Origin of the sequence: Sphingomonas aerolata, assembly GCF_003046295.1 — a bacterium.
Taxonomy (GTDB): domain Bacteria; phylum Pseudomonadota; class Alphaproteobacteria; order Sphingomonadales; family Sphingomonadaceae; genus Sphingomonas; species Sphingomonas aerolata.
Genome location: NZ_PZZN01000002.1, coordinates 230,687 through 344,109 on the forward strand (window position 1 = coordinate 230,687; position 113,423 = coordinate 344,109).

The 113,423-nt window shown below is 66.0% G+C and carries 100 protein-coding genes, 2 tRNA genes and 2 pseudogenes (1 of these 104 cut by a window edge); 55 read left to right on the forward strand and 49 right to left on the reverse strand.

Annotated elements, in window-relative coordinates:
* The first annotated feature begins 117 nt into the window (after window positions 1–117).
* Window positions 118–366 (forward strand): hypothetical protein, encoded by a 249-nt coding sequence (locus C8J24_RS08430; protein ID WP_107931717.1) that lies wholly within the window; start codon window positions 118–120, stop codon window positions 364–366.
* Between the two features lie 455 nt (window positions 367–821).
* On the opposite strand, the gene C8J24_RS17345 is transcribed toward C8J24_RS08430, so the two are convergent.
* From C8J24_RS17345 to C8J24_RS17550, 3 genes are read right to left on the reverse strand one after another with little or no spacing between them, the layout of a single operon-like run.
* Complete coding sequence (locus tag C8J24_RS17345; RefSeq protein WP_167396730.1) at window positions 822–1,619, reverse strand: hypothetical protein; 798 nt, start codon at window positions 1,617–1,619, stop codon at window positions 822–824.
* Window positions 1,619–2,428, reverse strand: a complete 810-nt coding sequence (locus C8J24_RS08435; RefSeq protein ID WP_167396731.1) for a metallophosphoesterase — start codon at window positions 2,426–2,428, stop codon at window positions 1,619–1,621. The genes C8J24_RS17345 and C8J24_RS08435 overlap by 1 nt, the downstream gene beginning before the upstream one ends.
* A gap of 50 nt (window positions 2,429–2,478) precedes the next feature.
* Window positions 2,479–3,420, reverse strand: a complete 942-nt coding sequence (locus C8J24_RS17550) for a hypothetical protein (protein ID WP_167396732.1) — start codon at window positions 3,418–3,420, stop codon at window positions 2,479–2,481.
* A 379-nt stretch (window positions 3,421–3,799) separates the two neighbouring features.
* On the opposite strand from C8J24_RS17550, the gene C8J24_RS08440 reads away from it, so the two are divergent.
* The 4 genes and pseudogenes from C8J24_RS08440 to C8J24_RS08460 all read left to right on the forward strand — a co-directional run bounded on the left by C8J24_RS08440 (window position 3,800) and on the right by C8J24_RS08460 (window position 6,279).
* Window positions 3,800–4,006, forward strand: a complete 207-nt coding sequence (locus C8J24_RS08440; protein ID WP_107931721.1) for a ParD-like family protein — start codon at window positions 3,800–3,802, stop codon at window positions 4,004–4,006.
* Between the two features lie 354 nt (window positions 4,007–4,360).
* Window positions 4,361–4,651 carry a DUF4113 domain-containing protein gene (locus C8J24_RS08450; RefSeq protein WP_244180574.1) on the forward strand — a complete coding sequence of 97 codons (291 nt, stop codon included), beginning with the start codon at window positions 4,361–4,363 and terminating at the stop codon, window positions 4,649–4,651.
* A 228-nt stretch (window positions 4,652–4,879) separates the two neighbouring features.
* A pseudogene (locus C8J24_RS08455) lies at window positions 4,880–5,524 on the forward strand (tyrosine-type recombinase/integrase); the annotation flags it as partial.
* A 20-nt stretch (window positions 5,525–5,544) separates the two neighbouring features.
* A complete protein-coding gene (locus tag C8J24_RS08460) occupies window positions 5,545–6,279 on the forward strand; it encodes a hypothetical protein (RefSeq protein ID WP_244180670.1) in 735 nt (244 codons plus the stop codon).
* 310 nt (window positions 6,280–6,589) lie between these two features.
* Here the strand turns inward: C8J24_RS08460 and C8J24_RS17350 are convergent, their stop codons facing one another.
* Both C8J24_RS17350 and C8J24_RS17355 read right to left on the reverse strand, forming a co-directional pair.
* The gene (locus tag C8J24_RS17350; protein WP_146163665.1) at window positions 6,590–7,243 is read right to left on the reverse strand and encodes a hypothetical protein; all 654 of its coding nucleotides are present in this window, start codon (window positions 7,241–7,243) and stop codon (window positions 6,590–6,592) included.
* A 14-nt stretch (window positions 7,244–7,257) separates the two neighbouring features.
* Entirely contained in the window at window positions 7,258–7,980 is a 723-nt protein-coding gene (locus C8J24_RS17355) for a hypothetical protein (RefSeq protein WP_146163666.1), read from the reverse strand.
* A 529-nt stretch (window positions 7,981–8,509) separates the two neighbouring features.
* Between C8J24_RS17355 and C8J24_RS08470 the strand changes: the two genes are divergently transcribed.
* From C8J24_RS08470 to C8J24_RS08520, 9 genes are all read left to right on the forward strand, one after another.
* Window positions 8,510–8,920 carry a hypothetical protein gene (locus tag C8J24_RS08470; RefSeq protein ID WP_107932704.1) on the forward strand — a complete coding sequence of 137 codons (411 nt, stop codon included), beginning with the start codon at window positions 8,510–8,512 and terminating at the stop codon, window positions 8,918–8,920.
* A 10-nt stretch (window positions 8,921–8,930) separates the two neighbouring features.
* The gene (locus tag C8J24_RS08475) at window positions 8,931–10,646 is read left to right on the forward strand and encodes a hypothetical protein (RefSeq protein WP_107931729.1); all 1,716 of its coding nucleotides are present in this window, start codon (window positions 8,931–8,933) and stop codon (window positions 10,644–10,646) included.
* Between the two features lie 211 nt (window positions 10,647–10,857).
* Window positions 10,858–11,382: a hypothetical protein gene (locus C8J24_RS08480; protein ID WP_107931731.1), complete on the forward strand. Its 525-nt coding sequence runs from the start codon at window positions 10,858–10,860 to the stop codon at window positions 11,380–11,382.
* Between the two features lie 17 nt (window positions 11,383–11,399).
* A complete protein-coding gene (locus C8J24_RS08485; RefSeq protein WP_107931733.1) occupies window positions 11,400–12,947 on the forward strand; it encodes an AAA family ATPase in 1,548 nt (515 codons plus the stop codon).
* A 1,684-nt stretch (window positions 12,948–14,631) separates the two neighbouring features.
* A tRNA-OTHER gene (locus tag C8J24_RS08495) sits at window positions 14,632–14,700 on the forward strand.
* Window positions 14,701–15,344: 644 nt separating this feature from the next.
* Window positions 15,345–15,923 carry a hypothetical protein gene (locus tag C8J24_RS08500; RefSeq protein WP_167396733.1) on the forward strand — a complete coding sequence of 193 codons (579 nt, stop codon included), beginning with the start codon at window positions 15,345–15,347 and terminating at the stop codon, window positions 15,921–15,923.
* Complete coding sequence (locus C8J24_RS08505; protein WP_056408968.1) at window positions 15,920–16,231, forward strand: hypothetical protein; 312 nt, start codon at window positions 15,920–15,922, stop codon at window positions 16,229–16,231. The genes C8J24_RS08500 and C8J24_RS08505 overlap by 4 nt, the downstream gene beginning before the upstream one ends.
* A gap of 476 nt (window positions 16,232–16,707) precedes the next feature.
* Entirely contained in the window at window positions 16,708–18,777 is a 2,070-nt protein-coding gene (locus C8J24_RS08515) for a TonB-dependent siderophore receptor (protein ID WP_244180575.1), read from the forward strand.
* Window positions 18,778–19,965: an acetyltransferase domain-containing protein gene (locus tag C8J24_RS08520; RefSeq protein WP_107931740.1), complete on the forward strand. Its 1,188-nt coding sequence runs from the start codon at window positions 18,778–18,780 to the stop codon at window positions 19,963–19,965.
* 63 nt (window positions 19,966–20,028) lie between these two features.
* Here the strand turns inward: C8J24_RS08520 and C8J24_RS08525 are convergent, their stop codons facing one another.
* Window positions 20,029–20,370 (reverse strand): PilZ domain-containing protein, encoded by a 342-nt coding sequence (locus C8J24_RS08525; RefSeq protein WP_031395616.1) that lies wholly within the window; start codon window positions 20,368–20,370, stop codon window positions 20,029–20,031.
* A 54-nt stretch (window positions 20,371–20,424) separates the two neighbouring features.
* Window positions 20,425–22,305 carry a methyl-accepting chemotaxis protein gene (locus C8J24_RS08530; RefSeq protein WP_244180576.1) on the reverse strand — a complete coding sequence of 627 codons (1,881 nt, stop codon included), beginning with the start codon at window positions 22,303–22,305 and terminating at the stop codon, window positions 20,425–20,427.
* A gap of 180 nt (window positions 22,306–22,485) precedes the next feature.
* Between C8J24_RS08530 and C8J24_RS08535 the strand changes: the two genes are divergently transcribed.
* Window positions 22,486–23,598, forward strand: a complete 1,113-nt coding sequence (locus C8J24_RS08535) for a carbohydrate porin (RefSeq protein ID WP_244180577.1) — start codon at window positions 22,486–22,488, stop codon at window positions 23,596–23,598.
* A gap of 88 nt (window positions 23,599–23,686) precedes the next feature.
* On the opposite strand, the gene C8J24_RS08540 is transcribed toward C8J24_RS08535, so the two are convergent.
* Together C8J24_RS08540 and C8J24_RS08545 are read right to left on the reverse strand one after the other, a co-directional pair.
* Window positions 23,687–25,588 (reverse strand): putative bifunctional diguanylate cyclase/phosphodiesterase, encoded by a 1,902-nt coding sequence (locus C8J24_RS08540; protein ID WP_167396734.1) that lies wholly within the window; start codon window positions 25,586–25,588, stop codon window positions 23,687–23,689.
* Window positions 25,585–26,715 (reverse strand): FIST signal transduction protein, encoded by a 1,131-nt coding sequence (locus tag C8J24_RS08545; protein ID WP_107931744.1) that lies wholly within the window; start codon window positions 26,713–26,715, stop codon window positions 25,585–25,587. Before C8J24_RS08545 ends, C8J24_RS08540 begins: the two co-directional genes overlap by 4 nt.
* A 211-nt stretch (window positions 26,716–26,926) precedes the next feature.
* On the opposite strand from C8J24_RS08545, the gene C8J24_RS08550 reads away from it, so the two are divergent.
* Genes C8J24_RS08550 through C8J24_RS08560 form a run of 3 tightly spaced genes read left to right on the forward strand, consistent with a single transcriptional unit; the run spans window position 26,927 to window position 27,926 of the window.
* Window positions 26,927–27,163 carry a YozE family protein gene (locus C8J24_RS08550; RefSeq protein WP_107931746.1) on the forward strand — a complete coding sequence of 79 codons (237 nt, stop codon included), beginning with the start codon at window positions 26,927–26,929 and terminating at the stop codon, window positions 27,161–27,163.
* Window positions 27,163–27,417, forward strand: coding sequence for a helix-turn-helix domain-containing protein (locus C8J24_RS08555; protein WP_107931748.1), 255 nt, complete (start codon window positions 27,163–27,165; stop codon window positions 27,415–27,417). Before C8J24_RS08550 ends, C8J24_RS08555 begins: the two co-directional genes overlap by 1 nt.
* 32 nt (window positions 27,418–27,449) lie before the next feature.
* The gene (locus C8J24_RS08560; RefSeq protein ID WP_107931750.1) at window positions 27,450–27,926 is read left to right on the forward strand and encodes a hypothetical protein; all 477 of its coding nucleotides are present in this window, start codon (window positions 27,450–27,452) and stop codon (window positions 27,924–27,926) included.
* A 390-nt stretch (window positions 27,927–28,316) separates the two neighbouring features.
* On the opposite strand, the gene C8J24_RS08565 is transcribed toward C8J24_RS08560, so the two are convergent.
* Window positions 28,317–28,796: an SRPBCC domain-containing protein gene (locus tag C8J24_RS08565; RefSeq protein WP_107931753.1), complete on the reverse strand. Its 480-nt coding sequence runs from the start codon at window positions 28,794–28,796 to the stop codon at window positions 28,317–28,319.
* Window positions 28,797–29,093: 297 nt separating this feature from the next.
* Here C8J24_RS08565 and C8J24_RS08570 point away from each other — a divergent pair, with 297 nt between their 5' ends.
* The 7 genes from C8J24_RS08570 to C8J24_RS08600 all read left to right on the forward strand — a co-directional run bounded on the left by C8J24_RS08570 (window position 29,094) and on the right by C8J24_RS08600 (window position 37,900).
* The gene (locus tag C8J24_RS08570) at window positions 29,094–29,972 is read left to right on the forward strand and encodes a TorF family putative porin (RefSeq protein WP_107931755.1); all 879 of its coding nucleotides are present in this window, start codon (window positions 29,094–29,096) and stop codon (window positions 29,970–29,972) included.
* A gap of 106 nt (window positions 29,973–30,078) precedes the next feature.
* Window positions 30,079–30,168, forward strand: coding sequence for a K(+)-transporting ATPase subunit F (gene kdpF / locus C8J24_RS08575; RefSeq protein WP_022685962.1), 90 nt, complete (start codon window positions 30,079–30,081; stop codon window positions 30,166–30,168).
* 14 nt (window positions 30,169–30,182) lie between these two features.
* Entirely contained in the window at window positions 30,183–31,886 is a 1,704-nt protein-coding gene (gene kdpA, locus C8J24_RS08580) for a potassium-transporting ATPase subunit KdpA (protein WP_107931757.1), read from the forward strand.
* Between the two features lie 12 nt (window positions 31,887–31,898).
* Window positions 31,899–33,935 (forward strand): potassium-transporting ATPase subunit KdpB, encoded by a 2,037-nt coding sequence (kdpB, locus tag C8J24_RS08585; RefSeq protein WP_107931759.1) that lies wholly within the window; start codon window positions 31,899–31,901, stop codon window positions 33,933–33,935.
* A 12-nt stretch (window positions 33,936–33,947) separates the two neighbouring features.
* Window positions 33,948–34,538, forward strand: a complete 591-nt coding sequence (gene kdpC, locus C8J24_RS08590; RefSeq protein ID WP_107931762.1) for a potassium-transporting ATPase subunit KdpC — start codon at window positions 33,948–33,950, stop codon at window positions 34,536–34,538.
* The gene (locus tag C8J24_RS08595; protein ID WP_107931764.1) at window positions 34,538–37,213 is read left to right on the forward strand and encodes a sensor histidine kinase; all 2,676 of its coding nucleotides are present in this window, start codon (window positions 34,538–34,540) and stop codon (window positions 37,211–37,213) included. The genes kdpC and C8J24_RS08595 overlap by 1 nt, the downstream gene beginning before the upstream one ends.
* Window positions 37,214–37,900, forward strand: a complete 687-nt coding sequence (locus C8J24_RS08600) for a response regulator transcription factor (RefSeq protein WP_056679288.1) — start codon at window positions 37,214–37,216, stop codon at window positions 37,898–37,900. It begins immediately after the preceding gene.
* Between the two features lie 81 nt (window positions 37,901–37,981).
* Here C8J24_RS08600 and C8J24_RS17555 read toward each other — a convergent pair whose 3' ends face one another.
* Window positions 37,982–38,140 carry a hypothetical protein gene (locus C8J24_RS17555; protein WP_167396735.1) on the reverse strand — a complete coding sequence of 53 codons (159 nt, stop codon included), beginning with the start codon at window positions 38,138–38,140 and terminating at the stop codon, window positions 37,982–37,984.
* Window positions 38,141–38,456: 316 nt separating this feature from the next.
* Here C8J24_RS17555 and C8J24_RS08605 point away from each other — a divergent pair, with 316 nt between their 5' ends.
* Entirely contained in the window at window positions 38,457–40,331 is a 1,875-nt protein-coding gene (locus C8J24_RS08605) for a putative bifunctional diguanylate cyclase/phosphodiesterase (protein WP_244180578.1), read from the forward strand.
* 67 nt (window positions 40,332–40,398) lie between these two features.
* On the opposite strand, the gene C8J24_RS08610 is transcribed toward C8J24_RS08605, so the two are convergent.
* Window positions 40,399–40,770, reverse strand: a complete 372-nt coding sequence (locus C8J24_RS08610) for a hypothetical protein (protein WP_208620942.1) — start codon at window positions 40,768–40,770, stop codon at window positions 40,399–40,401.
* 192 nt (window positions 40,771–40,962) lie between these two features.
* Here C8J24_RS08610 and C8J24_RS08615 point away from each other — a divergent pair, with 192 nt between their 5' ends.
* From C8J24_RS08615 to C8J24_RS08625, 3 genes are all read left to right on the forward strand, one after another.
* Window positions 40,963–41,421 (forward strand): DUF4126 domain-containing protein, encoded by a 459-nt coding sequence (locus C8J24_RS08615; protein WP_107931766.1) that lies wholly within the window; start codon window positions 40,963–40,965, stop codon window positions 41,419–41,421.
* A gap of 179 nt (window positions 41,422–41,600) precedes the next feature.
* Complete coding sequence (locus C8J24_RS08620; RefSeq protein ID WP_244180579.1) at window positions 41,601–42,023, forward strand: hypothetical protein; 423 nt, start codon at window positions 41,601–41,603, stop codon at window positions 42,021–42,023.
* A gap of 12 nt (window positions 42,024–42,035) precedes the next feature.
* A complete protein-coding gene (locus C8J24_RS08625) occupies window positions 42,036–42,617 on the forward strand; it encodes a hypothetical protein (RefSeq protein ID WP_244180580.1) in 582 nt (193 codons plus the stop codon).
* A 103-nt stretch (window positions 42,618–42,720) separates the two neighbouring features.
* Here C8J24_RS08625 and C8J24_RS08630 read toward each other — a convergent pair whose 3' ends face one another.
* The 5 genes from C8J24_RS08630 to C8J24_RS08650 form a co-directional block, all read right to left on the reverse strand.
* Window positions 42,721–43,374: an SOS response-associated peptidase family protein gene (locus C8J24_RS08630; protein WP_107931768.1), complete on the reverse strand. Its 654-nt coding sequence runs from the start codon at window positions 43,372–43,374 to the stop codon at window positions 42,721–42,723.
* A gap of 60 nt (window positions 43,375–43,434) precedes the next feature.
* Window positions 43,435–45,900 (reverse strand): S9 family peptidase, encoded by a 2,466-nt coding sequence (locus tag C8J24_RS08635; RefSeq protein WP_107931770.1) that lies wholly within the window; start codon window positions 45,898–45,900, stop codon window positions 43,435–43,437.
* 87 nt (window positions 45,901–45,987) lie between these two features.
* A complete protein-coding gene (locus tag C8J24_RS08640) occupies window positions 45,988–46,812 on the reverse strand; it encodes a hypothetical protein (RefSeq protein WP_244180581.1) in 825 nt (274 codons plus the stop codon).
* A gap of 28 nt (window positions 46,813–46,840) precedes the next feature.
* Window positions 46,841–47,773 carry a lysylphosphatidylglycerol synthase domain-containing protein gene (locus C8J24_RS08645; RefSeq protein WP_146163668.1) on the reverse strand — a complete coding sequence of 311 codons (933 nt, stop codon included), beginning with the start codon at window positions 47,771–47,773 and terminating at the stop codon, window positions 46,841–46,843.
* A gap of 68 nt (window positions 47,774–47,841) precedes the next feature.
* The gene (locus C8J24_RS08650; RefSeq protein WP_107931775.1) at window positions 47,842–49,137 is read right to left on the reverse strand and encodes a glycosyltransferase family 4 protein; all 1,296 of its coding nucleotides are present in this window, start codon (window positions 49,135–49,137) and stop codon (window positions 47,842–47,844) included.
* Between the two features lie 149 nt (window positions 49,138–49,286).
* Here C8J24_RS08650 and C8J24_RS08655 point away from each other — a divergent pair, with 149 nt between their 5' ends.
* The 4 genes from C8J24_RS08655 (at window position 49,287) to C8J24_RS08670 (ending at window position 54,584) form a co-directional block, all read left to right on the forward strand.
* Window positions 49,287–49,964 carry a response regulator transcription factor gene (locus C8J24_RS08655; RefSeq protein WP_107931777.1) on the forward strand — a complete coding sequence of 226 codons (678 nt, stop codon included), beginning with the start codon at window positions 49,287–49,289 and terminating at the stop codon, window positions 49,962–49,964.
* Between the two features lie 20 nt (window positions 49,965–49,984).
* On the forward strand, window positions 49,985–51,322 hold the full coding sequence (locus C8J24_RS08660) for a sensor histidine kinase (RefSeq protein WP_107931779.1): 1,338 nt from the start codon (window positions 49,985–49,987) through the stop codon (window positions 51,320–51,322).
* A gap of 137 nt (window positions 51,323–51,459) precedes the next feature.
* Complete coding sequence (locus C8J24_RS08665; protein WP_107932721.1) at window positions 51,460–52,632, forward strand: MFS transporter; 1,173 nt, start codon at window positions 51,460–51,462, stop codon at window positions 52,630–52,632.
* Window positions 52,633–52,715: 83 nt separating this feature from the next.
* Entirely contained in the window at window positions 52,716–54,584 is a 1,869-nt protein-coding gene (locus C8J24_RS08670; protein ID WP_107931781.1) for a gamma-glutamyltransferase family protein, read from the forward strand.
* A gap of 16 nt (window positions 54,585–54,600) precedes the next feature.
* Here the strand turns inward: C8J24_RS08670 and C8J24_RS08675 are convergent, their stop codons facing one another.
* The 7 genes from C8J24_RS08675 to C8J24_RS08705 form a co-directional block, all read right to left on the reverse strand.
* Window positions 54,601–56,004 carry a TolC family protein gene (locus C8J24_RS08675; RefSeq protein ID WP_107931783.1) on the reverse strand — a complete coding sequence of 468 codons (1,404 nt, stop codon included), beginning with the start codon at window positions 56,002–56,004 and terminating at the stop codon, window positions 54,601–54,603.
* On the reverse strand, window positions 56,001–57,092 hold the full coding sequence (locus tag C8J24_RS08680) for an efflux RND transporter periplasmic adaptor subunit (RefSeq protein WP_031440246.1): 1,092 nt from the start codon (window positions 57,090–57,092) through the stop codon (window positions 56,001–56,003). Before C8J24_RS08680 ends, C8J24_RS08675 begins: the two co-directional genes overlap by 4 nt.
* A complete protein-coding gene (locus tag C8J24_RS08685) occupies window positions 57,082–58,770 on the reverse strand; it encodes an ABC transporter ATP-binding protein (RefSeq protein WP_167396736.1) in 1,689 nt (562 codons plus the stop codon). The genes C8J24_RS08680 and C8J24_RS08685 overlap by 11 nt, the downstream gene beginning before the upstream one ends.
* A gap of 93 nt (window positions 58,771–58,863) precedes the next feature.
* A complete protein-coding gene (locus C8J24_RS08690; protein ID WP_031394538.1) occupies window positions 58,864–59,763 on the reverse strand; it encodes a hydrogen peroxide-inducible genes activator in 900 nt (299 codons plus the stop codon).
* A 66-nt stretch (window positions 59,764–59,829) separates the two neighbouring features.
* Window positions 59,830–61,284 carry a glucoamylase family protein gene (locus tag C8J24_RS08695; protein WP_107931787.1) on the reverse strand — a complete coding sequence of 485 codons (1,455 nt, stop codon included), beginning with the start codon at window positions 61,282–61,284 and terminating at the stop codon, window positions 59,830–59,832.
* 68 nt (window positions 61,285–61,352) lie between these two features.
* Window positions 61,353–64,418, reverse strand: a complete 3,066-nt coding sequence (locus C8J24_RS08700; RefSeq protein ID WP_244180582.1) for a TonB-dependent receptor — start codon at window positions 64,416–64,418, stop codon at window positions 61,353–61,355.
* The gene (locus C8J24_RS08705; protein ID WP_107931789.1) at window positions 64,415–65,482 is read right to left on the reverse strand and encodes a LacI family DNA-binding transcriptional regulator; all 1,068 of its coding nucleotides are present in this window, start codon (window positions 65,480–65,482) and stop codon (window positions 64,415–64,417) included. Before C8J24_RS08705 ends, C8J24_RS08700 begins: the two co-directional genes overlap by 4 nt.
* Window positions 65,483–65,646: 164 nt before the next feature.
* Here C8J24_RS08705 and C8J24_RS08710 point away from each other — a divergent pair, with 164 nt between their 5' ends.
* Together C8J24_RS08710 and C8J24_RS08715 are read left to right on the forward strand one after the other, a co-directional pair.
* The gene (locus tag C8J24_RS08710) at window positions 65,647–67,953 is read left to right on the forward strand and encodes a glycoside hydrolase family 3 N-terminal domain-containing protein (RefSeq protein WP_420894099.1); all 2,307 of its coding nucleotides are present in this window, start codon (window positions 65,647–65,649) and stop codon (window positions 67,951–67,953) included.
* A gap of 63 nt (window positions 67,954–68,016) precedes the next feature.
* Complete coding sequence (locus tag C8J24_RS08715) at window positions 68,017–69,504, forward strand: glycosyltransferase family 39 protein (protein ID WP_167396737.1); 1,488 nt, start codon at window positions 68,017–68,019, stop codon at window positions 69,502–69,504.
* Window positions 69,505–69,571: 67 nt separating this feature from the next.
* Here C8J24_RS08715 and C8J24_RS08720 read toward each other — a convergent pair whose 3' ends face one another.
* On the reverse strand, window positions 69,572–70,111 hold the full coding sequence (locus C8J24_RS08720) for a hypothetical protein (RefSeq protein ID WP_167396738.1): 540 nt from the start codon (window positions 70,109–70,111) through the stop codon (window positions 69,572–69,574).
* Between the two features lie 222 nt (window positions 70,112–70,333).
* Here C8J24_RS08720 and C8J24_RS08725 point away from each other — a divergent pair, with 222 nt between their 5' ends.
* Complete coding sequence (locus tag C8J24_RS08725; RefSeq protein ID WP_244180583.1) at window positions 70,334–72,040, forward strand: TonB-dependent receptor domain-containing protein; 1,707 nt, start codon at window positions 70,334–70,336, stop codon at window positions 72,038–72,040.
* 107 nt (window positions 72,041–72,147) lie between these two features.
* On the opposite strand, the gene C8J24_RS08730 is transcribed toward C8J24_RS08725, so the two are convergent.
* Window positions 72,148–73,209, reverse strand: coding sequence for a hypothetical protein (locus C8J24_RS08730; protein WP_244180584.1), 1,062 nt, complete (start codon window positions 73,207–73,209; stop codon window positions 72,148–72,150).
* A gap of 93 nt (window positions 73,210–73,302) precedes the next feature.
* Here C8J24_RS08730 and C8J24_RS08735 point away from each other — a divergent pair, with 93 nt between their 5' ends.
* Genes C8J24_RS08735 through C8J24_RS08745 form a run of 3 tightly spaced genes read left to right on the forward strand, consistent with a single transcriptional unit; the run spans window position 73,303 to window position 75,607 of the window.
* On the forward strand, window positions 73,303–73,647 hold the full coding sequence (locus C8J24_RS08735) for a hypothetical protein (RefSeq protein WP_107931797.1): 345 nt from the start codon (window positions 73,303–73,305) through the stop codon (window positions 73,645–73,647).
* Window positions 73,622–74,950 carry an aspartyl/asparaginyl beta-hydroxylase domain-containing protein gene (locus C8J24_RS08740; RefSeq protein ID WP_244180585.1) on the forward strand — a complete coding sequence of 443 codons (1,329 nt, stop codon included), beginning with the start codon at window positions 73,622–73,624 and terminating at the stop codon, window positions 74,948–74,950. Before C8J24_RS08735 ends, C8J24_RS08740 begins: the two co-directional genes overlap by 26 nt.
* A gap of 51 nt (window positions 74,951–75,001) precedes the next feature.
* Window positions 75,002–75,607, forward strand: a complete 606-nt coding sequence (locus tag C8J24_RS08745) for an energy transducer TonB (protein ID WP_107931799.1) — start codon at window positions 75,002–75,004, stop codon at window positions 75,605–75,607.
* Between the two features lie 18 nt (window positions 75,608–75,625).
* Here the strand turns inward: C8J24_RS08745 and C8J24_RS08750 are convergent, their stop codons facing one another.
* Together C8J24_RS08750 and C8J24_RS08755 are read right to left on the reverse strand one after the other, a co-directional pair.
* Window positions 75,626–76,795: an aspartyl/asparaginyl beta-hydroxylase domain-containing protein gene (locus tag C8J24_RS08750; RefSeq protein ID WP_107931801.1), complete on the reverse strand. Its 1,170-nt coding sequence runs from the start codon at window positions 76,793–76,795 to the stop codon at window positions 75,626–75,628.
* A gap of 85 nt (window positions 76,796–76,880) precedes the next feature.
* Window positions 76,881–77,981, reverse strand: coding sequence for a glycosyl transferase (locus tag C8J24_RS08755; RefSeq protein WP_107931803.1), 1,101 nt, complete (start codon window positions 77,979–77,981; stop codon window positions 76,881–76,883).
* Window positions 77,982–78,067: 86 nt separating this feature from the next.
* Between C8J24_RS08755 and C8J24_RS08760 the strand changes: the two genes are divergently transcribed.
* Complete coding sequence (locus tag C8J24_RS08760; RefSeq protein ID WP_107931805.1) at window positions 78,068–78,730, forward strand: sulfite oxidase-like oxidoreductase; 663 nt, start codon at window positions 78,068–78,070, stop codon at window positions 78,728–78,730.
* Here C8J24_RS08760 and C8J24_RS08765 read toward each other — a convergent pair.
* Genes C8J24_RS08765 through C8J24_RS08775 form a run of 3 tightly spaced genes read right to left on the reverse strand, consistent with a single transcriptional unit; the run spans window position 78,727 to window position 81,718 of the window.
* Window positions 78,727–79,977, reverse strand: coding sequence for an adenosylmethionine--8-amino-7-oxononanoate transaminase (locus C8J24_RS08765; protein WP_107931807.1), 1,251 nt, complete (start codon window positions 79,975–79,977; stop codon window positions 78,727–78,729). The two genes, C8J24_RS08760 and C8J24_RS08765, sit on opposite strands and share 4 nt — an antisense overlap.
* Window positions 79,974–80,597, reverse strand: a complete 624-nt coding sequence (gene bioD / locus C8J24_RS08770) for a dethiobiotin synthase (protein WP_107931809.1) — start codon at window positions 80,595–80,597, stop codon at window positions 79,974–79,976. The genes C8J24_RS08765 and bioD overlap by 4 nt, the downstream gene beginning before the upstream one ends.
* Window positions 80,594–81,718 (reverse strand): 8-amino-7-oxononanoate synthase, encoded by a 1,125-nt coding sequence (locus C8J24_RS08775; protein WP_107931811.1) that lies wholly within the window; start codon window positions 81,716–81,718, stop codon window positions 80,594–80,596. Before C8J24_RS08775 ends, bioD begins: the two co-directional genes overlap by 4 nt.
* A 169-nt stretch (window positions 81,719–81,887) precedes the next feature.
* On the opposite strand from C8J24_RS08775, the gene C8J24_RS08780 reads away from it, so the two are divergent.
* From C8J24_RS08780 to C8J24_RS08790, 3 genes are all read left to right on the forward strand, one after another.
* On the forward strand, window positions 81,888–82,895 hold the full coding sequence (locus tag C8J24_RS08780; RefSeq protein ID WP_031395046.1) for a class 1 fructose-bisphosphatase: 1,008 nt from the start codon (window positions 81,888–81,890) through the stop codon (window positions 82,893–82,895).
* Window positions 82,896–82,972: 77 nt separating this feature from the next.
* The gene (locus C8J24_RS08785) at window positions 82,973–83,455 is read left to right on the forward strand and encodes a hemerythrin domain-containing protein (protein WP_056409029.1); all 483 of its coding nucleotides are present in this window, start codon (window positions 82,973–82,975) and stop codon (window positions 83,453–83,455) included.
* A 43-nt stretch (window positions 83,456–83,498) separates the two neighbouring features.
* Window positions 83,499–84,680: a glycosyltransferase gene (locus C8J24_RS08790; protein ID WP_107931813.1), complete on the forward strand. Its 1,182-nt coding sequence runs from the start codon at window positions 83,499–83,501 to the stop codon at window positions 84,678–84,680.
* Between the two features lie 27 nt (window positions 84,681–84,707).
* On the opposite strand, the gene C8J24_RS08795 is transcribed toward C8J24_RS08790, so the two are convergent.
* The 4 genes from C8J24_RS08795 to yajC are packed head-to-tail and all read right to left on the reverse strand — an operon-like array spanning window position 84,708 to window position 88,040.
* Window positions 84,708–85,076 carry an Mth938-like domain-containing protein gene (locus C8J24_RS08795; protein WP_107931815.1) on the reverse strand — a complete coding sequence of 123 codons (369 nt, stop codon included), beginning with the start codon at window positions 85,074–85,076 and terminating at the stop codon, window positions 84,708–84,710.
* A 39-nt stretch (window positions 85,077–85,115) separates the two neighbouring features.
* Window positions 85,116–86,081, reverse strand: coding sequence for a protein translocase subunit SecF (secF, locus tag C8J24_RS08800; RefSeq protein ID WP_031441217.1), 966 nt, complete (start codon window positions 86,079–86,081; stop codon window positions 85,116–85,118).
* 16 nt (window positions 86,082–86,097) lie between these two features.
* Entirely contained in the window at window positions 86,098–87,702 is a 1,605-nt protein-coding gene (secD, locus tag C8J24_RS08805; RefSeq protein WP_107931817.1) for a protein translocase subunit SecD, read from the reverse strand.
* On the reverse strand, window positions 87,702–88,040 hold the full coding sequence (yajC, locus tag C8J24_RS08810; RefSeq protein WP_037532337.1) for a preprotein translocase subunit YajC: 339 nt from the start codon (window positions 88,038–88,040) through the stop codon (window positions 87,702–87,704). The genes secD and yajC overlap by 1 nt, the downstream gene beginning before the upstream one ends.
* A 200-nt stretch (window positions 88,041–88,240) precedes the next feature.
* Between yajC and C8J24_RS08815 the strand changes: the two genes are divergently transcribed.
* A tRNA-Pro gene (locus C8J24_RS08815) sits at window positions 88,241–88,317 on the forward strand.
* 75 nt (window positions 88,318–88,392) lie between these two features.
* Here C8J24_RS08815 and C8J24_RS08820 read toward each other — a convergent pair.
* On the reverse strand, window positions 88,393–88,851 hold the full coding sequence (locus tag C8J24_RS08820) for a DUF3617 domain-containing protein (RefSeq protein WP_107931819.1): 459 nt from the start codon (window positions 88,849–88,851) through the stop codon (window positions 88,393–88,395).
* 58 nt (window positions 88,852–88,909) lie between these two features.
* On the opposite strand from C8J24_RS08820, the gene C8J24_RS08825 reads away from it, so the two are divergent.
* From C8J24_RS08825 to hslU, 5 genes and pseudogenes are all read left to right on the forward strand, one after another.
* Window positions 88,910–89,095 (forward strand): DUF4169 family protein, encoded by a 186-nt coding sequence (locus C8J24_RS08825; RefSeq protein WP_107932731.1) that lies wholly within the window; start codon window positions 88,910–88,912, stop codon window positions 89,093–89,095.
* 186 nt (window positions 89,096–89,281) lie between these two features.
* Complete coding sequence (locus tag C8J24_RS08830) at window positions 89,282–89,818, forward strand: glycoside hydrolase family 108 protein (RefSeq protein WP_107931821.1); 537 nt, start codon at window positions 89,282–89,284, stop codon at window positions 89,816–89,818.
* Window positions 89,819–89,889: 71 nt separating this feature from the next.
* Window positions 89,890–90,117: pseudogene (locus tag C8J24_RS08835) on the forward strand (3TM-type holin); the annotation flags it as partial.
* 212 nt (window positions 90,118–90,329) lie between these two features.
* Window positions 90,330–90,872, forward strand: coding sequence for an ATP-dependent protease subunit HslV (gene hslV / locus C8J24_RS08840; RefSeq protein ID WP_107931823.1), 543 nt, complete (start codon window positions 90,330–90,332; stop codon window positions 90,870–90,872).
* 124 nt (window positions 90,873–90,996) lie between these two features.
* Window positions 90,997–92,292, forward strand: coding sequence for an ATP-dependent protease ATPase subunit HslU (gene hslU / locus C8J24_RS08845; protein ID WP_037530944.1), 1,296 nt, complete (start codon window positions 90,997–90,999; stop codon window positions 92,290–92,292).
* Between the two features lie 248 nt (window positions 92,293–92,540).
* On the opposite strand, the gene C8J24_RS08850 is transcribed toward hslU, so the two are convergent.
* The 3 genes from C8J24_RS08850 to C8J24_RS08860 all read right to left on the reverse strand — a co-directional run bounded on the left by C8J24_RS08850 (window position 92,541) and on the right by C8J24_RS08860 (window position 95,265).
* Window positions 92,541–92,807 carry a hypothetical protein gene (locus C8J24_RS08850; protein ID WP_107931825.1) on the reverse strand — a complete coding sequence of 89 codons (267 nt, stop codon included), beginning with the start codon at window positions 92,805–92,807 and terminating at the stop codon, window positions 92,541–92,543.
* A 57-nt stretch (window positions 92,808–92,864) separates the two neighbouring features.
* Window positions 92,865–94,298 (reverse strand): DEAD/DEAH box helicase, encoded by a 1,434-nt coding sequence (locus C8J24_RS08855; RefSeq protein WP_056679374.1) that lies wholly within the window; start codon window positions 94,296–94,298, stop codon window positions 92,865–92,867.
* A 226-nt stretch (window positions 94,299–94,524) separates the two neighbouring features.
* The gene (locus tag C8J24_RS08860) at window positions 94,525–95,265 is read right to left on the reverse strand and encodes a Crp/Fnr family transcriptional regulator (RefSeq protein WP_235516509.1); all 741 of its coding nucleotides are present in this window, start codon (window positions 95,263–95,265) and stop codon (window positions 94,525–94,527) included.
* 298 nt (window positions 95,266–95,563) lie between these two features.
* Between C8J24_RS08860 and C8J24_RS08865 the strand changes: the two genes are divergently transcribed.
* On the forward strand, window positions 95,564–95,824 hold the full coding sequence (locus C8J24_RS08865; protein ID WP_107931827.1) for a DUF6894 family protein: 261 nt from the start codon (window positions 95,564–95,566) through the stop codon (window positions 95,822–95,824).
* 38 nt (window positions 95,825–95,862) lie between these two features.
* Here the strand turns inward: C8J24_RS08865 and C8J24_RS08870 are convergent, their stop codons facing one another.
* The 7 genes from C8J24_RS08870 to C8J24_RS08900 form a co-directional block, all read right to left on the reverse strand.
* On the reverse strand, window positions 95,863–96,276 hold the full coding sequence (locus C8J24_RS08870) for a VOC family protein (protein WP_037531709.1): 414 nt from the start codon (window positions 96,274–96,276) through the stop codon (window positions 95,863–95,865).
* A 243-nt stretch (window positions 96,277–96,519) separates the two neighbouring features.
* On the reverse strand, window positions 96,520–97,332 hold the full coding sequence (locus tag C8J24_RS08875; protein ID WP_244180588.1) for a tetratricopeptide repeat protein: 813 nt from the start codon (window positions 97,330–97,332) through the stop codon (window positions 96,520–96,522).
* Window positions 97,329–98,066, reverse strand: a complete 738-nt coding sequence (locus C8J24_RS08880; protein WP_107931829.1) for an alpha/beta fold hydrolase — start codon at window positions 98,064–98,066, stop codon at window positions 97,329–97,331. Before C8J24_RS08880 ends, C8J24_RS08875 begins: the two co-directional genes overlap by 4 nt.
* A gap of 38 nt (window positions 98,067–98,104) precedes the next feature.
* On the reverse strand, window positions 98,105–98,308 hold the full coding sequence (locus tag C8J24_RS08885) for a helix-turn-helix transcriptional regulator (RefSeq protein ID WP_031394295.1): 204 nt from the start codon (window positions 98,306–98,308) through the stop codon (window positions 98,105–98,107).
* The gene (locus tag C8J24_RS08890) at window positions 98,305–98,712 is read right to left on the reverse strand and encodes a hypothetical protein (protein WP_107931831.1); all 408 of its coding nucleotides are present in this window, start codon (window positions 98,710–98,712) and stop codon (window positions 98,305–98,307) included. The genes C8J24_RS08885 and C8J24_RS08890 overlap by 4 nt, the downstream gene beginning before the upstream one ends.
* A gap of 400 nt (window positions 98,713–99,112) precedes the next feature.
* Window positions 99,113–99,367 (reverse strand): DUF6356 family protein, encoded by a 255-nt coding sequence (locus tag C8J24_RS08895; protein ID WP_031395112.1) that lies wholly within the window; start codon window positions 99,365–99,367, stop codon window positions 99,113–99,115.
* 36 nt (window positions 99,368–99,403) lie between these two features.
* Window positions 99,404–100,828 carry a UDP-N-acetylmuramate--L-alanine ligase gene (locus tag C8J24_RS08900; RefSeq protein ID WP_107931833.1) on the reverse strand — a complete coding sequence of 475 codons (1,425 nt, stop codon included), beginning with the start codon at window positions 100,826–100,828 and terminating at the stop codon, window positions 99,404–99,406.
* A 48-nt stretch (window positions 100,829–100,876) separates the two neighbouring features.
* Between C8J24_RS08900 and C8J24_RS08905 the strand changes: the two genes are divergently transcribed.
* The 4 genes from C8J24_RS08905 (at window position 100,877) to C8J24_RS08920 (ending at window position 108,084) form a co-directional block, all read left to right on the forward strand.
* On the forward strand, window positions 100,877–101,692 hold the full coding sequence (locus tag C8J24_RS08905) for an LD-carboxypeptidase (protein WP_107931835.1): 816 nt from the start codon (window positions 100,877–100,879) through the stop codon (window positions 101,690–101,692).
* Window positions 101,693–102,309: 617 nt separating this feature from the next.
* On the forward strand, window positions 102,310–104,301 hold the full coding sequence (gene thrS / locus C8J24_RS08910) for a threonine--tRNA ligase (RefSeq protein WP_031396175.1): 1,992 nt from the start codon (window positions 102,310–102,312) through the stop codon (window positions 104,299–104,301).
* Window positions 104,302–104,400: 99 nt separating this feature from the next.
* Window positions 104,401–104,931 (forward strand): translation initiation factor IF-3, encoded by a 531-nt coding sequence (infC, locus tag C8J24_RS08915; RefSeq protein ID WP_031396176.1) that lies wholly within the window; start codon window positions 104,401–104,403, stop codon window positions 104,929–104,931.
* A 333-nt stretch (window positions 104,932–105,264) separates the two neighbouring features.
* Window positions 105,265–108,084 (forward strand): TonB-dependent receptor, encoded by a 2,820-nt coding sequence (locus C8J24_RS08920; protein ID WP_107931837.1) that lies wholly within the window; start codon window positions 105,265–105,267, stop codon window positions 108,082–108,084.
* Window positions 108,085–108,249: 165 nt separating this feature from the next.
* Here the strand turns inward: C8J24_RS08920 and C8J24_RS08925 are convergent, their stop codons facing one another.
* Window positions 108,250–110,997, reverse strand: coding sequence for a [protein-PII] uridylyltransferase (locus tag C8J24_RS08925; RefSeq protein WP_107932735.1), 2,748 nt, complete (start codon window positions 110,995–110,997; stop codon window positions 108,250–108,252).
* 98 nt (window positions 110,998–111,095) lie between these two features.
* On the opposite strand from C8J24_RS08925, the gene C8J24_RS08930 reads away from it, so the two are divergent.
* Window positions 111,096–112,385, forward strand: coding sequence for a homoserine dehydrogenase (locus tag C8J24_RS08930; protein ID WP_107931839.1), 1,290 nt, complete (start codon window positions 111,096–111,098; stop codon window positions 112,383–112,385).
* Window positions 112,386–112,604: 219 nt separating this feature from the next.
* On the opposite strand, the gene C8J24_RS08935 is transcribed toward C8J24_RS08930, so the two are convergent.
* Together C8J24_RS08935 and C8J24_RS08940 are read right to left on the reverse strand one after the other, a co-directional pair.
* Window positions 112,605–113,060: a hypothetical protein gene (locus tag C8J24_RS08935; protein WP_107931841.1), complete on the reverse strand. Its 456-nt coding sequence runs from the start codon at window positions 113,058–113,060 to the stop codon at window positions 112,605–112,607.
* 120 nt (window positions 113,061–113,180) lie between these two features.
* Window positions 113,181–113,423, reverse strand: partial view of a hypothetical protein gene (locus tag C8J24_RS08940; protein WP_107931843.1) — the 3' portion only. The gene runs 96 nt beyond the window's last position; only the last 243 of its 339 coding nucleotides appear in the window; its start codon lies beyond the right edge, outside the window; it ends in the stop codon at window positions 113,181–113,183.

Below are 113,423 nucleotides of genomic sequence, written 5' to 3' on the forward strand. Positions count from 1 at the left end.
AAAGCGGTTCGCCGTCGCAAGCCCCTGTTCAGGCAGTCGCCGTCTGCCGGTTAGAAAAAGATAAGTGATCTTCTCGGGCAAACTAGGTGTACCGATGCCCCTTGGGGGACATAATTAATGAATTTTCCGTGGAAAGAAAACGCCACGTTGGTGCGTATGGCCGCCGCCGGTCACTCAGACGATCAGTCACCCGAGATATTGTTTGAGGGCCCGTTGTTGTCGCTCGCTTTGAAGGTCAAGGCCATGAAGCCGCTCGACCGTCGCCGCCTGCGCCTGTCACTGCCTGATCGAGGCGTTCGCCCGCGTTCCTTTCAGGATGAGGCGTTGGCGGCGTTGGTCGACAACATTCCTACCAAGAGGTTTTAAGCGGCCCGCTCCAACGTCAGGGGGGTGGGCTGAGCAACGAAACATCTGCATATAAGTATGCGACGTTATCTAGAGGGTGTCGTCCAGCGGCAGCAATGTGTGACGTATCTTTCGATCCGGTGCGGGTTGTTAAGTGAGGGACCTTCGGCCTGGTGTTCGGCTCCCCGACCGTCGCCAGCTTACGCCATTGCAATATCATCTTCGGGTTGATCCCGATGTTCCCGGCTTAGCGTCGACCGCTCGGATTTGAAACGCCGTATTGCTGTTCGGATGCCATGCGTCGTTGTGGCCCCCTCGTGACGAACCTGACACACATGGCTTCCTTCCATTCGACGAAAAAGGGATGCTCATCAGACTGTGGGATCAAAAACGTAATCCGACAGGTACGGCAGCGGCCCCTCTAAGATGGCTGCGGTAACCGCACGAAAAGCTCAGTACGTGATTAAATGCAATCCTTATTGCCTTCGAAGAGACCGCATAGCTTGAACGCTATCGCGACGATCCGTTACACTGTTTTCCTTGGTGTTAAGTTTAGTCGCCTCTGTTGTAATATCCGACTCTTCTAGGAGACTGCTTGATGGCGACACTTTCGTTGGAATTAATCCTACAAAACCGTAAGGGAGGCTAGTTAACAACGGCTCGTCGGCGGAGGCCTTTGATTTTAAGGCGTGATGCTTGGCGATAGCTAACCTACCAACGCCCGAAGCCTTTCGTTTTGGGCCCTTGTTAATCGGCAGCCGTTGCGCGGTGCGATTAGTAAATTCCAAACCAGAGGTTTTTGACAATACAGAAGGTGGTTCAGTGGCTCGCTCGACGATCGCAATCTTGCTGAAATCGGTAGGCTGATTTCTGACCCGTGCGTCGACAACAATATTCGGGCCATTACTCGCGGATTGAGAAGCAACCGCATTTTGCCGTTGAGTCATATCAGTCGTAAGGGCATAAAGCCCCGTGCCTAATGTCGCGACGACTGTCGCCGTGATCATTGCTGCCCGTCGTGAAGCTAATCGTCTGACTAATAACTTTCTACGCGATTCGCGCGCAATTTGTGCCAGGCCAATCTTGCCGTCGGATTGGGTCCCATCCCAAATAGGCAATGGTACTTTGTCTCGATGCGCCTCTATTGATGCAGCTCGTGGTGAAGGTCGAACGCTGTTGCGATTATTTCGCGGTTGCAATTGATCCCAGGGGCCAACAATCTGCCAAAGATCAGCGTCAATCTGTTCATCGGCAAAGGCAACGGGCTTGGCCATCAAGCACCGCTTGATAGTGAATGATGAGCATCACATAGACTTGGCGTACTTGAATTTGCTGTTAACGGCGCCATACGGTAAGCCTCAGACGATACACCGTTAGCAGTCGACAGTGTCCAAGTGCTGCAGTTGTCAATTCCCAGTGCGGTCAACTTGTCGGTCGTGTACGCATCGGTATTAATGCCGATGCGGTTGGGAAGGATAACCGCTTTGTCACCCACCAACGAATGCCCATGAACGACAATGAAGCCGTGTGACATTTTATAATTTAGGAACTCGTCTTCGATCCACATGAAATCGTCGGGCTCCTGTTCGTCAATTGCAACTCCCGGGCGTATTCCCGCATGGACGAAAAGGTATGGTCCATGTTTATGGTGCAGTGGTAGACGTTGGAGCCAATCAACAACCTCTTCACCGACAGCTTGGGCGGCGGCCGCCAGATTATCTTTTGTGGCTGGGCCATTTGCAACGTTCGGATGAACGCCCCAGCTCAGCAGAGTTTCACGTCCGCCAAAATGTAGCCAATGGCCGTAAACGGTCAAATTGCCGCCAAGCGCATCAGCCATCATATCCTCATGGTTGCCCTTCAAGACGACAAGGTTATCGTTTGAAGCGGTGATTTGCATGCACCCTTTGATCATTCTGGCGGCGTCGGGGCCCCGATCAATGATGTTGCCGAGCAATACAATCTGCGTCTTTGCTATCGGCCGAGCGGCGTTATCACGTGCCACCTGCGCTACCAGTCGTCCGAACAGATCAAAGCGGCCGTGAATGTCGCCTATCGCATAAACGCGTTCGCTATGCTTCACCTGCCCGGTACTGCCGTGTGTCGGTAGCTTATCGGTGTCTATGCACAAAGTCACCGCCTGGCGGTCGCTCTTGAAACGTCGATCGAGAGCGCCAAACCGCCGGACGCTGCCGGGGCACCGTCTGAAAGGCCGGCGGTCGCGTATGCCGTCAGGCGGAGTGGGGACCGCGCAATTCTGGTCGATGCGCCTGCAAATAATTCATGAGCATCGTTAACTAGGTACGTTGCAGCTGATGAATAGTGATACGAGGCCAGTAAATAGCTCTGATGTCCCAATGAGTACGATGCTCCCGCTGAACCAGCCGGTCCATCGCGTAGATTATATTGCGCTGTATTGCCGAGGAACCGGTAGCTGAGAGACGCAAACGGCGTCACGCGACCTAGCGGGACGGATACATCGCCGCCTACGGAATAATCGTTTTCTCCGCTCGATAAGCCGCTATCTTTGGTTGCGGTATTAATTTTGGCGCGACCAGACAGCTCGATTTCAAATGGTATAGCTTTCGGCGCAATCGAATAAGATCCACCTAAAGTAACGTCCCCAAACCCATCCGAGACTATTGACCTCGAAGTCAAGTTGGGCGCTACGAGAACCGGTGTAGCGTCGATTCCCGTGAACACCGTCGATCGACTGCGAATACGCATCCAAGGCAAAGAAGCTGAGATGGCCCAGTTGGAAACGCGCAGCCGTGCTCCTAACGCCGACGTTAAAATTGTGGTGGTCGAGCCGGTGCCGAACTTGCCGCTGGCATAGCTCGTCCCCAAGGAGAGGGAGAGGTCAGTCTGACTGTCATCTAATCGCGAGAATGTCTGGGGCACGGTGCTTGGAGAAACCGTTGATGTAGAGGACGATGGCGAGGTAAGACCGGTCGTTTCAAATCGGGCGCTTTGAAACGCGCCTTCGTTGGCTTCGCGCGATTGCTGGGCTTCAGCTGATGCAACAGCACATACGATTAGGGGCAGGCCGGCGACGACCACCAGCAACTGCTTCATTCCGCTCTCCCCTGCGCCGGACCGACGCATTTACCTAAATCTTAACAACTAATTAAGTTCCAGATCGCCTAGATTCCAACTCAGCCGCCCTTGGTTTGCCCGAGGCCTTCGGTCGTGTGTCGCGCTGCCACATCGATGAAAACGTGATCGGACAGTCGCTGTCCTCCTGGTGCACAGGGGAAGCCCGTATCGATGGACTGACGATGAAGTCGGGTTCCTGCTTAGCGCTGCCGACCGACGCACGGCAGCGAACGCGATGCGGCGAGACACGGACAGCAGGAACAGGTCAACGGCGGTGTCACGGTAGGCCCAACAGCTATTGACCCCATAATATATGGTCCATGTACGTAACGTATATTCTAGGTGTGGGGATCAAGCGATGGGTTTAGTAAAGATCGACGATGAGCTGCACGAGGAGGCCCGCCGCGCCAGCGCCGTCATGTGCCGGTCGATTAACGCCCAAGCCGAGTTCTGGATGAAGATTGGGATGCTCGCCGAGGCCAATCCCACCATGGCCTTCATCGAAATCGTGAAGGCGCAACTCGCGGAGGCGAACGTCCGCCTCGTCCAGCCAATCGCGGCTTGATCGAGCGCCGTCTACCATCGCGAACACTTGCTAGGACTGACATGCCCTTTCACGACGAAATCACGGACTTCTTCGGTTGCTACGTCGATGCCTTCGCGCGCGAGGACGCCGACACGTTAAGCGAGCTATGGGACGAGGTTGGGCTGTTCCCCACCCCCACCGGCAACTTCGCTATGCCGCGATCCGCTTTCCGCGACCATTGCGCCACGCTGTTCGATTTCTATCGAGCTCAGGGCGTCGTGCGGCCGGAAGGCGCCCTCATGTCCGCCGACGAGCTGTTCCCGAGCGTTGCTCAGGCCCGCATGGCCTATCGCATGATGGGTGTCGATGACGCTCCGGTGGCCGAGTGGCACCATGTATACGTTCTACGGCGTACCGATACTTGGCGCGTATTCCTACACCAAGGCCGGTATCCTGCTCGACGACCTCCTGCCCGAGGCCGAGGGACCGCGAACTCTGTTCGAGGTGGATACGGCGAAGCGCGACCGCCTAATGGGCGCGCTCGACGCGATCAACGGCAAGTTCGGCACATGGACGGCGGTGACGGCGACGCAGGGCTTTAAGCGGGAGTGGAAGCTGCGATCAGAAATGCGCTCGCCGGCATGGACGACCAAGATTGCTGACGTCCCGACGGTCCGCGCATGAAGTTAAGGTGCGAACGGAGCATCGCAACAAACCGTTATCGACTGCCGTTCACTAACGCCCAGAGCACGAAGCCGCTGCGCGGCAGTGGTGGTGGCGGTTGAGGTAGCGCAGCGGCGCTGAGGTTTGGTTCTGCGGCAGCGGCGGGAGACGATGGAGTTTCTTCAACGAGAGGAACTCTCCATGGCGACTCTACCCACCGAACAGTCCGTTACGCCGCTGCGCCAGCGGATGCTCGACGACATGGCGATGCGCTCAATGCGGTCGCGTACCCAGCACGACTATGTCCGCCACGTTCGCGCCTTCGCGGCGTTCCTGCGACGCTCGCCGGAGACCGCGACTGCCGAGGACGTACGGCGCTTCCAGCTTCACCAGCGCGAGCACGGTGTCGGAGAGGCCGTCATCGGCGCCACGGTATCGGCGCTGCGGTTCCTGTTTGGCGTGACGCTCGACCGGCCCGACCTGTCGCGCAGGCTGGTCCTCGCGCCTCGTCCCCGCAAGCTGCCCGACGTGCTGAGCGTCGAGGAGGTAGGGCGGCTGCTCGAGGCGGCACCGGGCATCAAGTACCGCGCCGCGCTGGGCGTCGCGTACGGCGCCGGATTGCGGGTGTCGGAGGTCGCACACCTCAGAGCCGACGACATCGACAGCAAGCGCATGCTGATCCGCATCGAGGAGGGCAAGGGCCGCAAGGACCGTAACGCGATGCTGTCGCCGCAACTGCTTGAACTGCTCCGGCTCTGGTGGCGCGAGGGCAAGCGGCGCAGTGTCCTGTTGCCGCACGGCTGGCTGTTCCCGGGGCGCAGCTACACCGATCCGATCTCAACCAGACAGCTCCACCGCGCCGTTCATGAGGCTGCCGAGGCGGCCGGGAGGCGAAGGTCGTGGCGCAGGCGATCGTGGCGCACGCCCGCGATCATCCCGAACTGTCGCTCGGCGTTGCCGCCTTCTCTGCCGCCCAGCGTCGAGCGATCATGGACCAGCTCGAAATCCTGCGGCGCGGTCTTCCGGCGGAGGTCGAGACGTTCTTCCAGATGCATCATTCCGAGCCGTTTTTCGTCAAGAACCTCGAAAACGTGCAGGGCGACGAGCGCGACGTGATCTTCATCTCGGTTGGCTACGGACCGACGGTCCCGGGCGGTCGCGTGCCGATGCGGTTCGGGCCGCTTGGCATGGACGGCGGCGAACGGCGGCTGAACGTGCTGATTAGCCGCGCCAAACAACGCTGCGAGGTGTTCGCCTCGATGTCGGACGAGGACATCGATCCCGATTTCGCCGGCACCCGCAAGGGCGTGCTCGCCTTCAAGCTGTTCCTCCACTTCGCGCGCACCGGCAAGATGACCATGGCGGAGAGCACCGGCCGCGATCACGACAGCGTGTTCGAGGAGCAGGTCGCCAAGGCGCTGCAAGCCAGGGGCTATCAGGTTCATCGGCAGGTCGGCCTCGCGGGCTTCTTCATCGATCTGGCGGTATGGGAGATAAATACTGGCAATTTCGTATTCCTGAGAGCCCACAGCTCGCAGTTGACCAAGCTGGGTCAACTCGCCGAACGGTATTTCTCGGATGCGCCCCCACCGCGCTGGTCAAGTTGCGACAGTATGCCAAAATCACGGCGAAGACCGTGTGAAGCGTGACGATGAGTACGTGGAAACGATTGCCTGGCTGAACTATACTAATATCGCAAAATGCAAATGTGGCGTAAAAAATCGAACTGTGGTTCATGAAAAACAACCTGAGTTATTGCTAACTCATCAAGAGCAATAAAATGTTTTCGAAGTAAGCAAAAACTCAGGCACTGAATTGTCAAAAAAGTCTATCTTAACGGATAGCGGCTATTTGACGGATAATGCGGCGTATTTCTCGGCCTTTTGGGAAAGCATGTTATAGCGCAATCTTAGCTTAAAAGCTTGGTGGACAGAGGCAATTACGCTGCTGCTCCGAACCTTATTTCATCGCTTGCCATCCATCGCTCATCTTGACCAGAGTAATCGTCGCCTCCTTCGGCTTCGAGGCCGCAGCAATCATTTCCTTTGGCGCGCCTTCGACGAAATTTGTCCCGCTATACGTGTAGGTGACTTGCGTCATGGTCTGCCCGAAGGCGTCAGCTGGTTCGGTCCAGCGAACGATCTCATCGATCTTGCCGTCGCCAGCACAAACGTTCGGACGTTCAGGGGAGCCAGCTCGCTTCCCCGCGATGCCGCGGAACATGCCCTTACCTTTATTACTCGGCTCGTACGAGACGACATGGGTAGGTTTGAGAGCGTCGGATGAGCCATAGGCAGCTGGTGTAGTTTTCTCCGTGCGTTCGAGAAATCCTTCCTTCGCAGCTGCTTCAAGCATTGAACGCACTTGGTTTTCTGTAGAACCCGCCCACTGCTCCGCAACGGCACCAATTACGATTGGAAACGCCGGAACGTCTTCAGATGCCTTTTCGGTCAACCGGTATTGTGCAATCGGAAGCGGACGACAGAAGGCGTTTTTGACTACCGGTTCGATTGCATCCTGAAAGTTATCTTTGCTGGCTGCCTTAGGGTCGGAGCAGGCACTCAGGTTGGCTGAAATTATCAAGGCAAGTGAAACCGTAATAGCTATGCGCATCAGGTGATCCTTCTTTAAAATGATGTCTTTGCGCTTTTTGGTGCCGCGATCTCGATGGCTTTGGCCATATCGGCGCGATAATCATCACTATATCTCATGCCATTACGCAGAGACACTTCATAGTAGGAGTAGTCGGCAGCTATCGCGAGGTATGGAAACTGTTTATTATCGTAGCTGACGCACTTCTGCTCACCCGGCGAGCAATAAAGGCTCGAGTTTCCGTTATCTACCGTCGGTCGACCGTACTTTGCCTTAACCCCCGACAAGAATGTGCTTTTTTCCATTCGGTTTGTAGGAAGTCTATACAGTACGCTATTGGCTCGGGCGCCCTGCGGTGTTGCGGAGTACCATACCTCAATGCGCTCACCTTGCGGCCCGCTTGCCATTGTGAACATTGAAACCTTTGAATTATCGAGCTTCGTTACACCCCGCTCGGCTATTTTATCGGCGACCAGCGCCGACCATGAACTTTGAATGGGATCGGTTGCCTGCGGCGTAAACCCGCCTGCCTTCAGTGCTGACCTGACCTGCTCGGGCGACATGCCTAGCTTTGCTCCGGCAACGTCGAGATTTTCGACAGCCGATCCAAGCGACCTTTTCTCGGTCGATAAAAGCTTACTGAGAAACTTTGGTAACTTGGCGATTGAGTCTGTCTGCGCGTGCGCGACAGTCCCTGTCGCAATCGACAACAAATTTGCAGTGATTAGAAGCGCATATCGAGCTTTTGAAGATGACAAGCAAACCTCCCCGGTTTTTCGGTTAGGCGAATAGCCTAGATCAGCCATCCCTACCAAAACAATGATATTCTAAGTTAATCGAGCAGCTCTGAGCAGATGTAATCTCATTCGCGTGGACCTGCATCGCATGCTTGCGCTGGGATAGAGCTAAAGAGGGAGCTCGGCGCTGTTCGCCGGTACCGTACGGTAGTGGAAGCTTCGGGTATCGATAGGCGCATCCGGTCCGACGTAACCGATACTTATTACACTCCGATCCAGCTATAATAAGAACGAGTTCGCGGGGTATGCGCAGCCGGCATATTCATAATGCCGCCACAAGATAGGTTCAAATCCGATGTTGTTTAGCAGGGTACTATCGCTTTGGGATAACCCGTCGTCACACAGTATGAGTGACGCAGGTGGACATGATTTATGTTTCATAAACCGTTGCTAACATACTATCAAAACAATCAGGACCGAGCGATCTTGTGGCAACCGGGGGGCTATTTTGCGTCAAATTATCTCAGGGGATAGCGAGACCCGGTCAACGTTGTCGACGAAGGTTACGGGGAAGTCCGCTCTATCGTCCAGCGAACGACTGCGTCGGGCTCGATCTAATCAATATTGCGCGGCAATTCGCGAGCTGGATGTTGGCGGGCACTCCATAAGTCCCAAGAGACTTGCTGCAATCAGTGATGCGGTTGCCGCTGAATTTCCAGACGGGCCGGGAAGCTGGCCGTTGGGATGGGTTGGCAAATGCTATCTCGGTGTCCCGTATGAGGTTCACCTGCTCGATGTCACCGGCCAGATCGTTCAACACTTTAAGGTTGGGGAATCCCTGCCGGATAACATGGAGCGCGCGCGTCGGCTGGCCGCGTCGGGGCGCTATGTCGTCATCGAGGTATTTTCCGATCGCGTGGTCGCGGTCGCAGCGGACGGCACCACGGCGGTATCGGCTTAGAGGAGGGACTATGTCGGATCGGATTATTCAAGCGGCGGATCTATCGCGGATCGCCAGTGCGCTCGGGAGCCTGGGCGAGGGCATTGGCCGCATCAGCCAGCAGGTCGATACCGTCGACAACGCCGTTACCGTGACGCGCAGCGAGCTCGCTGAACTGCAACAGCAGTTCAATGATTTCGAGGTGCGGTATGAGCGGGCGACGGAACTGGGCCTTGCCGAAACGCGCCTCGTGAAGGTGCGTCAGCAACTCGAACGCGACTTTGGCCATCACGGTGAGGTACGCCGCACGGCGACCGGGATCATGCAGGCAAGCGACGTCGGAGTGGTTCGTCAGGAAACCGTAAAGTCGGTGACAGAGGAGTTGATGCTGCTGGCACCAGGCTATTGGCTCGCACCAGCGCTCGTGGCGCTCTCGGCATGGATCAGTGACAATAAGCCTCTCGCCGAGACAGCGCTTGCCGAGGCGCTCAGGCGCGATGATGGCAAGACGAGCCTGTTCTTCGCACTCATCTGTCGGCGAGCCGTAAAGGGGGTTGCTTGCGCAACGTGGCTCGACCGGTATCTTGGCCAGCAGGATCCGCGATCGCTGAAGCGACAAACGATGGTGCTGATCGATGCGACGGCGGGCGGCGTATTTGCCGCAGACGTTCAGCTGCGAGCGTATCAACGGTTTCAGGTTTGGTTGGACGATCTTGCTGAGCGCGCTGGCTTTATCGAAGAGCAACGGCGACAGTGGCGGGACGCGCTGACGTTCCGCATCCAGGGCACCGAATTTGCAGAGCGTTATCCTTACCTGTCAAAACGGAGTGGAACCTGGCCTCAGCTCAATGCGCTGCTGAACCGGGCCGATCTGAACGCGGATATGCGGGATTACCTTGCCGGTATCTTCGAGAGGGCGCTGCCTTCGCACGCGCGTTTGAGTGACGGCGTCGACCAGCTGCTCGAACAGCTAGTTACCGAGCATGATGAGCGCGAGCTGCCGTTACGGCGCGAGGAGGCCATGCTCCAGTTAATTGTCGACGAAGGTGGACGCAAAGACGCGGCGGCGTCCAAATTCAAGCTTTCGCACCAGGCTCTCGAGGAGGAGGTTAGCTTTACGCAACTTCTTACCAATGCTGCCATGCATGCCGAGCAGTCGGGTGCAACGCGCGCCTCGCAACGGCTCGCCTTGGCATTGTCCCGTGATTGGCTTCGTGACGCCCACTCGGACGTAACATTGGCAACGCGAAATATGGTACCGGCGACGACCGAGCTTGCCATTGGCAACTGGTCGAGTACGAGCCGCGACGGAAGTGAAGAACCACAACTGATTGAAGCGCTTGAGGCTCACATCGCGGCTGAACGCGAAGTCGCTCTAGCGGCGGTGGCTCTTGAGCCCAAGCACTGGATCGGCGGCGTAATCGGGGTGCTAATGATCGCCAGCATATTTGGCGGGCATGCGCTCGTGTCGCTGATCGGTCTTGCGGTGCTTGGTTGGGTATTCCTGGAGTATCGCGGGCTGGAAAAGCGACGTGAACTTGTGCGCAGTGCGTTCGAAGCGCGCCGCGACAGCGAGGTCGCGACGTTGCGCGCATGCCTTGCCGAGCTCGTCGAATGGCACCGCGCCTTTGCTGCCGCCGATGCCTTGGCTGAAGATACCGGCGCCTACATCTCCGCGATCGCCGCCGATTCTCATCTGGCGGCACCCCATGGCGGTGGTCGCCGACTTTCTCTCGATGCCGCTTGAGGATGCCCGTCATGTCCAGTGAACTCTCGCCCCCGCGCCGGCCGCTTCTATCTGAAGTGGGTGATGCGCCGGTAAGCACCACAACGCCTACACAGCCCCATGAGCCACCAGATGATCCCTTGGCGGCTGCGTTGCCCGAGTGGGACCTCGTCCCGGCCACCGAGTTTCTGCGTCGCCGATGAGCTGGTGGCCCGCGCGACGTCCTGGGACCATGACCGCCGCAACCGGACCAGCCAGCTATGCGCACTGGAGCCTGTGGTTTGACGAGTTTGCGTTGGGCGGCAACGACGAGGCGCTGTTCGTTCGCGCAACCAGTGGTGCCTTGCCCTGGTCCGCAGGGACTGCCGAACGACTATCGGAACGGGCGGGGGCAGCACTCGCGGCTCGGCTTGACGCGGCTGGTCTTGCTTTGCAGTCGTCGTTGGGGCGGTGTCGCACGGCGCAGGATGTCGAGCGCGCCGTTCTCGACGCGCGGCGCTGTCTCGCGATGCTCGGGCGCTTTGCGGCGCTGTCATGCTGGCCGGCAACCCTGAACACGCAGTTGAGCGCTCTCATCGCCGAGACCGCCGCCGACCTCCAAAAAAACCTACTGCGTAGCGCGGCTACCGATCGCACGGGGCGGCTCGCGATGGCTCTCCGGCGCACCCCGGTGGACGCGCTCGATCGCGTGGTCGTGCCGCTAGAGGTCGTCCCATCTCCACCGCCCCCCGCAACGGGGCGACGTATTCTCCTCTAAACGTTCTGTGAGGCCGTATGAATACCAGTGATTTCTCGGATGCTTTCGAGCGTACCTTCAAGGCTCGCGTGCCATTCGTCCTCGTCCAGACTGCCGAACGTGCTCGCGCCATGGAGTTGATACGGGAGGTGTGCGCGCGGCAAACCGTAGGAGCCTACGTGCACACACTGTCAAAGGGGACATGCGAACTCAGCGGGGGCCGGGTGGTCAACGAAGATCGCTCCGTCGTCGGCGCGATCGATTTCGCTGGCCAGCAGATGCTTCAGCGGCAAAATCTGACCTTCATTTTGACAGAGGCGGACGAGATCGAAACCGACACGGCTTTCTCGCGCCATTTACTTGATACCGTGATTCTGGCCTCTGAAAAGGGTGGCGCCCTTGTGGCCGTGACTACCAAACCGGTCTGGGGACAGCTTCAGCGTCAGGGGATGGCGCTGACATTGTCCCCACCCGATCAGGACGAGATGCTGTCGCTGATCCGCCGTCAGATCGCAGACTATCGAACCTTGATGCCGATTGAGTGGGACGAGGCGGACGAACGACGCGCTGCCACGACGCTTGCCGGCGTGACCAAGATTGAAGCCGAAAACATCATTGCGATGATGGCGGCGAGTGGATCGATCAAGAAAACCGACTTTGCTGAACTGAACCGGGCCAAGGACGGCATCTTTTCCAACATATCGGGTATCGAGCGCGTCGAGATCAGAGCGAACGCATTGCAGGTCGGTGGCCTGTCCGGTCTCAAGGCTTGGCTTGAGCGTAAGCGGCCATTGCTAACTGCTGATTTGCGCGAGCGAGGAATCCGCGCACCGCGTGGTGTACTGCTCGTCGGTGTGCCCGGCTGCGGTAAGTCGCTCTCGGCAAAGGCGATTGCGGCCAGTTTCGAAGTGCCACTCTACAGGCTCGACCTCGCCAACCTCATGGGCATGTATGTCGGCCAGAGCGAGGGTCGATTGCGCGAGGCGCTGGACACCGCCGATCGGGTTTCACCGTGCGTGCTGTGGATTGACGAAATCGAAAAGGGTTTGGGGGCCACTGGATCCGACTCGACCGGTGTTACAACTCGTATGATCGGTCAGTTTCTGTTTTGGCTACAGGAATCTAGCGCTCGCGTGTTCGTGGTCGCGACGGCAAACGACGTCTCGCAACTGCCGCCTGAGCTTCTTAGGCGCGGACGATTCGATGAGCTGTTTTTCGTCGATTTGCCAACCGAGGAAGAGCGCCGGGACATCATCCGTCTTTACGTCGAAAGCGGTCAGCTTGCGGAACTCGACCCATCGCTCCTTGAAGAGTTGGTCCAAGGTTCCGAGGGATTTGCCGGGGCAGATTTGGAGGCCGCGATCAAGGAGGTGGTGGAGGAAGCCTTTCTGCACGGTGACGCGAGTGTAGGCGCCGACCTTTTCATATCGAGTTTCCGCAACATCGTTCCTTTGAGCAAGACGAGCCCGGAGCGGATCGAAGCTATCCGCGGATGGGGCCGCGAGCGCGCAGTTCCCGCGTCAGGCAAAAGCCTCACAAGAGCCGAAGACGTCACGCCAATGCGACGTGCAGTGCTGCTGCGATAGCAAACAGATACGGGCAACAATGATAGATATATCATACCACGAATAAAAGAGGCTTAAAATGCTACTAACGGTTCTGCTACTCATCATGCCAGTTGGAACGTCGGTCGATAAGCCGGGCCTAGAAAAGTTGTTCGTTCTCGGTCGCAACGGAATATGTCCAGTTGCCGGTGAAACTCCAGCAGGCTTTTCTGCGATGGGGCGGGCGTCTTATTATTTGACGCTTCCAGACGGACGCCGCGTACCGCTAAAAAAACAGCGTGAACGTAAGGAGGCGGCGACAATAAATACGATACGTCTTACACTGCCCGTCGGAATGACTTGGCACGGTCTATCTGTAGTGAGGGCTACTGTAATCACAACGGCTATTGATGAAGGCGACTCTTGGGAAAAATACCGGCTCGACTTCTCCAGCTCGAAGGAAGCGGTCACGAAAGCTCTCCTTACTGCGGGGCACCGTCTAGGGCCTGTCGGGACTCGGAAGTTCAATGATGACGAGGTTGTACCATATGGGGCAACCGAGACTATCGCTGAAAGAGGCGCCGGAAGTTCGCTAATTTGTACAACAGATGGCTGATTACTGCTGTTTGAGATGGTGTGTTTTCTGTTGTGACGTTAGCCATTGGATGCAGATTTAGATAATTTTATATTAAGTTATGGAAGCGAGAAGTGAAGCATATTGTGGTGATTGTAATGGTGTTATTTGCGCCAGCGGCAGCCTAAAGCGCTAAAGCCATGCAGTGGCGTCCGGTTATTACACCTGGTTGGGCGCCGGTAGCCATGTATGATGTAGCTACCGCCACCAGTAAAGGCGACAGTGTGACGGCATGGATACGCTTCGTCGACATGCCGGCGCATTCCCCGGCGGAGATAAATAGGCCGCAGCGACTCTGCCAAAAAGGCGCACAGATCGAGTCTTACATGACCCTCGATTGCGTCAAGCCAGGGTTCGGAGTCGTCCGAACGTGCATTACTGACAACTCGGACAAAATTCTTGGCGAGGCGGATCTCACGAGAACGACCCAGCCATGGCGGCGCTGGACCGTGGAGCAGAAGGTAGTAATCCTGCGCGATGCATTCGGGCCCGAGGGGTTAGTTCGCGCGTCGGTTGTCCCAGCGGTGCGGTAGTCACGGTGTCGGACACCGCGCGCGACACGCCGCTGCGGCGAGATCGGCAAGGAATATTTTCACATCTTCGACGTGGTCGACATCCATGCCAACCTTCAGGACGTCAACGACATGCGCCCGGTCGTAGTTGATCCCGGCCTGACCTTCGGAACGCTGGCCGGCGACATCAAGCGTGCCGCCTTGCCTCGCCTCGCCTCGCCGCGGCGATCAACTCTAAGCTGTCGTTCGTCATCGGATGCAGTGTCACCATCCGCAACGCGCCGTACTGCGGCCGGTCGGGCTTGTGCTTTTTCGTATGGAAGAATGTTGTGAAGCCTGCTGCGACCAGTCCGTGCGATCGCAGCTAATCGCCGGCCCTCAGTGCGTATTCCGACAGTGCGCCCATCATTCGCTTCAAGTTGCAGATCGTCGTCCCGAACGACCGTATTACCGCCATACCATTCCGCCGCGGCTCGACCGTAGTTGAAGCGAAGTGAATCTTGGTATCGCGCTGGTATCGCAGATTGGTCAATTTGGGCGTTTTGATGCCAAGAATGCCGCTAGTAACCCACGGTTTTCTGCGGTTTTCGCCAGAAATGGTCGCATTCGTAATGCGGGGGTCACAGGTTCGAGTCCTGTAAGCGCACCATACTACAGAAGCGCGGTTGAGCAGGGCGAATTTTAAGATTTGCTCGCGTTGCGCTTGACTTGTAGGATAATGTTGCTCAGATGTTCTCACCGCAGCAATAGGCGGGGGATGGCATGGTCCAGACATCAGGCACCCGTAAGCGGACCGCATTTTCACGGTGGCTACGGACGGGCATGGTGCCATCGGCGCTAGGTCCTGACGGTCTCGAATTCAAATCAATCCATGGCATGATCCGGCGGACGGCCGGTTTACATTTGCAGGCGCGGGGCGCCGTGATGGACCGACCCAAACCGATACGACGAGCGCCAGAAACGATCGTGCGCGTTCTGGGAGCGGTCGCGCTCCAAGCCCAGGGGATAATCATACATCGCGGACCGCAAAACCGCCAAAGGCTGAAACGCCCCGCGCCCGATCGCTCACGGGCGACGACCCGAAATCGGTAGAACGCAGGTCGGCCAAGGCGCAGTCCACGCGGATCCCGGGAGCGCGGCCCGGTGGTCAGCCGAACCCCGTCGCCGAATTTGTTGGTGGCGTCGGTCAGGGACTTTATGATGTTGGGGGAAGGAACCGTGGCGGGCGTCCATGCTGCGCTAACAACAAATCCGGTAACGACTGTTCGCAACGCCGGCCGTGGCATCGCGGCCATGATCGACACCGCAATCGCTGCTGAGGACACCCCGGCCCATATCCAGGCCTCCCGCGCGGCAAGCGCCGTTGCCAACGCCTCGGCGCGGGATATCGGTCGCGCCGCAGGAAAGGTTGCTGGGAACGTCGCGCTGGCGGTAGCGCCGGGGGCGGCGCTCTCCAAGGCTGCCGCATTGCGCCGACTCGCTATCGCGAGGCCGCGTATAACCTTTGACCCGCCGCAAATCGGCTGGGTCAAGGAGACGACCAAGTCAAAAAAGCCTTGGAAACCCTATAACGATTCGGCGCCCGGCGCGCGCGCCGGTCAGGCGCCAATGTTGATGCGGACGATGCCCAACGGTTCTAAGCGGCCGGTGAAGTTTGACGGCATTCAGGGCGATTATATGGTCGACCGAAAACGGGCTGTCGTAAACAGGCCTCGTTCGCGGGCCCAGATTTTGCGGCAATCGGAGGTATTGGCACAACACCGTCTGATCGGGACGTGGGAGGTCCCTACGCCTGTCGAGAAAACCAAAGCACTGAAACTGCTCAAGCAGATGAGCATCACGAACATCCACGTAAGGGTTGTGAAGCCATGATCGCTATGCAGGTTGCAGAAATTATCGCGGAGTATGCCGTGTTCCTCGAACTGACCGACGACGAGGAACTTAACCCTGACACCGCCGTGAAGATGATGGAAGCCTTAGCTAGCCATCTTCAAGAGATGGACAAGGGATTTCTCCGTGAGCTCGTGAACGCGTTTCCGATCATAGCGGAAGAATATAGTGGCGAGGCGCAAGAGGTGGTGCGCAACATATCTTATGGCTACTATCTTGAAGAGGCTCTTGCAGTTGACGACCCGGTCAAGCTGGCCAGATTGGAAGCGTTGCGCGACGCGAGGGGCTGAGCGGCCGTCGCTGTGACCCATGAAAACTTCTAAATCCCACTTCGTAGCGCCGCGGTTGCGCGCGAGCGTCGTGAGGCTGTGGCGCATAGGTACGAGCGCCACTCGCGGCCCTTCGGCGTCCGAGCTTCGTAAGCATGCTGTCCCAGGCCCGGTCGACATCCTGCACCGCTCGCCCGTGATAATTGACCAGCCGGCCGCGGCCGGCGCGGTCCCCCAATTTGATATACGTGAGGTCGCGTATTCGGCCCATAGCCGGCGATCGAGCGTCGGGAGGACGGGCGGCAAAGCTCGATGCTTCTTGTTTTGCGTCCTGCCCTGCAGGTTCAGGTCGATCGTTCGTGCACCTGGCCACCACTGCGGTCGGCCGCGTTGCCATAGCGGAGTGGTGACGTTAGGAGACAACATATCATCGCATATGAGGAAGTCTCTTGGCACGCTGGACGATGCGGACTGTGACACGATTATCGGGCGGGGCTGTGCCGCTTCGGCTGCGGCACACGCTTGGCGCGATCGGCATGATGGCAGGGTCGCCCGCGGTTGCGCAGGCCGTGGAGGAGCCGGCGGAGCGCAACGAGATCGTCGTGCTGGGGACCCGGACGTCGCGGGACGCGACGCTTTCCTCCGATCGCGCGACCGAAGTGATGTCGCAATCGAGCCGGTCGCTCGAACAGGACATCCTGCGTGCGGCGGGCACGTACCGGTTGAGCGACGCGCTGGAATTGGTGAGCGGCAGCAGCCAGCAGAATAATCGCGGAGGCTTTGCCGATAATTTCGCGATCCGCGGCTTCCTGAGCACCGCCGATGGCGGCGGCGAATATTATACCGATGGCTTCATCGCCAATCGCGGCAGCGCCCCCGCGCGGGACCCCGCGACCATCGAGCGTATCGAGATCCTCAAGGGCCCTGCCGGCGCCGTCTTTGGCGATATCGATCCCGCCGGACGGGTCAATATGGTCAGCAAGACGCCGCGCTTTGCATCACAGGCGTCGGCGACGCTGCACTATGGCTCGTTCGACACGCGTCGCATCGAACTCGACGCGACGGGGCCGCTGACCGGGACGCTGGCCGCGCGGATCGTGGTCGCGACCGAAGACAGCGACGGCTACCGCGATTTCGTGACGGTGAAGCGCCGCGTCGTGTCCCCATCGCTGACCTTCCGGCCGAGCGACGCCGTACAGCTCACCTATCTCGCCCAGCATATCGTCTATGACGCGCCGTTCGACCGCGGTGTGGCGGCGGTCGATGGCGATCCGCTCGCGCTGCCGGCGTCGCGGTTCCTCGGCGAACCCTCGAACGGGTCGACGCGCGCACGCGACACCCGCCACCAGCTGACCGGCGAAGCGCGGCTGGGCGGGACATGGTCGCTCGTCGGCGGCGTCGCCTATCGGACCGGCACGTTGCGGGGCTTTTCGGCGGATCCGTCGCGCCTCGTCGACGGACACACGCTGTGGCGACAGCGCCGCGAACGGGGTTACGAAGTCGAGGATCTGTCCGCACGTCTCGAAGTGCGCGGCGAAGTGCAGGCGCTGGGGCTTCATCGTCCGAGCCTGGGCATCAAGGGCTACACGCTCGACTATCTCGAACTGCTGAACCGCCGAAATCCGACAGCAGCCAATCCCTATGCGATCGACGTCTTCAACCCCGTCTATGGCGAGACACAGGCCCTGCCGCTTCTGCCCAGTATCGATCAGCGCGAAACGCGGCGCGTGGTGTCGCTCTACGCGCAGGACGCCTGGACGGTGACCGATCGGCTCGATCTCGTCGGGGGCATCCGCCTCGACGCCTATCGGCAGCAGCTCGCGCGCAATCTCGTCAAGGCGACGACCGTGTCCAGGGGGCGCCCGGTCAATTTCCGCCTCGGCGCGCGCTATGCCGTCAGCGACGCGCTCTCGGTCCACACCAACTGGGGTGAGTCGTTCCAGCCGAATTCCGGCAGTGGCGCGGGGGGTGTCGCGTTCGCCCCCGAACAGGGGCATGGCTACGAAATCGGCGCGGCGGGCCGCTGGCGCGGTATCGATGTCGGCCTGACCTGGTTCGATATCAAAAAGAGCAACGTCCTCACGACGGATCCGAACGACGCCAATTTCCTGGCGCCGGTGGGATCGCTGACGAGCCGCGGCGTCGAATTCGATGCGTCGCTGCGGCTTGCCGCGCGGTGGCAGGCAGTGGTGAACTATGCCTGGACCCGGGCGCGCACCGACGATCGGTCGTTCGCCACGCCGCTGGCGCTGAACGTCCCCGATCATTCGGCGACCGCCTTCCTCGTGCACCGCTTCGATCCCGGCACCGGCCGGGACTGGCAGATCAGCGGCGGTGTCGCCTATGTCGGCAAGCGGTCCGGCGCGACCGACGCCAGCGGGCTCATGCTGCCCGATTATGTGAAGGTGAAGGCGTCCGCCGACATTCCGCTATCGAGTTCGCTGACGGTCCGCGCCGAGGTCGATAACCTGTTCGACGAGCGGTACGCGCAAAGCTCGTACAATTCGGTCTGGATCTATCCAGGCGCGCCACGCACCGTGCGCGCGTCGCTGCGAGCGGAATTCTGAATGGCGATAATGACGGACCAGACGCGCGCTGCCGCACCCGATCGCGATATCCCGCGCAGGCGACTGGAGAGCATCGACGCGGTGCGCGGGATCGTGATGATCCTGATGCTGCTTGACCATCTGCGCGAGACATGGCTTGTCCTTGTTCCCATGCCCGATCCGGTGGATGCGAACACGGTCATGCCGGCACTCGCGATCGCGCGCTTCGCCGCCAGCTTCTGCGCGCCGATCTTCGTCGCGCTGACCGGCCTTTCCGCCTATCTCTTCGGCGTCAGCCACACGCCGCGCGAAACCGCCGCCTTCCTGGCAAAGCGCGGGTTGCTGTTGATGGCGATCGACGTGCTGTACCTCTCACCACTTTATTGGGGGGTGGTGCCGCAGCCGACCTTCTGGCTGCAGGTGATCTGGTGCCTCGGCCTGTGCATGATCCTGCTCGCCGGGCTGATACGGCTCCCCCGGCCGGCACGGATCGCCCTGGGACTGGTGCTGGTGTGTGGCCACAATCTGCTCGATCCCGTTCGGCTGCACCAGGGGGACACGCTGTTTCCGGTCTGGGCGCTGCTGCACCAGCGTGACGTGATCGCCCTGCCGTTCGGGTTCCTTGCCAGGACGACCTATCCGATCCTTCCGTGGCTGGGGGTCATGCTGCTCGGTCACGCGATCGGGCCGTGGTTTGACCGCATGGCCGAATCCGCGCAGCGCAGGCGATATCTGACGCGCCTCGGCATCGGGATGATCGTCGGCTTCATCACGCTGCGCGCGTTCAACCTCTATGGCGACGCGCCCTGGCACGTGGTGGAAAACAGCCCGCTGCGGACGGTGATCAGCTTCCTGTCGATGACGAAATATCCACCGTCGCTCCTGTTCCTGCTGCCGACCCTGGGCGGCGGAGCGCTGCTGCTGGCGCAATGCGAGCGACTGGCGAGTTCACGGCTCGTGTCCGGTCTGGCCGTCTTCGGTGCCGCACCGATGTTCTTCTATCTGTTTCATCTCACCATGCTGCGCATCCTCTATCACGCGGCGCTGGCGTGGTGGGGGCCGACCGACGGCGCGGTCTTCATGGTCGATGGCTATGCCTGGGTGCTCATATGGTACGTCGCCCTGATCATACCGTTTGCGCTCCCGACGATGTGGTTCGCACGGTTGAAGCAGCGTCGTCGGGATATTGCGTGGCTCCGGTTTTTCTGATGGCAGGTCCGCATCGGCGCGGTGACGACGCGATCACGCGGCTCCCGACGGGCATGCCGCAGCTCAGGCGGCGTGTCTGACGGCCATCGCGACGATATGTTCGATCACCTGTTCGGGGATCGGGTTGGCGACCTCCAGCCCGAATCCCCCGAGATAGGACCACGCCACCCAGCCGGGATATTGGGCGAGCCCGGGTATGTCGAGCGAGAGAAACCGGCCGATCGTGACGCCATATTCGGACTGGATATTGAAACCCCGGGACGAGACGTTCTGAACGATCGCCGCGTGCGTGTCGCCGAAGCCGGTGACGATCGTCACGGGGAGGCTGATCGCACGACGCGTGCAATTGCGTCGATCGAGCAGATCGTGGCTGATGTCGCTGGCGAGGCGGCGGTAGGTCTTCATATGCCAGCCCTAGGCCAACAACCCTAATGCCGCGTTAAGCACGCGTCGCTCGCGTCAAAAGGCGGCGAACCCGTAATCCGCGTCCTCGTCGATACCAACCGGGGCGGGGGGCGTGGTGGTCGCCGATCGAGACGAGCGCAGGCGCGTGTCGCCCTGTAGGTCCGGTTGCCCGGTCATCTGCCGAAATGCCCCGGCGCCACGCTGCGCGCCCTCGATGCGGAATTTCGCCGCCTGGTCCGACAGCGCCGCGACTTCGGCGGTCAGGTTGCGCGCCGCCGCGGAGGTCTGTTCGACCATCGCCGCATTCTGCTGCGTTGCCTGGTCCATCGCGCCGACCGCCATGCTGACCTCGGTAATCGCGCTCGACTGCGCACGATTGTCGTCCGCCATCCCGGCGAGCAGCGTGTGCACGCCGCGCACATCCGTCGAGATCGCCGACAGCGCACCATCGACCCGCTGCACGCGTTCCACCGCGGTGCCGATATCGGCCTGCGTCGCGGTCAGCTGGTCGCGCGCGCGTCCGGCCTCCTCCTCGGCACGCATCGCCAGCGCGGACACGAGGTCGGCGACGACCGCAAACCCGCGGCCCGCCTCGCCGGCACGCCCTGCTTCGACCGCGGCGTTCATCGCCAGGACGCGCGTCTGGAACGCGATCTTGTCGAGTCCTTCGATCACGCTGTCGATCCCGGTCGCGCTTTCGCTGACCCGGGTCATCGCCTGGACCGCCTCGTCCGCGATCCTGCGCCCGTCCGCCACGGTGGTGATCGCGCCGTCCGCCCGCTCGACGGTCTGGCCCGCGGCGACAGCGGTAGCCCTGAGGCGCTGATCCATCTGCGCGATCGCGGCCGCGGTCTGCTCGAGGCTGGCGGCGTTGCTTTCGGTGCGCCGGGCGAGATCCTCGCTCGCCTGCGCGATCTCCTGTGATCCGGTCCGGATCATCATCGCGCCTTGCGCGACCGATCCGATCAGCCCGCGCAGGCTGGCAAGCGCGCTGTTGAAGTTGCTCTTGAGCCCGGTGAACGGCGCATGCAGATCCGCGACCACCTCGGCAGTCAGATCGCCCTGCGCCAGCGCGGTGAGGCCGGTGCCAAGGCTGTCGACGATCAGCGCGGCCTGTGCCTGTTTCGCTGCCTCGGCCGCCTGAAGCTGGTTGCGGAACGCCAGCATCGCCTTCGCCATGTCGCCCAGTTCATCGCCACGATCCGCGCCCGTCACCTCGGCCACAAGATTGCCCTCGCCGAGCGCACGCATCGTGCCGGCAAGGACCACGATCGGCTCGACGACCCGGCGCTGTGCGAGCACGACGAAGGCGAGCGTCCCGGCGATGCCGACCGCCAGCGTGATGACGAGCAGGATCATCGCGATCGTGCCGACCTGCTCCGCTCTCTCGGCAGACCGTGTCGAATTCGTCTCGATCGCATCCGACGCCGCGCCCATCGACACTTCGAGCACGCGGAACTGATCGAAGAACCGGGGCAGCATCGCACGCGCGGCGACCGGATCGCGGCCGACGCGATCGATGACCTGCGTCGCGACACGGACATAGGCCTCCATCGGCGCCGCCAGCCTGGACGTGACCGCGGCGACTTCGGCATCGCCGGTGTACGCCGAATCCGCTGCGATCCCCTCGCGCAGGGCAACGAGATGCTCGCGGAAATCCTTCTGGATATCATCCGGCTTGATCGCGCTGCCGGGCTCCGCCGCCTGGAATGTCGCGAGCACGTCGCTGCGGATCGCGTCGTGCATCATGTCCGCACCCTGGTGGTTGGAGAGCAGCGTCGTCGCATCGGTCAGGCGGTGCAGCGCGGCGCTTTGCATCCACGCCGCGCCGATGCCGGTCACACCGCAGAGCAGCATCAGTCCGAACAGGACCATGCCCGCCATCCGGATCATACGGGTCAGCGACATCGCATCACGCGACCTGGACTTCGTCATCATAGTTTTGCTGGCCTGTTCCGTACTGGGACAAATTTCGACTTCTATAATAGGCGGGAATGCAGTGCTCGGAGGTGGCGCGTGGATATTATGACGGTGCCTCGACTGGTCGGACCCGCCCTATTACTGTCCGGAGCCTGGACGTTACCTGTCTGGGGGCAGTCCGGCCCGCCAGAAGTCGTGCAAGACCCCCCGCCACGTGCCGTCGCGATCACGGGACGCTATGTCGTCGATCTCATGGGCAACGTCGCTGGCGGCGACGCGCGGGGCGCGCGCGTGCTCGACAATTTCGAGGTCACGGCCGATGGCGACCTCGACCGGCTGGCCGGCTGGCGCGGCGCGCGCGCGCATCTCCATGTGCTGAGCAATCAGGGGGGATCGATCAATGCGCTGGCGGGGACGCTGCAGGGCGTCGACAATATCGAGGTCGCTGACGGCCGCGTGAAGCTGTACGAGGCGTGGGTCGAACAGGATCTTGCGGGTGGACGCGCCGCGCTGCTGGTCGGGCTGTCCGATCTGAACGTCGACTTCTATCAGAATGATTCCGCGGGCATGCTGGTCGCGCCGGCGTTCGGCATCGGCTCGGAGCTCGCGGCGACGGGGCCCAACGGGCCTTCGATCTTCCCTTCGACCGCGCTGACGATGCGACTGAAGACGTCGATCGGCACATCCGGCTATTTCCACGCTGCCGTCGTGAATGCGCGGGCAGGGGTGTTGGGCGATACGACGGGGATCGACCTCGGAATGCACGACGGCGCGCTTCTGATCGCGGAGGCCGGGACACGCGCCAACGGCAAGCTGGCGTTCGGTGCGTGGCGATACACACGGCAGCAGGACGACATGCGGGCGTGCGACGGCAACGGCGATCCGGTCAAACGGACGGCGATCGGTGCCTATGTGCTGGTCGATCAGCGGCTGGTCGGTGACGACGGCCGGGGCATTGATCTGTTCCTGCGCGCGGGCATATCGGACGGGAAGACGACGCCGTTTCGCGGCGGCTTTCAAACCGGGCTGCTTGCACGCGGCCTCGTTCCCGGACGGCCCGACGGGCAATTCTCGATCGGCGTCGCGCAGGGCCTGTTATCGCAGGCTCTCCGTCAGACGGTGCGCGATGCCGGCGATCGCGCCGACGCCGCCGAGACGGGGATCGAGATCACCTATCAGGATCGCGCGGCGCCCTTCCTCGCGGTCCAGCCCGACGTGCAATATGTTCGCCGCGCCTATGCCGGCGCAGGCCGCCGGTCGGCGTTCGTGGTCGGGCTGCGGCTGATCGCCGAAGTTTCACGTCGCTGACGGTCAGCCTCATCGCGGCTCCTACGGGTCCCCGGGGACTGGCGTTGCCGTGAGCAACGGCCAGCCGCGTCCGATCTGCGCAGCCGGCTCAGGCGGCCTGTGAGTGAAGCGCGTGCATGCGGGAGACGAAGGGAAGCGTTTCGACGAACGGCACGGGGCGGCTGAAATAGTAGCCCTGCGCGCTGTCGCACTTCTCCGCGACCAGGATATTCAGCTGGTCGAGCGTCTCGACCCCCTCGGCGGTCGACAGGATCCCGAGGCTCCCGCAGAGCCCCGTCACCGCACGCACGATCGCCAGGCTGTCGCTGTTGGTGCCGAGATCGCGGACGAACGACTGATCGATCTTGACCCGGTCGAACGGGAAATTGCGGATATGGCTCAGCGACGAATAGCCCGTGCCGAAATCGTCGAGCGAGATGAGCACGCCGAGTTGCTTGATGTCACGCAACTGTTTCAGGACGCTCGCCGTGTCGTCGAGCATCGCGCTTTCGGTGATCTCCAGTTCGAGGCGACGCGGATCGAGGCCGCTGACACGCAGCGCGTGTGCGACGACCGCCGGCAGCGTCCCCGACTTGAACTGCAGCGCCGAAAGATTGACCGCGATCTTGACGCTGTCCGGCCAGCATGCCGCATCCCGACAGGCGCGCGTCAGGACGAATTCGCCGACCGCGCCGATCAGCCCGATCTCCTCGCACACGCTGATGAATTCGTTCGGGGGAATGATGCCGCGTTCGGGATGATACCAGCGTGCGAGTGCCTCAAAGCCGACCACCGCATGCGTGCCGATCGCGACCTGCGGCTGGTAGTGAACCTCGAACTCTTCTGATTTCAGTGCACGGCGCAGTTCGATCTCGAGCTCGCGCCGGCGGGTTGCGAAGACGTGCATGTCGGGCGTGTAGAAACAATAATTGCCGCGCCCGCCCGCCTTGGCGCTGTACAGTGCGAGATCGGCATCGCGGAGCATCACGTTGGGGTCGAGCGCGTCGACCTCGACCATGGTGACGCCGATGCTCGCGCCGATCTGGATATGGTGACCACCAATCTCAAAGGGTTGCGTCAGTGCCTCGATGATGCGGCGGCATAAATGCTCGATCGCATGGTCCGACGTGACATGCTGGACGAGGACCGAGAATTCGTCGCCACCCAGCCGGGTCACGACGTCATGATGCCGGACCAGCGTGACGAGGCGCGATGCTACCGCGACGAGCAGCGCGTCGCCGACCGGGTGGCCGAGCGTGTCGTTGACGAGCTTGAACCGGTCGAGGTCGAGACACAGCATCGCGCAGCGATCACCGCTGCGGGCGTTGCGCATCATCTCGTCGAGCCGTTCGCGCAGCATGGTACGGTTGGGAAGATCGGTCAGGGCATCGTGCCGCGCCAGATGCGCGAGGCGCGCGGACGCGTTGCGCGCTTCGGTGACGTCGGCAACGGTGTCGAGAAATCCGCCATCGACCAGCCGGGTGCGCTCGATCGTGATGGTCCGTCCATCCGGCCAGCGCTGTTCGATCCTCGCGCCATAGGCGGAGGCCGCGCCGTCATATTCCTCGACCAGTCGGCGATGCTCGTCAGCCGTGCTGACTGACAGACAGGGACTGTTGCTGAGCAGCTGGTCGAGCGTCAGGCCCGGGACGGCATGATCGAGCCCGTAGATGTCGAGGAACCGCTGATTGGTCAGCACCAGCCGCCGGGACGCATCGAACAACGCGAGCCCCTGGTTCATGTTGTCGAGCGCGGCCTTGAACCGCAAATTCTGAAGCGCGCTTTCCGCCAGCGCGACCTCCAGTTCCTGCGCCATCAGGCGGTTCGCGCGATCCGATCGCCGCCGGTCGACATCGGTTTCGGCATAGGTCGCCGACACCAGCGCGAGCAGGCGATCGGTGTCGATCCCGCCGTCGGGCCGTCGCGCGCGTTCCGCTTGGCGTGCCGCGATCCGGTGCAGCACAGGTGGCGCCGAGGCGATCGGGGGCGGCGGCGAGGGCGGGGGCTTCACGCACATTCCCCGATCAGCGTGATCGTCATCGTCTGATTGTGGAGGCACGGCACCGCGGTCTGATTTTGCGGCGCGATCTCGCCATAGGAATAGAAGCCCGCCAGCGCGATGTCCGGGCCTAGCGCGGCGGCGACCGCGGCGATTTCCTCTTCGGTGCGCTGGCCCATCAGCAGCCGCCGCCCGACACAGCTGATCGCGAGGCACGCGGAGGGTGACGTCCCCCATGCGATCGTCTGGTCGAGCGCGTGGTGCACCGCGGTCGACGCGCCGTTGATCAGCTCGTCGAACATCCCGCGCATCAGCCGTGCCTTCCACCCCTGCGGCATGTCGCCGGCAAAGGTCAGCGTGCCGGCGTCACGGTCGATGGCGAGCAATGTGCGCACGACGCGAACATCGGGGTGGGCGGGATCCCAGATCTCGAGCGGATAGAGCAGCCCCGATGCGGGCAGATCCACCGCCTCCTCACCGAGATAGCGCTCGTACAGCGCGAGCGCCGGCTCGCCGTCGAGTCCGCGCAGTGTCGATCCCGCCGCATCGTTGATCGTGCGTACGGGGCCGAAGGGCTGCCAGCCGCCCGCGCTGCCATGCGCGAACCGGACATGGTCGCCGTAGAAGCCGATGGCGGCGACGACGTCTGCGTGGTGTTCGCCGCGTGCCAGGATCCGCGTGTCCGCAAACCGCGCGCCATCGCCTGCCAGCCCGCCGCTCAGCGCGACGCTATCGCCGATCACGGTACGGAGGCCGGCGACGAGTGCGCTGCCATTGACGTTCAGGCCGTTCGACAGGACGAATATGCCCGACAGGTCGTCGGCTGAGAGGTCCTTGCCAAGCGCGGCACCTGCCGCGAACGACAGGTCGGACGATGGCAGTGGCTGCACCGCGAGCCGCAGCTCGGTCCGGTCGAATCCCATGCCGAGGATGACGACCCCGTCGTCGTCGAGCCGATCACCTTCGACCATCGTCCCCGAACTGCAGCCGACGATCATCGCGGTGTCGTAGCGGTGCGCGAGCCGGTCGATGAGCGTGCGATCGGCAAGGCGATCGGTCGGGCCGAACACGATCACCAGATCGGGGGCCGCCGGGAACATCGCCGATTCCCTGTTCGCGTTGATTTGCTTCGACCACATGAGCGCCGTCCCGGAAATGGCAGTGAACGCTGCTTGTGCCGGTGGACTGGTTTCCGGCCTGTTGCCGGCGACCTAAGGGAAACCCCTTAGTCAGTGTGCCTATTCCTCCAGCCCGGAGCTGACCGATCGCACATGAACGACCCAAGCCCATTGAGAACGAAACAAGAACAGGATAGAAGTGCCGTCATCGAGTCGGCAGGAGGATCAGGCGATGGACAGGGACGATGACGGGGTTCAAACGACGCGCGAGACATTCGGCAGGTGGCTGCTGAAACAGCGCGATCGCGGCGACTGGATCGATCCGGTCGCGGATGCGGCACGCGCCGATCGTCAGTTTCCGAAGGACGGCGACCCGGAAGCCGTACGCAAGCGCCTGCGCGAGATGTCGGCGGATGGCGATGCGTTCGCGGCGATCGACGATGCCGAAATGGACTGGATGGTGCAGTAATGGGCGCGCGACTTCGCCTGGCGCTGGTGCCGGCAGATCCACGTCAGGCGTTGCGCCAGCTGGCCGACGAGCGCGGAGAGAGCCTTTCCGCTTTGTCGCGCATGATCGACCGGTCGCCCGGCTATCTGGCGCGCTTCATCAGCGAGGGGCGTCCGGCGGCCCTGACCCATGACAATCACCATCGGCTCTGCACGTATCTCGGCGCGGGGGAGTTCGGGCTCGGGATTCGCGACATCTGGGTCCCGCGCACATGACGCGGCGCTGCATCGGGCGCCGTGCGTGACCAATGTCCGATCCTGCAAAACCGCCCACGCGTGCGCGGCTGATCTACACCGCGCTGTGCGTGCTCGACCAGACGATCGACGATTGCTGTCCGCACCCGGTGAAGCCAAATCCGGGGCTGCGGCTGGCGCTGGCCTTGCTGCATTTCTGGGGTGAGGGCGACCGGTCGCCGTTCGACCAGTTCTGGCGGGTGGTCACCGCGGCACCCAATGCGATCACGCGGACGCCGGACACGCGGGCGACCTATGCCCGGACCTATCTCAGCGCGATCTGCCGGCAGGTCGGAATGCCGCTCAGCGTCGATATGCTGATCGGCCTGCGCAAGGCGCGCGGCCTGCCGACCTATGAACGGCCGCCCGCCGCTTGCCTGTGCCCGGTGATGGCAGAAGCGCCACAAGACGACGGCGGCGACCCGATAAAGGCCGCTGGACGCTCGCCCGGTCGTGATGCTGCCGTTGGAAAAGGAGGGCAGGGCGCGTGACGGGGCGCTGTCTGTCTCGATCCGGGATTCGCGGATGACATGAGGCTTGTCCGCCGCGGCCATATTTGAGACGCTCGTCGCAGAGCTTACTGCTCCAAGACGGTAAGAGCTCGGCATCCCGCCCGCGACATCGACGGTGTCACACGGAGCGGGCGGGATGCTTCACACATTATCAACTAGTTGATCCTAATCAAGCACTCGAGGCTCTCGCCTCCAGTGACGAGTACCCTCAGCGCCCCGCCATGATCTTTCACACGGACATGCGGGGCGCTTTTCTCGTCTTTGGCCAAGGCACGGGATCCATGCCGTAGCGGACAGCTGGGCGGGTCTGGCAAACGCGCCATGGCTCCGGCGAGCATATACTCCCAGAGCAGCGGTTCCCGACCCGCGCTATCGATCCTGGCCGGCGAGCAATGCGCCGAGTTGTCCCAGCTGCTCCGGCAAGCCTGCCGCCGAGCCCTGCAGTGCCTCGTCGAGCGCTTCCCGGGATGGATAGAATTCGCGAAACGTCAGCAGCGTCTGCGCATCACGGTCCTCGAAGGTCACTGTCGTGATCGCGCCCTCTTCGCCTTCGTCATTGGTCCAGACGATGCGGTCGTTCGGTACCACCTCGATATACCGGCCGTAGAAGGTCATGATATTGGAGCCGCCGGCGCTGAACCCTAGCCGGTATGTGCCGCCGGTGCGGACGTCGAGGTCGCAAGAGACCAGCGAAATGCCGGCGGCGGACTTCGGTACCCACCATCGCTGGAAGAGATCGGCCTGGCTCCACGCCTCATAGACGGTGCTGCACGGCGCATCGAATGTCCGCGTTACGACGAGTTCGCGATCGCCGCAGCGCTCGACCGCATTGCTACCCTGGCTGTCCATCGTTTTCCTCCTGCTTCAGGTCACGGATCACATTCTCCAATGCGGCAAAGCGGGCCTCGCAAAGCTGCTGGTGTGCCTCGATCCACATCGCCCCCGCGGCGAGGCCGCGCACGCCATCGCCAATTTGGCGCCGGTTTATCACCGGGCATATCGGCCCACAGCGTAAAAAATGCGCCAGCTATATGCGCGCTATATGCCATTTCCCGGAATCGATCTCGAATTGCTACGATCGATGCGCCTAATCGCACATCCCTGAAGGCATCGTCGTGTGACGAGCGCCGTTCAAGGGGTGCATCAATGAAGTTCCGTCATGCGGCCATGGTCGTCGCGATCCTCGCTCTTCCCGTCACCGCGCAGGCGCAATCGACACCCGGCGACAAGGCCGAGGCCGCTGCAGACACCGCTCCCCCGGCAACGCTGACGGTCAGCGGTTCGGCGACGATCGCCTCCGACTATCGGTTTCGTGGCGTGTCGCAGTCCGACCGGGAAATGGCCGTCCAGGGCGGCATCACGGTGTCGCACGCAAGCGGTCTCTATGCCGGCGTCTGGGGATCGAACCTTGCCGGCTGGGGGACGTTCGGCGGTGCCAATATGGAGCTCGACCTGATCGGGGGCTACAAGGCGAAGCTTGCCGATAACGCGACGCTCGACGCCGGGCTGACCTGGTACATGTATCCGGGTGGCGCGGACAACACCGACTTTGCCGAGCCCTATGCCAAGCTGACCGGCACCGCCGGTCCCGCAACGCTGACCGCGGGCGTCGCCTATGCGCCCAAACAGCAGGCGATCGGCAAATGGTATGCGACCGGCGCGGATGCGGTAGCGGGCGTCTATACGAGCCCGGGCGACAAGGACGACAATCTGTACCTGTGGGGCGACGGTGCGCTGGCCATCGCCGGCACACCGATCACCGCCAAGGCGCATGTCGGGCACAGCTGGGGGCAGGATGGACTGGGGCCGAACGCGACCGCGGTCGCGCCGACCGGCGAATATTGGGACTGGTCGCTCGGCGCGGACGCGACCTGGCACAGCCTGACCTTCAACGTCAGTTACATCGACACGGACATTTCGGGTGCCGAGGCGACCTATCTGCGCCCCAGTTTCAGCAAGGGACAGGACGGCAGCGGCAACATCGCCGGCGGCACGATCGTCGCGTCGCTGACCGCGGCCTTTTGAGGAGACGTGGAGATGGACGACCTGCTCTGGATCCTCGTCATGGTCGGGCTGGTGGCGGCGACGCTCGCTTATGCCCGGCTCTGCGACAACGCATGAGGACGCACGCATGACGCTCGACCTCTGGCTCGCGGCGCTGACCGCGCTTGGCCTTCTCATCTACCTGGTGGCGGTCCTGATCCGCCCCGAACGCTTCTGAAGGAGGCGGACACCATGACATTCCAGGGCTGGATCCTGATCCTCGGCTTCGTCGCCATCCTGCTCGCGCTGACCAAACCGGTCGGCGTGTGGCTTTTTGCCCTTTACGAGGGGCGGCGCACACCGCTCCACATCGTGCTCGGTCCGGTCGAACGCGGCTTCTACACGCTCGCCGGCATCGACCCGAATGCCGAGCAGGGTTGGCGGCGCTACGCGCTGCACATGCTATTCTTCAACGTTGCGTTGATGGCGTTCACCTATGCCGTGCTGCGCCTGCAGGGCGTGCTGCCGGGCAATCCGCAGGGGCTGGCGGGGCTGTCGCCGCATCTGGCGTTGAACACCGCGATCAGCTTCACCACCAACACCAACTGGCAGAGCTATGGCGGGGAATCGACGATGTCGAACCTCAGCCAGATGCTGGGGCTGACGATCCACAATTTCCTGTCCGCGGCCACCGGGATCGCGCTGGCGTTCGCGCTGTTCCGCGGCTTCGCGCGGCGCGAGTCCAAGGCGATCGGCAATTTCTGGGCGGATATGACGCGCGTCACGCTCTATATCCTGCTGCCGATCTCGATCGTCTACGCGCTGTTCCTGATCGCCAGCGGCGTGCCGCAGACGATGGCGGGCGTCGTCGACGTGCAGACGCTCGAGGGCGCGAAACAGTCGCTGCTGCTCGGCCCGGTCGCGAGCCAGGAAGCGATCAAGATGCTCGGCACCAACGGTGGCGGCTTCTTCAACGCGAACTCCGCGCACCCGTTCGAGAACCCGACCGCGCTGACCAACCTCATCCAGATGCTGTCGATCTTCCTGATCGGTTTCGGGCTGACCTGGACGTTCGGCAAGGCGGTCGGCAACACGCGTCAGGGCTGGGCGATCCTGTCGGCGATGGTGATCCTGTTCCTCGCGGGCGTCACCGTCACCTATTGGCAGGAAGCCGCGGGCAACCCGGTACTCCAGCATCTCGGCGTCGCGGGCGGCAATATGGAGGGCAAGGAGGTCCGCTTCGGGATCGCCGCGTCGGCCTTGTTCTCGGTGGTCACGACCGCGGCGTCGTGCGGCGCGGTCAACAGCATGCACGACAGCTTCACCGCGCTCGGTGGGATGATCCCGCTGTTCAACATGCAGCTCGGCGAGGTCGTCATCGGCGGCGTCGGCGCAGGAATTTACGGCTTCCTGCTGTTCGCGATCCTCGCGGTGTTCGTCGCGGGGCTGATGGTCGGGCGTACGCCCGAATATGTCGGCAAGAAGATCGAAAGCCGCGAAGTGAAGCTCGCGGTGCTGGCGATCGCGGTGCTGCCGTTGATGATCCTCGGGCTGACCGCGCTGTCGTCGGTGCTGCAACAAGGGCTGGCGGGGCCGCTCAACAAGGGGCCGCATGGCTTCTCGGAGATCCTCTACGCCTTCACCAGCGCGGTCGCCAACAACGGTTCCGCCTTTGCAGGGCTGACCGCCAACACGCCTTATTACAACGGGCTGCTGGGCGTCGCGATGTGGGTCGGGCGGTTCTTCATCATCGTGCCGATGCTCGCCATCGCCGGGAGCCTGGCCGCGAAGAAGTACACACCCGAAAGCGCGGGCTCGTTCCCGACGACGGGCGGGCTGTGGGTGGGGCTGCTGGTCGGCATCATCCTGATCCTGGGCGGTCTCACCTTCCTGCCGGGCCTCGCGCTCGGTCCCATCGCCGATCATCTCGCGATGATCAGCGGCACATTGTCCTGATCGGGGGCCACCATGGCAAAGACCCAGACAAAAAGCCTGTTCACGGCCGACCTCGTCGTCCCCGCGATCAAGGCGTCGTTCCTCAAGCTCAATCCAAAGGAACTGATCCGCAATCCGGTGATGTTCGTCACCGCCGTGGTCGCGGCGTTGATGACCGTGCTGCTCGTGGTCGGGCAGGATAATCTGTCGATCGGCTTCAAGCTTCAGCTCGTCATCTGGCTGTGGCTGACCGTGTTGTTCGGCACCTTTGCCGAAGCGCTCGCCGAGGGGCGCGGCAAGGCGCAGGCGGCGTCGTTGCGCGCGACCAAGGCGGAACTGACCGCCAAGCGGTTGAAAGGCGACGGGCGCGAGTTCGACGCGGTGCCCGCCAGCCAGCTCAAGGTCGGCGACATCGTGCTGGTCGAGACCAACGACCTGATCCCGTCCGACGGTGACGTCGTTTCGGGCGTGGCCTCGGTCAACGAGGCGGCGATCACCGGCGAAAGCGCGCCGGTGATCCGCGAGGCCGGCGGCGACCGCTCGGCGGTGACCGCGGGCACGCGCGTCATCTCGGACGAGATCCGCGTCAAGGTGACGGTCGAACCCGGCAAGGGCTTCCTCGACCGGATGATCGCGCTGGTCGAAGGTGCCGAGCGCCAGAAGACGCCGAACGAGATCGCACTGACGCTGCTGCTCGTCGGGCTGACGATCATCTTCCTGATCGCGGTCGGCACCGTCCCGGGCTTCGCGTCCTATGCCCGCGGGTCGATCCCGGTGGCGATGCTGGCGGCGTTGCTGATCACGCTGATCCCGACGACGATCGCGGCGTTGCTGTCGGCGATCGGCATTGCGGGGATGGACCGGCTGGTGCGCTTCAACGTGCTCGCCAAGTCGGGACGCGCGGTCGAGGCGGCAGGCGACATCGACGTCCTATTGCTCGACAAGACCGGTACGATCACGATCGGCGACCGGCAGGCGAGCGAGTTCCGCGCGGTGTCGGGCACCAGCGCGCAGCAACTCGCCGAAGCCGCGCTGATCGCCAGCCTTGCCGATGAGACGCCGGAAGGCCGATCGATTGTGCTGCTCGCGCGCCAGACGTTCAACGTTGCGACTACCACGCTCCCTACCGGGGCCGAGATCATCCCGTTCACCGCGCAGACACGCATTTCGGGGGTGAAGATGGCCGACACCTTGATCCAGAAGGGCGCGGTGGATTCGATCCTGCGCGCCAATGCCGGATCGGGCGAAACCGCCGCGGCGACCGAACTGCGCCGGATCACCGACGAGATCGCTCGCGCCGGCGGGACTCCGCTTGCGGTCGCGCAGGACGGGCGCCTGCTCGGCGCGATCTTCCTCAAGGACGTCGTCAAGGCCGGCATCCGCGAACGGTTCGGCGAGCTGCGCGCGATGGGGATCCGCACGGTGATGATCACCGGCGACAACCCGCTGACCGCGGCGGCGATCGCGGCCGAAGCCGGGGTGGACGATTTTCTCGCCCAAGCGACGCCCGAGGACAAGCTGGAGCTGATCCGGAAGGAGCAGACCGGCGGCCGGCTGATCGCGATGTGCGGCGACGGCACCAACGACGCGCCCGCGCTCGCGCAGGCCGATGTCGGGGTCGCGATGAACACCGGCACGCAGGCGGCGCGCGAAGCGGGCAACATGGTCGATCTCGACAGCGATCCGACCAAGCTGATCGAGGTCGTCGGCCTCGGTAAGCAGCTGCTGATGACGCGCGGGGCGCTGACGACCTTCTCGGTCGCCAATGACGTCGCGAAATATTTCGCGATCATCCCGGCGATGTTCGTCGTGCTCTATCCGGGGCTTGGCGTGCTGAACGTGATGCGTCTCGGGTCACCGGAAAGCGCGATCCTGTCGGCGATCATCTTCAACGCGGTCATCATCCCCTGCCTCGTCCCGCTGGCGCTGCGCGGCGTCGCCTACAGGCCGATGGCAGCTGGACCGCTGCTTGCACGCAACCTCGCGGTGTACGGTCTGGGTGGCCTCGTCGCACCATTCATCGGCATCAAGCTCATCGACCTTGTGGTCGGTGGCCTCGGTCTCGCATAAGGAAAGACAGACATGGGCAAGGATTTCACCTCCGCGCTGCGACCGGCGATCGTCATGACGATCTTGTTCGCGGTCCTTCTCGGGCTCGTCTACCCGCTCGCCATGACCGGGATCGGCCAGGCGATCTTCCCCTCTCAGGCGAACGGCAGCCTGATGCGCGATGCGCGCGGGACCGTCATTGGCTCGACCGTGGTGGGGCAGGCGTTCACGACCGATCGCTATTTCCAGACGCGGCTATCGGCGGCTGGCAAGGGCTATGACGGTCTGGCGTCGTCGGGGTCGAATCTCGGACCGGCGAGCCAGGCGCTGGTCGATCGCGTGACGCCCGACGTCGCGAAACGCCGTGCCGAGGGTGTGGCCGGTCCGGTGCCTGCCGATCTGGTCACCGCCAGTGGCTCGGGGCTCGATCCCGACCTGTCGCCCGCCGCCGCGCTGGCCCAGGCGCCACGCATCGCGCGTGTTCGCGGCGTGCCGGTCGAGCAGGTTCGCGCGTTGGTCACGGATGCGACGGATGCGTCCATCCTCGGCGAGCCGCACGTCAACGTGCTGGCGCTCAACCGCGCGCTCGACGCCCTGTCGGCCTCGGGCGCGCCCGCGCGCTGATGCCGGTATCGGGCGACGGCAGACCTGATCCCGACGCCCTCCTGCGCGCCGCCGCGCAGGAGGGCAGGGGACGTTTCAAGGTGTTCCTCGGCGCCGCGCCCGGGGTCGGCAAGACGTTCGAGATGCTGTCCGAGGGCGCCGCGCGCCGCCGCGACGGCGTCGACGTCGTCGTCGGCGTGGTCGAGACGCACGGCCGGGCGGAAACCCAGGCGCTGACCCGCGGCCACGAGATCATCGCGAGGCGGGCGATCGCCTATGAGGGCCGCACGCTCCAGGAGATGGATCTGGATGCGATCCTCGCGCGCGCGCCGCGCCTCGTCCTCGTCGACGAGCTCGCACACACCAATGCGCCGGGCAGTCGCCACCCCAAACGCTATCAGGACGTCGAGGAACTGCTGGTCGCCGGGATCGACGTCTATTCGACCGTCAACATCCAGCACGTCGAGAGCCTGAACGACATCGTCGCCAGCTTCACCCGCGTCCGGGTGCGCGAGACGGTGCCCGACAGCGTGCTGGAAATGGCCGAGATCGAGGTCGTCGACATCCCGCCCGACGAGCTGATCGAGCGACTGCGCGCCGGCAAGGTCTATCTGCCGCACGAAGCGACGCGGGCGCTGTCGCACTTCTTCTCCAAATCCAACCTGTCCGCCTTGCGCGAACTTGCGCTGCGGCGCGCGGCACAGGCGGTCGACGCGCGGATGCTCGACGACGTTCGTGCACTCGGGCTCGGCGGCACCTGGGCGGGCAGCGACCGGATCGTCGTCGCGATCAACGAATTGCCCGGTGCCGACACGCTCGTGCGTGCCGCCAAGCGCGTGGCCGACGGGCTTCGGGGCCCCTGGACCGCGCTCTTCATCGAAACCCCGCGCGTCGCAAATTTCTCCGACGCCGAACATCAGCGCGTTGCCGCGGCGATGACGCTGGCGACGCAGCTCGGTGCAGCCGTCGCGACGGTGCCCGCGACCGATGTGGTGGCGGGTATTCAGGGCTTTCTCGCCGATGCCCGCGCGACGCAGCTGGTCATGGGAAAGTCGCACCGGTCGCGGTGGTTTGAGTTTCTGCACGGTTCGGTCGTCGACCGGGTGATCCGCGATACTCCGGGCGTCACCGTGCATGTGCTGCCCGTGGCTGCAGACCCGCGCGGCCGGGACCGTGGTCGCCGCCGGCCGGCGCGGTGGGGTACGCCCGCCGGCTATGTGGTTACGACCGCACTCGTCGCGAGCGTCACCGGCGTCGCCAGTGCCCTGTTCCACATCCTCGATCTCGGCAACGTCGCGCTGTTGTACCTGTTGCCGGTCATGGCCGCGGCCAGCCTCTATGGCCTGCGGACCGGTCTTTACGCGGGGATCGCCTCCAGCCTTGCCTACAACTTCTTCTTCCTGCCGCCGGTCGGTACGCTGAGCATCAGCAATCCCGAAAATCTGGTCTCTGTCGTCGTCCTGCTCGCCATCGCGGTCGCGACGAGCCAGCTGACCTCACGTGTCCGGGCGCAGGCGGATCTGGCCGCGGCGAGTGCGCGGACCAACGCGACGCTCGCCGGGTTCCTGCGCCAGATCACGAGCGTTAACGACATCGACGTCGCGGCGCAGATGATCTGCGACGACGTCCGCGGGCTGCTCGACGTACAGGTGGTCCTGCTGGTGCCCGGGATCGGCAAGAGCCTGGAAATCCTCGCGGCCAGCGATGCCGGCTATCATCTCGGCACGATGGATACCGCCGCGGCGACCTGGGCGCTCGACACGGGGATGGCGGCGGGCAAGGGCTCGGGCACGCTCGCGGCATCGGAATGGCTGTTTCAGCCGCTGAAGGCCGGGGGCCATGTGCTCGGCGTGCTCGGAGTTGCGAAGGACAGCGCAGCCGACCCGGTTCGCGCCGACCAGCTGCCGTTGCTCAGCAGCCTGCTCGACCAGTCCGCGTTGGTGCTCGAACGGTTGCGGCTCGAGGTCGAGATGCGCGATGTCGAGACCGTGCGGACGCGCGACCGGTTGCGCGCCGCGCTGCTGTCCTCGGTGAGCCATGACCTGCGCACGCCGCTGACCGCGGTCATCGCCGCGGCGGACCAGCTCGAGCATGGCGCGACACCCGACCTGATCGCGACGATCAAGGCCGAGGCCGCGCGGCTCAACCGTTTCGTCGCCAATCTGCTCGACATGGCACGGGTCGAGGCGGGCGCGCTGAAGCTCAACATCGAACCGACCGACCTGAGCGATGCAGTGACGGGCGCGGCGCACGATGCGCGGCGCGCGCTGGAGGGCCATGCGGTCCGGCTCGACGTCCCGCCCGACCTGCCTTTGGTCTATACCGACCCGCAGCTGCTCCACCATTGCCTGCTCAACCTGCTCGACAATGCGGGGCGCTACGGCGATCCCGGAACCGAGATCGTGATCGAGGGGCGGCACCGGTTCGGCGAGCTTCGTCTGGCCGTCATGGATCACGGACCCGGCCTGCCGCCGGGCAAGGAAACCGAAGTGTTCGAGACGTTCCGCCGCCTCGAAGGGTCCGATCGCGCGGTGGGCGGAACGGGTCTCGGCCTCGCGATCGTCAAGGCGTTCGCGGAGGCGATGGACATGACGGTCGAGGCCGGGAACCGCGACGATGGTAGCGGAGCCGCCTTCGCGCTGATCTTCCCCCGCGGGCTCATCGTCCGCGACCTCAAACCCGAAAGCATCGCCTGAATGCCCGCAAAGATTCTCGTGGTGGACGACGAAGCCGCGATCCGCCGCCTGCTGCGCAACACGCTCACCCGCGCGGGCTATGCCGTGGTCGAGGCCGAGGACGGGCGACAGGCGCTGCAGCAGGCGGCGGTCGAGCATCCAAGCGCGGTCCTGCTCGACCTCGGCCTGCCCGACCGCGATGGGTTGAGCCTAATCCCGCTGCTAAGGACGCACGGCGATGCGGTGATCCTGGTGGTGTCGGCGCGCGATGCGGTCGACGAGAAGGTCACAGCCCTCGACCTGGGGGCGGATGATTTCATCACCAAACCGTTCGACAGCGAGGAACTGCTGGCCCGGCTGCGCGTGGCGCTGCGTCATCATGGACTGTCCGAAACCACGCCGAAGATCGTACGCACCGGCGATGTCAGCATCGATCTCGATCGCCGGGTCGTGTTCCGGGGCGCGGAGGAACTGCATCTCACCCGCAAGGAGCACGACGTGCTTGCGGTGCTTGCCCGGCACATCGGCCGCGTCGTGACGCATCAGCGCGTGCTCGCCGCGGCCTGGGGCGGCGAGGAGGATCCGCGCGTCGAATATCTCCGCATCGTCATCCGCAACCTGCGGCAGAAGCTGGAGCATCCGGGACCAGTCGGCAGCGTGATCGCCAACGAACTGGGCGTCGGCTACCGCTTGCGTGCCGATGCGTAGCGAGGTCCTTGCGGATATCTCGATTGACATAGCATCGACGGGCACCGCGACTTGGATGCCTGACCGATGCCGATGTCCTCGTCAGGCGGCCGTGCTGACGGGCGTTTCCGAAATGAGCGACAGATACAGGTTCGCGAGTTCGTAATGGCGGGCGCAGGCGCTGGGATCTTGGGTGGCGGCGGCCATTGCAATTTCCTGCTCGGCTCGCCGTTCGAAATAGCACCGATCTGCGTCCGTCATCGTCAAGCCCCTCGCGCAGCATTGCTCGCGTGTGTTTCGCCGCCGGCGAGTGCCAGCCATGCGGCGTCCTAGGCGCGGGACCAGATCGCGACAAGAGCTATTGTTCGCTATATGTTCTTCGGCTAAGGACCCTCAATCCGTGGCGAAGTCCGTGCGTGTCGGTCGGACTCCGGAGGGCTCGTGCAGTACAGTTCTGGGTGCGCGTCCGTTGACGAATGGATACATGCCAAATCGGGCTGAACTATAGCCGTTTGGGATGTTCATGAAAAGTAAATAGAAATTGTTCTCAGATGCATCCATGGCTTATGATTTCTCCATGACCGATCTATCCTATTCAGTCGGTGATGATACCCAGCGTGTGGTGCTGCAACTCCAGAACGCGATACTCAAGAGGATTGCCCGGGGCGAGAGTCTGGACGTCACCTGCCGGTCGTTATGCGAGCAGGTCGAGCAGCTGGTGCCCGGCGTGATCTGTTCGGTCCTGACGGTCGACCGCGCGGGCAGGATGCATCCGCTGGCCGGCCCCAGTCTTCCGGAGTCGTATTCGCAGGCAATCGATGGCGCCGCGATCGGGCCGCTGGCCGGGTCGTGCGGCACCGCCGCGTATCTCGGCATCGACGTCAGCGTCGCGGATATCGCGACCGATCCGCGCTGGGCCGATTTCAAGCATCTGGTGGCGCCGCTCGGTCTGCGCGGCTGTTGGTCGAGCCCGATATCGAATCCGGACGGGCTTACCGTGGCGACCTTTGCCTTTTACTACCGCGAAGCGCGGGGTCCGACGGCGTTCGAACGCGTGCTCGTCGAACATTGCCTGCATCTCTGCCTGATCGCCATCGATCGCCATAATCGCGTCGTCGAACATGAGCGGCGCGCCTTTACCGACACGCTGACGGAACTGCCCAACCGGGCCGCCTTCAATGCGGCATTGGCCGATATCCGGGGTCGGTCGGTCGCGCGCTGGGCGCTGTTCGTGCTCGATCTCGACAATCTGAAGGTGATCAACGACACGTTCGGGCATCCGGCCGGCGATGCTGTCCTGCGGATCGTCGGTCAGCGGATCGCGGCGGCGGGAGAGCCCGGGCGGACCTTTCGGGTGGGGGGCGACGAATTCGCGCTGATCCTGGAGTCGGCGGACGACCTGGCCGAACCCGATGCGATCGCGCAGCGGATCCTCGATGCGCTGGGCCGACCCGCCGATTGCGGCGGCCAGATCGTCGTGCCGCGCGCGACCATCGGTGGCGCGGTCTATATCGCGGGCGATCCCGTGACCGCCCCAGTGCGCCAGAACGCCGATTTCGCGCTGTACCATGCAAAGGACACCGCGCGCGGCAGCTTCGTGATGTATTCGGCCGCGCTGGGTTCGAGCATGACGCGGCGCCTGCACGCGATCCGCGATGTCAGCGCAGCACTCTGTGACGGACGGATCGAGGCCTATTACCAGCCAATCTTCCGGCTCGACACGCGTGAGATCGTCGGTCTGGAAGCGCTGTGCCGGATGCGCATTGACGACCGGATCATTTCCGCCGCCGCGTTCCACGAAGCCACCAGCGATGCGCGGGTTTCGACCGCACTGACCGAGCGGATGATGGGGCTTGTCGCCGCCGACATCCGGACCTGGCTCGATCTGGGTCTCGCAATCCAGCATGTCGGGATCAACGTCTCGTCGGAGGATTTGAGCGGCGGGGCGATTGCGCGCGTGCTCGCATCGGCGTTCGAACGCCATGACGTCTCGCTAGAGCATGTCATCCTGGAGGTCACCGAAACCGTGTATATGGGCCGAGGCGACCAGGCGATCCAAGAGGCGATCCGCGCGCTGCGCGACCATGGCATCCGGGTGGCGCTCGACGATTTCGGCACCGGTTTCGCGTCGCTCACGCATCTTCTCACGGTGCCCGTCGACGTGATCAAGATCGACAAGACGTTCGTCGATCATCTCGAACCCGACAGTGTCAGCGCGACGATCGTCGAAGGGCTGATCCGCGTCGCCAAGAAAATGGGCATCCGGATCGTCGCGGAGGGGATCGAGTCGGATCAGCAGATCGCGCAGCTTCGCGCGATCGGCTGCGTGCTTGGCCAGGGATTCGTATTTTCCCCGGCGGTCGACCGGGATGCGACGACCGCGCTCCTGGCGATGCACGGGCAGCGCGAGGCGCGGCGTGTCGGCGGCGGCGGGATGGCACGGGCCTCGTGAGGATGCGGCCTGCCTAGTGCCGGCGGTACCCCGCGAGCGGGGGTGGCGCAGCATCCATGGCTCGGGCTTACTGGTAGCGGAGCGTCTTTTCGAACCCTTCATTCGTCTTGGCCATCTTGGCGATCTTGCGCAGCTGGCTACGGACATGGCGCTGGAACCGGATATCGTCGTAGATGCCGGTCGCGGTATAATCGTCCTGCGCGATCAGGTCCTTGAGCCGTTTGGCAAAACCGGCCTGATCCGCGGTGCAGTCCGGTGCCTGAAGCGCCCGGCAGGCCCATTCCTCGGCGGCCGCCTTGTCATAATCGTCCTGCGCCTCGTAGCCGCGCCGGTCCGCCATTGCCTGGTCGAGCTTCGCCGCGGCAAGCCGCCGCTCGAGCCAGGTTTTGACCAGAGTCCCGTCCCACGCCGCGCTTTTGGTATTCGCCGGATCATTCATCGTTCGCTCCAATGCTTTCCGGCTTATGCGCAAATCGGGAACGTTCAAGCGCGTTTGCGGGCGTCGCTCCGGGTATCGGCGTGGTGCCCGGGGTCGGTGCGGGATCGAGCGGCGCGCTGGTATGGAGCGCATTGACGGTGTCATCCGTTGACGGAGCCGATCACACGATCGCTCCAACTGACAGGATCCCTTATGCTTCGTTCCCTTCTGATAGGCCTGGTGGCCGGCCAGCGTGCGATGACGCCGCTTGCTGCACTGGCCGGCGCCGCACAGCGCGGCACGCTCCCTGAGGATACCGCTGGAGCGCGTCTGATGGCGGCGCCGCTGATCAGCGCCGGGGGCGTGGCGATGGCGGCGGCCGAGATGGCGGGCGACAAGATGAAGACCGCGCCCGATCGTACCGTGTTCCTCGGTCTGCTCGCGCGCACGATCACGGGCGGCTTTGCCGGCGCGGCGCTCGCCCCGCCAAAGCGTCAGCTGACGGGCGCAGCGGTCGGGATCGGCGCGGCGATCCTGTCATCCTATGGTGGCCTCGCCGCCCGCAAATGGGCGATGGAACGCTGGGGGCAGACGAGCACCGGGTTCGTCGAGGACGCGATCCTGATGTCCGCGGCGACCGCGATCGTTCACGCCAGGCCGGCGCACGCCTGACGCCGGATCGCCGTCAGCGGCGGCCGCCGCGCCTTCGCTGACGGCACGATCTCCGACTAGATCTGGCTATTCTAATACTTCGCTTCGTCACAATACATCAGATATCGATCTATTGCCTCCGGCTCCACCTTCTCGCGCACAAACAACAGTGATAAGCGCGAGATATTACGGGGGGATCTATGATTCGAGCAATCATTCTGGCTGCGGCATTTGCGGCGACGGTTCCAGCAGGGGCTTCGGCGAAGGATGATCCGAACACGCTGACGCACGGCATGGTGCAGATGAACCTGAAGGTCGGCACCACGACGCAGGCACAGATCATCGAGGCGTTTGGCGGGCCGAACATTACCACTATCGATGGTTCCGGACAGGAAATGTGGGTCTATGACCGCCATGCCACGGTGTCTTACGACAAGACATCGGGGTTTTCGATCGGCCTGTTCGGCGGCGGTGGTGGCGGCGGCGCCGCGGGGCTGGGCGGTCTGGGGTTCAGCAACAAGAAGTCGCGGTCGAGCCAGTCGTCGCGCGCCATGACACTCGTGATCAAGTTCGACGCGAACAAGGTCGTCAGCGATTTCCAAAGCCGCAGCAGTTCGTTCTAAGGGGGAATATCAATGAAGAAGCTTTTCGTAGCGCTCGCCATGGCGGGTGCGTGCCTCGACGCGTCTGTCGCCTATGCAAAAAAGCCGGTGGTCATGTCGTCGCTCGAACTCCAGCAACTGCAGGGTCGGGACATCGAGGCGAGCAAGGACCAGGTCTTCGGCGCCGTCATGTCGGTGCTGCAGGATTCGGGCTATCGTATCCAGGCCGCCGACAAGGACACCGGGCTGATCACCGGTATCGCCTCGACCAAGGGCAAGATGTCGTACAGCCTGTGGACCGGTTTCGGTAAATCGAAGAAGACGCCGATCGTCTCGGCCTTTATCGAGCAGACCAGCCCGTCGACGACGCATGTGCGGCTGAGCTTCGTCATGGGGAAAGTCAAATCGACCGTCTATGGCTCGGGGGCGCAGGACGAAGAGCCGATCTACGACGTGTCGGTCTATCAGACGGCGTTCGAGCAGATCAACCAGACCGTGTTCATCCGCCAGACGATGAAGTCCCCGGCCGCGACGGTGGCGTCGCCGGGTGCGCCGATCGCCGCGACGCCTGTCGCTACCACGGTCGCGCCCGCCGCGCCGTCCGCCCCCAAGTGACGATCGGTCAGGCGGGCGGTACGCCGCCCGCCTGATCATGGTTGTGGGTGATTGCCGCTTGGCGTCGGCGCGCGGCCCGATGCCGCGCTGGGTGGTTCGACTCTTATAGCAGGGTGCGGCCCGGCGTTGCGGCGGTGCGGGTCGGGAAGACGGGGCCGCGCACCGTCATCCGGCTGGCCGGATAGGGGCGCTGCAGTGCGACGACGTCGTCGTAGCGACCGGCGAGCCAGAGCGCGTGATCGTCCGGATGCAGGATGGTGATCATCGCCTTGGGGTGGATCGGCGCGACCAGGTCGTTCGCGTCGCAGGTGACCATCGCGAAATACCGCTGCTCGCCGATCTGGCGCCAGAATCCGGCGATCGCGAACACGTCCTGGTCGATGACGTCGAACCACATCTCGCCCTTGATCGGCTTTTTCCCGTCGCCGCGATCGACGGGGTCGGGCGTCCATTCGCAGAATTCGGTGAGTGGGATCAGGCACCGGTTCTCGGGGTTCGCGGCAAGCGCTTTCCACTGCGGCAGCGCGAGGTTGCGGACGTTGGTCATCGGCCATGGCGCCTGCCCGGCGGTCACGTCCCACTGCATCACATCGAGCCCGCGGGCCCCGTCCTGCTCGCGGATCACATAGGCGCGGCTCTTGGGGTAAAGCTCGGTCGGATTGAACCGGTTATCCATCGGCCTTGGCGTCAGCCAGCCCGCGCCAAAGACCTGGGTCAGGGTTTCGGGCTCGCCCTCGAACCGCGCGCGATTACACATGGGGTGCCGATGCGATGGGACCGGCCGTCGCGCAAGCCTGTGGAAAGGCACGACACCCGGTCATGGCCGGCGCTCCGCCGTCTCCGTTGCCGGCTTCGGCTTCACGTAGCGGTCCAGCCAGTCCGTCATCTGCCACAGCGTCTCTTCGGTGGACTCGAGCGCGCGATAGCCGTGCGGTTCGTTCGGCAGGACGACGTAGCGCACGGTCGCACCATTGCCCTTGAGCGCAGCGTACATGCGTTCGGACTGGATCGGGAAGGTGCCGCTATTGTCGTCCGCGCCGCCGTGGATGAGCAGGATCGGCGCCTTGATCCGGTCGGCATAAGTGAACGGGCTCATTTCGGTATAGGTCGGCGTCGCCTGCCAATAGGTCCGCTGTTCCGCCTGGAACCCGAACGGCGTCAGCGTGCGGTTATACGCGCCCGACCGGGCGATGCCTGCGCGGAAGAGATCGGTATGCGCCAGCAGATTGGCGGTCATGAACGCCCCATAGCTGTGCCCGCCGACCGCTATGCGGGTCCGGTCGGCGACCCCGAGCTTGACGACGGCATCGACCGCCGCCTGCGCATTCTGCTGGAGTTGCTTGACGTAGGTGTCGTTCGCCTCCGTGCCGCCTTCGCCGATGATCGGCATCGCCGGATTGTCGAGGATCGCATAGCCCTGGGTCAGCAGGAACAGGTGGCTGATGCCGCGTGGGCGCACGAAGCGATTGCCCTGGTCGACGGTCTGCCCGGCGACGTTCGCATCGGTGAATTCGGCGGGATACGCCCAGAGCAAGGTCGGCAGCGGCCCGTTGCGCTTCGCGTCATAGCCCGCGGGGAGGTAGAGCGACCCCGACAGTGCAAGCCCGTCGGCGCGGGGATAGGTGATCGTGCGCTGCGTCACGCCCGCGAACACGGGGGCAGGATCGGCGAACGCGGTGACCGGCTTGGCGCTGCCGCCCTTGACGCTGCGCATGACGTAATTGGGGGCGAGCTTTGCGCTTTCGCGGCGCGTGAGGATGCGCTGCCCGGTATCGTCGAGCATCGCGACGACGGTTTCGTAAAAAGGCGGCTTGGCGGACCATAGCTGCGTCTGTTCGCCACCTGTAAACGGCAGCGTCGCGAGGAAGGGGAAGGCGCCCGCCTTGGTCGCACCGTCGCCGGTGACGTAGACGGCCTTATGGTCCGGGGTGAAGCGCATCACCGGTTTGCCAGCGGCGTTCGATTCGACGACCGGCCGACCCGGGTCGCCATATTGGTCCTGATAATTGCGGGTCAGCAGCGTGCGCGGCTGGCCCGGTCGCGCCGGTGCGACCGCAAGCCGGTGTTCGGTCCGCGACCGCCATTCGCGATCAACGACCATCGCGAAGCCGTCATCGCCCCAGAAGGTCGTCGCATAGCGCGCCGGGGTCATCGCCAGGTCGACCGGCGCCGCTTCGAACGGTGCCGCCTGCATCTTGACCACGTCGTGGAAGGCGACCTTCGCACGCGGATTGCCGCCGTCGAGCGCCTCCGCCCAGACGAGCGTGGCGGGGGCGTCGGATCGCCACATCGCCTCGCGCGGACCCTTGACGGTGGCGTCGAAGTCGACCGGAAGATCGTCGGCGAGCGGGCGATCGACCAGCGTCCGGACCGGCTGGCCATCGATCGTCGCGACGGCGATCTCGGTCGGGAAATAGCGCGCGGGCAGCAGATAGGAATAGGGCCGCTTGAGCCGTTCGGTCAGCAGATACCGGCCGTCGGGCGAGACGCTGAACTCGGTGATGAGCCCGGGTGCGCCGATCGGCCGGGTGGCGCCCGACAGCGCGATCCGGACGAGCTGGCCCGTGAAATAATGATCGAACAGGGCCTCGTCCTGCGCATCGCCGAGCAAATCCTCATAGGTTCGCGCCGCCGACGATCGGCCCGCGCTTTCCTGGACGACGGGCCCCGTCGGCGTGTCGCCGGCGACGGGGGCGGGGCCGCGGTTCGCGGGGACGGTGTAGGCGATCAGCGCCGTGCTGTCGGGCATCCAGGTGAACGGCGTGCCGAACGTCCCGTTCAAGCCCTTGGCCACCATGCGCGCGCTGCCGTCGCGCTCGGCGATCCACAGCGAGAGACCGTCGGGCTGCTGTGCATAGAAGGCGAGGCGGGTGCCGTCGGGCGACCAGTCAGGTGCGGCAAAGCGCAGTCCGGCAGGCAGCGCGACATTAATGGTCTTGCCGCTCGCCAGATCCTTGAACTGCAGCGCGTTCAACCACTGCACGCGGACCTCGGCCTGACCATTGGTCGCGGGATCGATGCGATAGCCACCAAGCCGCAGGATCGGTTTGGACAGATTGGCGATCGACGGGAGATTCTCGCGGCCGAGGATCGCGAGCGTCCGGTGGTCGGGGCTGACCGAGACGCCTGGGGTCGGGGGTGTCTCCAGCGCCCGTGCGATCGCATCGGGCGCGCGGTGATAGGGTGTGCCCGGCGTCTGCGCGCTGGCGCCGGAGACCACCGCGCCGGGTAAAGCGGTCGCGGTGACGAGGAGGAGAGCGATCAAACAGGCACTGGCGCGCATTCATAACCCCTTGTTCTGATATGTCAGGGGTGTGGCATGTCGGGCGGGCCGGCACCAGCGGGCCCGGCCTGCATGGCAGCTGGCACCTCAGAATTCGCGAATGATGCGCAGGCCGATGCGCGGTCGAAATGGACCCGACACGGCCCGTTCGGCGCCCGCACCGATCTGCGCCGAGACCTTCCGCCCGATCGCGCGGTGCAGCTGTGGCATCAGGAGCCAATAGCCGCTCGCCCCCGTCTGCCGGTTTACCTCGAACCCGAGCACGGTGCCGTCATCGACATCCCAGAATGTCGAGTGATTGACGATCAGCCCGGTGCCCTTCGTGCTCCTGAGCGTCACGTCGCCCGCGCCGATCATCGTCATCGTGCTCAACCGTTCGCCGAAGCGGTTGCCGAGCAGATAGACCAGGCTGCTCGACCAGCCCCCGTCGCGGCGATTGTGAAGCCCGAGATACTGGACGCCGTGGATGCTGCGTCCGCCGCGAAACGTGCCGAACGTCCCCTGCAGCCCCATTTTGAGATCGGTCAGCCGGCCATTGGTGAACGGCAGCTCGAGCTCGACCGCAAAGCCGTCGGCGACCGCATATTCGACCTCGGGCGCCCATTCGACATGGCGCGACGGTCCGCTGAGATTGACCTGGGCGAGCGTGTTGGTCTCGAGCTCGCCGCGCCGCGCGCCGAGTGGCCGCACCATGTCGAAGATCATCGGTTCGGGGATGGCGGGGATCGCCGCGGACGTCGCCCCCGCGATCGCGGTCGCGCCCGGCACCGGCTGGGCCTCTGCCGATCGCGTCTGCGCGGCTGCACCGGTGCTGGCGGCGAGGAGGGCGGGGGCGCAGAACGCTGCGAGGGAGAACGGGGCGCAGGGCCGCGCGCGGATGATCATGGTGACGGGTTCCGGTGGCTGGAGCATGAGGACATGCGCTCATCGCCGCGCCGACTTACGCCGACCTTACGCGAGCCCGCAGGTCGACTTCATGAAGCGCGAACAGCACCATCCCGATGGCGAGCGGGATCAGGAAATAGACCATCCGATAGGCGAGCAAGGCGGCGAACAGCGTCGCGCGGTCGATCTCGGGGAGGCTCGCCAGCATCACCGCTTCGAACACGCCCACGCCACCCGGGGCATGGGTGATCAGTCCCGTCGTGATCGCCACCAGGTACCCGAGCAACAGGCCGGGAAGCAGGGCAAGCGACGCGCCGGGCAGCAGGACGACCAGCACCAGCGCCGCAAGGACGAGGTCGATGCTCGCCAGCATCATCTGGATCAGTGCCTGCCGCGTGCGAGGCACGGGGATCGACCGGCCGAACGCGACGATCATCCGACCGCCACGCCGGTGGAGCAGGATCAGCACCAGGCCCAGCAGGGCAAGGCTCACCGCGCCGATCGCGGCGTGGACCGGGTAGGACATCGCAAGGCCGGCAATCGCCAGCCTGTCGGGACTGGCGACAAGCCCGATCCCCAGCAGCAGGAGCACCCCGGACCAGAAGGTCAGGCCGGTCAGCACCATGACATGGCCGACTTCGCCGATCGTCAGCCCTGCGGGCCGGTAGATCCGCCACCGCGCGGTTCCACCGGTCAGCAGCGCGAACCCGAAATTGTGACTGAAAACATAGCTGGTGAACGAGGCGAGCGCCGCCCGGGGATAGGCAACCCGTCGCCCGATGACCCGCAGCGCGATCACGTCATAGCCGGTCAGCACGCCGTAGCTGGTTGCGGTGATCCCGGCGGCGAGCAGCAGCCGGACCCCGCCGATCCGCGTCAGCGTGTCGCGGATGTCGGTCCAGTCGACCCCGTCTAGCAGGCTTGCGAGTGCCGACAGGGCGATCGCGACGACGGCGAGCATCGCGGCAGCAGCGGCTGCCGTTCGCACCGACGACGATGACAGGAGACGTCGCCACCCTGACGGCGTCCGGGCGCTGCACTGTTCTGTCACGACGCTCAGCCCGCGGCCGACCGGTTCCGCCGGAGTGCCGACGCGGCACCCGGATCGGCGGTTGCCGACACAGTGTCCGTCCCCAACAGCGCATGATAGGCGTCGAGGACCATCGCCGACGCTGTGTCCCAGTCATAGGCCGCGCTTGCCGCGCGTGCGGCCCGGCCCATCGAAGCGCGCAGATCCGAGAACAGTGCGAGACGGCGAACCGCGGCAACCGCCGCATCGAGATCGTTCGCGGCGAAGAACATGCCCGTTTCCTTGCGCAGCAGGTTGCGTCCGCTGGGGATGTCGACGCACACGCTCGGCAATCCCGATGCCATCGCTTCCAACGTTACGTTGCCAAAGGCTTCGGAAATGCTCGGATTGACGAAAATATCCGCGCTGGCGACCGCGCGGGCCAGCCTGTCGCCCGACAGGCTGCCGAGGAGGATCGCGTCCGGCAGGCGCTGCGTTAGCCAGTCCCGTTCGGGCCCGTCGCCGACGACCACCGCCCGGATCGTGGCGGCAGTTCCGCACGATTCTTCGGTACCCTTGCGAACCGCGTCGACGATGTCGGCGAACAGCGCCGGTCCCTTCTCGCGGACCAGCCGGCCGAAGAAGAGCAGGACGATGTCGGTGTCGGCGATGCCCATGTGCCGGCGCCAGGCCAGGTCGCGGTGGCGCGGAGAGAAGGCATCGCGATCGACCCCGCGACCCCAGAGACGTGTCCGCTCGCCAAGCCCCTTGGCGGAAAACTCGGCGGCGATGGGAGGGGTGGGCACGAGGATCGCGTCGCTGCCGGTGTAGAACCGGTCGAGATGCCGTTCCATCATTGGCCGGATCAATCCCGCACCATAGAATTGCGCATAGGTCTCGAACCGCGTGTGCAAGCTGGCGACGACCGGGACGCCCATCGTCCGCGCCAGCCGCTGCGCGGCAACGCCGGTCCAGTCGGGGGCGGACAGGTGGACGATGTCGGGGCGGAAGCGTTCGACATCGCGCCGCACGCTCGCCGGCAATCCGAGCCCCAGCCGATACTCGCCGCGACCTGGAATGCTGACCGACGGGACCGACACCAATGTGCCCGTGGGGGCAAAGGCGGGGCGGGGCGATGTCGGTGAATAGACCCGAACGTCGACGCCGTCGCGCTCGAGATACCCGACGAGGCGGTTGAGCGCCTGGTTGGCGCCGTCGCGCAGATAGTTGTAGTTGCCCGAGAACAGGGCGACCCGGCGCGGCTGGTCAGGCGCCGCACGGTCGCGGGACACCGCGGCGCGGGTCGCTGCAAGCCGTTCGAACGGGCCAAGGATATCGGACATGGAGACACTCTGATTTTTGCTGACGGCGCATCGCGCGACATCGATCGGGATCGAGGATCGGTCGGCCTATCCCGTCCGGCTTACGCCAGCCTTACAGGCGGCGATGGGCGCGGGCGGTGCGATCCGGGCAGCCCGACCGGGGAGCGTCGATGCGGATCCTGATCGTCGAGGATCATGCCGATCTGGTCACGATGCTGATCCGGCTGCTCGGCGAGGCGGGCTATGCCGCGGACGCGACCGCGACGGCCGCCGATGCACGGCTGATCCTGTCCTATACGCGCTATGCCGCGGTCATCCTCGATCTCGGGCTGCCGGACGGCGATGGCCTGTCGGTCGTGCGCGAATTGCGTGACCGCGACGATCCCACGCCGGTCATCGCGCTGACGGCGCGGGCAAGCGTCGCACACCGGGTGACCGGGCTCGAGGCGGGGGCCGACGACTATCTCGCCAAGCCGTTCGCGCCCGAGGAACTGCTCGCCCGCATCCAGGCGCTGCTCCGGCGCAGCGGCACGATCGTCGACCGGACGATCGAGTGCGGCAACGTCCGGTTCGATCCGGCAACGCGCGAGGTCTCCGTTGCCGGCCGGCCGACCGTTTTGTCCGCGCGCGAACTGGAGGTGCTCGCCGGGCTGATCCGCCGCGCGAGCCGGGTGGTGACCAAGCAGCATCTCGAACAATTGCTGTTCGGGCTGGCCGACGATCTCGGGTCGAATGCAGTCGAGGTCTATGTCCACCGGCTGCGGCGTCGTCTGGCGGAGTCGCAGGCGACCGCGGACATCGTCACGGTCCGAGGGGTCGGTTACATGATGCTGGAGCGGGACGCGTGACGCGGCCGCCACGATCATTGATGGCGCAGATCCTGCGCTGGCATGCGATCGCGGTGCTGATCACCGCCGTCGCGGTGGCCGGCGGGGTCTATCTGTTTCTCGACACGACGGCGGCGCGGATCCAGCATCAGACGGTCCACGTCCATACCCAGGCCCTGCGCCAGGCGCTGTCGCAGGACGCGCGCGGCCGGTTGCACCTGACGCAGGACCGGACCAGCGCCGCAGTGTTCGCGCCGGGGGCGGGCTTTGCATTCCGCATCGTCGATCCGCGCGGTGCGGTCCTGTTCCGGTCGGACTCGCCGATCCTGGTGCCGCTCGCTGCCATCCCCCTGAGCCACGAGGAGCGCTTCTTCCGCCGGCAGTCGCGGCATGCCTTCTATGCCGGCGCCAGCAGTCCGGTGCGCGTCGGGAGCGCGCGTGTCTGGATCATTGTCCTGCAGAACCTGACTCACCCGGACTATATTCTCGACGACCTGCTCGCGCAGTTCCTGCTCTACGGCCTGGCGATCGTGACGCCGGTCCTGCTGCTGCTGCTGGCGATCGACGTGCTGATCATCCGGCGTGCGGTCGCGCCGGTACGGCAAGCCTCCGCATCGCTGCGGACGGACGATGCGCTGCCGCTCGATCTGCGTCTGCATGACGACCGGCTTCCGGCCGAAGTGCGTCCACTCGCGCGCGCGGTCAATGCGCTGCTGGAGCGTCTGACGTCGAGCTACCGCATGCAGCGCGACTTCATCGCCGATGCGGCGCACGAGCTGCGCACGCCGATCGCGGTGGCGAGGCTTCGTGTCGAGGAGGTCGAGGATGCTACGTTGCGGTCGACGCTGCGCAGCGATCTCGACACGCTCGGCCGCATCGTCGAGCAGGTGCTGGAGATCGCCGAGCTCGAAACCGTCGCGCTGGATACCGCGGCATCGGTCGATCTCGTCGCGATCGCGACCGACGGCGTGGCCTCGATCGCGCCGCTGGCGATCCGCCAGGGCAAGTCGATCGCGCTGTCGACGGGGGCGGACAGCGTGATGGTCGCCGGCCATGCGGCCTGGATCGCCAAGGCGCTGGGCTGCCTGATCGAGAATGCGGTCAAGCATAGCGGGCCTGGCCGTCGGATCGACGTGACGATCGGGACAGACGGCACGCTGGCGGTCTGCGACGACGGCCCCGGCATCCCCGAGGCGGATCAGCCGTCGATCTTTCGCCGTTTCTGGAAACGCGATCGTGCCGCATCCGCCAGCAGCGGGTTGGGGCTGGCGATCGTCGCGCAGGTTGCGGAGGCGCACGCGACGCGGGTGGTGCTCGCGTCGCGGCCGGGGCGGACCCGGTTCGCGATTACCTTCCGCACCGCATTGATGCGCCGCTGATCGCGAGCCCATCTTCGCCACTGACGCGCTCTTATCGGGCATTGCACCATGGTCCACATAGCGGGCACGCGGTCGCAGAGGAATTTGGTATGACGAGTATTGCGGACGACCGTGGCCCCTTGGAGCCGGATGCGTCGATGCCACACCCGCCGGGCGGACACCATCTCGGTCGGGGGCTGACGTTCGTGATGGCCGCCGCGGCCGGCGTTGCCGTCGCCAATATCTATTACAACCAGCCCATGCTGGGGATCATCGAGCGCGACCTGCCCGGGGCCGCGACCAGCCTGGTGCCGACCGCGACCCAGCTTGGCTATGCCGCGGGACTGTTCCTTCTGGTACCGCTCGGCGACCTGGTCGAACGCCGGCGTCTGATCGTCGTGCAGTTCCTGGGGCTGGCCGCGGCCCTGATCCTCGCGGCGATCGCACCGAGCGCGGCGATGCTGATCGCCGCGTCGCTGCTCGTCGGGATATTGTCGACCGTCGCGCAACAGGTCGTGCCGTTTGCCGCGCATCTCGCAAGCCCGGAACGACGCGGTGCAACGGTCGGGACGGTCATGGCGGGGCTGTTGTGCGGCATCCTGCTCAGCCGGACGCTGGCGGGTTTCGTCGCGACGCATGCCGGGTGGCGAGCGATGTTCTGGCTAGGCGTGCCGATGGCGCTCGGCGCGGGGGTGGTGATGGCGATGCGGCTGCCGCGCAGCGTCTCGACCGCGGATCTCGATTATGCAGGGCTGTTGCGGTCGCTCGGCGGTCTCTGGCGGGAGTTCGGCGCGCTGCGCAAGGCGGCCATCACGCAGGCGCTGCTGTTCGGCGCGTTCAGCGTGTTCTGGACGATTCTCGCACTCCATCTGCAGAGTCCGCGTTTCGGTTTGGGGGCGGATATCGCGGGTCTGTTCGGGGTGGTCGGTGCAGTCGGCGTGCTTGCCGCGCCGGTCGCCGGGCGCATCGCCGACCGCCGCGGTCCCAGGCTGGTGATCCTGCTCGGGGCCGTGCTGACGCTGGCAAGCTGGGCAGTCTTTGCGCTGTGGAGTTCGATTGCCGGACTGGTGGTCGGCGTCATCCTGCTCGATTTTGGCGTGCAGAGTGCGCTCGTCTCCAACCAGCATGTGGTTTACGCGCTGCGGCCCGAGGCCCGCGCCCGGCTCAACACGATCTTCATGGGGGCGATGTTCCTCGGCGGCGCGGCGGGATCTGCCGGCGCGACCTGGGCATGGCACATGGACGGTTGGGTCGCGGTCACGGGGCTAGGCGCGGCCTTGTCCGCGGCGGCGGTGCTGCTTCAGGTCGTCGCGGCCAGACGCCGGCGCTGATCCGTCGAGGCACCGCCGATTTCAGCCACTTGCGCCGATCGCCCCTGCGGGCAACAACCTTGCCAAGTTCTGGGAGTTCGCCAATGCATCGTCGCACCTTCATCGCATCGCTGCCCGCGACTGCGCTGCTTCCGACACTCGCTTCTGCGCAGCGCGGTAAAGCCAGCAGCGACCCTGCGCCCGGCCCGGGGCAGGGGGCAGCACCCGCGACGGATACCAATCCTACATTCTGGGCGCCTGGCGAGGAGCGCTTCCTGCGCCCCGACGTCCATGCCGGCGACCGGCCGATCGGCGCGAGCTTCGCGTCGCGCACAGCGGTCTATGGCCTCAACGGCGCGGCGGGGACCGCGCACCCGCTCGCGACGCAGGCGGGGATCGACATCCTGCGGTCGGGTGGGTCGGCGGTCGATGCGGCGATCGCGATCAACGCGTGTCTCGGCTTCCTCGAGCCGACGTCGAGCGGGATCGGCGGGGATGCCTATGCGATGATCTGGGATCCCAAGGCCAAGGCGGTGGTCGGCCTCGCGGGCTCGGGCAAATCGCCGCGCGGCCTGAGCCTGGAAACGGTGCGGTCGCGCGCCAGGAACGGCGCATTGCCGCCGCTCGGCGCGCTCAGCGTGTCGGTGCCGGGGACGGTCGACGCGTGGTGGACGATGCACCAGCGCTACGGAAAGCTGCCCTGGGCGGCGCTGTTCCAACCCGCGATCGCGCTGGCTGAAGCGGGCGCGCCGGTGCCCGACATCATCGCTTATTATATCCGCCGTAGCCTCACCGCGTTCCGCCGTCCGGGGAACGGGCTGGAGGAGTCCGCCAACGCGCTACGCACCTACGGGCTGGCGGACGGCAAGGGCCCCGCGGCGGGCGGCGTGTTCCGCAATCCCGATCTTGCGCGCACCTATCGCGCGATCGCGAGCGGCGGGCGCGATGCCTTCTACCAGGGCGACATCGCGCAGAAGATCGAACGCTATTTCAAGCGGATCGGCGGATGGCTGTCGGCAGCGGACCTCGCCGCGCACCATTCGGAATGGATCGCGCCCAGCACCACCGACTATCGCGGCACCACCGTCCACGCGCTTGGAGCAAACACGCAGGGGCTGGCGACGCTCCAGATGCTCAACATCCTCGAGCGGTTCGACCTGAAGGGCGCAGGCTTCCAGTCCGCGCTGTCGATCCACTTGCAGGCCGAGGCCAAGCGCCTCGCCTATGAGGACCGCGCGCGCTATTATGCCGATCCGCACTTCGCCAAGGTGCCGGTCGAGTGGCTGATCTCCAAGGACTATGCCGCACAGCGCGCCAAGCTGATCCGGCCCGACCGGTTGCTGACCCCGGTCTATCCGGGCCAAGCCCCGAGCCACGGCGACACCACCTATTTCAGCTGCGCGGACAAGGACGGCATGATGGTGTCGATGATCCAGTCCAACTTCCGCGGGATGGGATCGGGCCTCGTCGCCGATGGCCTCGGCTTCATGTTCCAGGATCGCGGGCAGCTGTTCAACCTGAAGGACGGTCACCCCAACATCTATGCGCCGGGCAAGCGGCCGTTCCAGACGATCATCCCGGGCTTCGCGACGCGCAAGGGCGCGCCGTGGATGAGCTTCGGGGTGATGGGCGGCGACATGCAGCCGCAGGGGCAGACGCAGATCATCGTCAACCGCGTCGACTATGGGCTCGAAATCCAGTCGGCAGGGGATTCGCCACGCTGGCATCACGAGGGATCGTCGCAATCGATGGGCGAAGATACGCCCGGGCTCGGACCCACCGGGCTGCTCCGGCTCGAAACCGGCGTGCCGGTCGCGACGCGCAAGCGGCTGGCCGACATGGGGTGGACGATCGGCGATCCCGATGGCGGCTTCGGGCGCTACGAATGCGTCGAGCACCGGATGGACGGCGACACCCGCGTTTATGCCGCGGCGAGCGAGATGCGCGCCGATGGGTGCGCGCTCGCCTATTGAGCAGGGCGGGGCTGGCCTAGCGGTCCAGCCCCAGTGCGACACGGTCGGCCGTCGCGGCGGCGAGTTCGGCGCGCGCGGAGGCGATGCGGGCCTGCGCGTCGATCAGGCGGACGCGCGCATCGGTCGCGGTCTCCTCGCGCTGGTTGACGAGAAAGAAGTCCCCCGATCCCAGCTCGAAGCGGCGGCGTTCGGCGACCGCGAGCCGGTCGGCCAGGCTGCGTTCCTCCTCCGCGATCCCGGCAAGCCGTTCGGTCGCGCCGACCGCGATGACGATCCCCTCGACCTCGATTGCGATCTGGTCGCGCAGGAAGCGGCTGCGCTGTGCCAGTGCGTCGATCTCGGCGCGGGCTTCGGCCACGCGTCCCTTAGCGGCGCGATTCTGAAGCGGGACGCTGAAGCGGAAGCCGACCGCCGCTTCGAGCGGCGTGCGGTTCGGTCCGCCCAGACCGACCGGGCCGACATCCTTGCCGACTTCACCGCGCAGATCGAGCCGGGGCGACAGATCGTTTTCCGCCAGCATCAGCCGCGCCGTCGACTGGTCGATCCGGGTCAGGATCGCCCTGTAATCCGGCCGCGCGATCGCTGCCGCGCTCGATCCAGTCGGTGCGACGCCGGCAAGCGCGCTCGTGTCCGCGGGCAGCCGATCGGATGATACGAGCAGCGGTGCTCCCGCATCGTCGCGCAGATAGAGCGACAGCGTGTTGGCGGCGGTGGCGATATCCTGTTCGGCGCGCACGACGAGCGCGCGCCGGCGGACAAGGTTCTGGTCGTTTTCGGTCAACAGGATCTCGGGTCGTGCACCCAGCGTCACCAGCCGCCCGATCGCGCCGCGCCGCCGCTCCGCAAGGTCGAGCAGGTCGCGATAGGCACGCAGGCGCAACCCCGCGGCGACCCAGGCCTGATAGGCGTCGACCGCGCGGCGCTGGACGCCGATCGCGACCATCTGCGCTTCGAACCGTGCGACGTCGATGTCCGCGCCGGCGACGCTGCGCCGCGTCCGGCGTTCGTCGACCACGCGGTCGCGCAACAAGGCGAACAGGGCGCCGACCTTCGCCTCGCCCAGCCGGTTGGTATAGGCCTGATCCTCATAGACAGGAAAAGTGCCCCGCGACGCGCGGTAGCCACCATAGACATAGCCGCCATTGGTCGTCAGCGGCCTCGTCACGCGGCTTTCGACGACGGTGCCGTCATAATAGCCCGCGACGCGCGACTTGCCGTCGACGTCGAACACCGTGTCGAACGCGCCGTCCGCCGACAGCGATCGCCCCTCCGCCTGGCGGACGCGCGCGAGTGCCTCGACGATCTGCGGGGCGGACCGCGCGGAGGCACGCAGCACCTCGTCGAGTGTCAGTGGGGCGGCTTGCGCGATCGCTGCCACCGGGGACAGCAGCATCAGCAGTGCGGCGAAGAACCGGGTCACTTCTTGCCGCCCTCCTCGTCGGAGGCCTTCGCGTCCATGCCCTTGGCCTCGCCCTTTGCCGCGCCATAGGCTGCCGCGGCCGGACGCCGGCCGAATTCGAGCGGAAAGTCGTTGAGCTGGCGCCAGAGTTCATAGCCGACCAGCACCGTCTCGCCCTGCACCCAGCCGCGCACCTTGCCGCCGGGGCGGACGAATTCGCGCGCGGGCCAGGCGGGCTTGCCGGGCTGGGGCTCGACCAGGATGCGGAACAGCCCGTCGGGGGCGGCATTGGGATCGATCGTGCGGACGCGGCCGTCGAACATGCCCTGTGCAACCGACGGCCAGCCGCTGAACTGGATCGCGGGCCAGCCCTCGAATTCGAGGCGGACCGGTCGGCCGGGACGCAGCACGGGCACGTCCCGACCGTCGACGAACAGTTCGACCGCACGCTCGACGCGCTCGGGGGCGATCACCGCGAGCACCGTGCCGGGCGACACCATCGATCCGCCGGTCGTGGCGTTGAGCTGCTGGACGCGACCGTCGCGCGGTGCGCGGACCATCTGCGCGGACTGGCGATTGAGCTGGATGTCGATCCGGTTGAGCTTGGCGCGCGCCTCGGCCAGCTTGGCGCCTGCATCGGCGACCTTGATCTGGGTCTGCTCATAATCGCGCCGTGCCGCCAGCCCCTCGGCGAAGAGCTGCGCAGTACGCGACACGTCGATGCCGGCGACCGCGCGGCTTTGCTGGACCGCGGCGATCTCCGCCTCGACCTGCGCGCGCTCGGCGCGCAGACGCGACAGCAGATCGGGGTCGAGATCGACGACGCGCGCGATCGGGTCGCCGCGTTCGACATGCTGTCCGTCATGCACGTACCAGCGTTCGACGCGGCCGGGCACGAACGCCGTCACCTGCTGCTGGCGATCGTCGGGATCGAGCGCGACGACCTGGCCGGTGCCGTTGGCGGTCTGCACCCAGGGGACCAGCGCCATGATCGCGATCGCGACCGCGATGCCGATAAACAGCAGCCACGCGACCGTCACCGCGCTGCGCGGCGCGCGCATCTTCGCCAGTGTCGGGAAATGTGCGACGCGATCGGGACTATACGGCATCGTTCGACTCCGTATGCGCGTCGGCGATCAGCGCGGCATGGGTGGCGAAGCGTCGCTGGCGATGCGGTTCGAGCCGGAACCAGCCATCGAGGACGATGTCTTCGGGCCGGCCGGTACACAGCAGGGTGGTCGTCCCGGCCGCCTTCAGCCGGCGCAGCACGTCCGCCAGCCGCTCCGCGGGGATCAGGTCGCACAGCTGCGAGAGCATCAGCACGCGTGGTCGGACGAGCAGCGCACTGGCAAGCTTGAGCGCGACGACCTCGCCGATCGCCAGCGGATAGCCCGACGCGGCTAGCGGGGTGTCGAGCCCGTGCGGGAACTGTGCAACCCGCTCGCGCAGGCCCACGGCGTCGAGGACTTCGAGCATCCCGCCCGGGTCCGATCCCGCCGCCGCGGCAAGCGACAGATATTCGCGGATCGTGACCTCGACGATGGTCGGCCGGTCGAGCACCATCACCGCGGATCGCAACAGATACATGTCGAACGTCGCCATGTCGGCGCCACCGACCGTGACCAGCCCGCGCTCGGGCACGATGTGGCGCTTCAGCACCATCGCCAGCAGCCGTTCCGCCCCGCCATCCGCCAACGTGACGAGCTGTTCGCCCGCCGCCAGCGAGAAGTCGAAGCGCGCACCCTCGACTTCGACCGCCTCGAGCCGGACGGCACCATCGCCGGGCGCCTGTCCCGCGGTGGCGGCGGCCTGTTCCTGGGGAATCGCGAACAGCAGCGACAATTCCTCAGCGCTCGCGATCAGGTCGTAGAGCGTGTCGAGATACCAGCCGAGCTGCGACACGCCGTAGAACACGCCGCTCAGAATCAGCTCGGCCGCGACCAGCTGTCCGATCGACAGTTCGCCGCGCAGGATCAGATTGCCGCCAAGCGCAAGCAGCGCCGCGCTGGCAAAGGCATAGAGCAGCAGGAAGGCGACGGTCTGCGCGAAGCTGTAGCGGAAATAGCGTTCGTGGCGGTCGACATAGGTGGCAGTGACGGCTTCGGACCGATCCATCGCGAAATCGAGATGGCGGCTCGATTTGTAGAAACCGTTCGATCCGCCCAGGCTTTCGAGCCAGCGGGCCGCGTCGTGCTTGGCGTGGCTGAGCGCGACCGCGGACCGGATCGATCCGCGCGACCAGATCGTCCAGATCGCGAGCACCAGCAGGATCAGCAGGGCGTTGAACGCGAGGAAGAAGGGGTGGTAGAAACTCGTGACGACCAGACCGACCGCGGACTGGAGGATGATCGTGAACGCCCCGATCACCAGGCTCGGCACCGCCTTCTGCACCACGACGAGATCGAAATAGCGGTTGAACAGGTCGCCGCGATTCTGATCGGCGAAGAAGGGGTTCTGCGCGTGGACGGCGCGTTCGGTGATTTCGGCGACGACGCGCGCGAAAAAGCGCCGTTCGAACAGCGCCATGACCCAGAAGCGCATCGCGCTGAGCCCGGCCACGAACAGCAGCAGCACGAGCAGCAGCCCGGCCAGCGTCCATAACGGTGCGGGCAGCGCGGTGTTGGCGACGCTGTTGATCAGCAGCTGCACCGAGATCGGCGTGGCGAGCGACAACAGGCTGATCGCGACGCCGTACACCATTGCGAGGCGGAGATAGGGCGTATCGGGTCCGACGATCTCGCCCAGCCAGCCGCGCGCTTCACGCCATCCGATTCGTTTGCCTGCCACCTGCGTCATCCAACTGCTCGAGTCCGCAATCAGAATTGCCGCACAGTGTTATTGAAACAACTACGGGGCGGCTATATCATCGATAGGATAAACCTATGGGCCAACCGCGCGCAACAGGTCGGCGATCAGGTGATAGGCGGGAGCACGGCCTGCGCCGATGCGCCACAGCAGTCCGATCTCGCGATATTGTCGGCCATGGCTGAACGGCCGCACGATGACGTCGCCACCGTCACGCACTTCCTGGCGGACATAGAGTTCGGGCAGCAATGCCAGCCCCATGCCCATCCCGGCCATCTGCCGGATCGCGTCGAGACTGGTGCCCTCATAATCATTGAGCACGACCGCGCCGACTTCGCCGGCGATCGCGGCGACCTGTTGCGCGAGGCGATAGTCCGCGACGAGCGTCAGCAGGTTCTGGCCGCGCAGATCGGCCATCTCGATTCCAGCCTTGGGGGCCAGCGGATGGTCCGCCGCCATCGCCAGATACAGCGCCTCACGGAACAGACGCTCGGTGTGGAATCCGCGCCCGGCGACCGGCAGCTGTGCGAGGATCAGGTCGTGGTCACCCGCCGCGAGTCCCGCGGTCAGCGCGGAGGGCAGGCCTTCGCGGACATGGATGCGCAGCGTCGGATGGTCACGGTGCAGACGCGCGACGAAGGTCGGTAGCAGATAGGCGCCGAGCGTCGGCGATACGCCCAGCCGGATCGTCCCGACCAGCGCGTCCGCTGAAGCGACGCGCACTTCCTCCAGGTCCGCAAGGTCGAACAGGATCCGACGCGCGCGCTCGAGAAGCTCGCGGCCGAGCGGCGTCGGGATCGCAGGCCCGCCGCGCTCAAAGAGCGGCGCACCGAGAATCGTCTCGAGCGCGCGGATCTGTTGCGAGAGCGACGGCTGCGACACGCCCATCCGTTCGGCCGCGCGGGTGAAGCTGCCGTTTTCGGCAAGCGCGACGAAATAGCTGAGCTGGCGGATGGTGGTCCTGGGGCGATGCATGCGTCATCCTATCGCGCCCGAGCCGGCCGTGCGCACCTGTTATCGCGTCATCGCCCGGTGCGGCGATCAGGTCAGCCAGCCCCCGGTAAACCCCGCGCGCTGCAACCCGCGGCGGATATGCGGATTGCGGCGCATGGTCGTCCAGACGAGGCCGGTGCGCCAATTCTCCATCATGACGACGATCGCGCCCTGGTCGATGCCCAGATAATCGTCGTCCACCCAGCCCGCAGCGGGATCGACGCTGCCATGCTTGAGCGGCACCGACGTGGCCGTCAGCGTCGGGTTGAACGAATCGAGAAAGCCGTATTTGCCGTAGATGCGGGCGCCGTAGCGGGCGTGCATCGTCGCAATCGCACGGCTCGACAATTCGGGTTCGAACGCGATCGATGCCGCTGCCGCGGTCGGGGCCAGCGTCCCGTCGTCCCGGTCGCCGACCCCGCGGGCCGCATAGCTGAAGAATTCGCGGCGGCGGCCACCGATGTCGATGGCGAAATCGCCGGGGCCGTCACACGCGGTGAGCCCCCAGACGTCGGGGCCATAGCCTACCCAGCCTTCGGGGTTGGCGATCGCATAGGCGCGCTGCGCGCGGACCGCGCGGCGGCTGTTCTCGAAATAATCGATGCCCTTCGCCGTCATGTAGCGGTCGCGAATGCCGCGGAAGTCGATCCAGCAATGGCTGTACTGATGGATGAACAGTGCGGGAAACTGGACGTGCGGCTCGCCGCCCCAGCGGTCGCCCCACTGCGCGTCGAACCGGCTCGTCCACGCATCCCAGCTCTGTGCCGGTAGCGCGTGCGTTGGCGAGCCGAGCGCGAGGATATAGAGCAGCAGGCCTTCGTTGTAGATGTTCCAGTCATGCGGGATGAAACCGCTTTCGGGGTGCCAGCCCATCGCCATGAACGGCGCACGCGGGGTGATCCAAGTCCAGTCGATCGCGGCATAGAGCTGGTCCGCCAGCGCACGGATCCGGACGTCGCCCGGATGTTCGGTATCGAACCAGCTCTGGGCGAACAGCACGCCGCCGATCAGCAGCGCCGTGTCGATCGTCGACAGTTCGGCGCGTGCGAAGCGGTGACCCTTGGTCCTGCCGAGGAAATGGTAGAACAGGCCCTTGAAGCCGCTGTCGTCGCTGCGGCTGTCGCCCTGCGGGGCGGCTGCGAAGAATTCGAGCGTGGCCAGGGTCCGCGCGCGCGCCTGGTCGCGCGTGATCCAGCCATTCTCGACTCCGATCGGATAGGCGGTCAGCGCGAAGCCGACCGCGGCGATCGACGCGAAGGACGGTGTCGGCCAGCGATCGGGTGCAAGCCCCGTGACGGGATCGGTCGTGTCCCAGAAATAGCGGAAGCTGCGGTGATGGAGGTCCGCGAGCAACGCGCTCGGCATCGGCGTAGCGATGGTCTCGGGGCCGGGGAGGGCCGCGCTGGGGAGGGGCGTACTGGGGCGGAACGGCGCGGCGCAGCCGGCCATGAGTCCCGCCAGGCCGAGCGTGCTGTGGCCCAGCATCTGCCTGCGATCGATCATGATGTCCTTCGGGTCTGGTCTTCAAAAAAAAGCGGGGGCGTGGCTGGGCCACGTCCCCCGGGGGCAGGTCAGAAGGAGAAACCCGCCGACAGTTTGACCGTGCGCGGTGCGTTGCCGCCCGTGCTGTAGGTCGACCGCCGACCGTAATTCGGATCGAGCGGGCTGTTGTTGAAATCGACGTAATTGCGGTCGTTCATCACGTTCAGGATATCGAGCCGCATGCGGATCCTGGTCTGATCGGAGATGAAGCCGAGCGGGACATATTTCGTGAACGCGAAATCGAGCTGTCGGCGACCCCAGAGATCGCCAAGGCCATCGGCCTCGCGCCCGACCAGCGTTCGCGAGAACGGATCCGAATTGTCGATGAACGCCTTGAGATAGATCGGCGATTCGATCTGGAACTTGGTCGAGATCGTCACACCGATCGGCGTATCGACGCTGCCCGCGATGACGAACCGGTGACGCGGCACGCCCGACGAGCGCAAGGTCGGATAATCGGAGAGCTGGGCGAAATCGAGCGAATAGGTTTCGCCGAACTGGCGGTTCTCTTCGGCCTGCGTGTAGGTGTAGGTCGCGTCGATGCTCCACGGCGAGGCCGCCGAATAGGTCTTGGTCAGCTTGAAATAGACCGCATCGGAATTGGTCTTCAGGCCATTGGTGCCGAGAATGATCGACCCGAAGCCGTTCGGCGAGAAGGAGAACGGCGACTGCGGCACGTCGGTCGGGTTGGCCGGATCGTTGAAGAAGAAGCTCCCGTCCGGGCGCCGGTTGCCGAGCAGGAACGCGAACCCGTCATTGCTCTCGATATGCGTGAAGCCGAGCTCGAGTTCGACCGGCGAGAAGCGGCCGCGCAGACCAAGGCTGAACTGGTCCGAATAGGGCAGCTTCAGGTCGTTGTTCATCATGACGATCGCGCGGCCGCCGCCGCTCGCCGAGGTCGCCAGCTGCTGACGTCCGGCCTCGGTCAGATAGACCGGATTCCATGCGATACAGGTCTGGCTGGGCACGCAGGGGTTAAGTGAATCGTTGCCGATGAAGTTGAACGTGCGGACCTGGTACGCGCCCTGACTGACCTCCTGCTGGAGGAAGTCGAACTGGTTGCGATCATAGGAGCGGCCATAGCCCCCGAACATCGAGAAGCGTCCGGCTTCGTCGAAGCGATAAGTGAAGCCCAGCCGCGGCTGCCACGCACCCTTGAACGCCTTCCGGTTGTTGCCGGTCGAGATATAGTCGTTGATGTCATAGTCGGCGCCAATGAGGTTGCCGTAATTGGCGGGTGACACCGCAGCGACATTCTCTGCCGAGGTGGCATAATCGAGATAGGCCGGCGTCCGCTCATAATCCCAGCGCAGGCCGAGATTGAGCGTCAGGTGGTCGGTGACGTCCCAATCATCCTGCGCGTAGAAACCAATCTGGAAATTGTTCGACCGGACGTTGGGATTGCCCGCCGCGACGGCGGCACCGAACTGAAGCTGGTAGGGCAGCGTGTCGTTGAAGGCGACGCCGGGGATCGCGTTGACGTCATAGGTATATTGCGGGTTGGTCAGGTTCTGCTCGCGCGTGTTGAGCTTCACCCATTTCGCCTTGGCGCCGACCTTGATCGTGTGCCCCTGTAGGCCGGTGAACGTGAAATCGTCCTGGACGGTCCAGCCCTTCTGCCCCTTGGTCTGGAAATTGCCGCCGGCGCCGGCGCGAAGCAGGTCGGTGCGCTGCGTGCCGCTGCCGATCCGCTGCGTCGCCTGGAAAAACTGCGTGATGCCGTCGGTCGCGGGCGTCGGCGAGAAGACCACATCCTCATACGAGACGCGCGCGTCGTTGATCCAAGTATTTCCCGTATGCTGCCAGCGCAGCAGGCCGCGCTTGTCGACGACCTTGTTCAGCGTCGACGTGCTCGCGGCGTTGATGCCCGTCGCGTTCTGCAGCCCGGATTCGTTGCGATATTTGCCCGACAGCTCGATCAGATCATTGTCGGTCGGCACGATATCGATCTTGCCGAAGTACAGGTCTTCCTTGAACCGCTGCGCGAAGGTACCGAAATCGTCCCGATATTGTTCGGGGATCGACGCGACCGGATAGCCGTTCTCGGGTCGCACGTCGTACGGGCTGGTGATGCGCTTGCCTTCATAGGTGAAGAAGAAGTGCGCCTTGTCCTTGATGATCGGGCCGCCCAGGGCCGCGCCGAACTGCTTGTTGCTCGTGTCCACCTTCGGAATCGTGGTCGGGAAAATCTCGCTCGGGCGACGGTCGCGCAGCTTCTGATTGGTGTAGTCGAAGAAACCCTCGCCGTGGAATTCGTTCGTGCCCGACTTGGTCACCGCGGTGATCGCGACCGAGCTGACCTGGTCGAACTCCGCCTTGTAGTTCGATGACAGCACCTGATACTCGCCGATGCCGAGCTGCGGGAAGGGATTGCCGGGCGACGAATCCTGGCCGGTGATGCCGTTCTTGAGAACGTAATCCTTCTGGCTGACGCCATCGACGAAGACGTTGACAGTGCGGCTGTCCTGGCCGCCGCCCTGGATGCGCGACGCGCCGCTGGCGTCCTCGATGAAGCGGACGCCCGGTGCGAGATCGGCGAAGGCGAGGAAGTTGCGGTTGTTCTGCGGCAGTTGCTCGATCAGGCGCTGCGTGATGTTGCTGCCGACCTGGCCGCCCGACAGCGAGCGGATCCGGTTGCCAGTGACGACGATCTCGTCGCCCGTGCCGCCGGCAGCCGGGGTCGCCCCGGTGTCCGCCGTCGGATCAGGTTCGGCACCGGGCGTTGTCGGCTGAGCGGCGGGGGGCGTCGCGGCGCTCGACAGGTCGAGGTCAAGCCCGGCGCTCTGCCCGACGCGCAGCGTGAAGCTGTCGGAATTGCGCGTACCGGTGCGCTGCTTGATCTCGAGGCGATAGGTGCCTGCGCGCAGCGACGCGAAGTTGTAGCCGCCAGCGGCGTCGGCGGGCACCGTGCGACGCAGGCCGGTCGCGACCTCGACCGCGGTGACCTCGACGACCGGATTGTCCGCCGGCGCGGTGATCGTGCCGCGTAACGACGCCTGGCCGACCTGGGCGGCTGCCGGCGCGGGGGCGAACAGCACCCCGCCGGACAGCGCCGTCAGCGAAAGCGCTGCCGCACGCAACATCATCTTGGTCATGGTCGTTCCCCTGTTCCCGATTGATCGGGTGTCTCGTTGTGGATTGTGGATAGAAATGCGTTGGGTCGTGCCGGGTCGGGCTGGCCGGTCGATTCGCGTATGACGACGACCGGGATGCGCTGCTCGGGCAGGCCATCGTCCTGCCCGGCAATCGCGCCTGCCAGCCGTGCGACGCCGCGCGCACCGAAGGCCGCGATGTCGATGCTTGCGGTGGTCAGCGACGGCGTGATGAGCCGGGCGAGCGGGATGTCGTCGAAACCGGCGATCGCAATCTGCTCCGGAACGGCAATCCCGGCCCGTTTCAGCGTCATCATCGCGCCGATCGCCATCATGTCGTTCGCGGCAAAGATCGCGTCGGCGTCGCACCCCTCGTCGAGAAGGGTCGCGGCGGCGGCGATGCCCGAGGGTTCGTTGAAGTCACCCGGCAGGATGCGCAGCGTAATGCCTGCACGCGCACAGGCGTCGCGCGCGCCGCGACAGCGTTCCTCGGCATCGATATTCCCCTCGGGGCCGGTGATATGGACCAGCCGGCGACGACCCGTCGCGATCAGATGCTCGACGATCGCGGCGGCGCCGGCGGCGTTGTCGATGCGCAGTTCGGCGCGGCCGGGCTGTCCCGGCGCACAGTTCAGCAGCACCGCGGGCATGTCGCGCGGCAGGTGCGCGAGCAGCTCGTCCGCCGCGACCTGAGGGGCCATCACCAGCAGCCCGTCGACCCGACCGCGCATCGCGTTCAGCGCCGCCACACCGCGCGCCGCGTCGCCGTGCATCCTCATCAGCATCAGGTACAGCCCGCGCTCCGACGCCTCGCGGTCCATGCCGCGCAGCAGTTCGGAGAAGAATTCGCCGTGAAGATCGGGGATCACCACGCCGATCATCCCCGAGCGGGCCGAGCTCAGGTGTCGCGCCGCGGCATGCGGGACATAGCCAAGCCGCGATGCGACCTCCTCGATATGCTTGCGCAATTCGGGGCGGACGCTGGCAAGCCCGTTCATCGCGCGCGACACGGTCGCCACCGACACCGCCGCCTCGCGGGCAATATCACGGATCGTGGCGTGCGACATGGCTGGTCAGGATCCCCTCTGGCGTCGGCCGTCGTTCGCGGCTGGAAATGTTATTCTTGATGTAACCGGTTACATGATCCAGAAACGGGGATCAAGAACCTTGCAACGATCATCAGCCCGGTGGAGCCGGGCGGTCGAAACAGGCACGGACAAAGGGTTAGCGGATGACGGCGGCGACGATGGCACAACGGACGATTTCACGACGGGCGATGATCATGGGGGCCGGGGCGGTGACCGCCTGGGCGGCGAGCCCCGCGCGCGCGCTGCTGCAGCAGACGGCACAGCCGCGTGCCCTGCCCGCATCGGTCGAAGCCGTGCTTGCGCGCATGACCGTCGTCGAGAAGGCCGGGCAGTTGACGCTGATGGCGGCGGCCTGGGCGGGGGGGGCGGCGACCGCGCTCAACCCCGCGGGCGGGTCGTCGAGTTTCGACGAACAGCTCGCGCAGGTCCGCGCCGGGCGTCTGGGCGGGGTGTTCAACGGCAATGGCGCGGTTATGGCACAGCGGATGCAGACCGCTGCGATGCGCCAGTCGCGGTTGAAGATCCCGCTGCTGTTCGCCGCCGACGTGATCCACGGGCTGCGGACCGTGTTTCCGGTCCCGCTGGCAGAGGCGGCAAGCTTCGATCCCGAACTTGCACGGCGTACCGCCCGGGCCGCGGGGGCCGAGGCGGCGGCATCGGGGATCGACTGGACGTTCGCGCCGATGGTCGATGTCGCGCGCGACGCGCGCTGGGGGCGTGGTGTCGAGGGGGCGGGCGAGGATGTCCTGCTCGGCCGGATGATGGCGGCCGCGCGGGTCCGCGGGTTCCAAGGCGAGCGGGGACTGGCGGCGTCGGACGCGGTCGCGGCGTGCGCCAAGCATTTCGCCGCCTATGGCGCGGGCGAAGCCGGGCTCGACTACAACACGGTAGACGTTTCGGAGCGTACGCTCCGCGAGGTGTATTTTCCGCCGTTCCAGTCGGCCTTCGACGCCGGCGCTGCGACGACGATGGCGGCGTTCAACGAGATTTCGGGCGTCCCGGCGACCGCGAATGCGTGGCTGCTGACGCAGATCCTACGCCGCGAATGGGGCTTTGGCGGGCTGGTCGTATCCGACTATACCGGCGACGAAGAATTGATCGCGCACGGTTTTGCAGCGGATGCGCGCGAAGCGACCAAGCTCGCTTTCATGGCCGGCGTCGACATGAGCATGCAAAGCGGGTTCTATTTGGCGCATCTGCCGGCGCTCGTCGCGGCGGGCGAGGTGCCGATGGCGCGGCTCGACCAGGCGGTCCGCCGCGTCCTCGCGCTCAAGGTCGCGCTCGGACTGTTCGACGATCCGTTCCGGCGGATCGACCCGCGTCGCGAGAAGACGCGGATCCGGACGCGCGAGACGCTGGCGCTGGCCCGCGATGCGGGGGCGCGGTCGATCGTCCTGCTGAAGAATGACGGCGCATTGCTGCCGCTGCCTCGACAGGGACGGCGGATCGCGCTGATCGGCCCGTTCGCGGCCGGGCAGCACGACCTGATCGGTCCGTGGAACGTGTACGGCACCGACGCCGAAGCGGTCGATCTGGCGACCGGTATCCGGGCAGCGGTGGCCGACCCGGCGCAGGTCAGCGTGACGCCGGGGTCGGGGATCGACGATCCGCTCCCCGGCGGGATTGCCGCAGCTGTGGCCGCCGCACGCGCGGCCGATGTCGTCCTGCTGGCGGTCGGCGAGAGTCAGCGCATGTCGGGCGAGGCGCAGTCGCGGGCGTCGATCGTGATCCCCGCGGCGCAGATGGCGCTGGCCGAGGCGGTGGCAGCGACCGGCACGCCGATCGTCGTGCTGCTGCGTACGGGCCGTGCACTGGTGCTCAGCGACGCGGTGCTCAAGGCGCCGGCGATCCTGGTCACCTGGTTTCTGGGGTCGCAGGACGGGCCGGCGATCGCCGACATCGTGTTCGGCAAGACCGGGCCGTCGGCGCGGCTGCCCGTTTCCTTCCCGCATGCCACGGGGCAGGAGCCCTATCATTATGATCACAAGAACACCGGGCGGCCCAACCCGCCGGGCCCGTTGCTCGAATACAAGGCGCGCTACCGCGAATTCGCCAACGCCGCGCTGTTCCCGTTCGGTCATGGCCTGACCTATGGTGCGATCGACTACGAGTCGCTCGATCTCGGCGCTGCGCGTCTGTCGACCGATGGCGCGCTGACGGTGCGCGCGACGATCGCCAATGGCGGCACGCGCGCCGCCGAAGAGGTCGTGCAGCTCTATATCCGCGATCTCGCGGCCAGCGTGACGCGCCCCGTGCGCGAACTCAAAGCGTTTCGCCGTGTCGCGCTGAAGCCGGGCGAGCGGCAGGTCGTGTCGTTCACGCTGCGTCGCGACGACCTGCTCTTCATCGGCCAGGATCTCGTGCCGACGGTCGAGCCGGGCCGCTTCCACCTGTGGATCGCGCCGTCCGCACAGGCTGAGGGTGTATCCGGGGAGTTCCAGCTCGTCTGACGATCGTCGATGCGGTGAGGCCGCCCCTTGTGCGGGCGCGCGTGATCGGGAAAGGCGATGCGGGTGAAGCGGGTCGATCAGCATGGTGGTTCCCCGGCGGCGGCGGGACGCCTGCGCGCGCCGCTGATGCTGGCGCTGATGCTCGTCGCCGTTGCGGCATTCCGCATCCACACGGCGCAGTATTCGCTCTGGTATGACGAGCTGGCGTCGCTCGAATTCGCGCGCCAGCCCGTGTCGCGGCTGTGGAGCAGCTGGATGCTGCGCGAGACCAACCCGCCACTGTTCTACACGATGCTGTCGGGCTGGATCGCGCTGGTCGGTAATGGCGACGTCGTGCTGCGCTTGCTGCCGATCGCGACCGGGATCGCGGCGATCGGCGCGGCTTTTGGATTGGGCCGAGCGGTCGGGGATGCGAAGGTTGGGCTGCTCGCCGCGGCGCTGTTGTCGCTCTCCGCGCTGGGCACGGACCTGAGTCAACAGGTACGCGGCTATGCGCTCGCGCAGCTGGCAGTACTGCTCGCCTGCATCGGGATGGTGCATTACCTGCGTCTTCGAACGTCGGGTGGGCTGCTCCTCTACGGCATTGCAACGCTCGTTGCCCTGTACACGCATACGACGCTCGCGCTGTTTGCCGGGCTGGCGGGTGTGACGATGCTCTGGCTGTTGCAGGGCGACCGGCCGGCACAGGCGCGGTGGCTGGCAACGAACGTCGCGGTGCTGGCGGGCTGGGGATGGTGGGCGATGATCAGCGTCCGCCAGATGACAATGCCCGTGACCAATATCGCGTGGATCGCCACGCCGTCATGGCGCGACTCGGTCGCGATGACCGCACAGGTCTATCTGCCGTTCTATGCGGACCGGCCGGGGCTGGCGGGCACACTATTGCTCGCCGCGATGTTCGCGGCGCTGGCGGTGTGCGCGGTACGCGCGGCGCGGCCCGAGATACGGTTGCTTGCCGTCGTGACGATCGGCGCACCGGTGCTGCTGTTCGCGATCAGCCAGCGCGTGCCGATATTCCTGCCGCGCACGCTGAGCTGGGCCAGCGGGCCCGAGCTCGTGCTCGTCGCGCTGGGCGTGACGCGGATCCCGTCGCTGCTCGTGGCGCGTGCTGGCGGGATCCTGCTGCTCGGTCTGAGCGCGGTCGGTCTGGCGAACTGGCTCCCCAACCGCGAACGGGACCATTGGGATCAGGCCGCGGCGTTGGTCGAACGCCATCGGCCTTCGCTCGTGATCGTCGGCGACGACGCGGTCGCGCTGGCGATCGACCATTATCGTGCGGACAATGGGCAGAGGGGACCGCGGCCGCTCGTCGTGCAGTCCGCCGGTCGCGAGCGCTGGGCTGATGGGCTGTACGCGGGATCGCATCTATCGGCACGGGCCGTGCGTGACCGGCTGCGCGGCGCGCCGTGCGCGGTCGTGGTCGGGTGGGGACCCTTCCGCTCGCCGATGCTCGACGATCCATCGGTCGCGGTCGAGCCGCTGACGCACGACAGCGCCCCGTCGGTCGCGCTGATCCGGCTGAAGGGGGTGCACGGCATCTGTCGTGCATGACTCGAAGCCGCGGCATTACCTCCGCGCAATGCTGCCCCGTGGGATCAGGCGTTGTGTTTTGTCCGGTTCAGCGCCGACGTTTGACCAGAATCGCGCGCTCGCCGGTGATCGACGCCTTGAACCCGCCAAAGCCGACCTGCCGGATGGTAATTGCGGTACCCGGCCGGGGCTGCAGCGAGAGCGGTTCGATCGTTTCCCAGACCATGCCGTTCGCCAGTTGCAGCGCGAACCGCGCATAGCTCGCCGGCTTTGCCGTGGTGATCGTGGTCTGCACCTCCGTAACGCGTGTGACGCGATCCGCCTCACCGCCGCCGAGCGGGCTCTGACCGGCATCGGCGAGGCCGAATTGCTGGCGTTTGCGCTCGATAACCTTGCCACGGTCGAGCGCAAGCAGGTCGCCTGCCTGGCGCGCGCGCGCAATCTGCCCGGCGGTCGTGTCGAAGCAGGCAAGCCGGGCTGCATCGGCCGATATGTCCCGGCACGCGGCCAGCGCATCCAATGTCTTCGAAGAGTCTTCTCTGGCCTGCGCGGCAACAGCCGGGGCGATCGGCAGCGCGCCGACGAGCAGCGCTGACAGGGCAACAGAGATGGCCGACAACATTCGCATATGATCGCCTTATGAGCTTTGGCTTGGCAGAACCCGGCCTCGGGTTTCGCCATACGACACTATGTTGCGGTTATGTCACGGTGATGTCGCAAACGAAATGAGAAAAGGTCCGAATCGACGATAATTGTTGCAGCGCAATGGCGTGGCTGGATAGATCGTGACCAGAACCGGAAAAACCGGAGAAAAATGCACGGTGCAATCACCGGCGACAAAGGGGTATTTATGACATCTGCTGCTCGCGCCCATTTGCTTGCGACCACGTTGCTGATGGGGGCGACGACGTTCGCCACGCCAGCCCTCGCACAGGTCCAGGGGAACAATTCAGGGATCCGCGCCGGCGGCGCGACCGCGACTCAGTCGATCACCCCGGATATGACCTCGTATATCACGGGTGAGAGCACGACGACCGTTCGTACCTCGCTGGCGCAGGCCCGCGCGGTTCTCAACGGTGATTTCGGCTTTGCCTCGCCGTTCGCAAGCGACTCGATCGGTTTCGCGGCCGGTGCGGAGTATCGCAAGTACCGTGCGTCGCAGCGTTCGGATACGCTGGCACAGACCGCTGGCGAACTCGGTGGCGCCGGTGGCGCCGCGCCGAACATCGACGGTGGCTATGAAGTCAGCGAAGGCTTTGGCGAGCTCATCGCACCGCTCGTCCAGGATCGTCCGTTCTTCCAGAGCCTGACGCTCGAAGCGGGCATCCGCTACTCGCACTACAAGGTCTTCGCGGCCAACTCGCCCTCGTATAACACGACCACCTACAAGGGCGGCGGCAGCTGGGAGCCTGTCACGGGCCTGAAGGTTCGCGGCAGCTATCAGCGTGCAGTCCGCGCACCGACGATCAGCGAGCTGTTCTCGCCGGTGAATACGGGTCTGACCAACCTGGCGACCGATCGTTGCGCCGGTGCAGCGCCGGTCAACGATGCCAATCTGCGCGCCGTCTGCCTTGCGCAGGGCGCACCGGCCTCGACCATCGGTCTCATTGCGGTTCCGACTGCGGGTCAGGCGAACATCACGTCCGGCGGTAACCTCGACCTGCGTCCGGAAAAGTCGGACAGCTACACGCTCGGCCTCGTCATCCAGCCGCAGCAGATCATTCCCGGCCTTTCGATCAACGTCGATTACTACAACATCAAGATCAAGGGCGCGATTTCGCAGTTCGCGCCGGGCGATATCATCTCCAACTGCTTCGACACCATCACCGCGGCGAGCGCCACCAGCCCGGCCTGCCTTGCGATTTCGCGAAACCCGGTCACGGGCGGACTCGACGGCGATCCGGCAACCACGCGCGGCCTGCTGGCTGCAATCTCGAACCTTGGCACCGTCAAGACCGACGGTATCGATCTTGCGATCAACTATCGCACGCCGCTGACTCAGGGTGTCAAACTGGGCCTGTCGTTCCAGGGCAACTGGTCGAACTCTGCGACCTTCCAGGCCGCACCGGGCCTCATCAATCGTGAGTGCATCGGCTATTATTCGGTCAACTGCGGCGGCGCGGCCAGCGCTGCGGCTGGGGGCTCGGGCTCGATCCAGCCCGAATTCACCTGGAACACGCGTGCGACGTTCACCTTCGTCGACAATATCGACGTTTCGGTACTGTGGCGTCACATCGATAACGTCCAGCAGGAGCCGGACGATGTCGTCAACGGCAACGGGGCGGCGTTCAGTGGTACGCTCACCGGTGGCGCTCTCGCCGGCCAAACTGCGGATTTCACGCGGATCCCGTCCTACGACTATATCGACCTGTCGACGCGGATCGGCATTGCCGAGAATTTCGACCTGACCGTCACGGTACAGAATCTGTTCGACAAGCAGCCGCCGCTCGTCGGATCGACGGTGGGTTCGACGAGCTTCAACAGCGGCAACACCTATCCGTCGACGTATGACGCACTGGGCCGCCGCTTTGCGATCGGTGCGAACCTGCACTTCTAGGGTCAGGCCATCTCGGTCTGGATTGGGGCGGTTCTTCGGAACCGCCCCTTTTTTTGTCCGGGCTCGACCGCGAACCTATCGGCTGCGCGTGGTGGCGGGACGAGCGCCTAGCCCAGCAGGGGCGCCGGGGGATCAAGCGCGACGCCAGCGGTGCGTGCGACCGCCTCTGCCCAGATGATCACCTTGTCGATCTCGTCGGCGTGGAGTGCCGCGCCGGTCTTGTGCTCGCGTACCCTGTCCGCCGCGCCATAGGTCTTGCCGTCCTTGGCATTGCGCGCAAAAGCAGGGCCGTCGAGCAGCGCCTGCACGGTCGCCGGATCGTCGGGCAGCGCATAGAATCGTGCCAGGGCCGTCACCGTGGCAAAGGGGTCCGCGAGCAGGGTTTCGCTCTGCAACGTTCTGACGCGGTCCGGAAAGCGGGCGACCAGGCCGGCGAACAGATCCGCCTGCGCGATCCACCCTACCGCTGCCGCCTGTAGATCGGTCAGCCTGAAGATATCCTCGGGCGTGAGGCCCAGATCGACGATGCCGTCGGCGAGCTGCTTGGCGAGAAGCTCGCGCACCCAAAGCCGGCCCCACATGCCCTTTCGTGCGATCGACGTCAGATAGATGCGCAACGGCGCGTAGAGCAGCACGGCGCGGGCCTGTGGCCGCATCGCCAGCATTGCCGGCGCGAGGGCGTTGACGACGTTCGACGGCTTGATCACCACTGCCTCGCCGGGTTCGAAGGCGCGGCCAAGCAGTGTCAGCGTCGCATCAAGGACCTCACCGACGCGCGCGGGATGACCGCCGCGGTGACGCCAGCCGACGAGATCGTTGAGAATTACCGGCTCTTTCAGCGCGGTGGCGAAGCCGGGCATGTCGAGTGCCTGCGCCAGCATCGTCGAACAGCAATAGGCCGAGTGGAAAATGAAATGAACCGGTGCAGCGGGCGGGGCGGCCGCGACGGCGTCGCGTCGTGGCACCACTACTGGCGTGGCCAACGACGGCAGATACTCGTCGGTGAGGAAGGTCGCCACGCCACGCTGCGCCCGGTCCGCCGCGATGAAATGCACCGCATCATGGTCCGGATCGTAACGATGGGCCAGCCAGCACGGATTGCCGATCTGTGCGCCGACGGACGTGGCGGATTCCCGAGCGGGGGCGGGCGGGCGGGTCGGACGGGTCATGGCATCGGGATCGCATATCATGGTCCCGACCGCCACCGGTCTTGGTACGTCCGAATCGGCCAAAATGTCGTTGCGAAACTGAAAGGACCCGTCATGATGCGTGGCGGCGATGCGTTGTGGAGCGGCATGATGATGCGGACGACATGGTATGGATCGGCGGTCCGATCGGGTCTTGCCGGGGTGTTGCTGATCGTGGCGGCGCCGTCCGCGTTCACTCTGGCAGCGGCCGGCGCAACGATGGCGCAGCGCGATGAGGCGCCACCGGCCGCGACGCCGCCGGCCGAGCGTCGGATCTGCAAGCGATCGGCGCCGTCGGGATCGCTGATCGAGACGCGACGCGAATGCCATACGCGCGCAGAATGGGACCAGATCGCGCAGGCGGGACGTGCCGCTGGACAGGATATGGTCGAACGTGCCGCACGCAGCGGTGCGCAATAACGGCGCCCCGGTGATGCGCCAGCAGCCGGGGCCGTCGCTCGAGATGTTGTTGCAAGCCGCCGAAACCGCGCAGCGTGCCGGCGACGGTGCGCGGGCCTGCGCCGTCTTTCACGACGTGCTCGGCATTGCGCCCGAACATCCTGTTGCGCTCAACGCGCTGGGCCTCGACGCGTTGGCGCGGGGCGATGGTATGGCGGTCGGCTATTTCGCGCGCGCGACGACAGCTGACCCTGCCGCGTCGCCGCTGTGGATGAACCTGGCGAGCGCCTATCGCGGGCTCGGCGACAGCGTGGGGGAACAGACCGCGCTCGAACGCGCACTTGCGCTCGACCAGCGCAATCTGATGGCGAACGTCCGGCTGGCCGAACTGCAGGACCGCGTCGGTAACACTGCGGCGGCGGCATTTCGCTGGGGTGGGGTGGCCACGATCGTTCAGTCGCTCCCCGAGCGGTCGCCGGCGTTAAGCCAGCTCCTCGTCCGTGCCTCGGATCGCATCGCGCAGCATACACGTGCGCTGTCCGATGCCATCGATACGGCGCTTGCACCGTTGCGGGAGGATGCGGCCGCGGACGACCGACGTCGCATCGACGTCTGTATCGATGCGATGCTCGGTCGTCGGGCGATCCATGCGCCGGTACCCCATGGGCTGCATTTTCCATTCCTGCCCGCCGACGAATTCTTTCCCCGGCGGCATTTTCCCTGGCTGGCCGCGTTCGAAGCCGCCACGCCGGCGATCCGCGCAGAGCTGGAAAACCTTCTTGCCGATGGGGCATCGGGCTTCGCGCCCTATGTCGCGATGACGCCGGGCACGCCGCCGAACCGGTGGACCCCGCTCGACGGGTCGGATCTGTGGAGCGCCCGATATCTGTGGCGGTATGGCGTGCGCGACGATGCGGTGTGCACGCGGTGCCCGCAAACCGCGGCGATGCTGGAGACGCTGCCGCTGGCGGACATTCCCGGCCGCGGGCCGTCCGCCTTCTTTTCGGTCCTCAAGCCCGGCACGCGGCTGCCGCCGCATACGGGGGTCAGCAATATCCGGTCCGTCGTGCATCTCCCCCTGATCGTTCCCGACCGATGCGGCTTTCGGGTCGGTGGCGAGACCCGAGCGTGGCGCGTCGGTGAGGCGTTCGTGTTTGACGACACGATCGAGCATGAGGCGTGGAACGACAGCGACGAGATTCGCGCCGTCCTGATCGTCGACGTCTGGAACCCGCATCTCACCGCGAGCGAAATCGCGATGATGCGGCGGATGTTCGGGACGCTCGGCGCGCAGCTGGGCATGGCGGGCGACGTGGTGGATTGAGCTTGCCCGCGCGAGGCTGCGGTGGTGAAATACTGGCTGGGAGACGAAACTATGCGGACGACGCTGTCATGGGCAAGCCGGGGGTCGTGGGTCATCGCGCTCGTCGGGGGTATGGTCGGCCTATCGGCCGTCGGGGCGCAAATCGCACCCGTCTCCACTGCATCTGCAGACGATCCCGCGCTGCAGGCGCTCCGGGAAAAGAATGCACGGGTTCAGCTCGCCAATTATCCGCGCGGAGCGCTGCGTCGCGGTGAGCAGGGAACCGTCGGGATCAGCGTTACCGTCGATCGGCAGGGGCGGTTGCGCGAATGTGCGGTTTCGAAGAGCAGCGGCTTTGCGTCGCTCGACGAGGCGACGTGCGACTTCCTGTTCTCGCATGCGCAGATTGCGGCCTATGTCGCACCGGGCGGCGGCGGGCCGACGACCCGGCAGGAGGGGCAAGTCGTTTGGACGCTGCCTGCGGGTGTCCGACCCACGACCGCATCAGCAACCGCGGGGCCCTTGCCGGAGAAGAAGATCTGTCGTGCGCAGGCGAGGACGGGCTCGCTGGTCGCAAGCCAGCGCATCTGCCTGACCAAGGCGGAGTGGCGACGCCAGTATGAACTGGCGCAGGACGAGACCCGCGAGATGCATACCCGCGCGATGCCGGGCGACTGATCGACACGCCGGCCGCGTCTAGCCGGTATCGACTACGGGACCCTGATACCGGTCGATCGCGGCGAATATGTCGGTCAGCGCGTCGCGTTCGGTTGCGGTCAGTTCGGGACGCCAGATTTCGAACAGCAGGACGATCCGGGTCTGCGTCCCCCGGTTCCACGCCTCGTGCTCGAAAGAATCGTCGAATATCAGCATCCTGCCGTCCCGCCACGGCCGCGTCTCGGCCCCGACGCGCAGCGCGCATCCGTCAGGGGCGATCAGGGGGAGGTGGCAGATCAGCCGCGTGTTGAGCATGCCGTGATGCGGGCGGATATACGTGCCGGGGGTCAGCCGCGAGAAGATCGCCATCGGCGACCGGCCGGGAATGACGGGGATCGGCGCCAGCGACAGCGCGGCCATCGTGTTCGGGCACATCGTTGCATTGGGCTCGACCGGCACGCCACCACGCCAGAGGTGAAAGGCGCCCCAGCCCGGATCGTCGAGCAGCGGGTTCGCCGGCGGTGGTCGACCGGCCATCGTCTGCACATAGGGTGCAAAGCCCTGTCCGGCCGCGAGCACCGCGTCGAGTTCGTCGCGGATCGCGCCGGTTGCCGCTTCGATCGGGGCGACCCAGTCAAACTCTTCGCGCTCGAAATAGGCACGCTGCGCCAGGCCCGGGAAATAGAACATCGAGGGTTGCTGCAGATAGAGCTCGCTCCGGCCGAGCAGCAGGTCGAGCGCGTGGCGGATCCGGGGACCCGCCGCGTGCGGCATGTCCTTGAGGGCCGCGTCGAGATGGGCCGAAAAACGGCCGGCGACTTCGGTCAGGAAGGTCTCGCCTGCCCGAAGCAGGGGGACGAGCGCGGGGGCGATGGTCGCACCCGGCTGGGACGCGACCGACAGCGCGGTACGATAGAAGGACTCCGCCGCACGATCGTCCCCACGACGACGCTTCAGCGCCGCCATCGTCAGCAGTGCGCCGAGATGCCGGGGCTCGGTCGCGAGGAAGCGGACGAGCGCGTCGTCGGCCTCATCGTCGCGCCCGAGCGCCTGCGCCGCCTGGGCGATTAGGAACCAGGGCGCGGGCATGCCCGGTGCGCCGTCGCGCAACAGCGACAATTTTTCATAGGCGACAGCGGCGTTGCCGTTGCGCAGCGCGGTCATGCCCTCACGGGCGAGCGAGTCGGCCTGTGGGCGGGTCAGGTGCATGACGCAGGCTAGCCTGGCAATGAGCCGGATACAGCTAAAAACGTCCGGATCGGACCCGCCCGTCTTCCATCCCGGTAATGCCGGTTCAGCGTGTCCAGAGATCGGTGGCGAGCCGGTCGAGATAGTTCGCGGCGCTGGCGGCGGCGGTGGGGGTGTGGAGGCTTGCGAGTGCGGCGGGGTCGAGCGCCTTGGCGGCGTCGAGCAGGCCACGCCATGGGGTCGATGCGCCGGGCCAGCTTGGCACCAGGATCGCGGCGCCGAGTTCGGCCAGGCGCTCGGCCTTGCGCATCTGTTCGTCGAAATAGCGCCATTCGGGCGCGCAGACATAGGGGCGGCCGACGCGCGCGATTTCGTGGACGATGGTATCGCCACTGGAGGCGACGACGACGTCGGCCGCGGCGATGTGCGCGGTGATCGTCGCGACCCAGCCGCGCAGGTGAAGATTGCCGAAATCGGTCTCATGGCCTTCGCGCTGGACGGGGCCGAGCACCAGCCAGTCGGTCTCTGGCAGCGCGCGCGCGGCCATGGTCAGCGGCGCATAGGGCGTTCCTGCGCCACCGCCGCCGGTGAGCACGACGACGATCTCGCGGTCGGGGGAGAGGCCGAGCATCGCCCGCGCCTCCGCCTTGCCCGGCACGACGTCCTGCGCGGTGCAGAGCCCGCCCGCATAATGGGTCATGGCGCGGATCCAGTCGGGGGTCTCGGGCTGTTCGAGCGCTTCGTCGAAGGGCGCGAGCAGGCCGACACAGGCGCGATAGCCGGCGAGATGCGCAGCATCGCCGCGGTTACCGTGCATCCGGATCCCGATCGCGGGGACGCTGGCGATGCGGGCCAGCAGCGCGATCTCGGCGGAGACGTCGACCACGAACAGCGCAGGATCGACCGCATCGAGATGGTCGAGGATCGTCCGCATCGTCGCGCGGATCGCCGCGTCGCCGATCGGTGCGCGGTGGAGGATGTCGGGGGTGGGCTGCGCGGCGAGGGCCGGCGGGGGGCTGTCGCTGGCCGCGCCCTCGTCGGGCAGGGGCACCAGCGTGACGGCGCGCGCGAACCCGTCAAACAGCGCGGGGCGTGCGGTCAGGATCGTGACGGCGCGCTCGGCGGGCAACGCGTCGATGATCGCCATCGCGCGATTGGCATGGCCGCGGCCCTGATGGCCGACATAGAAGGTGATCGGTTGAGGCATTGTCGGGGGATACCCGCTCCGCGCGCCAAAATCCCCCGGGAAATCGACAGTGGCCCCGTCGCCGCAAGCCGCCTAGTCTGTGCCGCATGAGCGATGATGACAGGTCCGAACCGACCAAGCTGACGCGGTCGAAGCAACGCTGGGCAAGCGAGGGCAAGTTCCTGACGGGGGCGACGGACCGCGCGGAGGGCGACCGCCTGCCACCGGGGCAGCACCTGGTCCGCGACTGGCCGGTGCTCGATCTCGGCCAGCAGCCTGATATCGCGCGCGAGCGGTGGCGGCTGACGATCGACGGGATGGTCGAGCGGCCGGTGACGCTCGACTGGGCGGGGTTCATGGCGCTGCCGCAGACCGCGGTCCGGTCGGACATTCACTGCGTCACGACCTGGTCGCGCTATGACAATGACTGGTCGGGCGTGGCGACGCGCGATCTGCTCGACCATGTCGGCCCGGTCGATGCGGCGGCGTTCCTGACGCTGCTCGGCTATGACGGCTACACCACCAATGTCCCGCTGGCCGATTTCGCCGCGGCGGACGCGCTGCTCGTGCACAGCTGGCAGGGCAAGCCGCTGACGCGCGAGCATGGCGGCCCGGTCCGCCTCGTCATCCCGCATCTCTATTTCTGGAAAAGCGCGAAGTGGATTTCGCGGATCGCGTTCCTTGGCGCAGACAAGCCGGGCTTCTGGGAGGTCAATGGCTATCACAGGCGCGGCGATCCCTGGGCCGAGCAACGCTACAGCGAGGACTAGAGCAGGGTCGCGCACGCCTCCTCGATCGCGGCATAGACCGCGTCGAGGTCGGCCTCGTCGATGCAATAGGGCGGCATGACGTAGACGGTGTTGCCGAGCGGTCGCAGCAACAGGTCGCGTGCGGTGAAGAAGCGCAGCAGTTTCGGGCCGAGATCCGATAGATAGCCGCGATCGCCGACCTGCAGGTCGACCGCGGCGATCGTGCCGATGCGGCGCGGATTGGTCACGCCGGGCAGGCGGGCGATGCGGTCGAGATGCGCCGCCTGTCGTGCGCCGAGCGTCGCGATCCGGTCGTGCACCGGCTCGTCGCGCCAGATTGCGAGGTTCGCGTTGGCGGCGGCGCAGGCGATCGGGTTGGCGGTGTAGCTCGAGGAGTGGAAGAACATCCGCGCGCGGTCGTCGGACAGATGCGCGTCGAAGATTGCCGCGGTCGCCATCGTCACCGCGAGCGGGACCGCGCCGCCGGTCAAACCCTTGGACAGGCAGAGGATGTCCGGCACGACGCCCGCCTGTTCGCAGGCCAGCAGCGTACCGGTGCGGCCCCAGCCGGTCATCACCTCGTCGGCGATGAACAGTACGGCGTGACGGGCGCAGATCGCGCGCATCTCGGCGAGTACGTGCGGCGGATAGATCAGCATGCCGCCCGCGCCGAGCACCAGCGGTTCGACGATGAACGCGGCGGGCGCGGCGCGGCATGCTGCCTCGAGCGCGTCGAGCGTGGCCTGTTCGGCGCCGGGGTGGGGGAAGGGGATGGTGCCGACGTCGAACAGCAGCGGCGCATAGGCGCGGTTGTAGACGCCGCGTTCACCGACCGACATCGTGCCGATCGTGTCACCGTGATAGCTGTGTTCGAGCACCAGGATCCGGTCGCGCGGTTCGTCGCGGTTGCGCCAGTAGCCGAGCGCCATCTTCAGCGCGACCTCGACCGCGGTCGAACCGGAATCGGAGAAGAAGACGTGGCGCAGCGCTTCGGGCATGATCGCGACGAGGCCGTGCGCGAGCGTCTCGGCGGGCTCGTGCGTCCAGCCGGCGAAGATGATCTGGTCCATCCGCCCCGCCTCCTCGGTGATCGCGGCCATGATCCGGGGATGGCGGTGGCCGTGCGTCGTCACCCACCAGGACGAGATCGCGTCGACGATCCGCCGCCCGTCGCTGGTGTGGAGCGCCGCCCCCTCGGTCCGGACGATGCGGGGGATCGGATCGCCGAGACCATGCTGGGTGAAGGGATGCCAGATCGGCGACGTCATCGGAAATCCTCGAGCCGGAAACTGGCGGCGAAGGCGGCGCCGAGCGCGGCGGCGTCGAGCCGGGGGAGGATCGGCAGCCGGCCGAGATGCCGCACCTCGCCCAGCCGGACGATCGCCGCCTCGCTGTGCGGGACCGCATCGCCGACGAACGCGACGCCGAGGATCGGCACGTCGCGGCGGCGCAGCGCCTCGATCGACAACAGGCTGTGGTTGATCGTGCCGAGCGCGGTGCGCGCGACGATCACGACGGGCAGCCGCCACTGCGCGAACAGGTCGGCAAAGACGCAGGTGTCGGTCAGCGGCACCATCACCCCGCCCGCCCCCTCGATCACCAGCGGGCCGGGCAGCGCGGGGGGGCCGAGCCGGTCGAGGTCGATCGTCACACCGTCGAGCGTCGCCGCGCGGTCGGGCGAGCAGGGCGTCGTCAGCCGATAGGCCTCGGGGAGGATCCGCTCGCGCGCGAGGCCGGACAGCGCGGCGACGCGCGACGCATCGCTGCCGCCGTCGAGCCCGGCCTGGACGGGTTTCCAGTAGCTTGCGTCGAGCGCGCCCGCGAGCGCGGCGGCAAAGACGGTCTTGCCGACATCGGTGTCGGTGCCGGTAACGACAACACGGGTCATGACAGGGCCTTTTGCAACGCGTCGCCGAGCCCCGCAATCTGGGGTGCGGTGACGTTGAGCGTGAGCGAGATCCGCAGGCGCGATGTGCCGCTGGGCACGGTCGGCGGACGGATCCCGCGGACGTCGAACCCGGCCGCCTGGACCACCGCGGCGACGCGCATCGTCGTCGCATCGTCGCCGAGCACGAGCGGCAGGATCTGCGATCCGGTCGGCACGACACCGTAGGGCGCGAGCGTGGTTTCGGCGGTGGCGATCAGCGCGCGCAGGGCGGTGCGGCGTTCGGGTTCGTCGGCGAGGATCTGCAGGCTCGCGCGGGCGGCGCTCGCCATCAATGGCGAGGGCGCGGTCGAGAAGATGAACGCGCGCGCGCGGTTGACGAGGAAGTCGCGGACAATTTCGGGGCCGCAGACCAGCGCGCCCTCGCACCCCATCGCCTTGCCGCAGGTGCGTAAGGTAACGATGTCGGGCCGCCCCTCCAGATGCCCGGCGAGGCCGCGGCCATCGTCGCCGAACACGCCGGTGGCATGCGCCTCGTCGATCAGCATGACGCCGTCATGCGCCTCGGCGAGCGCGACGAGCGCGTCGAGCGGCGCGCGGTCGCCGTCCATACTGTAGAGGCTTTCGACCGCGATCCAAGGCCGACCGGTGCCGCCCGCCCGGCGCCACTGTGCAATCGCGTCGGCAAAGGCGGTGACGTCGTTATGCGCCGCCGAGACACATGCCGCACGGCCGAGCCGCATCCCCTCATGCGCGCTCGCATGGATCAGCGCGTCGTGGACGACGAGGTCGCCGGTCTGCGGCAGCGTCGCGAACAGCGCGGCGTTGGCGGCGTACCCGGTCGAGAAGTACAACGCCGCCTCCGCCCCGAAGAACGCCGCCGCCTCGGCTTCGAGCAAGATATGTTCGGGATCATTGCCGCGGAGCAGCCGCGATCCGCCCGAACCGACCGCGACGCCGCGTGCCAGCGCGGCCGCGACGGCCGCGGCGATCCGCCCGCTCTGGCCGAGCGCGAGATAGTCATTGGATGCGAAATCAACTCCTTGCCGCGCGATCAGCACACGGCGGCGCGTTGCCGTGGCAAGCGCGGAGAGGTCGCGATGATGCTGGTCGAACGCGGACATCGCGGCAGCCTCTAGCGACAACGCCGCGCCAGCGCGAGCCGATTGGCCGAAACACCCGTCATAAAGAGGGATCGTTCGGTCGGATCGGGCATTTCTCTCCTATGGTATAGCAGGATCGGCTTGGCTAACCACGATTGCATTCTCCATTCCGGTCGAAGGTACCCTGCCCATGAAGCGCAAGACGCTGACCCAGTTCCTGATCGAACAGCAACGCGAGGCCGGCACGCTGCAGCCGCAGCTGCGCCTGCTGATCGAGGTCGTCGCGCGGTCGTGCAAGGCGATCAGCCATGCGATCGGCAAGGGCGCGCTGGGCGGCGTGCTCGGCAGCCTCGAGAGCGAGAATGTCCAGGGCGAGGTGCAGAAGAAGCTCGACGTGATCGCGAACGAGATGCTGCTCGAGGCGAACGAGTGGGGCGGGCATCTGGCGGCGATGGCGTCGGAGGAGATGGAGACGATCCACCTCGTCCCCAATCGCTATCCCAAGGGCGAATATCTGCTGCTGTTCGATCCGATCGACGGGTCGAGCAACATCGACGTCGATCTGTCGGTCGGCACGATCTTTTCGGTGCTGCGCGCGGCCGAGACCGCGTCGGGCGCCGATGTGTCCGAGCAGGACTTCCTCCAGGCCGGGCAGACGCAGGTCGCGGCGGGCTATGCCGTTTATGGGCCGCAGACGATCCTGGTGCTGACCGTCGGCGCCGGCGTGCACGAGTTCACGCTCGACCGCGAGATCGGGTCGTGGGTGATGACCGACACCAACATCCGCATGCCCGGCGGCAAGCGCGAATTCGCGATCAACACGTCGAATGCGCGCCAATGGTCCCCTGAGGTGACGCGGTTCATCGACGAGCGGATCGCGGGCAAGGACGGGCCGATCGGCACCGATTACAACATGCGCTGGACCGGATCGATGGTCGCCGATGCGCACCGCATCCTCAAGCGCGGCGGCGTGTTCCTGTACCCGCGCGACGTCCGCCAGCCGGGCAAGGTCGGCAAGCTGCGGCTGATGTACGAGGGCAATCCGATGGCGATGCTGATGGAGCAGGCAGGGGGTGCCGCCACCGACGGCGAGCAGCGCATCCTGTCAATCGAGCCGAGCAGCCTGCACCAGCGGATCGGCCTGATCATGGGCGATCCGGCCGAGGTCGAAGCGATAACCACCGCCTATCGGGAGTAGCGCGCATCGTCACCCGCCGGCGGTCGGGGGTTGGGGCATGACGGACGAGGGCGCGCGTTGAAAAGGGGAGAAATTCGATGGAAGTCACCTCACAAAGACTCGCCGAACAGCGTGACGACCGGACGTCGTGGCGACGCCTGATCGACGATCATGACCGTATCGCCGAACGCTGCGCCGACCTGGTCGCGCTGTTGCAGCGGCGCGGGCATAATTGCGCGGCGGCGTCGCGCAAGCTGCTCGAGCTCGCGGTGCTGGTCGCGGATCATCTGGGCGTCGAGGACGAGGTGATCGACCTGACCGCGATCGCGACCGAGGCGGACTATTCGCCCGAGACGGTCGCGGTCATGGCCGCGGAACTCGACGCGTTGCGCCGCGAATGGCGGGTGTTCATCGCGCACTGGCTGCCGACGATCGAGCCTGCGGACTGGTATGAATTCCGCGGCGAGGCCGAGGCGATGCTCGCGCGGCTGACGCATCAGGTGCAGCGCGAAAGCGCGCTGCTCTATGACGATGCCCTGCGCGCGGGGGTGATTGCGACCGGGCCGGTCGACCTGCAATAATCGCGGGGACAGGGTTCTTAACCCGGCGGCGATACCAAGGGCCATGATGCGCGTTCTGACCCTGTCCACGCTGTTCCCCGATGCGAGCCGGCCCAATTTCGGTGTCTTCGTCGAGTGGCAGACGCTGGGGCTCGCAGCGTATCCGGGGGTCGATCTGCGTGTCGTCGCACCGATCGGCCTGCCGCCCGGGCCGCTGCGCCTGGTGCCGCGTTTCGCGCCGCTCGCGCAGGTACCGCTCGAGGAGACGTGGCGCGGCGTGGGCGTGCAGCGGCCGCGGTTCACGACGATCCCTGCGACCGGGGGGCGGTGGCATGCCGCGGCGCTGACGCGCGCGCTGATCCCGGTGCTCGACGCCGTGCGGCCGGATTTTCCTTTCGACGTCATTGATGCGTCGTTCTTTTTTCCCGACGGCGTCGCCGCGGTCGCGCTCGGGCGACGCTATGGTGTGCCCGTGTCGATCAAGGCGCGCGGGGCGGATATCCATCACTGGGGTCGCGCTGCGGGCACGCGGGCGCAGATCCGGCGTGCGGGCTGCGCGGCGGACGGGCTGCTCGCGGTCAGCGCGGCGATGCGGGCGGACATGATCGCGATGGGGATGCCGGCGGCACGGATCCGGGTGCATCATACCGGGGTCGACCAGGACCGGTTCCGCCCGATCGACGCGGCGGCGCGTGCGGCCGAGGCGGCGCGGCTCGGCGTGACGGGGCCGCTGGTGCTGTCGGTCGGGGCGCTGATCCCGCGCAAGGGGCATGACGTGCTGATCGAGGCGGTCGCGCGCCTGCCGGGCGTTTCGCTGAGGATCGCGGGCGAGGGGGGCGACCGGGCGCGACTGGAGGCGCTGATCCGCGCGCTGGCTGTGGGGGACAGGGTCCGGCTGCTCGGCAGCGTCGCGCATGAGGCGATTCCGCGGCTGGTCGCGACCGCCGACGTGATGGCGCTCGCCTCGGCGTCCGAAGGGCTGGCGAATGCGTGGGTCGAGGCGCTCGCCTGCGGGACGCCGATCGTGATCACCGATGCGGGCGGTGCAGGCGAGGTGGTCACGTCGGACGAGGCTGGCCGGATCGTGCCGCGCGACGCGGCGGCGTTCGGTGCGGCGATCGCCGGGATCCTGGCGGCGCCGCCGGCGAGAGAGGCGACGCGGCGTGTGGCGGCGCGATTTACCTGGGAGGCCAACAGCGCCGCGCTGTTCGCGCATCTGGCGGGGCTGGTCGGGGGCGGCGCCTAGCGCGCGCCACCAAGCGCCTGGAAAGCCTCAGCCTTCGAGCGGGTAGAGCGCGGCGGCGATCCAGCGGCCTTCGCCGCGGAGCACGGCCCAGGCGCGCGCGGCGGCGCGGCTGTCCATCGCCTCGATCCCGACGCCCTGCGCCTCGACCGCGCGGCGGAAGGCGGCGGCGGGCTGGCGCAGCTGCGATCCGGTGCCGAGCAGCAGGAATTCGGGCTTCGGTGACAGCGCGAGGACGCTGGCGACATCGTCCGCGCCCAGTGCCTCGAACGGCGGCGGCGTCCAGCCGTCGGCGCGCGACGGGGTGATCAGCAGCGCGGTATAATAGCCGTCGTCGACCCGGAACCCGCCGTGACCGATCGCCGAGATCATCGGTCCGTCGGTCTTTTCCTTGTCCATTCTCACGCGCTTGTCCTCACGCGCCGGGCCCGCCGCGCATCAGCGGCCGGCCTTCGGACCCACGCGCTCGGCGTCGTCGCGGTCGCCCTTGCGGCCCTCGGGCTCGGCGCGCAGGCCGAGCGTGATGAGCAGCGACGACGACACGTAGATCGACGAATAGGTGCCGACGACGATGCCGAGGATCATCGCTGCGGTGAAGCCGCGCAGCACATGGCCGCCGAGCACCAGCATCGCGGTCAGCGCGAGCAGGATCGTGACCGAGGTCATGACGGTGCGCGGCAGCGTCTCGTTCACCGACAGATCGATGATCTCGCGCATGTCCATTTTCCGGTAGCGGCGCATATTCTCGCGGATACGGTCGTCGATGACGATCTTGTCGTTGATCGAATAGGACACGATCGTCAGCACCGCAGCGACAATGTTGAGGTCGAATTCGAACTGCGTCAGCGCGAAGAAACCGAGCGTCATCAACAGATCGTGGACGATCGCGACGACGGTCGACACGCCGAACTGCCACTCAAAGCGGACCACCGCGAACAGGCCGATGCCGAGGATGGCGAGCCCGACCGCGAGCAGCCCCTTGCTGATCAGCTCGTCCGAGACCTTGCCCGAGATCGTGTCGTATTTCGAGAAGGTCGCGCCGGGGAACTTCACCGCCAGATCGTCGGCGACCTTCTTGACGAGTGCGTTGGTCGCACCCTCGTCGGTGCTTTCGGGGATCGGCAGACGGATCGACAGCACGGTCGGATCGGCGAAGGACTGGATCGAGGCTTCGCCGACGCCGAGGCGATCGACCTCGGTCCGGACCGCGTCGATCGACGGCGGGGTTGCGAACCGCTCCTCGATCAGGACGCCGCCGACAAAGTCGACGCCCATGTTCAGGCCCTTGGCGAAGACCAGCCCGACGGCGGCGAGCGACAGGAGGATGGTCAGCCCGAACGCCCATTTGCGGAGCGAGACGAACTTCAGGTTGGTGTTGTCGGGTACGAGTTTCAGCAGGCGCATGATGATGTCTCCCGCCTCAAATATTGATCGTGGTGGGGCGGTTCTTGCGCAGCCAGAGCGCCACGAGCATCCGCGTGAAGGTCACCGCGGTGAACACGCTGGTGCAGATGCCGATCAGCAGCACGACCGCAAAGCCCTTGACCGGGCCCGAGCCCAGCAGGAGCATGATCACGCCGGTGATCGCGTGCGTGACGTTGGCCTCGAAGATCGTCCGCGACGCCTCCTTATAGCCGAGCTCGACCGCCTGGACGATGTTGCGCCCGCGGCGGCGTTCCTCACGAATACGCTCGTTGATCAGCACGTTGGCGTCGACCGCGGTACCGATCGTCAGCACGAAGCCGGCGATGCCGGGCAGCGTCAGCGTCGCGTTGAGCATCGCCATGACGGCGACGATCACGAGGATGTTGATGACCACCGCGAGGTTCGCATAGAGGCCGAACCGGCCATAGGTCACGAACATGAACACGATTACCGCGAGCGCCGCGACGATGCTGGCGAGCACGCCGGCGCGGATCGAATCCTTGCCGAGATCGGGGCTGACGGTGCTCTCTGCGATGATCTTCAGATTGATCGGCAGCTTGCCCGACCGCAGCGAGATGGCGAGCGAATTGGCCGATTCGACCGTGAAATTGCCCGAGATCGAGGCGCGACCACCAAGGATCGGCTCGTTGATGTTGGGCGCGGAGATCACCGAATTGTCGAGGATGATCGCGAACGGCTTGTTCGTGTTCTCCTGCGTGACCTTGGCGAAACGTCGGCCACCGACCGCGTCGAAGGTTATCGCCACCTGCGGCGCGTTGGTCTGCGGCTCGAACTCCTGGCGGGCATCGGCGAGCTGATCGCCCGAGATGATCACCGATCGCTTGACCGCGATGAACGGAATACCCTGCGGATTGCCGGGATAAGGAAGGACCTGGCTGCCGACGGGGGCGATGCCCTTGACGAGATCGGCGGGGTTCGCGGTCTCGTCGACCAGCTTGAATTCGAGCTTTGCGGTCTTGCCGAGCAGGTTCTTGAGCGCCTGCGGATTCTGCAGGCCCGGCACCTGGACGACGATACGCGTCGCGCCCTGGCGGACGATCGTCGGCTCCTTGGTGCCGAGTTCGTCGATGCGGCGGCGGACGACTTCGGTCGCGTCCTTCATCGCGGTGTCGATCGCCTGCTGGAGCCCGGCCTCGGTCGGCTTGAGCACGAACCGGCTCGTATCGACGACGTTGATATCCCATTCGCGCTGGCCGCTCATCCCGGCGCCACCGCCGGTGATCGAGAGCAGCCGCTCGCGCGCGGCATCGACCTGGCTCGGATCGCGGAGCAGGAAGCTAAGCTGCCCGCCACGTACGGAAATATCGCCGATCGCGATGCGCGGCGTGCCGTTGCGCATCGTGCCCGCGATGCTGTCACGCATCGCCTCGATCCGCGAATTGGCGAGATCGGCGGTGTCCGCCTCGAGCAGCAGATAGCTGCCGCCCGCCAGATCGAGACCCAGGTTAATCCGCTTATGCGGAATCGCCCCCCACTTGCTGGTCGTCGATTCGGAGAAGAAGCTCGGGATCGCAAGCGCGCAGAGCACGGCCAGCAGGCCGATGATCGACGCGACCTTCCAGCGGGGGAAATCCAACATCAGTCGTTCGCCGGCTTCGTGTTCGGGCTGGTGATGTCGGTGAGCGTCGCCTTGACGACGCGGACGCGGGTGTTGGGCGCGATCTCGACCTCGACGATCGCGTCCTCGACCTTGGTCACCTTGCCGATGATGCCGCCCGCGGTGACAACGCTGTCATTCTTCTTGACCGCCGCGACCGACGCCTGGAGCGCCTTCATCCGCTTTTGCTGCGGACGGATCATCAGGAAATAGAAGACGATGAAGACGAGGAAGAGCGGCGCGAGGCTCAGGAACGAGGCGATGCCGCCCGATGTCGCCGTCTCGCCGGCGGCCTGCGCATATGCTGGGGAAATGAACATGGAGTCCCGTTTTGGCTGGTGGGCAGGCGCCATACGCCCGCGCTCGCATGGGCGATGCCGCTATCACCGGTTGCCGCCCCGCGCAACCAATGTGCGCCGGTGAAGCGTGGCCGGGCCGCGATGAGACGGACGAATATGGGCTTTGCCGCAATCGCGTGCTTGCATCGCGCGCAACATCCGCATAATGCGCGCCCTTCGGTCGGGGCGTAGCGCAGCCTGGTAGCGCATCACACTGGGGGTGTGGGGGTCGCAGGTTCGAATCCTGTCGCCCCGACCAGAAATTTTCGGAGCCGGCCGCCAGAGGCGATGCCGCTCCCGGGCACGAAATATCGTGCCATTCCAGATCCTGGTGTCAGCGTTTGCAGACGGGGCCGGTGCGCGCCGCGACCTGGTCCGCGACGATCCGCATCGCGCCCTTGTCGGTCTCGCCGGTCATCGTCATCCGCGCGGTGAAGCCGGTCGCGCCATAGCTGCCCGCGCGGACGATCCGCATCGGCGCCCCCTTTTTCTGCGGACAGGTCATGACGTGATCGATCCGCCCGCCCGCGAACTGCGCGCGTTCGACGGTGCAGCGCGCCTCGGGCTTTGGGACGAACAGCGCGGCGACGCCCGACGAGGCCTGTTCGGGCGGCAGGCATTTGCGCTCGGTCTTCGATTTTCCGCGCATCATCCGCAGGATGAACCCCGGCGCACCCGGAATGACGAGCTCGACCGCGGTCGAGGTGATTGCCCAGGCGCCAGGCGGCAGCGCCTGCGCCGACGCGGCGGCGGGGAGCAGGAGAAGGGCGGACAGCAGGACGGGATGGCGCATAGGAGGGGCAGTCTGTAGCGCCGGCGGGGTGCTGGCAAGCGGGGTGCGAGGGGTTTTCATGGGCGAGATCATCAATTTGCGGCGGGCGCGCAAAGCGCGGGTGCGGCGCGAGGCGGGGGTGGTGGCGGACGCGAACCGCGCGGCGTTCGGGCGGACCAAGGCGGAGCGCGCGCGGGATGCTGAGGCGCGGGCGCGGGGGGAGCGGGTGCTGGATGGGGCGCGGCTTGATGGGGAGGAAAGCTGAGGTTTGGGAGCGGGTTGCTGGGTGTGGGGGTGAATCGAGAGGTGGGTTTGCTTGGCTCTGGATCCTGACTTTCGTCAGGATGACGGGTGTGGTTGGGGTGTTTGTCTTTTACCATTGCCGGCCCCGATCTTGCTTTTCGCTAACCTATATGGTTATAGGGTGTGCGGCGAATCGGGGGGGTCGGGGATGGAGATCGGTGGGCTGATCGAGGCGGTGATCGATCGTGAGGGCGGGTACGGCGATCATCCGGCGGATCGCGGGGGGGCGACGCGGTTCGGGATTACGCAGGCGGTGGCGCGGGCGCATGGGTTTGTGGGGGACATGCGGGTGTTTCCGCGGGCGGCGGCGGTCGCAATCTATCGGCAGGCTTACTGGATCGACCCCGGATATGAGGGGGTTGACCGGCTCGCGCCGGATATTGCGGGCGAATTGTTCGATACCGGGGTGAATATGGGGCCGGCGGTCGCGAGCGGGTTTCTGCAGCGGGCGCTCAACGCGCTCAATCGCGGGGCGAGCGATTATCCCGACCTCGTCGTCGATGGCCGGATCGGGCCGGGGACGCTCGCGGCGCTGGCGGGGTTTCTGAAGCGACGCGGGGCTGGGGGCGAGGCGGTGCTGCTGAAGGCGATCGAGGCACTGCAGGGCGAACGCTATGTCGCGCTGGCGGAGAGGCGGCCGGCGAACGAGGCGTTTCTTTACGGCTGGCTCGCCAACCGGGCGTGAGGCGGAAAGCGCCACTTTTCCAGGGGGGTGTCATGACGAGAGGCGTTGAGGAGGGGGCGGAGCTGCCCGCCGATCCGTGGGTGACGCGGGCGCGGCCGGGGTTCCTGTACGTGATGTACGCGTTGCTGCTGGGGGCGATCCCGGTGGGGCTGCTCGCGGCGGTGCGGCCGGCGGCGGCGCAGGCGATCGCGGCGGGCGTGGGGGCGTATCTGGGGGCGATCCCCGAGCCGCTCTATGCGCTCTTCGGGACGGGGTATCTGGGGTACACCGCGGCGCGTGAGTGGGGGAAGCGGCGGTGAGCGGGGCTGGTATCGGAGCGGCGCGCGTGGCGTTCGGGGCTCTGGGTCCTGACGTTCGTCAGGATGACGTAAAGGGGGAAGGTAACCGGGAAGCTGACAGGGAAGTCGAGCGGGAGGGTGAGGGGGTCGTGCAGGGGGTGGATGCAGCGGACCGTTGCGTGGTCGAAAGCGCACCCTACATCGCGGTCATGAGTGCAAATGATCCCCACGCCATGCCGGTCTGGCACGGCACCACCATCCTTTCGGTCCGGCGCGGCGGCAAGGTCGTCGTGATCGGCGACGGCCAGGTCTCGATGGGCCAGACGGTCATGAAACCCAATGCGCGCAAGGTGCGGCGGCTCGGCGACGGGTCGGTGATCGGCGGGTTCGCCGGCGCAACCGCGGACGCCTTCACGCTGTTCGAACGGCTCGAACGCAAGCTGGAGCAGCATCAGGGGCAGTTGCTCCGGGCCGCGGTCGAGCTCGCCAAGGACTGGCGGACCGACAAGTTCCTGCGCAACCTCGAGGCGATGATGATCGTCGCGGACAAGGACGTGACGCTGATCCTGACGGGCAATGGCGACGTGCTCGAGCCCGAAAACGGCGTCGCGGCGATCGGGTCGGGCGGCAACTATGCGCTCGCCGCGGCGCGCGCGCTGGTCGAGTATGAGAGCGATGCGGAAGTGCTGTGCCGCAAGGCGATGGGAATCGCGTCAGAGCTCTGCGTGTACACCAATGACCGGCTGACCCTGGAGTCGATGGACTCGACCAGCTGAAGACCCGGAAGCCCCTCTCCTTCAGGGGAGGGGTTGGGGTGGGGGGCTTCATCAAGCGCTCCGCCCGCGGATAGTCCCCACCCCCAACCCCTCCCCTGAAGGGGAGGGGCGAAGAAGAGTGATCATGAACGACCAGCTTACCCCCAAGGCAATCGTCGCCGCGCTTGACGCGCATATCATCGGCCAGGCCGCCGCCAAGCGCGCGGTCGCGGTGGCGATGCGCAACCGGTGGCGGCGCCAGCAGCTCAGCGAGGATCTGCGCGACGAGGTGACGCCGAAGAACATCCTGATGATCGGGCCCACCGGCTGCGGCAAGACCGAGATCAGCCGGCGGCTGGCGAAGCTGGCCGATGCGCCGTTCGTCAAGGTCGAGGCGACCAAGTTCACCGAGGTCGGCTATGTCGGGCGCGACGTCGAGCAGATCGCGCGCGACCTGGTCGAGGAGGCGATCCGGCTGGAGAAGGAGCGCCGGCGGATCGCGGTGAAGGACAAGGCGGAGGAGGCGGCGATGGGCCGGCTGCTCGACGCGCTGGTCGGCAAGGATTCGAGCACCGCGACGCGCGAGAGCTTCAAGCAGCGGTTCCTCGACGGGCATCTGAACGCCGCCGAGGTCGAGATCGAGGTCGAGCAGGCGCCGACCACGCCGTTCGAGATCCCCGGCGGCGCGCCGCAGATGATCAACATCGGCGAGATGATGAAGTCGCTGGGCGGCGGGCAGCAGTTGAAGCGCCGCAAGCTGACGGTGACCGCGGCGTGGGACAAGCTGGTCGAGGAAGAGGCCGACAAGCGTCTCGACCAGGACGAGGTGAGCCGCGTCGCGCTGGCGGATGCCGAAGCGAACGGGATCGTGTTCCTCGACGAGATCGACAAGATCGCGGTCAGCGACGGGCGCGGCGGATCGGTGAGCCGCGAGGGCGTGCAGCGCGACCTGCTGCCGCTGATCGAGGGGACGACGGTCGCGACCAAATACGGACCGATGAAGACCGACCATATCCTGTTCATCGCGAGCGGGGCGTTCCATGTCGCCAAGCCGAGCGACCTGCTGCCCGAGTTGCAGGGGCGTCTGCCGATCCGGGTCGAGCTGAAGGGCCTGACCGAGGGGGATTTCGTCGCGATCCTGTCGGACACCAAGGCGTCGCTGCCGCTGCAGTACAAGGCACTGATCGCCACCGAAGGCGTCGAGATCCGCTTCACCGAGGACGGCATCGCCGCGGTCGCGCGGATCGCGGCCGAAGTGAATGCCGAGGTCGAGAATATCGGCGCGCGGCGGCTGCAGACGGTGATGGAGAAGCTGCTCGAGGACGTCAGCTACAATGCCGAGGATCGCGGCGGGTCGAGCGTGGTGATCGACGGGGCGTATGTCGACAGCCAGCTGAAGGAGATTGCGCGGAATACGGATCTCAGCCGGTTCGTGCTTTAGTCTGGGGGTTTTCGGGTGCGTACGGGGGCGGGGGTGCCATTGCGCTCTCCCGCTCCGTTCGTGCTGAGCGAAGTCGAAGCACTTGGGGCCGGCCCTTCGACTTCGCTCAGGGCGAACGGATGGGGGGGCGGTTCCCGCCCTCTTCGTCATCTTGGGCTTGACCCAGGATCCAGAGTTACGGGCGGGGTCGCTTTTGGCTCTGGGTCCTGACTTTCGTCAGGATGACGAGGGGGAGTGAGGGGCGTCGGCTACAGAATCACCGTTTGCGGGCGGGCGGCCTTCAGCGCGGCGAGGACCATGGTTTCCCAGATGGCGGGGTCGCCGGCGGCGGCCATGGTCTGGTCGGGTTCGCGCAAGGTGCGCAGGACCGCGAGCGCGTCGGGGAGATAGTCGGTCCAGGCGTCGTCGATCAGGCGCGACGCGGAGGCGGCGTCGCCGCCGGCATTGGCGCTGATCCGCTGGCCCGCCAGGACGCGGGCGATGCGTTCGGCGATCGGGGTATTCGAGACGTCCATCAGTCTTCTCCTCGCAGGTCTGCCTATAGCAAACCCGCGAGGCAAAGACATGGGGCCTTAGCGTGCCGAGCTGGGGCCGGCGCCGCGGCCCTGGCCGCCGGGGCGACCGCCACCGGCCGGGCGACCACCGCCCTGGCCGCCGGGACGACCGCCGCCCTGGGGACGACCGCCGCCGCCACCCTGGCCACCGCCACCCTGACCGCCACGGCTCGCGCCCGCATAGTTGCGGCCGGTGGTGCCGGTCGCGCGGGGCGCGTGGGTGGCGCGGGGACGCGCGGGATCGCGCGGACGGTCGATCCGGACTTCGGGATCGGCGCCCATCGTCTTGACGCGCGTCTGCTTGATCTGGTTCGACAGGTTGACGAAATCGTCGGGCAGCGGGCGGACCGTCACCTTCTGGCGGGTGATCCGCTCGATGTCGCGCAGATAGGCCTTCTCGTCATCCGCGCAGAACGCGACGGCGATGCCGCTGGCGCCCGCACGCGCGGTGCGGCCGATGCGGTGGACGTACTGCTCGGCGACGTTGGGCAGCTCGAAGTTGATGACGTGGCTGACGCCCGAGACGTCGATGCCGCGCGCGGCGATGTCGGTCGCGATCAGGACCTTGACCTTGCCCTGCTTGAATTCGCCGAGGGCACGCTCGCGCTGGCCCTGGCTCTTGTTGCCGTGGATCGCGTTCGAGGCGATGCCGTTGCCCGCGAGCAGCTTCACGACGCGGTCCGCGCCGTGCTTGGTACGCGTGAAGACGAGCGCGCGGTCGATCGCGGGATCACCCAGCGTGATCGTCAGCAAAGCCTGCTTTTCCGACTGGTTGCAGAAGGTGACATACTGGTCGACGCGCTCCGCGGTGGTCGCGGCGGGCTTGACCGAGACGGTCTTCGGATCGAGCAGAAACTGCGAGGCGAGATCGCGGATCGCGGTCGGCATCGTCGCCGAGAAGAACAGCGTCTGGCGCTTCTTCGGGAGCATGCGGACGATCTTCTTGAGCGCGTGGATGAAGCCGAGGTCCATCATCTGGTCGGCTTCGTCGAGCACGAGGATCTCGATCATCGACAGGTTGCAGAAGCCCTGCTCGATCAGGTCGATCAGGCGGCCCGGCGTGGCGACGAGGATGTCGACGCCGCGGCTGAGGTCCTGGCGGTTCTTGTTGATGCTGGTGCCGCCGAACACGGTGGTCACCGACATCTTGCTGAACTGGCCATAGGCGCGTGCGCTGTCGGCGATCTGGCTGGCGAGTTCGCGCGTCGGCGCGAGGACGAGCATGCGGCAATGCGTCGGCAGGACGCGCTTCTGCGTCTCGGTCAGGCGCTGGATCGAGGGGAGCACGAACGCGGCGGTCTTGCCGGTGCCGGTCTGCGCGATGCCGAGCAGGTCGCCGCCCTCGAGCAGGATCGGGATCGACTGGGCCTGGATCGGCGTCGGCTCGGTATAGCCCTTGGCTTCGAGCGCGCGGACGAGGGGCTCGGCGAGGCCGAGGTTGGAAAAGGACATGAATAGTCTCTCAAATGTGCCGGGCTCGCGAATCCACAGGAGGACGCGCGAGGGGCGTGGTGTTTTGACACCCCGCGTGAAAAGGGAAGCCCGTTTGAAACGACCGAGGCGGAGCCTGGACCTTGTTCAGGTCCGATCACGCTGCATGACACCTCGATGGCGGTCAGATGCGCGCGACCGGCCGAAAAGTCAAGAGTGGCCGGGTTGGGGGCGTTGGCCCAGGGCGTCAGGGGCGCGTCTGGGTCAGGTGGAGATAGCGTTCGTTGAATTCGGCGGCGTCGCGCAGCGCGCACCAGTCGACGACGCCGATCTGCCGCTTGCGCCGCGTGATCAGCCCGTCGGTCTCGAGCGCGCGGAGCACGCGGTTGACGTGGACCGGGGTCAGGCCGAGCGCATCGCCCATCTGTTCCTGAGTCATCGGCAGTTCGTAGCTGCCGTCCGCGTCGCTGAGCGAGGAGGCGCGCAGCCGGGCGGAGAATTCGCAGAGCAGGTGCGCGAGCCGCATCTTGGCATTGCGGCGGCCGACGTTGAGCAGCCATTCGCGGTGGATCGACGCCTCGACCAGCGCCTCGATCCACAAGGCGGTGGCGATCTTCGGCGAGACCGCGACGATCTCGCGCAGTGCGGGGATCGGGATCTCGGCGACGGTGATCCGGGTCAGCGCCTGGACGTCGTGATCCGATTCCTCGAGGAACAGGTTCTGCAGATCGATGAAGTCGCCGGGCATCAGGATCGAGACGATCTCGCGCTCGCCGTCGGGGGTGAGCTTCTGGCGATAGGCGAAGCCGTCGATCACGAACGCGCAGCGCAGCGGGCGTTGCCCCTCGCGCAGCATATAGGTCGACTGGTCGATCGTGCGCAGCTTGCACGGCAGCGCCGCGATCGCCACGCGATCCGCCGCGCTCAGCTCGACCCGGGTCGCGAGCTTGGCAATCAGATGATCGGTGACGACGATGGGGTAATCCACATGCAGGCTCCGCTCGGGCGGGAGCATATCGAACTCTCAGTCGCCGGGTTAAGCATAGCTTGCCCAGAGGCGCCCTGCACTATCACAGGCGTTATAGTCTCGCTCAAACATAGGTTAGACGCGCATTTCGGAAATTGTCGGTTATTGTAAGAAAATGTCGGGTGCCTTGCGCTGCACGGGTGGCGCGGAACCGATCGTCGCGCAGGCGCGTAGACGCCTTGCGAGAAACAGGGGCGAACGATGGGCGCGGCAGCGCCGGTCACCCCGGCCGTCGCGTCGAACGCACAGGATGTCGCTGATGCCGCGATACAGATTTCAGATCGCCCTGCGCGGCGAGGTGATCGAGGACCACGAGGGGATCGAGCTGGCGCACCGCGCGGCGGCGATCGAGCATGCGATCGTGGCGATGCGCGAGATGCTGGCGGAGGACATCCGCCAGGGCTGTGTCGACCTGACGATGCGGATCGAGATCATCGAGGGTTGCGGTGCGACGGTCCACGTCGCCGACTGTGCCGCGGCGATGGCGGTCGGGACGATGCCGGCCCGCCGCCGCGCGTGAGGCGCGGCGGGCGAGCCGACGATCCTTACCAGTGGGCCTTACCAGTGGCCGGTGTTGGGCATCGACGCCCAGGGCTCGGCGGGGTCGAGCCGGCCGTCCTGCAGCAGCTCGATCGAGATGTTGTCGGGGGTGCGGACGAACGCCATGTGGCCGTCGCGCGGCGGGCGGTTGATCGTCACGCCGGCGTCCTGGAGCCGCTGGCAGGTCTCGTAGATATTGTCGACGCGGTAGGCGAGATGGCCGAAATTGCGGCCTTCGCCATACTCTTCCGGATCCCAGTTGTGCGTCAGCTCGACCTCGGCGCTCTCGTCACCGGGCGCGGAGAGGAAGATCAGCGTGAAGCGACCCTGCTCGTTTTCGAGGCGGCGGGCCTCCTTCAGCCCGAGCAGCTCGAAGAACGCGATCGTCTTGGCCGGATCGGTGACCCGGATCATCGTGTGCAGATATTTCATGGACGGCCTTTTCGGGTTGGATCGCCGGTAGATAGGCGGCGCCCCGGCGGGGTTCCAGAGGGGCGGGTGGTGGCCGGGGCATTCGCCGTGGAGGCTGTCGCCGTGTCCTATCCTCCGTCCGTCATCCCCGCGGAGGCGGGGATCCAGAGGGGCGGACGGCGGTGGCCGGGCCGTGACGGTTGCCCGTCTGGGTTCCCGCCTTCGCGGGAATGACGGTGGCGCGGGCGCGCCTGTCCCGGCGGATCAGGGTTTGGGCAGGTCGAACTGGCGGAGCGCGGCGATGGCGTTGCGGGCGGTGGGGGTGTCGGGGGCGAGGCGGGCGGCTTCGGCCCAGGCGGCGCGGGCGCGGGTCTCGTCGCCGTCGCGCGCGGCGATGTTGCCCGCCTCGAGCTGGACCGAGGCGTCGTCGGGGGAGCGCTTGAGCGCCTCGGCGATGTCGCCGCGCGCCCGGGGCAGATTGCCCATCCGCCGCGCGAGCGTTGCCGACAGGAGCCAGGCGAGCGGATCGTCGCCCGCGGTGGTCAGTGCGAGATCGATATCGGTGCGCGCCGAGGCGAGGTCGTCCGCCGCAACGAGCGCGCGGGCATGGTCGAGCCGTGCCTCGCCAAGCTGGAGCCCGGTCAGCGTCCCCGCGGTGAGCGCCGAATCGAGCGCGGTGCGCGCCTTGGTCGCCTCGCCCGCGGCGAGCCAGGCATTGCCGCCCTGCGCCCAATAGGTCGCGGCGCGATCGTCCTGCGCGAGCTGTGCGTCGCGCGCCGCGCTCTCGAATTCGGCGGCGGCGGCGGCCCAGTTCTTTTCCGCGGCAAAGGCGAGCCCGCCACAGTCGCGCGCCGCGGCGCCGCCGCCCGCCATCCGCCAGCGGCCCGCCTCGGCACGCGCGGCGACCGGATCGGTGGCGATCGTCGCGATGCAGCGCTGGAGCCGCGTGGCATCGTCGGCGGGGCCGGCGGCGGCGGGCCTGGGGGCCGGTGTCGCTGTCGGCTTGGCGGCAGGCTTTGTGGCGGGGCTGGCGGCCTGGGACAGGAGCAGCGCGGGGGCGAGCAGCATCAGGATCATAGGCGGGCGATCACATCCTCGACCGCGCGGATGATCAGCGCGATGTCGGAATCGCGTGACAGGCGGTGGTCGCCGTCCTTGACGAGCAGTGTCTGCACATCGGCTGAACGAAGCAGCTCGGCGAGCCGGGTGGTGCGCAGCCACGGCACCGCCTTGTCGCGCTGGCCCTGGATCAGGCGGACGGGGCAGGAGATCTCGATCCAGCCGAACATCAGCCGGTTCGCCTCGCCCGATGCCCAGAAGCCGCGGGTGTAGACGGTGGGTTCGGGCCCGTAGTCGTTGGCGCGTTCGAGCCGGCCCGCGCTGAGCAGCGTCAGCTTTTCCTCAGGGGTGAAGCCCCAGTCGGTGAAGTCGGGTGCGGGGGCGATGCCAACGAGGGCTGCGACCAGATCGGGGCGGGCCTTCGCCACCAGCAGCATCAGCCAGCCGCCGAGCGACGAACCGACGAGCACCGCGGGGCCGTCCGCCAAGGCCTCGAGCATCGCGATCACGTCGTCGCGCCAGTCGACCAAAGTCTGATCCTCGAACGCGCCCTCGCTCCGGCCGCAGCCGCCATAGTCGAAGCGGAGATAGGCGCGGCCCTGCGATTTCGCCCAGGCCTCGAGCGTGACCGCCTTGGTGCCCGTCATGTCCGAGCCATAGCCCGACAGGAAGACGATCGTCGGTCCGGTGCCGGTCGTGTGGTGATAGGCGAGGCGGGGGCGGTCCGGCGCGGGGGTGGTGGTGTCGGTCATGCGCGGGGCTTTAGCCAAAGCGGGCGGGTGGGGATAGGTCAGGCTGGTGCGGAGGGGCTGGTGAAGATGTCCTCGATCGCGAGGCCGAACAGCTCGGCGATGCGGAAGGCGAGCGGGAGCGAGGGGTCGTAGCGGCCGGTCTCGATCGCGTTGACGCTCTGGCGCGAGACGTCGAGGCGGTCGGCGAGGTCGCCCTGGCTCCAGTCGCGTTCGGCGCGCAGGACCTTGAGGCGGTTCTTCATGCTGTCCCTGCGCGAACCGCGGCGATGTTGAGGCACCCGCCGAGCATCAGGCCGGCAAACCAGAGCACGCCCGCCGAATAGGCCGGGACATGGGGCACCAGGCCGAAGCTTTCGAGAAAGCCCCAGATCGTCGTCGCGCAGAGCATGAAGACGGTGGCGATCAGCGTCTGGCGGACGTTTATCGTGCGGATATATTCGTCGGGCTCGTCGCGCAGATAGCGCCCCCAGGCGAGGAAGACGCCGAGCAGCGGGAGCGCGGGCAGCACTGCGAGAAGATAGGCGAGCGGGCCGGTCGGCGGATGGCTGCGGAACAGCGCCACCACGCCGAACAGCGTGCCCATGTACGCAAGGCTGAGACCGAGAACGGTGGCGTTGTAGCGGCGCAGCGCGGGGCTGTTGTGCATGGTCAAGCGTCCTTTCGAATCGGTAAAGGAAGCTTGTCATTTCAGTGTGTGGGAGTCAAGGGGGCTTTACAGCGGGGGCGGGGTTGAGGGGATGCGATCGCGACTGTCCGTTCTCCCACGTAGGCGGGAGTCCAAGGTGGCAGGGATCGGTGCTGCTTGGCTCTGGATCCTGACTTTCGTCAGGATGACGGGTGGGGGTGGGCGGCGTTTCCCCGTCGTCGGGAGGACGGGTGGGGAGGGCTGTACTCCACCGCCGTCATCCTGGGCTTGACCCAGGATCCAGGGTTACGGGGCGCAGCGCTGCTTGGCTCTGGGTCCTGACTTTCGTCAGGATGACGGGTGGGGGAGGGCGGCGCTTACCGCCTTCGTCCTGGGCCCCCGCTTTCGCGGGGGGACGGGGTCAGATGATGAATTCTACCGTTTTCATCTGGGTCTGGTCGGCGGCGACGGCGCCGCGTTTGGCGACCATCTGGCGGTGGAGTTCGCGGACCGTGTCGCTGCCGCTTGTCTTGCACAGGGCGGGGACGACCGCGTGGACCAAGGCGCCGAGGCCGCCGGCGATCATCGTCACGCCGAACCGGCTGGCGACGCCGAAATGCTCGGCATAGCTTTCGCCGACGGTGGCGGGATGGTCGAGGAAGAGGCGGCGGAACATCGGCGGGTCTCCGGACGGGGGATCGGGCTTATCCTATCAGCCGGCGAGGGATTCGACCATGGTCGCCGCGAGCAGGCTGAGCGTGTCGTCGCGCGCGCCCATCACGACGATGCGGTCGCCGGGGCGGGCCTCGGCGACCAGCAGCGCAGCGGCGTCGGCGCGGTCGGGGATGTGGCGGGCGTCGCGGTCTTGCGCGGCGATTTGAGTGGCGATGTCGGCGCTGGTGACCTCGCGCGTGACGGTGCCGCCATAATAGGCCGGGTCGGGGAGGACGAGCAGGTCTTCGGGCGCCATCCGTTCGACGAAAGTGGCGACGAGTTCGGTTCCCATGACCTTCAAGGGACCATAGCCGTGCGGCTGGAACAGGATCAGCAGGCGGCCGGGAAAGGCGTGGAGCGTGTCGAGCGTGGCGGCGATCTTGTCGGGGTTGTGGCCGAAATCGTCGATCACCGCGACGCCGTTCGCTTCGCCGACCAGATCGAAGCGGCGGCGCAGGCCGGTGAAGCTCGCGAGCGCCTTGACCGCGTCGGGCAGCGACACGTCGGCGGCCATCGCCGCGCCGATCGCGGCGAGCGCGTTCGCGACGTTGTGGCGGCCGGGGACGGCGAGCGTCACGCGCGTGCGAACGCCGCGCGAGACGAGGTCGAAGGCTATCGCGAAGGGTTCGGGGGCGAGATTCTCGGCGCGGAGGTCGGCCGACGCGTCGATCGCGAAGGTGGTGACCTGGCCGCGGGGGAGGCGCGCGGCGAGGGCTGCCGCGTCGGGGTCGTTGGCGTTGACGACTGCGGTCTCGGCCTTGGCGATGAAGGCGCCGAAGAGCGCGCGGAGTTCGTCGAGCGACTTGTGGTCGAGGCTGACATTGTTGAGCACGGCGATCTTCGGCGCGTAATGCGCGATCGAGCCGTCGCTTTCGTCGACCTCGCTGACGAAGCTGTCGCCCTCGCCGACTAAGGCACTCGCGAAGGGGGCGTCGGGGGTGGCGAAATTCTTCATGACCGCGCCGTTCATCACGGTGGGGTCGCGGCCGGCGGTGTGGAGGATCCAGCCGATCATGCCGGTGACGGTCGACTTGCCGCTGGTGCCGGCGACACCGATCGGCAGGCGGCTGTCGTTGAACAGGGAGGCGAGCAGCTCGGCGCGGGTGGCGCGCGGGCAGCCGAGCGCGGCGGCAGCGATCATGTCGGGGACGGTCGGCTCGATCGCGGCGGAGGCGACGACGTGCTGGTCCGCGGAGACGATGCCGCTGCCGTCCTGCGGGAAGAGCGCGACGCCCTTGGCGGCGAGGTCGTCGAACTTGGCGGGGACGCGGCCCTGGTCGAGATTGCGGTCCGAGCCCGCGACGGTCGCGCCGCGGCCCGCGAGGATCATCGCGAGCGGCATCATCCCCGACCCGCCGATGCCGATGAAGAAATAGGCGGGCTGGTCGGCGGCGGTCTGGTCGGAGGGGTTGGTGATATCCATGTGCTCGCGCTATCGGCGGTTGCGTAACGGGGCAAGACAGGACGAACCATGCGCATCGGTGTTCTCGCCGCGTCGAGCCGGACCAATCCCTCGGCTATCCCCGTGGTCACCGCCTATGCGGCGCGCGCGTTTCCCGAGGTCGAATTGGTGTTCCATCCGCAATGCACCGCGACCGACGGGCATTTCGCGGGGTCGGATTTCGCGCGGGCGGCGGCGTTTCTCGAATACGCCAATGATCCGGCGTTCGACGCGATCTGGTTTTTGCGCGGGGGCTATGGCGCGAACCGGATCCTGCAGATGGTGATGCCCGAGCTGGGGCGCGCGGCACGGCACAAGACGTATCTGGGCTATTCGGATGTCGGGTTCCTGCTGGGGGCGCTCTACGCGCGGCGGATCGGGCGGGTGGCGCACGGGCCGATGGTGAGCGACATCAACCGGCATGACGGCGAGGCGACGGTGGCGCGGTCGCTGGGGTGGATGGCGCGGGGGGATCGCTCGGGACTCGAGCCGGGGCTCGGGGGGCAGCCCTCGGCGGCGTTCAACCTGTCGATCCTGACGTCGCTGATCGGGACGCCGTGGCTGCCGGACCTGACCGATCACGTGCTGATCGTCGAGGAGGTGTCGGAGCCGATGTATGCGATCGACCGGATGCTGTTCAAGGTGGCGAACGCGACCCAGCTGAAGGGGATTGCCGGGTTGCGGCTCGGGGCGGTGACCGCGGTGCAGGCGAACGAGCCGGCCTGGGGGGAGACGCTGGACTATATGATGGTGCGGTGGGCGCGGGACATGGGGGTGCCGTATCTGGGGCGGGCCGAGGTGGGGCACACGCAGGGGAACCATGTGGTGCCGTTCGGGGTGGGGTGAGGGGGCGGATTGCTTCCACCCCGGCGGAGGCCGGGGTCCAGGTGGTGAGGTCGGCGTAACTGGGCGCTGTCCTTTGTTGGCGGCGTTTCCCAACTGGGCCCCGGCCTTCGCCGGGGTGGAGTTTGGGGGTGGTCGCGGGGTTATTGCGGCGTGCCGGGGTCGCGGCGCGCGCTGCTTGGCTCTGGATCCTGACTTTCGTCAGGATGACGGGGGTGGGTCCACCCCGGCGGAGGCCGGGGTCCAGGTGGTGAGGTCGGCGTAACTGGGCGCTGTCCTTCATCAGCGGCGGTTCCCAACTGGGCCCCGGCCTTCGCCGGGGTGGGGTCTGGGGAGGGGCGCGGGTTATTGCGGCTTGCTGGGGTCGCGGCGCGCGCTGCTTGGCTCTGGGTCCTGACTTTCGTCAGGATGACGGGGGTGGGTTCCCCGGCGGAGGCCGGGGTCCAGTTGGTGAGGTCGGCGTAACTGGGCGCGGTCCTTTGTTGGCGGCGTTTCCCAACTGGGCCCCGGCCTTCGCCGGGGAACATGGGGCGGTTCGTGGGGTGTCGGTGCGTGGCGGGTTGCCTATATCGGCTGGGCGACGGCATAAGCGCCGTTCTTCCATCACGAGAAAGTTCCTCATGTCTGCCATGTTCCGCATTACGCTTCCCGACGGCTCCGTCCGCGAGGTTGCGCCCGGGACTACGCCCGCGGACGTCGCTGCGGCGATCGGGCCGGGGCTTGCCAAGGCGGCGCTGGCGGCGCGGATCGATGGGCAGGTGCGGGATCTCGGGCGGCCGTTCGAGGGGGATACGCAGCTCGCGCTCGTCACCGCGCGCGACGAGGCGGATGCGCTCGAGCTGGTGCGGCATGACCTGGCGCATGTGATGGCGGAGGCCGTGCAGCATCTGTTCCCGGGCACGCAGATCACCTTCGGGCCGGCGACCGATGACGGCTTCTATTATGACTTTGCGCCGAAGGACCGGCCGTTCACCGACGAGGACCTGCCGGCGATCGAGGCGGAGATGCGCGCGATCATCGCGCGGAACGAGCCGTTCCTGCGCGAGGTCTGGTCGCGCCAGCAGCTGATCGACCGCTGGACCGAGCAGGGCGAGACGTTCAAGGCCGAATGGGCCGCCGAGCTGCCCGAGGGCGAGGAGCTGACCATCTACCGCCAGGGCGAGTGGCTCGACATGTGTCGCGGGCCGCACATGGTGTCGACCGGCAAGCTCGATCCCGCCGCGTTCAAGCTGACGCGCGTGAGTGGCGCCTATTGGCGCGGCGACCAGAAGAACGCGATGCTGAGCCGGATCTACGGCACCGGCTGGCTCAACAAGAAGCAGCTCGACCAGCATCTGTTCCGGCTGGAGGAAGCCGCCAAGCGCGATCACCGCAAGATCGGGCAGGAGATGGACCTGTTCCACCTCCAGTCCGAGGCGCAGGGGTCGGTATTCTGGCATCCCAACGGCTTCGTGCTGTGGCGGCAGCTGGAGGCGTATATGCGCCGGCGGCTCGATGCGGCGGACTATGCCGAGGTGAAGACGCCGCAGCTGATGGACGCCAAGCAGTGGGAACAGTCGGGCCATTGGGGCAAGTATCGCGAGAACATGTTCGTGGTGCCCGACGAGATCCCGAACGTCGAGGATGAGGGTGCCGTGCTGTCGGGCGAGGGCGACCTGATGGCGCTCAAGCCGATGAACTGCCCGGCGCACGTCCTGATCTTCAAGCAGGGGATCAAGTCGTATCGCGACCTGCCGATCCGGATGGCGGAGTTCGGCTGCTGCCACCGCAACGAGCCGCATGGCGCGCTGCACGGCATCATGCGCGTGCGGCAGTTCACGCAGGACGACGCGCATATCTTCGTCCGCGAGGACCAGCTGGTCGAGGAGGTGCGCAAGTTCTGCGAGCTGCTCGACAGCGTGTACAAGCATCTGGGCTTCGAGGATTATGCGGTGAAGCTCGCGCTGCGCCCCGAGAAGCGGTTCGGCGACGATGCGATGTGGGACAAGGCGGAGGCCGAGCTGCGCGAGGCGGTGATGCAGTCGACCTTGTCCGACACGATCAAGGCGAATTTCGAGGAGCTGCCGGGCGAGGGGGCATTCTATGCGCCGAAGCTCGAATTCCACCTGACCGATGCGATCGGGCGGACGTGGCAGGTCGGCACGATCCAGTCGGACCGCGTGCTGCCCGAGCGACTCGACGCGTCGTACGTGGGCGCGGATGGCGAGCGGCACCGGCCGGTGATGCTCCACCGCGCGATTCTGGGCACGTTCGAGCGGTTCATCGGCATATTGATCGAGCATCATGCCGGGCGCTTCCCGCTGTGGCTGGCGCCGGTGCAGGTGGTGGTCGCGACGATCGTGTCGGATGCGGACGACTATGCGCACAGTGTGGTCGCGGCGCTGCGCAAGGCGGGGATCCGCGTCGAGACCGACCTGCGCAACGAGAAGATCAACTACAAGGTGCGCGAGCACAGCCTGGCCAAGGTGCCGGTGCTGTTCGTGGTCGGCAAGCGCGAGGCGGACGAGGCGACGGTCGCGATTCGCCGGCTGGGCAGCCAGGGGCAGGAGATGCTGTCGCTCGACGAGGCGGTGGCACGTCTTGCGATCGAGGCGCGCGCTCCCGATATGTGATGGACGAGGCCGGCTTTCCGCGCAGAGCTTTCTGCGCTATAAGCCGGCCCAAATACTTCGTCAGAAACAACAGGAGCAACCCCCATACGTCCTCCCACGATGCGCCGGCCCATGCAGACGCCCGCGATGAACGGCCCGCGATTCAACGAATTCATCCAGAGCCAGAAGGTCCGCGTGATCGATCACGAGGGCGAGAATCTGGGCGTGATGTACACGCGCGAAGCGATCGAGCAGGCGGCCGAGCATGGTCTGGACCTGGTTGAGGTCTCGCCCAACGCCGATCCGCCCGTCGCCAAGTTCCTCGATGTCGGCAAGTTCAAGTACGAGGCGCAGAAGAAGGCGAACCTCGCACGCAAGTCGCAGAAGACGCAGGAGATCAAGGAGATCAAGATGCGTCCGAACATCGACGACCATGATTACGACACGAAGATGAAGAAGGTGAACGACTTCATCGGCGAGGGCGACAAGGTCAAGATCACGCTGCGCTTCCGTGGCCGCGAGCTGAGCCATGGCCAGCTGGGCATGAACCTGTTGAAGCGCGTGCAGGACGACGTTGCGGAGATCGCCAAGATCGAGGCGTATCCGCGCATGGAAGGCCGTCAGATGCTGATGGTGCTCGCGCCCAAGTAACGGCGTGACGACGCGGCCCCGCGATGCGGGCGCGATACGACGATAGCGACCGGCCCATCGCCCCCTGTCCGGGGCGGTGGGCCGTTTGCGTTGGGGTGCAGGTCACCATGACCCTTTCCGTAGCGTCAACCGCCGCGGTCGAACCGCCCGTGCGCGATGCATCGATTTTGGGGCTATCACGCGGTGTTATTGCTCGGTGTTGCGGAAGTGCGACACAGCGACCGGAAAGTTACTTCCGCATACGGAAATCGGTGGACGCTGCATGAAAATTCCAATTACCTCCTGACCAAACCGGAAATTCGAAATAATTCGAAGCCGCCAGGAGAGATGCCCATGCGCATGACCGCATATCTGTTGTCTGCCGCCGCGACGATCGCGATCGCGGCGCCGGCCTTCGCACAGGATGTCCCGACGACGCAGCCCGAGGCGCAGACCGTACCCTCAAATACATCGGGTACCGCCGCCGCGTCGGTGGATGCGCAGCAGCAGCCGGTTGCCGAGAACGCGAATCCCCAGCCGATCAATGCGGGCGACATCGTCATCACCGCGACCCGCCGTTCCGAGCGGCTGTCGAACGTGCCGATCGCGGTGTCCGCGGTGGGCCAGGCGGCGCTGCAGAATTCGGGTGCGACCGACATCCGCCAGATGACGCAGCTTGCGCCGTCGCTGCTGATCTCGTCGACGGGCTCGGAGGCGAACGCCTCGGCGCGTATCCGCGGCATCGGCACGGTCGGCGACAATCCCGGACTCGAAAGCTCGGTCGCGGTGTTCATCGACGGCGTCTATCGCAGCCGCACGGGTTCGGGGCTCAACGATCTCGGCGAGGTCGACCGGATCGAGGTGCTGCGCGGGCCGCAGGGGACGCTGGCCGGGCGCAACGCATCGGCGGGCACGATCAACATCCTGACCAAGCTGCCGTCCTACCAGTTCGGCGGGTACGGCGACGCGACCTATGGCAATTACAACAATATCCGCATCGCGGGCGGGCTGACCGGGCCGATCATCAAGGACAAGCTGGCGTTCCGGCTCGACGGCGTGTTCGGCAAGCGCGACGGCTATTATTACGACGTCATCAACCAGACCGATTATAACGACCGCAACCGCTATTTCGTGCGCGGGCAGCTGCTGTTCGAGCCGAGCAGCGACGTGTCGGTGCGGCTGATCGGCGATTACACGCGACGCGATGAGAAATGCTGCGGCGCGGTCTATATCGACACGCGCGAGAAGATCGATCCGACGCCGGGCGTCGCGGGCGACTTCGCGATCAACCCCGCGGGCAACCGCATCCAGCAGGTCATGCAGAGCATGGGCGCGGTGTTCCCGAGCCAGGGCGACCCCTATAACCGCCGCATCGCCAACACGCTGGGCCGCGCCTATTCGAACATCACCAAGGATTATGGCGGTTCGGGCCAGATCGATGCGAATCTGGGCTTTGCGCAGCTGACCTCGATTACCGCGTATCGCGAGTACAAGTCGGGCGGCGCGGCCGACATCGACTACGGCAATCTCGACATCGGCTACCGTGCGGACGACGGCAACAGCTATCGCCAGTTCCACACCTTCAGCCAGGAAGTCCGGCTGAACGGGTCGCTGTTCGACGACAAGCTCGACTGGCTGGTCGGCGGCTATTATTCGAAGGAAGACCTGGTCGTTGCGGACAATCTGAAGTTCGGGACGCAATATGGCGCGTTCGCGGCGTGCCGGATCGTGGCGACGGTCAACCCGGCGGCGGCGCTGCGCAATCCGGCCAATCCGGGCTGCCTCAGCGCGGCGGGACGTGCGGTCCTGTCCGGGCAGGTTCCGGGCACGCAGCCCGCCTTCGGCGCGCTGACCGGTACCATCCTGAGCGGCATCGACCGGTTGAGCACGCTCAACAATCTGGGCGATCAGCGGTCGACCTATTATCAGGACAGCGAGAATTACGCGTTCTTCACGCACAACATCTTCAAGGTCACCGACAAGCTGTCGATCACCGGCGGGCTTCGCTACACGCATGAGGCGAAGGATTTCCACGCCGACTTCAACAACAACAACACCGTGTGCCCCGCGCAGCAGGCGGCGCTGAGCCCGCTGCTGGCAAGTGCGGCGGTGCCCGCCAGCCTGAAGACGCTGGTCGGCGGGATCGTCACGCTGACCTGCACGGGCAATTCGACCTCGGCGCTGAACGGGCTCGATCTGAACGACGGGTTCAAGGAAGGCGAGTTCAGCGGCACGGGGATCGTGTCGTACAAGCCGCGCACCGACACGCTGCTCTATGCGTCCTATTCGCGCGGCTACAAGGCGGGTGGCTATAATCTCGACCGGTCGGACCTGACCGCGAACGTCTTCTCGTCGCCGACCAATGCGAGCGCGAGCCGGCTGCGGTTCGATCCCGAGACGGTCAATTCCTATGAGCTGGGGCTGAAGTTCACCTCCGCGCAGTTCACCTTCAACGTCGCGGGCTTCCGCCAGGAGTTCAAGAACTTCCAGCTGAACACGTTCAACGGCACCAACTTCATCGTCCAGAACATCAGCTCGTGCGACACCAGCCTGAACGGCGCGGATCGTGATGCGAGTGCGGCGACGGGCGCGTGCACCGGCGACGTGAAATATGGCGTGCGGTCGCAGGGCGTCGAGCTCGAGGCGGGGCTGTTCCCGGTCCGCGACGTCGCGGTGAGCCTCGGCTACACCTATGTCGACACGACCTTCAAGAACAACCTGGTCGGGTCGGAGACGGGCGAGGCCCTCGACCCCGCGCTGTTCCTGCTGTCGGGCAACACGCTGTCGAACGCGCCCAAGCACACGGTCACCGCGTCGGGGACGTGGACGCCCGAGCTGGGGTCGTCGGGGATCACCGGGCTGTTCTACATCGATGGCCGCATGACCAGCGACTATAATACCGGGTCGGACCTGTTCACCGAGAAGACGCAGGACGGCTTCTTCCTGATGAACGCGCGGATCGGCATCCGCGGGCCGGCGCAGAAATGGGCGGTCGAATTGTGGGCGCAGAACCTGCTCGACACCGATTACCAGCAGGTCGGGTTCAATGCGCCGTTCCAGGGCGCGGGCAATCTCGACCAGGTGAAGGCGTTTGGCGGGGTGGGGAACCAGATCTTCACCTCGTACCTCGCCGAGCCGCGGACCTATGGGCTGACGGTGCGGACGCGGTTCTGATTTCGCTTGGAGGGTAGGGAGGCCGGTCCGTTCGCGGGCCGGCCTTTTTCGTTTGTGGTGGGCCTTCGTTCACGTCCGTCATCCTGACGAAAGTCAGGATCCAGGATAACTGAGCGAGACGTTCGTGGCTCTGGATCCTGACTTTCGTCAGGATGACGGGAGGCGTCAGGCGGCGAGGTCGAGTTGCTTGCCGGCGGCCGCCGCGAGCAGGCGGCGTTCGAGCGTCTTCAGCCGGGCGGGGGCGGTGATGCGGTCGCCGGTGAGGTCGGTGATGTAGAAGGTGTCGACCGCGCGTTCGCCGTACGTCGCGACATGCGCGGAGTGGATCGTCACCTTCGACTGGAACAGCGCCTGGGCGAGCCGGTTGAGCAAGGCGGGGCCGTCGCGGGCATTGACCTCGACCACGGTGAAGCGGTTCGAGGCGCGGTTGTCGATCATCGCGTTGGGGACGATGTCGAACGCCTCGGCGCGCGCGCGCGGCAGGGGCTTTGCGACGAGGCGGTCGGCGAGCTTGCCGCGGTTGGCGAGCGCATCCTCGATCGCGGTCTTCAGGCGGGCGAGCTGTTCGCTGCCGTCGAACGGGCGGCCGAACGGATCCTGGACGAGGAAATTGTCGACCGCCATGCCGTCGCGCGTGGTGTGGATCCGCGCGTCGATGATGTTGCCGCCCGCGACATGGATCGCGCCGGCGATGCGATAGAAGAGCCCGGGATGATCCGCGGCGTAGATCGTCACGAGCGTGGCGCCGCGGCCGGGATAGACATGCGCGTCGATCGCGAGCTGCGCGTCGCCGGTGCCCGCGAGGAAGCGGGCATTGTGGACGAGCACGTCCTCGGGCTCGGCGATCCAATAGGCCTCGGGCATGCGGCGGACGAACGCGGCGAATTCGGCGTCGCTCCAGCCGAGATCGGCGTGGAGCGTCTCGTGCTTGGCGGCGATGCGCTCGGCGCGGCCCTTCTGCTTGTGGCCGAGGCGGAGCACCTCCTCGGCGGATTCGTAGAGGTCGCCGAGCAATTGCCGCTTCCAGCCGTTCCAGACGCCGGGGCCGACCGCGCGGATATCGACGATGGTGAGGACGAGCAGCAGACGGAGTCGCTCGGGGCTCTGCACCACGTCGCAGAAATCGAGGATCGTCTTGAAGTCCGACAGGTCGCGCTTGAACGCGGTCGCGGACATGAGCAGGTGCCAGCGGACGAGCCAGGCGACGGTCTCGGTCTCCGCAGGGCTCAGGCCGAAGCGCGGGCAGAGGCGCTGCGCGACCTCCGCGCCGAGGATCGAGTGATCGCCGCCGCGGCCCTTGGCGATGTCGTGGAGCAGCACCGCGACATAGAGGACGCGGCGCGAGACGATCTGGCGGAAGATCGCGCTGGCGAGCGGATGGTCGTCCTTCAGCGCGCCATTCTCGATCCGTGCGAGCAGACCGAGCGCGCGGATCGTGTGTTCGTCGACGGTGTAGTGATGATACATGTCGAACTGCATCTGCGCGACGACGCGGCCGAAATCGGGCACGAACCGGCCGAACACGCCAGTCTCGTTCATCCAGCGCAGGACGAGTTCGGGATCGCGCGGCGAGCTTAGCACGTCGAGGAACAGCGCGTTGGCGGTGGGGTCGTCGCGGATGTCGTCGACCAGCTTCACGTCGCGGGCGGCCGCGCGCATCGCGAGCGGGTGGATCTCGAGCGTATTGCGGTCGGCGAGCTGGAAGATCTCGATCAGCCGGACCGGCTCCGCGCGGAAGAAGTCGTCGTCGGGCAAAGCGAGCCGGCCGCGGTCGAGGACGAAGCCGTTCAGTCGGCGCGGGCTGCGGCGGATCGTCGGCAGCCCGAAGCGGCGGCCGCGCGCGGCGAACTTCTCGTCGAGATGCGCGAGGAAGACGCCGGTGAGGTCGCCGACGGTCTTCGCCTGGAGAAAGTAGAAATGCATGAAGCGCTCGACCTTCGGCTTGCCCGGGCGGTCGGAGAAGCGCATCCGGTCGGCGATCTCGCGCTGGACGTCGAAGGTCAGCCGGTCCTCGGCGCGACCGGTGATGCTGTGGAGGTGGCAGCGCACCGCCTGGAAGAAATTGTCGGCGCGGTGGAAGAGGCGATATTCGGCCTTGGTGAACAGCCCGACATCGACGAGCTGCGCCGCGCGCTGGACGTCGTAGATGTACTTGCCGATCCAGAAGAGCGCGTGGAGATCGCGCAGGCCGCCCTTGCCCTCCTTGACGTTGGGTTCGACGACATAGCGCGTGTCGCCCATCTTGCGGTGGCGCAGGTCGCGCTCGACGAGCTTGTCGGCAATGAACGCGCGCGCGGTATCCGCCTGGACCTCGACCTTGAAGCGGCGCGACGCCTCTTCGTAGAGATCCATGTCGCCGGTGACGTAGCGCGCCTCGAGCAGGGCGGTGCGGACGGTGATGTCGGCCTTGGCCTGGCGGATCATCTCGTCGAGCGAGCGGCTGGACTGGCCGAGCTTCAGGCCGAGATCCCAGAGCGTGTAGAGCATCGATTCGATGATGCGCTCGACCCGCGGGGTCTGCTTGCCCGGCGTGAGGAAGCCGATATCGACATCCGAATGCGGCGCCATCTCGCCGCGACCATAGCCGCCGACCGCGATCAGCGTGAGCCGGTCGTCGGGGGTGGGGGCGGGCGCGGGGTGCAACCGGGTGGTGGTGAAATCGAACAGCAGGCGGAGCAGCTGGTCGATCAGATAGGCCTGCGCGCTCGACACTTCGAGCCCGCGGCTGGGATGTTCGGCGAGCCGCTTGGCGACCTCGACCCGGCCCGCGTCGAGCGCGGCCTTGAGCAGGATCGTTGCCTGGCGGCCGAGCGCGACCGGGTCGTTCTCGTCCAGCGCGGCGATGGTGTCGGCGACCGCGCGGCGATCGACGATCGCGCGGCGGTTGGGCAGGTGATCGAAGCGGCCGGTCATGCGGGACCAGATAGGGCGCGCGGCGCCATTCGTCATCTTGATTGCGGGAATCCTTCCCGAACCCTAGGTCTTCGCGCGGGTTTGGCGAAAGGAAGACGATGAGCGAAGCGTTGCGCGTGGGACTGGCGGGCCTGGGAACCGTGGGGGGCGGCGTCATCCGGCTGCTCGACGCGAACCGCGAGCTGATCGCCAGACGGGCCGGCCGCGCGATCGAGGTCGTCGCGGTGTCGGCGCGCGACCGCTACAAGGATCGCGGCGTCGATCTGACGCGGTTCGCCTGGGTCGACGATACCACCGCGCTGGCGCAGCAGGCGGACGTCGATGTCGTCGTCGAGCTGATCGGCGGATCGGACGGCCCCGCGCTGACGCTCGCGCGCTCGACGCTGAATGCGGGCAAATCGTTCGTCACCGCGAACAAGGCGATGCTCGCGCATCACGGCTATGAGCTGGCGACCGCGGCGGAGGCGGCGCGCGTCGCGCTGAAGTTCGAGGCGGCGGTCGCGGGCGGGATCCCGGTGATCAAGGGGCTGCGCGAGGGTGCCGCCGCCAATGCGATCGGGCGGGTCTACGGCATCCTCAACGGGACGTGCAATTTCATCCTGAGCAAGATGGAGGCAGAGGGGCGCGATTTCGCCGAGATCCTCGCCGAGGCGCAGGCGCTGGGCTTTGCCGAGGCGGATCCGAGCTTCGACATCGACGGGGTGGATGCGGCGCACAAGCTGTCGATCCTAGCCTCGATCGCGTTCGGGACGCGGCCGGCGTTCGACACGGTGGCGGCGAGCGGGATCCGGCACCTGCTGGGCGCGGACATCGCCGAGGCGGCGGCGCTGGGCTACCGCGTGCGGCTGCTCGGGCTGGCGGAGGACGGGCCCGACGGGCTGTTCCAGCGCGTGCATGCGCATCTGGTGCCGGTCGACCATCCGCTCGCGCATGTCACAGGGTCGCTGAACGCCGTGGTCGCGGAGGGCAATTTCGTCGGGCGGCTGCTGTTCCAGGGCGCCGGCGCGGGCGACGGGCCGACCGCGAGCGCGGTGGTCGCGGACCTGATCGACATCGCGCGCGGCGAGTACGGGCCGCCCTATGCAATGCCGGCGGCGTCGCTGGTCGCGGCGGCGACCGCGGACAGCGGCGAGCGGCGCGGGCGCGCCTATCTGCGCTTCACGGTCGCGGACCGGGTCGGCGTGCTGGCCGAGATCGCCGCGGCGATGCGCGACGCGGGCGTATCGATCGAGAGCCTGATCCAGCGCGGCGCGATGGCGGACGGCAGCGTGCTCGTCGCGATCGTCACGCATGAGGGGCCGGAACGGTCTGTGGCGCAGGCGCTGGAGAAATTGCGGGGGTCGCAGAGTCTGGTGGGGCAGCCGTTGTGGATGCATATTCTGGGGTGAGTGCCCAGCCCGCGTCATCCCGGGCTTGACCCGGGACCCAGGGTGGCGGGGCGCTGCGCTGCTTGGCTCTGGATCCTGACTTTCGTCAGGATGACGGGGTGTGTGGAGGTGGTGGCGGCCCCTCCCTTTCGTCATCCTGGGCTTGGCCCAGGATCCAGAGTTGCGGGGCGCTGCGCTGTTTGGCTCTGGGTCCTGACGTTCGTCAGGATGACGGGGTGGTTACGGTCTGGCGGGGGCCGGGGGGGCGGGGTCTGACAGGTCGATGGCGATGCGGCCGGTCTTGTCGGGTTTCTTGGCGAAGGCGCTTTTGGCGAGCGCGACGGCGCCGGCGATGAGGGGGACGATCGGCGGGCCGAAGCCGGACTGGCAGCCGCTCTGGGTCGCGGCGCAGGGCGTTCCCTCGAGCGACAGCGCGCGGATCGCGGTCATGTTCGGGTTGGCGGCGACGGGGCGGTCGGGCGGGCCCCAGTCGGGGAGCGGGAGGCGCGGGCCCGATTGGGTGCCGGGCGCGCAGACGGTAATCGTCTTGTCGCCCTCCTTCACCACCGGGCAGTCGGGGGGATTGAGGATCGACCAGCTCTTTTCGGTCGGGGCGGACGAGGTCGATGTGGCGGCAGGCTGGGCCGCAGGTATGGCGCCGGCCTGTGTGAGCGCGAGCAGCGTGACGAGAATCATCGAGGGCGCCTCAACGGTTTGCGGTGATCATGGGTATCGCCCGAGCATGGACCCGATCGGGGCGTCTTGCCACTGTCCAGATGGCGGGGGCCTGATGACGGGGGCGTGATGGCGCGGGGGTCAGGGTGCGGGTTTGCGGAGGCCGCCGGCGGTGACGCCCGCCGCGCCGACGCCGACCGACACGCCGGCCATGCCGCCGCCGACCTGGAACGGGCCCATGTCCTGGACCGGGGTGCGCGCGTTGAGCAGCCGGACACGTTCCGCGGCGAGGCTTTCGTGGCGCGGATCGCCGGGATCGTGCTCGACGAACGGCACGCGGAACCGATCCGCCTGGCGAAGGCCGCAGACGGTGATGTCGGTCGA

Excerpts from the sequence above, each read along its gene's own strand:
- C8J24_RS08630 (WP_107931768.1), bottom strand. The coding sequence starts at position 43,374 with ATGTGTAATCGCGCGCGGTTCGAGGGCGAGCCCGAAACCCTGACCCAG.
- C8J24_RS08635 (WP_107931770.1), bottom strand. The coding sequence starts at position 45,900 with ATGCGCGCCAGTGCCTGTTTGATCGCTCTCCTCCTCGTCACCGCGACC.
- infC (WP_031396176.1), top strand. The coding sequence starts at position 104,401 with ATGCGCCGGCCCATGCAGACGCCCGCGATGAACGGCCCGCGATTCAAC.
- kdpF (WP_022685962.1), top strand. The coding sequence starts at position 30,079 with ATGACGCTCGACCTCTGGCTCGCGGCGCTGACCGCGCTTGGCCTTCTC.
- C8J24_RS08895 (WP_031395112.1), bottom strand. The coding sequence starts at position 99,367 with ATGTTCCGCCGCCTCTTCCTCGACCATCCCGCCACCGTCGGCGAAAGC.
- C8J24_RS08600 (WP_056679288.1), top strand. The coding sequence starts at position 37,214 with ATGCCCGCAAAGATTCTCGTGGTGGACGACGAAGCCGCGATCCGCCGC.
- C8J24_RS08430 (WP_107931717.1), top strand. The coding sequence starts at position 118 with ATGAATTTTCCGTGGAAAGAAAACGCCACGTTGGTGCGTATGGCCGCC.
- C8J24_RS08925 (WP_107932735.1), bottom strand. The coding sequence starts at position 110,997 with ATGACCGGCCGCTTCGATCACCTGCCCAACCGCCGCGCGATCGTCGAT.
- C8J24_RS08640 (WP_244180581.1), bottom strand. The coding sequence starts at position 46,812 with ATGCTCCAGCCACCGGAACCCGTCACCATGATCATCCGCGCGCGGCCC.
- C8J24_RS08920 (WP_107931837.1), top strand. The coding sequence starts at position 105,265 with ATGCGCATGACCGCATATCTGTTGTCTGCCGCCGCGACGATCGCGATC.
- hslU (WP_037530944.1), top strand. The coding sequence starts at position 90,997 with ATGAACGACCAGCTTACCCCCAAGGCAATCGTCGCCGCGCTTGACGCG.
- C8J24_RS08550 (WP_107931746.1), top strand. The coding sequence starts at position 26,927 with ATGGACAGGGACGATGACGGGGTTCAAACGACGCGCGAGACATTCGGC.
- C8J24_RS08480 (WP_107931731.1), top strand. The coding sequence starts at position 10,858 with ATGACCGCCGCAACCGGACCAGCCAGCTATGCGCACTGGAGCCTGTGG.
- C8J24_RS08655 (WP_107931777.1), top strand. The coding sequence starts at position 49,287 with ATGCGGATCCTGATCGTCGAGGATCATGCCGATCTGGTCACGATGCTG.
- C8J24_RS08705 (WP_107931789.1), bottom strand. The coding sequence starts at position 65,482 with ATGTCGCACGCCACGATCCGTGATATTGCCCGCGAGGCGGCGGTGTCG.
- C8J24_RS08855 (WP_056679374.1), bottom strand. The coding sequence starts at position 94,298 with ATGTCCTTTTCCAACCTCGGCCTCGCCGAGCCCCTCGTCCGCGCGCTC.
- C8J24_RS08775 (WP_107931811.1), bottom strand. The coding sequence starts at position 81,718 with ATGTCCGCGTTCGACCAGCATCATCGCGACCTCTCCGCGCTTGCCACG.
- C8J24_RS08785 (WP_056409029.1), top strand. The coding sequence starts at position 82,973 with ATGGAAGTCACCTCACAAAGACTCGCCGAACAGCGTGACGACCGGACG.
- C8J24_RS17350 (WP_146163665.1), bottom strand. The coding sequence starts at position 7,243 with ATGCGCATAGCTATTACGGTTTCACTTGCCTTGATAATTTCAGCCAAC.
- C8J24_RS08930 (WP_107931839.1), top strand. The coding sequence starts at position 111,096 with ATGAGCGAAGCGTTGCGCGTGGGACTGGCGGGCCTGGGAACCGTGGGG.
- C8J24_RS08750 (WP_107931801.1), bottom strand. The coding sequence starts at position 76,795 with ATGCACCTGACCCGCCCACAGGCCGACTCGCTCGCCCGTGAGGGCATG.
- C8J24_RS17345 (WP_167396730.1), bottom strand. The coding sequence starts at position 1,619 with ATGGCCAAGCCCGTTGCCTTTGCCGATGAACAGATTGACGCTGATCTT.
- C8J24_RS08935 (WP_107931841.1), bottom strand. The coding sequence starts at position 113,060 with ATGATTCTCGTCACGCTGCTCGCGCTCACACAGGCCGGCGCCATACCT.
- C8J24_RS08475 (WP_107931729.1), top strand. The coding sequence starts at position 8,931 with ATGTCGGATCGGATTATTCAAGCGGCGGATCTATCGCGGATCGCCAGT.
- C8J24_RS08795 (WP_107931815.1), bottom strand. The coding sequence starts at position 85,076 with ATGGACAAGGAAAAGACCGACGGACCGATGATCTCGGCGATCGGTCAC.
- C8J24_RS08545 (WP_107931744.1), bottom strand. The coding sequence starts at position 26,715 with ATGTGGTCGAAGCAAATCAACGCGAACAGGGAATCGGCGATGTTCCCG.
- C8J24_RS08765 (WP_107931807.1), bottom strand. The coding sequence starts at position 79,977 with ATGACGTCGCCGATCTGGCATCCCTTCACCCAGCATGGTCTCGGCGAT.
- C8J24_RS08900 (WP_107931833.1), bottom strand. The coding sequence starts at position 100,828 with ATGGATATCACCAACCCCTCCGACCAGACCGCCGCCGACCAGCCCGCC.
- C8J24_RS08605 (WP_244180578.1), top strand. The coding sequence starts at position 38,457 with ATGACCGATCTATCCTATTCAGTCGGTGATGATACCCAGCGTGTGGTG.
- C8J24_RS08725 (WP_244180583.1), top strand. The coding sequence starts at position 70,334 with ATGACATCTGCTGCTCGCGCCCATTTGCTTGCGACCACGTTGCTGATG.
- C8J24_RS08615 (WP_107931766.1), top strand. The coding sequence starts at position 40,963 with ATGCTTCGTTCCCTTCTGATAGGCCTGGTGGCCGGCCAGCGTGCGATG.
- C8J24_RS08530 (WP_244180576.1), bottom strand. The coding sequence starts at position 22,305 with ATGACGAAGTCCAGGTCGCGTGATGCGATGTCGCTGACCCGTATGATC.
- C8J24_RS17550 (WP_167396732.1), bottom strand. The coding sequence starts at position 3,420 with ATGAAGCAGTTGCTGGTGGTCGTCGCCGGCCTGCCCCTAATCGTATGT.
- C8J24_RS08890 (WP_107931831.1), bottom strand. The coding sequence starts at position 98,712 with ATGCACAACAGCCCCGCGCTGCGCCGCTACAACGCCACCGTTCTCGGT.
- C8J24_RS08760 (WP_107931805.1), top strand. The coding sequence starts at position 78,068 with ATGAGCGATGATGACAGGTCCGAACCGACCAAGCTGACGCGGTCGAAG.
- C8J24_RS08595 (WP_107931764.1), top strand. The coding sequence starts at position 34,538 with ATGCCGGTATCGGGCGACGGCAGACCTGATCCCGACGCCCTCCTGCGC.
- C8J24_RS08880 (WP_107931829.1), bottom strand. The coding sequence starts at position 98,066 with ATGACCGACACCACCACCCCCGCGCCGGACCGCCCCCGCCTCGCCTAT.
- secD (WP_107931817.1), bottom strand. The coding sequence starts at position 87,702 with ATGTTGGATTTCCCCCGCTGGAAGGTCGCGTCGATCATCGGCCTGCTG.
- hslV (WP_107931823.1), top strand. The coding sequence starts at position 90,330 with ATGCCGGTCTGGCACGGCACCACCATCCTTTCGGTCCGGCGCGGCGGC.
- C8J24_RS08825 (WP_107932731.1), top strand. The coding sequence starts at position 88,910 with ATGGGCGAGATCATCAATTTGCGGCGGGCGCGCAAAGCGCGGGTGCGG.
- C8J24_RS08850 (WP_107931825.1), bottom strand. The coding sequence starts at position 92,807 with ATGGACGTCTCGAATACCCCGATCGCCGAACGCATCGCCCGCGTCCTG.
- C8J24_RS08700 (WP_244180582.1), bottom strand. The coding sequence starts at position 64,418 with ATGACCAAGATGATGTTGCGTGCGGCAGCGCTTTCGCTGACGGCGCTG.
- C8J24_RS08885 (WP_031394295.1), bottom strand. The coding sequence starts at position 98,308 with ATGAAGAACCGCCTCAAGGTCCTGCGCGCCGAACGCGACTGGAGCCAG.
- C8J24_RS08735 (WP_107931797.1), top strand. The coding sequence starts at position 73,303 with ATGATGCGTGGCGGCGATGCGTTGTGGAGCGGCATGATGATGCGGACG.
- C8J24_RS17555 (WP_167396735.1), bottom strand. The coding sequence starts at position 38,140 with ATGACGGACGCAGATCGGTGCTATTTCGAACGGCGAGCCGAGCAGGAA.
- C8J24_RS08450 (WP_244180574.1), top strand. The coding sequence starts at position 4,361 with ATGTATACGTTCTACGGCGTACCGATACTTGGCGCGTATTCCTACACC.
- C8J24_RS08650 (WP_107931775.1), bottom strand. The coding sequence starts at position 49,137 with ATGTCCGATATCCTTGGCCCGTTCGAACGGCTTGCAGCGACCCGCGCC.
- C8J24_RS08790 (WP_107931813.1), top strand. The coding sequence starts at position 83,499 with ATGATGCGCGTTCTGACCCTGTCCACGCTGTTCCCCGATGCGAGCCGG.
- C8J24_RS08875 (WP_244180588.1), bottom strand. The coding sequence starts at position 97,332 with ATGATCCTGATGCTGCTCGCCCCCGCGCTGCTCCTGTCCCAGGCCGCC.
- C8J24_RS08525 (WP_031395616.1), bottom strand. The coding sequence starts at position 20,370 with ATGAAGACCTACCGCCGCCTCGCCAGCGACATCAGCCACGATCTGCTC.
- C8J24_RS08610 (WP_208620942.1), bottom strand. The coding sequence starts at position 40,770 with ATGAATGATCCGGCGAATACCAAAAGCGCGGCGTGGGACGGGACTCTG.
- C8J24_RS08755 (WP_107931803.1), bottom strand. The coding sequence starts at position 77,981 with ATGCCTCAACCGATCACCTTCTATGTCGGCCATCAGGGCCGCGGCCAT.
- C8J24_RS08625 (WP_244180580.1), top strand. The coding sequence starts at position 42,036 with ATGAAGAAGCTTTTCGTAGCGCTCGCCATGGCGGGTGCGTGCCTCGAC.
- C8J24_RS08660 (WP_107931779.1), top strand. The coding sequence starts at position 49,985 with ATGGCGCAGATCCTGCGCTGGCATGCGATCGCGGTGCTGATCACCGCC.
- C8J24_RS08565 (WP_107931753.1), bottom strand. The coding sequence starts at position 28,796 with ATGGACAGCCAGGGTAGCAATGCGGTCGAGCGCTGCGGCGATCGCGAA.
- C8J24_RS08720 (WP_167396738.1), bottom strand. The coding sequence starts at position 70,111 with ATGCGAATGTTGTCGGCCATCTCTGTTGCCCTGTCAGCGCTGCTCGTC.
- C8J24_RS08905 (WP_107931835.1), top strand. The coding sequence starts at position 100,877 with ATGCGCATCGGTGTTCTCGCCGCGTCGAGCCGGACCAATCCCTCGGCT.
- secF (WP_031441217.1), bottom strand. The coding sequence starts at position 86,081 with ATGCGCCTGCTGAAACTCGTACCCGACAACACCAACCTGAAGTTCGTC.
- C8J24_RS08690 (WP_031394538.1), bottom strand. The coding sequence starts at position 59,763 with ATGCATCGCCCCAGGACCACCATCCGCCAGCTCAGCTATTTCGTCGCG.
- C8J24_RS08505 (WP_056408968.1), top strand. The coding sequence starts at position 15,920 with ATGATCGCTATGCAGGTTGCAGAAATTATCGCGGAGTATGCCGTGTTC.
- C8J24_RS08820 (WP_107931819.1), bottom strand. The coding sequence starts at position 88,851 with ATGCGCCATCCCGTCCTGCTGTCCGCCCTTCTCCTGCTCCCCGCCGCC.
- C8J24_RS08830 (WP_107931821.1), top strand. The coding sequence starts at position 89,282 with ATGGAGATCGGTGGGCTGATCGAGGCGGTGATCGATCGTGAGGGCGGG.
- C8J24_RS08485 (WP_107931733.1), top strand. The coding sequence starts at position 11,400 with ATGAATACCAGTGATTTCTCGGATGCTTTCGAGCGTACCTTCAAGGCT.
- C8J24_RS08730 (WP_244180584.1), bottom strand. The coding sequence starts at position 73,209 with ATGACCCGTCCGACCCGCCCGCCCGCCCCCGCTCGGGAATCCGCCACG.
- C8J24_RS08670 (WP_107931781.1), top strand. The coding sequence starts at position 52,716 with ATGCATCGTCGCACCTTCATCGCATCGCTGCCCGCGACTGCGCTGCTT.
- C8J24_RS08520 (WP_107931740.1), top strand. The coding sequence starts at position 18,778 with ATGGCGATAATGACGGACCAGACGCGCGCTGCCGCACCCGATCGCGAT.
- C8J24_RS08560 (WP_107931750.1), top strand. The coding sequence starts at position 27,450 with ATGTCCGATCCTGCAAAACCGCCCACGCGTGCGCGGCTGATCTACACC.
- thrS (WP_031396175.1), top strand. The coding sequence starts at position 102,310 with ATGTCTGCCATGTTCCGCATTACGCTTCCCGACGGCTCCGTCCGCGAG.
- C8J24_RS08555 (WP_107931748.1), top strand. The coding sequence starts at position 27,163 with ATGGGCGCGCGACTTCGCCTGGCGCTGGTGCCGGCAGATCCACGTCAG.
- C8J24_RS08870 (WP_037531709.1), bottom strand. The coding sequence starts at position 96,276 with ATGAAATATCTGCACACGATGATCCGGGTCACCGATCCGGCCAAGACG.
- C8J24_RS08500 (WP_167396733.1), top strand. The coding sequence starts at position 15,345 with ATGATCGACACCGCAATCGCTGCTGAGGACACCCCGGCCCATATCCAG.
- C8J24_RS08680 (WP_031440246.1), bottom strand. The coding sequence starts at position 57,092 with ATGCCGTATAGTCCCGATCGCGTCGCACATTTCCCGACACTGGCGAAG.
- C8J24_RS08865 (WP_107931827.1), top strand. The coding sequence starts at position 95,564 with ATGCCGCGATACAGATTTCAGATCGCCCTGCGCGGCGAGGTGATCGAG.
- C8J24_RS08695 (WP_107931787.1), bottom strand. The coding sequence starts at position 61,284 with ATGATCGATCGCAGGCAGATGCTGGGCCACAGCACGCTCGGCCTGGCG.
- kdpC (WP_107931762.1), top strand. The coding sequence starts at position 33,948 with ATGGGCAAGGATTTCACCTCCGCGCTGCGACCGGCGATCGTCATGACG.
- C8J24_RS08665 (WP_107932721.1), top strand. The coding sequence starts at position 51,460 with ATGCCACACCCGCCGGGCGGACACCATCTCGGTCGGGGGCTGACGTTC.
- C8J24_RS08620 (WP_244180579.1), top strand. The coding sequence starts at position 41,601 with ATGATTCGAGCAATCATTCTGGCTGCGGCATTTGCGGCGACGGTTCCA.
- C8J24_RS08780 (WP_031395046.1), top strand. The coding sequence starts at position 81,888 with ATGAAGCGCAAGACGCTGACCCAGTTCCTGATCGAACAGCAACGCGAG.
- C8J24_RS08440 (WP_107931721.1), top strand. The coding sequence starts at position 3,800 with ATGGGTTTAGTAAAGATCGACGATGAGCTGCACGAGGAGGCCCGCCGC.
- C8J24_RS08710 (WP_420894099.1), top strand. The coding sequence starts at position 65,647 with ATGACGGCGGCGACGATGGCACAACGGACGATTTCACGACGGGCGATG.
- kdpB (WP_107931759.1), top strand. The coding sequence starts at position 31,899 with ATGGCAAAGACCCAGACAAAAAGCCTGTTCACGGCCGACCTCGTCGTC.
- yajC (WP_037532337.1), bottom strand. The coding sequence starts at position 88,040 with ATGTTCATTTCCCCAGCATATGCGCAGGCCGCCGGCGAGACGGCGACA.
- C8J24_RS08745 (WP_107931799.1), top strand. The coding sequence starts at position 75,002 with ATGCGGACGACGCTGTCATGGGCAAGCCGGGGGTCGTGGGTCATCGCG.
- C8J24_RS08570 (WP_107931755.1), top strand. The coding sequence starts at position 29,094 with ATGAAGTTCCGTCATGCGGCCATGGTCGTCGCGATCCTCGCTCTTCCC.
- kdpA (WP_107931757.1), top strand. The coding sequence starts at position 30,183 with ATGACATTCCAGGGCTGGATCCTGATCCTCGGCTTCGTCGCCATCCTG.
- bioD (WP_107931809.1), bottom strand. The coding sequence starts at position 80,597 with ATGACCCGTGTTGTCGTTACCGGCACCGACACCGATGTCGGCAAGACC.